The organism is Mixta mediterraneensis (assembly GCF_030283135.1).
Classification (GTDB): domain Bacteria; phylum Pseudomonadota; class Gammaproteobacteria; order Enterobacterales; family Enterobacteriaceae; genus Pantoea; species Pantoea mediterraneensis.
Window position 1 is genome coordinate 57,672 of the sequence record NZ_JASUAZ010000001.1, and the last position, 115,343, is coordinate 173,014.

At 50.5% G+C, this 115,343-nt stretch carries 111 protein-coding genes, 2 tRNA genes and 1 other RNA gene (2 of these 114 cut by a window edge); 61 read left to right on the forward strand and 53 right to left on the reverse strand.

All coding sequences use genetic code 11. From position 1 onward, the window contains the following. The 6 genes from aspS to ruvB form a co-directional block, all read left to right on the forward strand. A protein-coding gene (gene aspS / locus QRY16_RS00255; RefSeq protein WP_289775231.1) for an aspartate--tRNA ligase crosses the window boundary here: on the forward strand, positions 1-197 show its final stretch. 1,582 nt of this gene lie to the left of the window's left edge; 197 of the gene's 1,779 nt are visible here — the last part of the coding sequence; its start codon lies off the left edge, out of view; its stop codon occupies positions 195-197. Next, on the forward strand, positions 197-628 hold the full coding sequence (nudB, locus tag QRY16_RS00260) for a dihydroneopterin triphosphate diphosphatase (RefSeq protein ID WP_289775232.1): 432 nt from the start codon (positions 197-199) through the stop codon (positions 626-628). Before aspS ends, nudB begins: the two co-directional genes overlap by 1 nt. Before the next feature lie 240 nt (positions 629-868). Continuing rightward, positions 869-1,612 carry a YebC/PmpR family DNA-binding transcriptional regulator gene (locus QRY16_RS00265; protein WP_289775233.1) on the forward strand — a complete coding sequence of 248 codons (744 nt, stop codon included), beginning with the start codon at positions 869-871 and terminating at the stop codon, positions 1,610-1,612. A gap of 37 nt (positions 1,613-1,649) precedes the next feature. Further along, positions 1,650-2,177 carry a crossover junction endodeoxyribonuclease RuvC gene (gene ruvC, locus QRY16_RS00270; protein ID WP_289775234.1) on the forward strand — a complete coding sequence of 176 codons (528 nt, stop codon included), beginning with the start codon at positions 1,650-1,652 and terminating at the stop codon, positions 2,175-2,177. Between the two features lie 97 nt (positions 2,178-2,274). Continuing rightward, on the forward strand, positions 2,275-2,889 hold the full coding sequence (gene ruvA, locus QRY16_RS00275) for a Holliday junction branch migration protein RuvA (RefSeq protein ID WP_289775235.1): 615 nt from the start codon (positions 2,275-2,277) through the stop codon (positions 2,887-2,889). Between the two features lie 8 nt (positions 2,890-2,897). Further along, on the forward strand, positions 2,898-3,902 hold the full coding sequence (gene ruvB / locus QRY16_RS00280; RefSeq protein WP_289775236.1) for a Holliday junction branch migration DNA helicase RuvB: 1,005 nt from the start codon (positions 2,898-2,900) through the stop codon (positions 3,900-3,902). Here ruvB and znuB read toward each other — a convergent pair whose 3' ends face one another. Next, positions 3,903-4,688 carry a zinc ABC transporter permease subunit ZnuB gene (znuB, locus tag QRY16_RS00285; protein ID WP_289775237.1) on the reverse strand — a complete coding sequence of 262 codons (786 nt, stop codon included), beginning with the start codon at positions 4,686-4,688 and terminating at the stop codon, positions 3,903-3,905. Then, positions 4,685-5,440: a zinc ABC transporter ATP-binding protein ZnuC gene (znuC, locus tag QRY16_RS00290; RefSeq protein ID WP_193405283.1), complete on the reverse strand. Its 756-nt coding sequence runs from the start codon at positions 5,438-5,440 to the stop codon at positions 4,685-4,687. Before znuC ends, znuB begins: the two co-directional genes overlap by 4 nt. A gap of 77 nt (positions 5,441-5,517) precedes the next feature. Between znuC and znuA the strand changes: the two genes are divergently transcribed. From znuA to lpxM, 3 genes are all read left to right on the forward strand, one after another. Continuing rightward, positions 5,518-6,477, forward strand: coding sequence for a zinc ABC transporter substrate-binding protein ZnuA (gene znuA, locus QRY16_RS00295; protein ID WP_289775238.1), 960 nt, complete (start codon positions 5,518-5,520; stop codon positions 6,475-6,477). Between the two features lie 14 nt (positions 6,478-6,491). After that, entirely contained in the window at positions 6,492-7,823 is a 1,332-nt protein-coding gene (gene mepM / locus QRY16_RS00300) for a murein DD-endopeptidase MepM (protein WP_193405281.1), read from the forward strand. A gap of 125 nt (positions 7,824-7,948) precedes the next feature. Beyond that, on the forward strand, positions 7,949-8,923 hold the full coding sequence (gene lpxM, locus QRY16_RS00305; protein ID WP_289775239.1) for a lauroyl-Kdo(2)-lipid IV(A) myristoyltransferase: 975 nt from the start codon (positions 7,949-7,951) through the stop codon (positions 8,921-8,923). 29 nt (positions 8,924-8,952) lie between these two features. Here the strand turns inward: lpxM and QRY16_RS00310 are convergent, their stop codons facing one another. The 3 genes from QRY16_RS00310 to QRY16_RS00320 form a co-directional block, all read right to left on the reverse strand. After that, complete coding sequence (locus QRY16_RS00310; protein ID WP_289775240.1) at positions 8,953-10,185, reverse strand: MFS transporter; 1,233 nt, start codon at positions 10,183-10,185, stop codon at positions 8,953-8,955. An 84-nt stretch (positions 10,186-10,269) separates the two neighbouring features. After that, positions 10,270-11,712 carry a pyruvate kinase gene (pyk, locus tag QRY16_RS00315; protein ID WP_289775241.1) on the reverse strand — a complete coding sequence of 481 codons (1,443 nt, stop codon included), beginning with the start codon at positions 11,710-11,712 and terminating at the stop codon, positions 10,270-10,272. Positions 11,713-11,950: 238 nt separating this feature from the next. Beyond that, complete coding sequence (locus tag QRY16_RS00320; RefSeq protein WP_289775242.1) at positions 11,951-12,181, reverse strand: SIS domain-containing protein; 231 nt, start codon at positions 12,179-12,181, stop codon at positions 11,951-11,953. A 269-nt stretch (positions 12,182-12,450) separates the two neighbouring features. Here QRY16_RS00320 and QRY16_RS00325 point away from each other — a divergent pair, with 269 nt between their 5' ends. The 3 genes from QRY16_RS00325 to QRY16_RS00335 all read left to right on the forward strand — a co-directional run bounded on the left by QRY16_RS00325 (position 12,451) and on the right by QRY16_RS00335 (position 15,320). Then, positions 12,451-12,594 (forward strand): hypothetical protein, encoded by a 144-nt coding sequence (locus QRY16_RS00325; protein ID WP_289775243.1) that lies wholly within the window; start codon positions 12,451-12,453, stop codon positions 12,592-12,594. 409 nt (positions 12,595-13,003) lie between these two features. Further along, positions 13,004-14,479 carry a glucose-6-phosphate dehydrogenase gene (zwf, locus tag QRY16_RS00330; RefSeq protein WP_193405276.1) on the forward strand — a complete coding sequence of 492 codons (1,476 nt, stop codon included), beginning with the start codon at positions 13,004-13,006 and terminating at the stop codon, positions 14,477-14,479. A gap of 202 nt (positions 14,480-14,681) precedes the next feature. Next, positions 14,682-15,320, forward strand: a complete 639-nt coding sequence (locus QRY16_RS00335; RefSeq protein ID WP_289775244.1) for a bifunctional 4-hydroxy-2-oxoglutarate aldolase/2-dehydro-3-deoxy-phosphogluconate aldolase — start codon at positions 14,682-14,684, stop codon at positions 15,318-15,320. 36 nt (positions 15,321-15,356) lie between these two features. Here QRY16_RS00335 and purT read toward each other — a convergent pair whose 3' ends face one another. Continuing rightward, on the reverse strand, positions 15,357-16,535 hold the full coding sequence (gene purT, locus QRY16_RS00340) for a formate-dependent phosphoribosylglycinamide formyltransferase (RefSeq protein WP_289775245.1): 1,179 nt from the start codon (positions 16,533-16,535) through the stop codon (positions 15,357-15,359). 389 nt (positions 16,536-16,924) lie between these two features. Between purT and QRY16_RS00345 the strand changes: the two genes are divergently transcribed. Then, on the forward strand, positions 16,925-18,988 hold the full coding sequence (locus QRY16_RS00345; RefSeq protein ID WP_289775246.1) for a prolyl oligopeptidase family serine peptidase: 2,064 nt from the start codon (positions 16,925-16,927) through the stop codon (positions 18,986-18,988). Here QRY16_RS00345 and exoX read toward each other — a convergent pair. Both exoX and QRY16_RS00355 read right to left on the reverse strand, forming a co-directional pair. Beyond that, on the reverse strand, positions 18,982-19,650 hold the full coding sequence (gene exoX, locus QRY16_RS00350) for an exodeoxyribonuclease X (protein ID WP_289775418.1): 669 nt from the start codon (positions 19,648-19,650) through the stop codon (positions 18,982-18,984). The two genes, QRY16_RS00345 and exoX, sit on opposite strands and share 7 nt — an antisense overlap. Before the next feature lie 2 nt (positions 19,651-19,652). Continuing rightward, positions 19,653-19,883 carry a DNA polymerase III subunit theta gene (locus tag QRY16_RS00355; protein WP_193405271.1) on the reverse strand — a complete coding sequence of 77 codons (231 nt, stop codon included), beginning with the start codon at positions 19,881-19,883 and terminating at the stop codon, positions 19,653-19,655. Between the two features lie 151 nt (positions 19,884-20,034). On the opposite strand from QRY16_RS00355, the gene copC reads away from it, so the two are divergent. The 3 genes from copC to QRY16_RS00370 are packed head-to-tail and all read left to right on the forward strand — an operon-like array spanning position 20,035 to position 21,672. Further along, positions 20,035-20,412, forward strand: coding sequence for a copper homeostasis periplasmic binding protein CopC (copC, locus tag QRY16_RS00360; protein ID WP_289775247.1), 378 nt, complete (start codon positions 20,035-20,037; stop codon positions 20,410-20,412). Positions 20,413-20,415: 3 nt separating this feature from the next. Beyond that, positions 20,416-21,291 carry a copper homeostasis membrane protein CopD gene (copD, locus tag QRY16_RS00365; RefSeq protein ID WP_289775248.1) on the forward strand — a complete coding sequence of 292 codons (876 nt, stop codon included), beginning with the start codon at positions 20,416-20,418 and terminating at the stop codon, positions 21,289-21,291. 33 nt (positions 21,292-21,324) lie between these two features. Continuing rightward, positions 21,325-21,672: a YebY family protein gene (locus QRY16_RS00370; protein WP_289775419.1), complete on the forward strand. Its 348-nt coding sequence runs from the start codon at positions 21,325-21,327 to the stop codon at positions 21,670-21,672. 947 nt (positions 21,673-22,619) lie between these two features. Here QRY16_RS00370 and budC read toward each other — a convergent pair. Then, positions 22,620-23,384 (reverse strand): meso-2,3-butanediol dehydrogenase, encoded by a 765-nt coding sequence (gene budC, locus QRY16_RS00375; protein WP_289775249.1) that lies wholly within the window; start codon positions 23,382-23,384, stop codon positions 22,620-22,622. 240 nt (positions 23,385-23,624) lie between these two features. Here budC and QRY16_RS00380 point away from each other — a divergent pair, with 240 nt between their 5' ends. Beyond that, positions 23,625-24,272 (forward strand): metallophosphoesterase, encoded by a 648-nt coding sequence (locus QRY16_RS00380; RefSeq protein WP_193406658.1) that lies wholly within the window; start codon positions 23,625-23,627, stop codon positions 24,270-24,272. A 3-nt stretch (positions 24,273-24,275) separates the two neighbouring features. On the opposite strand, the gene rsmF is transcribed toward QRY16_RS00380, so the two are convergent. The 3 genes from rsmF to yebS all read right to left on the reverse strand — a co-directional run bounded on the left by rsmF (position 24,276) and on the right by yebS (position 29,633). After that, positions 24,276-25,703, reverse strand: coding sequence for a 16S rRNA (cytosine(1407)-C(5))-methyltransferase RsmF (rsmF, locus tag QRY16_RS00385; RefSeq protein ID WP_289775250.1), 1,428 nt, complete (start codon positions 25,701-25,703; stop codon positions 24,276-24,278). A 77-nt stretch (positions 25,704-25,780) separates the two neighbouring features. Further along, positions 25,781-28,420 (reverse strand): PqiB family protein, encoded by a 2,640-nt coding sequence (locus QRY16_RS00390; protein ID WP_289775251.1) that lies wholly within the window; start codon positions 28,418-28,420, stop codon positions 25,781-25,783. Further along, positions 28,389-29,633: a membrane integrity lipid transport subunit YebS gene (yebS, locus tag QRY16_RS00395; protein WP_289775420.1), complete on the reverse strand. Its 1,245-nt coding sequence runs from the start codon at positions 29,631-29,633 to the stop codon at positions 28,389-28,391. Before yebS ends, QRY16_RS00390 begins: the two co-directional genes overlap by 32 nt. Positions 29,634-29,844: 211 nt before the next feature. On the opposite strand from yebS, the gene QRY16_RS00400 reads away from it, so the two are divergent. The 4 genes from QRY16_RS00400 (at position 29,845) to htpX (ending at position 34,325) form a co-directional block, all read left to right on the forward strand. Further along, entirely contained in the window at positions 29,845-30,345 is a 501-nt protein-coding gene (locus QRY16_RS00400) for a GAF domain-containing protein (protein ID WP_289775252.1), read from the forward strand. A 96-nt stretch (positions 30,346-30,441) separates the two neighbouring features. Further along, on the forward strand, positions 30,442-31,134 hold the full coding sequence (gene proQ / locus QRY16_RS00405) for an RNA chaperone ProQ (RefSeq protein ID WP_289775253.1): 693 nt from the start codon (positions 30,442-30,444) through the stop codon (positions 31,132-31,134). 19 nt (positions 31,135-31,153) lie between these two features. Further along, entirely contained in the window at positions 31,154-33,199 is a 2,046-nt protein-coding gene (prc, locus tag QRY16_RS00410) for a carboxy terminal-processing peptidase (protein WP_289775254.1), read from the forward strand. Positions 33,200-33,443: 244 nt separating this feature from the next. Further along, positions 33,444-34,325, forward strand: a complete 882-nt coding sequence (htpX, locus tag QRY16_RS00415) for a protease HtpX (protein WP_193406648.1) — start codon at positions 33,444-33,446, stop codon at positions 34,323-34,325. Between the two features lie 54 nt (positions 34,326-34,379). On the opposite strand, the gene QRY16_RS00420 is transcribed toward htpX, so the two are convergent. Then, the gene (locus QRY16_RS00420; RefSeq protein WP_289775255.1) at positions 34,380-35,756 is read right to left on the reverse strand and encodes an MFS transporter; all 1,377 of its coding nucleotides are present in this window, start codon (positions 35,754-35,756) and stop codon (positions 34,380-34,382) included. A 197-nt stretch (positions 35,757-35,953) separates the two neighbouring features. Between QRY16_RS00420 and kdgR the strand changes: the two genes are divergently transcribed. Continuing rightward, positions 35,954-36,745 carry a DNA-binding transcriptional regulator KdgR gene (gene kdgR, locus QRY16_RS00425; RefSeq protein WP_193406646.1) on the forward strand — a complete coding sequence of 264 codons (792 nt, stop codon included), beginning with the start codon at positions 35,954-35,956 and terminating at the stop codon, positions 36,743-36,745. Positions 36,746-36,777: 32 nt separating this feature from the next. Here kdgR and QRY16_RS00430 read toward each other — a convergent pair whose 3' ends face one another. Then, a complete protein-coding gene (locus QRY16_RS00430) occupies positions 36,778-37,014 on the reverse strand; it encodes a YobH family protein (protein WP_289775256.1) in 237 nt (78 codons plus the stop codon). A 213-nt stretch (positions 37,015-37,227) separates the two neighbouring features. On the opposite strand from QRY16_RS00430, the gene QRY16_RS00435 reads away from it, so the two are divergent. The 5 genes from QRY16_RS00435 (at position 37,228) to rlmA (ending at position 40,356) form a co-directional block, all read left to right on the forward strand. After that, complete coding sequence (locus tag QRY16_RS00435; RefSeq protein WP_193406644.1) at positions 37,228-37,500, forward strand: YebO family protein; 273 nt, start codon at positions 37,228-37,230, stop codon at positions 37,498-37,500. A 17-nt stretch (positions 37,501-37,517) separates the two neighbouring features. Then, a complete protein-coding gene (locus QRY16_RS00440) occupies positions 37,518-38,528 on the forward strand; it encodes an MBL fold metallo-hydrolase (RefSeq protein WP_289775257.1) in 1,011 nt (336 codons plus the stop codon). A gap of 516 nt (positions 38,529-39,044) precedes the next feature. After that, the gene (locus QRY16_RS00445; RefSeq protein WP_110866451.1) at positions 39,045-39,119 is read left to right on the forward strand and encodes a DUF2627 domain-containing protein; all 75 of its coding nucleotides are present in this window, start codon (positions 39,045-39,047) and stop codon (positions 39,117-39,119) included. 82 nt (positions 39,120-39,201) lie between these two features. Further along, positions 39,202-39,411 carry a transcription antiterminator/RNA stability regulator CspE gene (gene cspE / locus QRY16_RS00450; RefSeq protein WP_003852684.1) on the forward strand — a complete coding sequence of 70 codons (210 nt, stop codon included), beginning with the start codon at positions 39,202-39,204 and terminating at the stop codon, positions 39,409-39,411. A 138-nt stretch (positions 39,412-39,549) separates the two neighbouring features. Then, the gene (gene rlmA, locus QRY16_RS00455) at positions 39,550-40,356 is read left to right on the forward strand and encodes a 23S rRNA (guanine(745)-N(1))-methyltransferase (RefSeq protein ID WP_289775258.1); all 807 of its coding nucleotides are present in this window, start codon (positions 39,550-39,552) and stop codon (positions 40,354-40,356) included. On the opposite strand, the gene QRY16_RS00460 is transcribed toward rlmA, so the two are convergent. The 4 genes from QRY16_RS00460 to manX form a co-directional block, all read right to left on the reverse strand. Further along, positions 40,353-40,811 carry a DUF986 family protein gene (locus QRY16_RS00460; RefSeq protein ID WP_289775259.1) on the reverse strand — a complete coding sequence of 153 codons (459 nt, stop codon included), beginning with the start codon at positions 40,809-40,811 and terminating at the stop codon, positions 40,353-40,355. The two genes, rlmA and QRY16_RS00460, sit on opposite strands and share 4 nt — an antisense overlap. An 81-nt stretch (positions 40,812-40,892) precedes the next feature. Continuing rightward, on the reverse strand, positions 40,893-41,738 hold the full coding sequence (locus QRY16_RS00465; protein WP_193406640.1) for a PTS mannose transporter subunit IID: 846 nt from the start codon (positions 41,736-41,738) through the stop codon (positions 40,893-40,895). 14 nt (positions 41,739-41,752) lie between these two features. Then, on the reverse strand, positions 41,753-42,553 hold the full coding sequence (locus tag QRY16_RS00470; RefSeq protein ID WP_193406656.1) for a PTS mannose/fructose/sorbose transporter subunit IIC: 801 nt from the start codon (positions 42,551-42,553) through the stop codon (positions 41,753-41,755). Positions 42,554-42,619: 66 nt separating this feature from the next. Further along, positions 42,620-43,585: a PTS mannose transporter subunit IIAB gene (gene manX / locus QRY16_RS00475; RefSeq protein ID WP_193406639.1), complete on the reverse strand. Its 966-nt coding sequence runs from the start codon at positions 43,583-43,585 to the stop codon at positions 42,620-42,622. A 508-nt stretch (positions 43,586-44,093) separates the two neighbouring features. Between manX and QRY16_RS00480 the strand changes: the two genes are divergently transcribed. Beyond that, complete coding sequence (locus tag QRY16_RS00480; protein WP_289775260.1) at positions 44,094-45,659, forward strand: TerC family protein; 1,566 nt, start codon at positions 44,094-44,096, stop codon at positions 45,657-45,659. 64 nt (positions 45,660-45,723) lie between these two features. Here the strand turns inward: QRY16_RS00480 and QRY16_RS00485 are convergent, their stop codons facing one another. The 4 genes from QRY16_RS00485 to pabB form a co-directional block, all read right to left on the reverse strand. Further along, on the reverse strand, positions 45,724-47,286 hold the full coding sequence (locus tag QRY16_RS00485; protein WP_289775261.1) for a cyclic di-3',5'-guanosine monophosphate phosphodiesterase PdeD: 1,563 nt from the start codon (positions 47,284-47,286) through the stop codon (positions 45,724-45,726). A gap of 228 nt (positions 47,287-47,514) precedes the next feature. Beyond that, the gene (locus QRY16_RS00490; protein WP_193406636.1) at positions 47,515-48,879 is read right to left on the reverse strand and encodes an L-serine ammonia-lyase; all 1,365 of its coding nucleotides are present in this window, start codon (positions 48,877-48,879) and stop codon (positions 47,515-47,517) included. Between the two features lie 185 nt (positions 48,880-49,064). Further along, on the reverse strand, positions 49,065-49,634 hold the full coding sequence (locus QRY16_RS00495; RefSeq protein WP_289775262.1) for a CoA pyrophosphatase: 570 nt from the start codon (positions 49,632-49,634) through the stop codon (positions 49,065-49,067). Then, positions 49,635-50,993: an aminodeoxychorismate synthase component 1 gene (pabB, locus tag QRY16_RS00500; RefSeq protein ID WP_289775263.1), complete on the reverse strand. Its 1,359-nt coding sequence runs from the start codon at positions 50,991-50,993 to the stop codon at positions 49,635-49,637. 109 nt (positions 50,994-51,102) lie between these two features. On the opposite strand from pabB, the gene QRY16_RS00505 reads away from it, so the two are divergent. Beyond that, on the forward strand, positions 51,103-51,291 hold the full coding sequence (locus QRY16_RS00505) for a YoaH family protein (RefSeq protein ID WP_193406633.1): 189 nt from the start codon (positions 51,103-51,105) through the stop codon (positions 51,289-51,291). Between the two features lie 15 nt (positions 51,292-51,306). On the opposite strand, the gene QRY16_RS00510 is transcribed toward QRY16_RS00505, so the two are convergent. Further along, a complete protein-coding gene (locus tag QRY16_RS00510; protein WP_289775264.1) occupies positions 51,307-51,660 on the reverse strand; it encodes a RidA family protein in 354 nt (117 codons plus the stop codon). A 648-nt stretch (positions 51,661-52,308) separates the two neighbouring features. Between QRY16_RS00510 and QRY16_RS00520 the strand changes: the two genes are divergently transcribed. The 5 genes from QRY16_RS00520 (at position 52,309) to rnd (ending at position 58,721) form a co-directional block, all read left to right on the forward strand. Continuing rightward, positions 52,309-54,219, forward strand: a complete 1,911-nt coding sequence (locus tag QRY16_RS00520) for a DNA repair helicase YoaA (RefSeq protein WP_289775265.1) — start codon at positions 52,309-52,311, stop codon at positions 54,217-54,219. Between the two features lie 45 nt (positions 54,220-54,264). After that, positions 54,265-54,963 carry a tRNA (adenosine(37)-N6)-threonylcarbamoyltransferase complex dimerization subunit type 1 TsaB gene (tsaB, locus tag QRY16_RS00525; RefSeq protein ID WP_193406630.1) on the forward strand — a complete coding sequence of 233 codons (699 nt, stop codon included), beginning with the start codon at positions 54,265-54,267 and terminating at the stop codon, positions 54,961-54,963. A gap of 59 nt (positions 54,964-55,022) precedes the next feature. After that, positions 55,023-55,616, forward strand: a complete 594-nt coding sequence (locus QRY16_RS00530; protein ID WP_289775266.1) for a Slp/YeaY family lipoprotein — start codon at positions 55,023-55,025, stop codon at positions 55,614-55,616. A gap of 203 nt (positions 55,617-55,819) precedes the next feature. Next, the gene (gene fadD / locus QRY16_RS00535; protein ID WP_289775267.1) at positions 55,820-57,496 is read left to right on the forward strand and encodes a long-chain-fatty-acid--CoA ligase FadD; all 1,677 of its coding nucleotides are present in this window, start codon (positions 55,820-55,822) and stop codon (positions 57,494-57,496) included. Positions 57,497-57,599: 103 nt separating this feature from the next. Next, complete coding sequence (gene rnd, locus QRY16_RS00540) at positions 57,600-58,721, forward strand: ribonuclease D (RefSeq protein ID WP_193406655.1); 1,122 nt, start codon at positions 57,600-57,602, stop codon at positions 58,719-58,721. A gap of 53 nt (positions 58,722-58,774) precedes the next feature. Here the strand turns inward: rnd and minE are convergent, their stop codons facing one another. From minE to minC, 3 genes are read right to left on the reverse strand one after another with little or no spacing between them, the layout of a single operon-like run. Beyond that, positions 58,775-59,044, reverse strand: coding sequence for a cell division topological specificity factor MinE (gene minE, locus QRY16_RS00545; protein WP_031374622.1), 270 nt, complete (start codon positions 59,042-59,044; stop codon positions 58,775-58,777). 3 nt (positions 59,045-59,047) lie between these two features. Next, entirely contained in the window at positions 59,048-59,860 is an 813-nt protein-coding gene (minD, locus tag QRY16_RS00550) for a septum site-determining protein MinD (RefSeq protein ID WP_193406626.1), read from the reverse strand. A 33-nt stretch (positions 59,861-59,893) separates the two neighbouring features. Then, positions 59,894-60,595: a septum site-determining protein MinC gene (gene minC, locus QRY16_RS00555; protein ID WP_289775268.1), complete on the reverse strand. Its 702-nt coding sequence runs from the start codon at positions 60,593-60,595 to the stop codon at positions 59,894-59,896. Positions 60,596-60,749: 154 nt separating this feature from the next. Between minC and QRY16_RS00560 the strand changes: the two genes are divergently transcribed. The 3 genes from QRY16_RS00560 to QRY16_RS00570 all read left to right on the forward strand — a co-directional run bounded on the left by QRY16_RS00560 (position 60,750) and on the right by QRY16_RS00570 (position 62,507). Further along, positions 60,750-61,025: a YcgL domain-containing protein gene (locus QRY16_RS00560; protein ID WP_193406624.1), complete on the forward strand. Its 276-nt coding sequence runs from the start codon at positions 60,750-60,752 to the stop codon at positions 61,023-61,025. 312 nt (positions 61,026-61,337) lie between these two features. Then, positions 61,338-61,997: a fumarylacetoacetate hydrolase family protein gene (locus QRY16_RS00565; RefSeq protein WP_289775269.1), complete on the forward strand. Its 660-nt coding sequence runs from the start codon at positions 61,338-61,340 to the stop codon at positions 61,995-61,997. A 63-nt stretch (positions 61,998-62,060) separates the two neighbouring features. Next, entirely contained in the window at positions 62,061-62,507 is a 447-nt protein-coding gene (locus QRY16_RS00570; protein WP_193406622.1) for a cysteine cluster protein YcgN, read from the forward strand. A gap of 48 nt (positions 62,508-62,555) precedes the next feature. Here QRY16_RS00570 and dsbB read toward each other — a convergent pair whose 3' ends face one another. Next, positions 62,556-63,086, reverse strand: a complete 531-nt coding sequence (dsbB, locus tag QRY16_RS00575; protein ID WP_193406621.1) for a disulfide bond formation protein DsbB — start codon at positions 63,084-63,086, stop codon at positions 62,556-62,558. 120 nt (positions 63,087-63,206) lie between these two features. After that, the gene (gene nhaB / locus QRY16_RS00580) at positions 63,207-64,736 is read right to left on the reverse strand and encodes a sodium/proton antiporter NhaB (RefSeq protein WP_289775270.1); all 1,530 of its coding nucleotides are present in this window, start codon (positions 64,734-64,736) and stop codon (positions 63,207-63,209) included. 212 nt (positions 64,737-64,948) lie between these two features. Between nhaB and fadR the strand changes: the two genes are divergently transcribed. Beyond that, positions 64,949-65,668: a fatty acid metabolism transcriptional regulator FadR gene (fadR, locus tag QRY16_RS00585; RefSeq protein WP_289775271.1), complete on the forward strand. Its 720-nt coding sequence runs from the start codon at positions 64,949-64,951 to the stop codon at positions 65,666-65,668. Positions 65,669-65,716: 48 nt separating this feature from the next. Here the strand turns inward: fadR and QRY16_RS00590 are convergent, their stop codons facing one another. Beyond that, positions 65,717-67,252, reverse strand: a complete 1,536-nt coding sequence (locus tag QRY16_RS00590; RefSeq protein ID WP_193406618.1) for a SpoVR family protein — start codon at positions 67,250-67,252, stop codon at positions 65,717-65,719. A gap of 508 nt (positions 67,253-67,760) precedes the next feature. Here QRY16_RS00590 and QRY16_RS00595 point away from each other — a divergent pair. Continuing rightward, on the forward strand, positions 67,761-69,062 hold the full coding sequence (locus tag QRY16_RS00595) for a D-amino acid dehydrogenase (RefSeq protein WP_289775272.1): 1,302 nt from the start codon (positions 67,761-67,763) through the stop codon (positions 69,060-69,062). A 19-nt stretch (positions 69,063-69,081) separates the two neighbouring features. Further along, positions 69,082-70,152 carry a catabolic alanine racemase DadX gene (gene dadX / locus QRY16_RS00600; RefSeq protein ID WP_193406617.1) on the forward strand — a complete coding sequence of 357 codons (1,071 nt, stop codon included), beginning with the start codon at positions 69,082-69,084 and terminating at the stop codon, positions 70,150-70,152. On the opposite strand, the gene QRY16_RS00605 is transcribed toward dadX, so the two are convergent. From QRY16_RS00605 to yeaG, 6 genes are all read right to left on the reverse strand, one after another. Next, positions 70,145-71,338 (reverse strand): multidrug effflux MFS transporter, encoded by a 1,194-nt coding sequence (locus QRY16_RS00605; RefSeq protein WP_289775273.1) that lies wholly within the window; start codon positions 71,336-71,338, stop codon positions 70,145-70,147. The genes dadX and QRY16_RS00605 overlap by 8 nt on opposite strands. 127 nt (positions 71,339-71,465) lie before the next feature. Then, on the reverse strand, positions 71,466-72,932 hold the full coding sequence (wbaP, locus tag QRY16_RS00610; protein ID WP_289775274.1) for an undecaprenyl-phosphate galactose phosphotransferase WbaP: 1,467 nt from the start codon (positions 72,930-72,932) through the stop codon (positions 71,466-71,468). A gap of 380 nt (positions 72,933-73,312) precedes the next feature. Next, entirely contained in the window at positions 73,313-73,546 is a 234-nt protein-coding gene (locus QRY16_RS00615) for a DUF1480 family protein (protein WP_193406614.1), read from the reverse strand. Positions 73,547-73,623: 77 nt separating this feature from the next. After that, positions 73,624-75,351 carry a potassium/proton antiporter gene (locus QRY16_RS00620; protein WP_289775275.1) on the reverse strand — a complete coding sequence of 576 codons (1,728 nt, stop codon included), beginning with the start codon at positions 75,349-75,351 and terminating at the stop codon, positions 73,624-73,626. A 250-nt stretch (positions 75,352-75,601) separates the two neighbouring features. Next, entirely contained in the window at positions 75,602-76,879 is a 1,278-nt protein-coding gene (locus tag QRY16_RS00625; protein WP_289775276.1) for a YeaH/YhbH family protein, read from the reverse strand. Between the two features lie 86 nt (positions 76,880-76,965). After that, the gene (gene yeaG, locus QRY16_RS00630) at positions 76,966-78,900 is read right to left on the reverse strand and encodes a protein kinase YeaG (RefSeq protein WP_289775277.1); all 1,935 of its coding nucleotides are present in this window, start codon (positions 78,898-78,900) and stop codon (positions 76,966-76,968) included. 416 nt (positions 78,901-79,316) lie between these two features. Here yeaG and QRY16_RS00635 point away from each other — a divergent pair, with 416 nt between their 5' ends. Continuing rightward, positions 79,317-80,066 carry a MipA/OmpV family protein gene (locus QRY16_RS00635; RefSeq protein ID WP_289775278.1) on the forward strand — a complete coding sequence of 250 codons (750 nt, stop codon included), beginning with the start codon at positions 79,317-79,319 and terminating at the stop codon, positions 80,064-80,066. A 71-nt stretch (positions 80,067-80,137) separates the two neighbouring features. Beyond that, the gene (locus QRY16_RS00640; RefSeq protein ID WP_289775279.1) at positions 80,138-80,989 is read left to right on the forward strand and encodes an aldo/keto reductase; all 852 of its coding nucleotides are present in this window, start codon (positions 80,138-80,140) and stop codon (positions 80,987-80,989) included. Positions 80,990-81,005: 16 nt separating this feature from the next. Here the strand turns inward: QRY16_RS00640 and QRY16_RS00645 are convergent, their stop codons facing one another. Both QRY16_RS00645 and gapA read right to left on the reverse strand, forming a co-directional pair. Next, positions 81,006-81,881 carry a D-hexose-6-phosphate mutarotase gene (locus QRY16_RS00645; protein ID WP_289775280.1) on the reverse strand — a complete coding sequence of 292 codons (876 nt, stop codon included), beginning with the start codon at positions 81,879-81,881 and terminating at the stop codon, positions 81,006-81,008. Between the two features lie 75 nt (positions 81,882-81,956). Beyond that, positions 81,957-82,955 carry a glyceraldehyde-3-phosphate dehydrogenase gene (gene gapA / locus QRY16_RS00650; protein WP_193406936.1) on the reverse strand — a complete coding sequence of 333 codons (999 nt, stop codon included), beginning with the start codon at positions 82,953-82,955 and terminating at the stop codon, positions 81,957-81,959. A gap of 343 nt (positions 82,956-83,298) precedes the next feature. Here gapA and msrB point away from each other — a divergent pair, with 343 nt between their 5' ends. Together msrB and QRY16_RS00660 are read left to right on the forward strand one after the other, a co-directional pair. After that, entirely contained in the window at positions 83,299-83,709 is a 411-nt protein-coding gene (msrB, locus tag QRY16_RS00655; protein WP_289775281.1) for a peptide-methionine (R)-S-oxide reductase MsrB, read from the forward strand. A 5-nt stretch (positions 83,710-83,714) separates the two neighbouring features. Further along, complete coding sequence (locus tag QRY16_RS00660; protein WP_289775282.1) at positions 83,715-83,996, forward strand: YeaC family protein; 282 nt, start codon at positions 83,715-83,717, stop codon at positions 83,994-83,996. Between the two features lie 35 nt (positions 83,997-84,031). Here the strand turns inward: QRY16_RS00660 and pncA are convergent, their stop codons facing one another. The 3 genes from pncA to sppA all read right to left on the reverse strand — a co-directional run bounded on the left by pncA (position 84,032) and on the right by sppA (position 87,618). Further along, positions 84,032-84,640 (reverse strand): bifunctional nicotinamidase/pyrazinamidase, encoded by a 609-nt coding sequence (gene pncA / locus QRY16_RS00665; RefSeq protein ID WP_193406933.1) that lies wholly within the window; start codon positions 84,638-84,640, stop codon positions 84,032-84,034. 16 nt (positions 84,641-84,656) lie between these two features. Next, positions 84,657-85,670 (reverse strand): asparaginase, encoded by a 1,014-nt coding sequence (ansA, locus tag QRY16_RS00670; RefSeq protein ID WP_289775283.1) that lies wholly within the window; start codon positions 85,668-85,670, stop codon positions 84,657-84,659. An 85-nt stretch (positions 85,671-85,755) separates the two neighbouring features. After that, positions 85,756-87,618, reverse strand: coding sequence for a signal peptide peptidase SppA (gene sppA, locus QRY16_RS00675; RefSeq protein WP_193406931.1), 1,863 nt, complete (start codon positions 87,616-87,618; stop codon positions 85,756-85,758). A gap of 173 nt (positions 87,619-87,791) precedes the next feature. Between sppA and QRY16_RS00680 the strand changes: the two genes are divergently transcribed. From QRY16_RS00680 to QRY16_RS00690, 3 genes are all read left to right on the forward strand, one after another. Further along, complete coding sequence (locus tag QRY16_RS00680; RefSeq protein ID WP_193406930.1) at positions 87,792-88,343, forward strand: NAD(P)H nitroreductase; 552 nt, start codon at positions 87,792-87,794, stop codon at positions 88,341-88,343. Positions 88,344-88,740: 397 nt separating this feature from the next. Then, positions 88,741-90,657, forward strand: coding sequence for a DNA topoisomerase III (locus QRY16_RS00685; RefSeq protein WP_289775284.1), 1,917 nt, complete (start codon positions 88,741-88,743; stop codon positions 90,655-90,657). After that, positions 90,654-90,953, forward strand: coding sequence for a DUF1496 domain-containing protein (locus tag QRY16_RS00690; RefSeq protein WP_193406928.1), 300 nt, complete (start codon positions 90,654-90,656; stop codon positions 90,951-90,953). Before QRY16_RS00685 ends, QRY16_RS00690 begins: the two co-directional genes overlap by 4 nt. A gap of 27 nt (positions 90,954-90,980) precedes the next feature. On the opposite strand, the gene xthA is transcribed toward QRY16_RS00690, so the two are convergent. From xthA to QRY16_RS00720, 6 genes are all read right to left on the reverse strand, one after another. After that, on the reverse strand, positions 90,981-91,787 hold the full coding sequence (xthA, locus tag QRY16_RS00695) for an exodeoxyribonuclease III (RefSeq protein ID WP_289775285.1): 807 nt from the start codon (positions 91,785-91,787) through the stop codon (positions 90,981-90,983). 186 nt (positions 91,788-91,973) lie between these two features. Continuing rightward, positions 91,974-92,102, reverse strand: a non-coding RNA gene (locus tag QRY16_RS00700) — RtT sRNA. Positions 92,103-92,139: 37 nt separating this feature from the next. Further along, a tRNA-Tyr gene (locus QRY16_RS00705) sits at positions 92,140-92,224 on the reverse strand. A gap of 41 nt (positions 92,225-92,265) precedes the next feature. Then, a tRNA-Tyr gene (locus QRY16_RS00710) sits at positions 92,266-92,350 on the reverse strand. Positions 92,351-92,493: 143 nt separating this feature from the next. Continuing rightward, positions 92,494-93,342, reverse strand: a complete 849-nt coding sequence (gene purU / locus QRY16_RS00715; protein WP_193406926.1) for a formyltetrahydrofolate deformylase — start codon at positions 93,340-93,342, stop codon at positions 92,494-92,496. 56 nt (positions 93,343-93,398) lie between these two features. Continuing rightward, positions 93,399-93,854, reverse strand: a complete 456-nt coding sequence (locus QRY16_RS00720) for a YchJ family protein (protein WP_289775286.1) — start codon at positions 93,852-93,854, stop codon at positions 93,399-93,401. A 97-nt stretch (positions 93,855-93,951) separates the two neighbouring features. Between QRY16_RS00720 and rssA the strand changes: the two genes are divergently transcribed. The 5 genes from rssA (at position 93,952) to QRY16_RS00745 (ending at position 99,461) form a co-directional block, all read left to right on the forward strand. Next, positions 93,952-94,857 (forward strand): patatin-like phospholipase RssA, encoded by a 906-nt coding sequence (rssA, locus tag QRY16_RS00725; protein ID WP_193406924.1) that lies wholly within the window; start codon positions 93,952-93,954, stop codon positions 94,855-94,857. A 99-nt stretch (positions 94,858-94,956) separates the two neighbouring features. Continuing rightward, positions 94,957-95,973, forward strand: a complete 1,017-nt coding sequence (rssB, locus tag QRY16_RS00730; RefSeq protein WP_289775287.1) for a two-component system response regulator RssB — start codon at positions 94,957-94,959, stop codon at positions 95,971-95,973. 194 nt (positions 95,974-96,167) lie between these two features. Next, positions 96,168-97,076: a UTP--glucose-1-phosphate uridylyltransferase GalU gene (gene galU, locus QRY16_RS00735; protein ID WP_289775288.1), complete on the forward strand. Its 909-nt coding sequence runs from the start codon at positions 96,168-96,170 to the stop codon at positions 97,074-97,076. 22 nt (positions 97,077-97,098) lie between these two features. Then, a complete protein-coding gene (locus QRY16_RS00740; RefSeq protein ID WP_289775289.1) occupies positions 97,099-98,439 on the forward strand; it encodes a UDP-glucose dehydrogenase family protein in 1,341 nt (446 codons plus the stop codon). 14 nt (positions 98,440-98,453) lie between these two features. Continuing rightward, complete coding sequence (locus tag QRY16_RS00745; protein ID WP_289775290.1) at positions 98,454-99,461, forward strand: NAD-dependent epimerase; 1,008 nt, start codon at positions 98,454-98,456, stop codon at positions 99,459-99,461. A gap of 90 nt (positions 99,462-99,551) precedes the next feature. Here QRY16_RS00745 and hns read toward each other — a convergent pair whose 3' ends face one another. Further along, positions 99,552-99,959 carry a histone-like nucleoid-structuring protein H-NS gene (gene hns / locus QRY16_RS00750; protein ID WP_193406919.1) on the reverse strand — a complete coding sequence of 136 codons (408 nt, stop codon included), beginning with the start codon at positions 99,957-99,959 and terminating at the stop codon, positions 99,552-99,554. Positions 99,960-100,390: 431 nt separating this feature from the next. Here hns and tdk point away from each other — a divergent pair, with 431 nt between their 5' ends. Then, on the forward strand, positions 100,391-101,011 hold the full coding sequence (tdk, locus tag QRY16_RS00755) for a thymidine kinase (RefSeq protein ID WP_289775291.1): 621 nt from the start codon (positions 100,391-100,393) through the stop codon (positions 101,009-101,011). Positions 101,012-101,065: 54 nt separating this feature from the next. On the opposite strand, the gene adhE is transcribed toward tdk, so the two are convergent. Continuing rightward, complete coding sequence (gene adhE, locus QRY16_RS00760) at positions 101,066-103,753, reverse strand: bifunctional acetaldehyde-CoA/alcohol dehydrogenase (RefSeq protein WP_289775292.1); 2,688 nt, start codon at positions 103,751-103,753, stop codon at positions 101,066-101,068. A 430-nt stretch (positions 103,754-104,183) separates the two neighbouring features. Here adhE and QRY16_RS00765 point away from each other — a divergent pair, with 430 nt between their 5' ends. The 6 genes from QRY16_RS00765 (at position 104,184) to oppF (ending at position 111,315) form a co-directional block, all read left to right on the forward strand. Then, a complete protein-coding gene (locus QRY16_RS00765; RefSeq protein ID WP_193406916.1) occupies positions 104,184-104,831 on the forward strand; it encodes a YchE family NAAT transporter in 648 nt (215 codons plus the stop codon). A gap of 888 nt (positions 104,832-105,719) precedes the next feature. Beyond that, the gene (gene oppA / locus QRY16_RS00770; RefSeq protein WP_289775293.1) at positions 105,720-107,360 is read left to right on the forward strand and encodes an oligopeptide ABC transporter substrate-binding protein OppA; all 1,641 of its coding nucleotides are present in this window, start codon (positions 105,720-105,722) and stop codon (positions 107,358-107,360) included. 88 nt (positions 107,361-107,448) lie between these two features. After that, on the forward strand, positions 107,449-108,369 hold the full coding sequence (oppB, locus tag QRY16_RS00775; protein ID WP_193406915.1) for an oligopeptide ABC transporter permease OppB: 921 nt from the start codon (positions 107,449-107,451) through the stop codon (positions 108,367-108,369). Positions 108,370-108,383: 14 nt separating this feature from the next. After that, positions 108,384-109,292: an oligopeptide ABC transporter permease OppC gene (gene oppC, locus QRY16_RS00780; RefSeq protein ID WP_193406914.1), complete on the forward strand. Its 909-nt coding sequence runs from the start codon at positions 108,384-108,386 to the stop codon at positions 109,290-109,292. 11 nt (positions 109,293-109,303) lie between these two features. Further along, a complete protein-coding gene (gene oppD / locus QRY16_RS00785; protein ID WP_289775294.1) occupies positions 109,304-110,317 on the forward strand; it encodes an ABC transporter ATP-binding protein in 1,014 nt (337 codons plus the stop codon). Further along, the gene (gene oppF, locus QRY16_RS00790; RefSeq protein WP_289775295.1) at positions 110,314-111,315 is read left to right on the forward strand and encodes a murein tripeptide/oligopeptide ABC transporter ATP binding protein OppF; all 1,002 of its coding nucleotides are present in this window, start codon (positions 110,314-110,316) and stop codon (positions 111,313-111,315) included. The genes oppD and oppF overlap by 4 nt, the downstream gene beginning before the upstream one ends. Positions 111,316-111,360: 45 nt before the next feature. Here oppF and QRY16_RS00795 read toward each other — a convergent pair whose 3' ends face one another. Further along, positions 111,361-111,684, reverse strand: coding sequence for an HI1450 family dsDNA-mimic protein (locus QRY16_RS00795; RefSeq protein ID WP_193406889.1), 324 nt, complete (start codon positions 111,682-111,684; stop codon positions 111,361-111,363). A 45-nt stretch (positions 111,685-111,729) separates the two neighbouring features. Continuing rightward, on the reverse strand, positions 111,730-113,190 hold the full coding sequence (gene cls / locus QRY16_RS00800; protein WP_289775296.1) for a cardiolipin synthase: 1,461 nt from the start codon (positions 113,188-113,190) through the stop codon (positions 111,730-111,732). Between the two features lie 162 nt (positions 113,191-113,352). On the opposite strand from cls, the gene QRY16_RS00805 reads away from it, so the two are divergent. Beyond that, positions 113,353-113,526 carry a YciY family protein gene (locus tag QRY16_RS00805; RefSeq protein ID WP_193406887.1) on the forward strand — a complete coding sequence of 58 codons (174 nt, stop codon included), beginning with the start codon at positions 113,353-113,355 and terminating at the stop codon, positions 113,524-113,526. Between the two features lie 27 nt (positions 113,527-113,553). Here the strand turns inward: QRY16_RS00805 and QRY16_RS00810 are convergent, their stop codons facing one another. Continuing rightward, positions 113,554-113,730, reverse strand: a complete 177-nt coding sequence (locus QRY16_RS00810; protein ID WP_289775297.1) for a hypothetical protein — start codon at positions 113,728-113,730, stop codon at positions 113,554-113,556. Between the two features lie 72 nt (positions 113,731-113,802). After that, entirely contained in the window at positions 113,803-114,099 is a 297-nt protein-coding gene (locus tag QRY16_RS00815) for a YciI family protein (RefSeq protein ID WP_289775298.1), read from the reverse strand. A gap of 201 nt (positions 114,100-114,300) precedes the next feature. Between QRY16_RS00815 and tonB the strand changes: the two genes are divergently transcribed. After that, positions 114,301-115,056 carry a TonB system transport protein TonB gene (tonB, locus tag QRY16_RS00820; RefSeq protein WP_289775299.1) on the forward strand — a complete coding sequence of 252 codons (756 nt, stop codon included), beginning with the start codon at positions 114,301-114,303 and terminating at the stop codon, positions 115,054-115,056. A 179-nt stretch (positions 115,057-115,235) separates the two neighbouring features. On the opposite strand, the gene yciA is transcribed toward tonB, so the two are convergent. Beyond that, a protein-coding gene (gene yciA / locus QRY16_RS00825) for an acyl-CoA thioester hydrolase YciA (protein WP_289775300.1) crosses the window boundary here: on the reverse strand, positions 115,236-115,343 show its 3' end. It continues 315 nt past the right edge of the window; 108 of the gene's 423 nt are visible here — the last part of the coding sequence; its start codon lies off the right edge, out of view; it ends in the stop codon at positions 115,236-115,238.

The window sequence follows — 115,343 nt, forward strand, 5'->3', positions numbered from 1 at the left end:
ACGCAGGTCTGGCATTTGGCCTGGATCGTCTGACCATGCTGCTGACCGGCACGGACAATATTCGCGACGTCATTGCCTTCCCGAAAACCACGGCAGCAGCATGTTTGATGACCGAAGCGCCAGGGGCAGCGAATCCGGCGGCGCTGCTTGAACTGGGTATTCAGGTAGTGAAGAAAGATAAGCCAGAGAATCAATAATGGCGTACAAACATCCGGTTTCGGTGCTGGTGGTCATTTATGCGCAGGATACTGGCCGGGTGTTAATGCTGCAGCGGTGTGATGATCCCGATTTCTGGCAGTCGGTGACCGGCAGCCTGGAGGCGGGAGAAACCGCACTTCAGGCTGCCCAGCGCGAAGTATGGGAAGAGGTGGGCATTAACGCTCTCGCCGAGCAGCTACGGGTGGAAGATTGTCAACGCCAGATTGAATTTGAGATCTTTCCACACTATCGCCATCGTTATGCTCCGGGTATCACGCACAACCGTGAACACTGGTTCCGGCTGTTACTGCCAACCGAGCGCAACATTGCGTTGAGCGAGCATCTTGCTTTTCGCTGGCTTGAGCCCGCAGCCGCCGCAGCGCTAACCAAGTCCTGGAGTAATCGCCAGGCGATAGAAGAATTTACCTGAATGTTTGCCGCCGCGCGTTTTTCCGGCGGCGATCTGGTTAAGGTTATATCTTTCCGGTGATGACGCAATAATCAGCACCACAGCATTAAACAGTCGGGCGTTATCGATGCAGCGAGTAGATTCGTTGTCAGCGCAAAGCAATCAAAGCGTAGTGTTGTACGTGAAGAGAATGAGCACTGGCAACGGCGAAAATCGCCAGCAGGATAGCCTGCACCATGCCAAGTTCGGAGAAAATGTAAGATGGCAGGACATAGTAAATGGGCGAACACCAGGCACCGCAAAGCGGCTCAGGATGCTAAGCGAGGCAAAATCTTCACCAAAATCATTCGCGAGCTGGTCACCTCAGCCAAACTTGGCGGTGGCGATCCTTCCTCTAACCCGCGTTTACGCGCTGCAATGGACAAAGCCCTGTCCAACAATATGACGCGTGACACCATGGATCGTGCTATTGCACGTGGTGTGGGTGGCGATGATAACGCCAACATGGAAACCATCATCTATGAAGGTTACGGTCCGGGTGGATCGGCCATCATGATCGAATGCCTGAGTGATAACCGTAATCGTACCGTTGGCGAAGTGCGTCATGCCTTTACCAAAACCGGCGGAAACCTTGGCACCGACGGCTCCGTTGCGTACCTGTTTAGCAAAAAAGGCGTGATCTCTTATGCGCCGGGTCAGGATGAAGATCAGGTTATGGAAGCGGCACTCGAAGCCGGTGCTGAAGATGTGGTGAGCTACGATGACAGCACCATTGACGTCTTCACCGCCTGGGAAGATATGGGCACAGTGCGTGATGTGATGGAAGCCGCTGGCTTCAAAGCTGACACCGCTGAAGTCACCATGATCCCATCGACCAAAGCGGAAATGGACGCCGAAACCGCGCCGAAACTGCTGCGTTTGATCGACATGCTGGAAGACTGTGATGACGTGCAGGAAGTTTACCACAACGGTGAAATTTCCGACGAGGTGGCGGAAACGCTGTAATGGCGTTCGCCTGTTTATACCAAACCGGAGGCGCGTAATGGCGATCATTTTGGGGATCGATCCCGGTTCGCGCATCACCGGTTATGGTGTGATTCGTCAAACAGGTCGGCAGCTAACCTATTTAGGCAGCGGCTGTATTCGCACGAATACCGCTGAATTACCCGCTCGCCTGAAGCTCATTTATGCGGGCGTCAGCGAAATCATCACTCAGTTTTCACCCGATTATTTCGCTATTGAACAGGTATTCATGGCGAAAAACGCTGACTCAGCATTAAAACTGGGGCAGGCACGCGGCGCGGCGATTGTCGCCGCCGTTAATCATGATTTACCGGTGTTTGAGTACGCAGCGCGGCAGGTTAAGCAAACCGTGGTGGGGCTGGGCAGTGCAGAGAAAAGTCAGGTACAGCATATGGTTCGTACCTTGCTTAAACTGGCAGCGAATCCCCAGGCCGATGCTGCGGATGCGCTGGCGATTGCGATAACGCACTGTCACGTTGCGCAAAACGCGGCGCGGATGAGCGACAGCAAACTGGTGTTAACCCGCGGTCGTCTACGATCGGGCTAAATATAAGCCGCTACCCAGGGCTTTCAGGCTGGATATTCATACAGCCTTTTTTATGTTATAAAATCCGCCACATACTATTTTGGAAGGAAGCGTTCAGGTGATAGGTCGTCTACGGGGCAATATTCTGGAAAAGCAGCCACCGCTGGTGCTGATTGAAACGAACGGCGTGGGTTATGAAGTACACATGCCAATGACCTGTTTTTATGAGTTACCTGAACTCCATCATGAAGCGGTGATTTTTACCCATTTCGTGGTGCGTGAAGACGCGCAGCTGCTGTTTGGTTTTAATAGCAAACAAGAACGCGCGCTATTCCGCGAGCTGATTAAAGTCAATGGAGTGGGGCCAAAACTGGCGCTGGCGATCCTCTCCGGTATGTCGGCTCAGCAATTTGTGACTGCCGTGGAAAAAGAAGAAATCGCTACCCTGGTTAAACTTCCCGGCGTGGGTAAGAAAACAGCTGAACGTTTAGTCGTAGAGATGAAAGATCGCTTCAAGGGGATGCATGGCGATCTGTTCGGCGGCGAATCGGCCTTTACGCTGTCTACTCCGAGCGCTGAATCTGACGCCAATGATGCGGAAGCCGAAGCGGTTGCAGCGCTGGTGGCGCTGGGTTATAAACCGCAGGAAGCCAGCCGCATGATCAGCAAAGTTGGAAAACCTGATGCGGATTGCGAAACACTTATCCGCGAAGCGCTACGCGCCGCTATTTGAGGTCATTCATGATAGAAGCCGATCGCCTGGTCTCTGCTGCCAGCGTTAATGAAGAAGAAAGTATTGATCGCGCGATTCGTCCTAAACTGCTGGCTGAGTACGTCGGACAGCCACAGGTACGTGAGCAGATGGAAATTTTCATCAAAGCGGCGCAACTGCGTGGTGATGCGCTTGATCATTTACTGATTTTTGGGCCGCCAGGATTAGGTAAAACCACGCTGGCAAATATCGTCGCCAATGAAATGGGCGTTAATCTACGGACGACTTCTGGCCCGGTACTTGAAAAGGCTGGCGATCTGGCCGCCATGCTGACCAACCTTGAACCCCATGATGTACTGTTTATTGATGAAATCCATCGCTTGTCGCCGGTTGTGGAAGAGGTGCTCTATCCCGCAATGGAGGATTATCAGCTGGACATCATGATTGGCGAAGGGCCGGCAGCGCGTTCAATCAAAATTGATTTACCCCCTTTTACCCTGATCGGTGCGACAACGCGGGCGGGCTCGCTGACATCGCCGCTGCGCGATCGCTTCGGTATTGTGCAGCGGCTGGAGTTTTATCAGGTCAACGATCTGCAGCATATTGTCAGCCGCAGCGCAGCCTGTTTAGGTCTGGCGTTGAGTGAGGAAGGGGCGCTGGAAATTGCGCGTCGTTCACGGGGCACACCGCGTATTGCTAACCGTTTGCTACGACGCGTACGTGATTTTGCTGAAGTGCGCGCCAACGGTAATTTAAGCGGAGAGGTGTCATGTAGCGCACTTGATATGCTGAATGTTGACAGCGAAGGCTTTGATTACATGGACCGCAAACTGCTGCTGGCAATCATCGATAAATTTACCGGTGGCCCGGTTGGCCTGGATAACCTTGCTGCTGCCATTGGCGAAGAGCGTGAAACGATTGAGGATGTAATTGAACCCTTCCTGATCCAGCAAGGCTTTATTCAGCGCACGCCACGTGGCCGGATGGCCACGCAGCATGCTTACCGCCATTTTGGCATTACGCGAGAGTCCTGATCACACCGCCGGTTTATGTATCATGCTGATGATAAACAGGATAGCGGCGCACAATACGACAGAAGGACCAGCAGGCGTGTCATAAAAGGCAGAAAAAGTGAGGCCGCCTGTCACCGCTATAATTCCGACAATCACCGCAAGGCCTGCCATCTGCTCAGGCGAACGGGCAAAGCGGCGCGCTGTGGCGGCGGGAATGATCAATAGCGAAGTGATTATCAGCGCACCAACAAACTTCATCGCCACACCAATCGTCAGCGCCGTGACGAGCATCAAGACTAAACGCGTACGTTGAATGTTTACACCATCGACTTGCGCCAGTTCTGGGCTGATGGTCATCGACAACAGTGACCGCCATTGCCACGCCATCACCGCCAACACCAAGAATACGCCAGCGCCCAGGGTCCACAAATCGTCTGGCGTTACCGCCAGCAGATCGCCAAACAGGTATGCCATTAAATCAACGCGAACGTTTGACATCAGGCTGACCACCACCAGACCTAAGGAGAGTGCGCTGTGCGCCATGATGCCCAGCAGCGTATCAATGGCAAGGTGGGGGCGGCGCTCCAGCCAGACTAAACCCAGCGCCAGGCAAACGGTAACCGTAATGATGGCATAATACGGATTCACGTTAAGCAGCAAACCAAACGCCACACCAAGCAGCGATGCGTGAGCTAACGTATCGCCAAAATAAGACATTTTACGCCAGACGACAAACGAACCCAGCGGGCCAGCCGCCAGCGCTAACATGACGCCACCTAACCAGCCAGGTAATAACAACTCAATCATGATGGTCCTTGTCCCCTGCGTAAAACGATACGTCCCTGAAGATCGTGACGGTGATTATGGTGATGACGATAAATAGCCAGCTGCTGCGCTTCGCGCGGGCCAAACATAGCGATAAATTCAGGATGCTGCGATACCGCTTCCGGCGTGCCTGAACAGCAAATGTGATGGTTCAGGCATAACACTTCATCGGTTTTTGCCATGACTAAATGCAGGTCATGAGACACCATCAGCACGCCGCAATTCAGTTCATGACGCAGCTGATCAATCAAATCATACAGCGCGACCTGACCATTCACGTCCACACCTTGCGTTGGCTCATCAAGGACTAATAACCGGGGCTGATTGAGCAGGGCGCGTGCCAGCAAGACGCGCTGGGTTTCCCCGCCGGAAAGCTTTTGCAGCGGCGATTTAAGCAGATGACCGGCCTGAACGCGTTTTAACGCCGGCAAAATATCTGCCATTCTGCTGTTGCGTGACAGGCGCATAAAGCGTTCAACCGTGACCGGCAGAGTAGGGTCTATGTGCAATTTTTGTGGCACATAGCCGATGCGTAGATCCGCGGTTCGCTGGACGTTCCCGGCATCAGGCGTAAGAAGCCCTAAGACTACCCGTACCAGCGTAGATTTACCGGCTCCGTTAGGGCCGAGCAAAGTAAGAATGCGGCCCGGCTGTAAGGCCAGAGTGATGCCTGATAATACGGCGCGCTGCCCATATTTTACCGATACGTTTTCAAGTGTGACGAGTGAGGACATAGTATTTACAGGTTGCACAGAATTTAGAATGTTATAATATCACATCCCATCACTTGCTCACGATGGAAAGTCGCATTATGTTACATAAAAAAAAGGGCCTGTTCTTCGCCTTTTCAGCCTTCTCTTTCGCCGCGTCAATCGCGCTTCCTGCTCATGCCAGTATTGTTGCTTCGATCAAGCCTGTAGGGTTTATCGCCTCTGCTATTGCCGATGGCGTCACGCCTGTTGACGTGCTGCTGCCGGATGGGGCTTCAGAGCATGACTATTCGTTACGTCCTTCAGATGCAAAACGCTTAAAATTCGCGGACTTAGTGGTTTGGGTAGGCCCCAGTATGGAAGCTTTCATGAGCAAATCCGTCGCTGAATTACCCGCTAAAAAAAACCTGGCGATTGCCGATATACAAGGGGTGAATGCGTTGCTGATGAGTGGAGATGATGATGATGACCACCATCATGACGGGCAAGGGTCAGAAAAATCCGAAGACCATGACGCGTCTGCGCATCATCATGATCATGGACAGTTTAATATGCACCTGTGGATGTCCCCAGAGATAGCAAGGAAAACCGCGGTTGCAATCCATGAAAAATTATTGGAACTTATGCCGCAAGACAAAGCCAAACTTGACGCTAACCTGCAGCATTTTGAGGCAGAATTAGCCGCTACGGACAAACGCATTGGCGCGCAACTTGCTCCGGTCAGGAACAAAGGATATTTCGTTTTTCACGACGCTTATACCTACTTTGAGCACTATTACGGTCTGACGCCGACCGGGCATTTTACCGTAAATCCTGAGATCCAACCGGGCGCACAGCGTTTACATCAAATACGAACACAGTTGGTTGAGCATAAGGCCGTTTGCGTCTTTGCTGAGCCACAATTCAGGCCGGCAGTCATCGATGCTGTAGCCAGGGGGACACAGGTGCGTAAAGGCACGCTGGACCCGCTCGGTACAGACATCAGCTTATCTAAAGACAGCTATGTGAAGTTCCTCTCACAACTGTCGAGCCAGTATGCAACCTGCCTGAAAGGAGCTTAGAGGAATAGGTAAAAGTGCAGCAGATAGCCCGCTCTGTCGCCCTCGCATTTAATAATTTGCCGCGCCCCCACCGCGTAATGCTGGGTTCATTAACTGTTGTAACTCTGGCCGTCGCCGTCTGGCGGCCTTATGTTTATCATCCTACCGATGATGTGTTGCCGATTGTCAAAACCATCGAGCTGGATAAAAATGAGCTTCGTACGCTGTTGCCGGAAGCCAGTGAGCCGATCGATCAAAGCACACCGGAACCAGACGAAGAACTGCCTGCGGATGACATGGATAAAGAGGTGCCTGAAACCAGCGGCGTCCATGACTATACCGTCTCATCTGGCGATACATTAAGTAGCGCGCTCAACCAATATGGCATTGATATTGGTGATATTACTGCTTTGGTTGCCAGCGATCGCGATCTGCGTACCTTACAGGTCGGGCAGCAACTCAGCTGGACGCTGGCTGACGATGGCAGCCTACAAACGTTGAGCTGGGAAATTTCCCGCCGTGAAACCCGCACCTACGAGCGCACCGATAAAGGTGGCTTCAAAATGCAGACTGAGCTGCAGAAGGGTGAATGGAAAAACAACGTATTGCAGGGCGAAGTGCGGGGCAGTTTTGCTGCCAGCGCCCAGCGTGCCGGATTAAGCAGTGCTGAAATCAGCAGCGTAATTAAAGCGCTGCAATGGCAAATGGATTTCCGCAAACTGCGCGCGGGCGATCAGTTTAGCGTGCTGATGTCACGCGAAATGCTGGACGGTAAAAGCGCTCAAAGCCAGCTGTTAGGTGTGCGTTTGCATACCGGTGGAAAAGATTATTACGCTTTCCGCGCCGAAGATGGCAAGTTTTATGACCGTAATGCAGCCGGGTTGGCGCGTGGTTTTATGCGCTTTCCAACCGTGAAACAGTATCGCGTTTCATCTAATTTTAATCCGCGCCGGCTTAATCCGGTTACTGGACGTATCGCGCCTCACAAAGGTGTCGATTTCGCTCTCCCAATTGGCACGCCGGTACTGGCGGTCGGTGATGGCGAGATCGTGGTTGCGAAAAACGGCGGCGCAGCGGGCAACTATGTGGCAATCCGCCATGGTCGCCAGTATATGACCCGTTACATGCACATGAAGAAGGTGTTGGTAAAACCGGGCCAGAAAGTGAAGCGTGGCGATCGCATTGGTTTATCAGGCAATACGGGGCGTTCAACCGGGCCTCATTTGCATTTTGAAATCTGGATTAACAACCAGGCGGTAAACCCATTGACGGCGAAACTGCCGCGTATGGAAGGGCTGACCGGCAAAGATCGTACCCAGTACTTAGCACAAGTTAAATCCTGGTTACCACAATTAAGCCTGAAGTAAGCGTTTCCTTTGTAGTAATGCAAAAACCGACGGCCAGGCTGTCGGTTTTTTCATATCTATTGCGGGATGATTGCAAATTTGCACATCGACATTATCATTAGCCGGTCATTGATTGAGGCTAGTGCATGGAAACCCGTAAAAAAAATAACATTGAGTTTATTCCCGTTTTTGAACGTTCATTCCTTAAACCTAAATACTGGGGTAGCTGGCTAGCGATTGGTGCGTTAGCGGGCATGGCGAGACTGCCAGCAAAAGTGCGCGACCCGATTTTAGGCAGATTGGGAAAATTTGGCGGGAAGCTTGCCAAAGGCGCGCGACGTCGGGCGCTGATCAATCTCTGTTATTGCTTGCCTGAACTGAGCGAAACGCAGCGCGCTGAAATTGTGGAGCGCATGTTTGCTACCGCGCCACAAGCGATGGCTATGATGGCGGAACTCGGGATGCGCGATCCTGCCCGTATCCGTCCGCGTGTTGAATGGCACGGTCGTGAAATTATCGATCAGATGCAGACAGAAAAGCAGAACGTCATTTTTCTGGTGCCGCACGGTTGGGCGGTGGATATTCCCGCCATGCTGCTGGCCTCCGAAGGCCAAAAAATGGCGGCAATGTTTCACAACCAAAGTGATCCGCTACTGGACTATGTATGGAACCGGGTGCGTCGCCGCTTTGGTGGTCGTATGCATGCGCGTAATGACGGCATCAAACCTTTTATTAGTTCTGTGCGTCAGGGGTATTGGGGCTACTATCTTCCTGATCAGGATCATGGCGCAGAACATAGCGAATTTGTCGATTTCTTTGCCACGTACAAAGCGACCTTACCAGCGGTTGGGCGTTTAATGAAAGTGTGTCGTGCACGCGTTGTGCCGCTGTTTCCGGTATATAACGAGAAAACGCACAAGCTTGAAATTTATGTGCGACCGCCGATGGATGATTTGCTCGAAGCCGACGATCGCCAACTGGCACGTCGTATGAATGAAGAAGTCGAAGTGTTTGTGCGGCCCCATCCAGAACAATATACCTGGATATTAAAGTTGCTTAAAACGCGAAAAGAGGGCGACATCGAACCTTATAAGCGTAAAGAGCTTTATCCGCGTAAATAGCTCAAGGCCGCATAAAAGCGGCCTTGTGTTTATAGCGACATCAACTGCGCGCGGCGTTTGCGCTCACGCAGAAAGAGCAACACCAGACCAAACCACAGCACGCCACTGGCAAAGTTAACCAGACTAAACCACAGCGTGCCGCCACTGAAGTAGCCGCTTTTCGCCAGTTCGATCCCGATAGCGAATGTGATGATACTAATCATGCCAAGCATGGCCGCTACGCTGCCTTTTCCTTCACTGCTGGCGTACAGCGTTAAGCGATACAAACCCGCATTCACCATACCAGCACCAAACGCGTACAGGCTCAGCCCGGCAGTCAGTAACAGATAGCTATGGCTATGCAGCAAACTGGCCATTAACGCCAGCCCTAAACCAGGCAAAATCGGCCATGCGGCAAATTTTACGGGTTGTTCAATCGGTACGCGCCCTGCAAGCTTACTCAGGGTCAGATTGCCTCCAATCATCGCCAGAAAAACAGGCAGTTGCAGCAGAGCATATTGCATACGCGACAGGCCTTCGTCGTGCATTAGGATCACTGGCGACAGCGCCAACCACGTCAGGATGGGGATAAACACGAGCCCAATGGCGAACGATCCGTATATCACCTGACGATCTTTCGCCAGTCGCGCATAACTGCGGGCCAGACTGGGTAACGAGACGGAGTGGCTGCGATCCCCCGCGGTTTCTGGCATTACGCGCCACAACACGAGAAAAGCCAGGATGCTACAGGCTGCGAACAGCCAAAACATACTGCGCCAGCCGCCGAGGGTTAACCATACGGCGCCAGCCAGCGGCCCGGCCAGTGGCGCGAGTAACGCGACGTTCGCCATCAATGCCATCATGCGGACGGCTAATGCCTCGTCGAACGCTTCCTGAATAGCGGCATAGCCGACCGCGCCGATGAAGCACAGACTGATGCCCTGTATGAAGCGCAACCCGACGAATTGTTGAATATCGTTAACCCAGGTTGTCAGAATGCAGGCCGCCGCAAAAAACAGTATGCCAGACAGCATAATGGGGCGACGACCAAACTTGTCAGAAAGTGGTCCCAGCAGCCATTGCAGTACCACGCCCCCCAGCAGATAAGCCGTCAAAGAAGTAGAAACCCATTCCGGGCCGACATGAAATTCATCCGTGACGATCAACATGCCTGGCTGAATCATGTCATGCGCGATATAAGTCGCAAATTCAAACAGAACCAACGCCAGTGGAAACAGTAAACTGCGCCCGCTCAGTTGGCTGACAGGTTGAAAGCGAACCATCTGGCCTCCTTGTCAGAAAATAAAAACGCGACTGTCAGGCAGTCGCGTTATCCGATTGATACAGTCGCTGTCAGCGACAGGAAATTAATCCACGCGCAACACACGGCTGGTGTTGGTGGTACCGGTAGCGCCCATCACGTCGCCTTGCGTCACAATCACTAAATCACCGGAAACCAGGAAACCCTTGTCACGCAGCAGGTTTACGGCGTCATGGGCCGCAGCAACCCCATCGTTATTGCTGTCGAAAAACACGGGCGTCACACCACGATAAAGTGCTGTCAGATTCAGCGTACGTTCGTGACGTGACATGGCGAAGATTGGCAGGCCGGAGGTAATACGTGAAGTCATTAACGGGGTACGACCTGACTCAGTCATAGTGATAATTGCGGTGACGCCTTGCAAATGGTTTGCCGCATACATAGCAGACATCGCAATGGCTTCTTCAATGTTATCGAACTGCACTTCTAAACGGTGTTTCGATACGTTCACGCTTGGAATTTTTTCCGCGCCTAAACACACTTTTGCCATTGCGGAAACGGTTTCAGCGGGATACTGACCCGCAGCCGTTTCAGCGGAAAGCATGACCGCATCGGTACCATCCAGCACAGCGTTAGCCACGTCCATCACTTCGGCGCGGGTTGGCATTGGATTCGTAATCATTGATTCCATCATCTGTGTGGCGGTAATGATGGTTCGGTTTAACTGACGCGCACGACGTATCAAGGCTTTCTGAATACCCACCAGCTCAGGATCGCCAATCTCCACGCCCAGGTCGCCACGCGCGACCATCACCACATCGGATGCCAGAATGATGTCATCCATGGCTTCCTGGCTGGCTACGGCTTCAGCACGTTCAACCTTTGCAACCAGCCTGGCTTCGCAACCCGCCTCGCGCGCCAGTCGGCGAGCGTAATGCATATCTTCACCACTGCGTGGGAAAGAAATGGCCAGGTAATCAACCTTGATTTTTGCAGCGGTGAGAATATCCGCTTTGTCTTTTTCAGTCAGCGCTTCCGCTGACAGCCCACCGCCCAGTTTGTTGATGCCTTTATTGTTCGACAACGGGCCACCAACGGTAACTTCGGTAAACACTTTCATGTCCTGAACTTCAAGCACTTTTAGCTGTACACGACCGTCGTCAAGCAACAAAATATCGCCCGGCACCACGTCAGCAGGTAACCCTTTGTAATCAATGCCAACACGCTCTTTATCGCCTTCGCCTTTACCCAGGCTGGCATCAAGCAGGAAGCGGTCGCCAATATTCAGGAAAACTTTACCTTCTTTGAAGGTCGATACACGTATTTTCGGCCCTTGAAGGTCGCCGAGAATGGCCACATGGCGGCCCAGTTTAGCAGCAATTTCACGGACTTTGTCGGCACGCATTTGGTGATCTTCTGGCGTGCCGTGGGAGAAATTAAGACGAACAACGTTCGCACCAGCAGCAATGATTTTTTCGAGGTTGTTATCGCGATCGGTAGCCGGGCCGAGGGTTGTAACGATCTTGGTTCTTCTGAGACGTCTTGACATGAAGGACTCCGTTAACAAATTAGCATGTCCCTTCGTTTGGACATGGTGTGGTCATTTATTTTATATGATCGATGCGGTGTGATACGACGCACATATGTAAATGTGCTGTTAATTTTTTTAATGGACGCGGTTACAAGCAGAATCTACCTGCCATAAGCGCTACTTTACTCGTTTAGAGCATCCCGGAACGGTACACCGCGCTCAAAGGCGAAACCGGTAGCTAAAAAATCGATCACGGTTAATTGCGCCAGGCGCGATACCCTCGGCCAACAGACATCGTACCTCCCGGCACATCAGGCACCAAAGCCTGGATGGCGTATTGGGCAAGAGGTGAGTCGGGAGAGGCGATGGCAATAACGGTGGAACCGTTTACACGGGCCAGGCGAGCCAGTTCTACCATATTTTGTGGGCGCCCAGTATGCGAAATAAGAACAAATACGTCGGCTGGACGACTATTTATACAACTCATGCGCTGGATCACAATATCGCCCGACCCGATGACAGGCAAATTAACATGCAAAAATCGTCATAAGCCGTCACTGACGAAGTGCCAGGACCGAAGCACGTCAGTTTATGTGCCGTGTCAGGTGTGTACATTTGTCGCATGGCGGGCAGATCCCGTTGATTACGTGCTGTTGCAGCCGACAAGCGCCGCATCGAAAATTTAATAGTTGCCGCTTTCAACATCCTTTTTTTCCACATCACCATTTATCCAACGGCTGCCTGGCGCTGCACCAGATGAAGCCTGAAATCAAAACCACGCATACCCAGACGATGACAAAAGGTTCGCTGGCGTCGGCGGCCTGTGCCAGCGTAGCAATACGGGAATGGACTGATTTTGCGGCGCCACGAGAAGATGACTTTATGTTCAGAGTTACTTAGCGCAGCCAGCAGCGCGCCCTGCGTTTACCCAGCACAGGCATAACTCGATGAGCATCAACACCTTTATCGATTTCAATTATTACTGTCGCTTGATGCGATTAACAGGGAATATATCGCGTTAAGCACTAACAACCTGTCATGCCGGATACCCTTGATAGGGTGTTTTTAGCAGCATGTGATCCGGTGGAAGTTTTATCTGGACAAGCTCTGTCACAGAAAAAACGCGTAAAGCGCACGCGTCAACACACATGCAGCCGCAATCCGGTACAGAGTTATTCCGGTTGACGACAGCGAGCCGGTTTACCTGGCTCGGGGAAAAAAGTACATTGTGCTGAAAGAAAATTACAACATGGACCCGGTTGCTGAGGACGCATCGCCACCGGGGCTATCCTGCAACGAGGAGAGGAAAATGGCGGTAACACAAACAGCCCAGGCATGCGATCTGGTGATTTTCGGTGCCAAAGGCGATCTTGCGCGCCGTAAACTGTTGCCTTCACTGTATCAGCTGGAAAAAGCAGGTCAGATCCATGAAGAGACGCGCATTATTGGCGTAGGTCGCGCCGAATGGGATAAAGCAGAATACACCAGAGTGGTACGTGAAGCGCTGGAAACCTTCATGAAGGAGAAAATAGACGAAGCGCTATGGGATAAGCTCAGCGGCCGTCTTGACTTCTGCAACCTCGACGTTAATGACACCTCGCATTTCCCGAAACTGGGCAAAATGCTCGATCAAAAAAATCGTACCACCATTAACTATTTCGCCATGCCGCCAAGCACGTTTGGCGCGATTTGTCAGGGTCTGGGCACGGCAAAACTTAATGCTAAACCGGCACGCGTGGTAATGGAAAAACCGCTTGGTACGTCACTGGAAACCTCGCAAGAAATTAACGACAGCGTGGGAAAATACTTTGAAGAGAGCCAGGTTTTCCGTATTGACCACTACCTTGGAAAAGAGACGGTCCTGAATCTGCTGGCGCTGCGTTTTGCGAACTCCATTTTTGTCAACAACTGGGACAATCGCACCATTGATCACGTGCAGATTACCGTGGCGGAAGAGGTGGGTATCGAAGGTCGGTGGGGTTACTTCGACAAAGCCGGTCAGATGCGCGACATGATCCAGAACCATTTGCTGCAAATCCTGACGATGATTGCGATGTCACCGCCGTCAGATCTCAGCGCAGACAGCATCCGTGACGAGAAAGTAAAAGTCCTGCGCTCGCTGCGCCGTATCGATCAAACCAACGTGCGCGATAAAACCGTGCGCGGGCAATACACCGCCGGCTTTGTTCAGGGCAAAAAAGTCCCCGGTTATCTGGAAGAAGAGGGCGCGAATAAAACCAGCGCGACCGAAACTTTTGTGGCAATCCGCGTTGATATTGATAACTGGCGTTGGGCGGGAGTACCGTTCTACCTGCGAACCGGCAAGCGCCTGCCAACCAAATGTTCTGAAGTGGTTGTGTATTTCAAAAATCCTGAGATGAACCTGTTTAAGGACTCCTATTCAGAGCTGCCACAGAACAAGCTGACCATCCGTTTACAGCCGGATGAAGGCGTAGATATTGAGATTCTGAACAAAGTGCCGGGTCTTGATCACAAGCACAAACTGCAAACTACCAAGCTGGATCTGAGTTATTCCGAAACGTTTAACCAGTCGCATCTGGCGGATGCCTATGAACGTCTGCTGTTAGAAACCATGCGTGGCATCCAGGCTCTGTTCGTACGTCGTGACGAAGTGGAAGCAGCCTGGACGTGGGTAGACTCAATTGTTAATGCCTGGGCCGCTGATGGCGACTCCTCTAAGCCTTACCAGGCGGGAACATGGGGACCGGTGGCTTCCGTTGCTATGATTACTCGCGATGGACGTTCCTGGAATGAGTTCGAATAACTGAAATAATCTGGCCCGCCATGAGCGGGCCTTTTTGTCTCTGTTATCATCCTGGGAAATTGAACTGGCGTTTCAAAAACATCGTAGTTCAATAGACGCCTGCGAAGCTTATCATGTATGGTAGATGCGCTAATTTACAGGGTTAGCGCCGACGCGCCTGTGTCGGAACGTTAATCCCGGCATTATCAAGCAAGGGGAAGTGATGAAAAACTGGACAACGAGTGCAGAACAGATTCTCAAAACCGGACCAGTCGTGCCGGTTATCGTAGTGAACAAGCTGGAACACGCGGTGCCGATGGCGAAAGCGCTGGTGGCAGGCGGAGTAAAAGTACTGGAAGTGACGCTGCGCACCCCGGTGGCAATGGATGCTTTGCGGGCGATGATTAAAGCGGTCCCGGAAGCGATTGTAGGGGCGGGTACGGTGATTAATACTCAGCAGTTGCAGGAAGTGACCGAAGCGGGTGCCCAGTTTATCATTAGTCCTGGGATTAGCGAATCTTTGCTGAAAGCGGCGGTTGAAGGCCCAGTGCCGCTCATTCCTGGTATCAGCACGGTTTCTGAACTGATGACCGGTATGGATTATGGGCTGCGCGAATTTAAGTTTTTCCCGGCAGAAGCGAATGGGGGTGTAAAAGCGTTACAGGCGATCGGTGGGCCTTTCCCGCAGGTGCGTTTCTGCCCAACCGGCGGCATTTCACCCGCTAACTATCGCGATTACCTGGCGCTGAAAAGTGTGCTGTGCATTGGTGGCTCGTGGCTGGTGCCAAATGATGCGCTGGAGACGGGCGACTGGGATCGAATCACTAAGCTGGCGCGTGAAACGGTAGAAGGCGCTCAATAACCGAAGTGCGGTGAACCTCTGCTCACCGCATCAGAGTTAACCCTGGACCTTGATCGACGCCGCGCTGGCTACAGCACGTGCAATCGCCTGGTCGGTGGTATCGCCACTGGCCAGCGTCACACCTAAACGGCGTTGTCCATCAATAGCGGGCTTACCAAACAGACGCACCTGCAAACCCGCGCCCAGCGCCGCTTCCACATTTACGAACTGTACGTTCTGGCTGACTAGTTGTGGCAGGATCACGGCGGATGCCGACGGGCCATACTGGCGAATGCCGCCAACCGGCAGGCCTAGGAAAGCGCGTACATGCAGAGCGAACTCCGACAGATCCTGCGAAATCAGCGTCACCATGCCGGTATCGTGCGGACGCGGCGAGACTTCACTGAACACCACCTCATCACCACAAACAAACAGCTCAACGCCAAACAGGCCATATCCCCCTAAAGCTTTTACCACTTTTTCAGCGATGTCTTGCGCCTGTTCTAGCGCTTTATCGCTCATCTGCTGTGGCTGCCAGGATTCACGGTAGTCACCCTCTTCCTGACGATGACCAATGGGGGCGCAAAAGTGAATGCCATCCACCGCGCTAATGGTCAGCAGAGTAATTTCAACATCAAACTTCACCACACCTTCAACGATGACGCGACCGGCACCGGCACGTCCGCCTTGCTGCGCATACGCCCAGGCCTGGTCCAGCTGGCTGGCTTCGCGAATAAAGCTCTGGCCTTTACCGGATGAGCTCATTACCGGCTTAACGATACACGGGAAACCGATCTCAGTGGCTGCAGCATCAAAAGTGGCTTTGCTGTCGGCGAAGCGATAGCGGGAGGTGGGCAACGCCAGCTCTTCAGCCGCAAGGCGGCGAATGCCTTCACGGTTCATGGTCAGCCGCGCGGCGCGAGCCGTCGGCACGACGCGCTGACCAAGCTGTTCCAGCTCAACCAGCTTTTCTGTGGCAATGGCCTCGATTTCCGGCACCACAAAGTCCGGTTTTTCCTGGGCGATAAGTGCTGCCAGCGCATCGCCATCCAGCATATTGATGACGTGGCTACGATGCGCAACGTGCATCGCAGGTGCATCGGCGTAACGATCAACGGCAATCACTTCTACACCTAAACGCTGACATTCCAGCGCGACTTCTTTACCCAGCTCGCCTGAGCCTAACAACATCACACGCGTCGCAGCAGGGCGCAGCGCAGTTCCGAGAGTCGTCATAAATTCACCTAAACAGTCACAAAAATGCGCGCGCAGTATAAACGAAAACGTTTGCGTTCTCATCCTTCCGTCACGGATGGCTTTTTTTCCTTTGCCTGCTCTGTCATTTTCTCAGACCCGTTTCGTCAGAGCTGTTGTCTAACCACACGAACAGGCGTGGATGAATCACTGATGGCAACAGATCCAATCGGCACTGAAGAAAAGCCCATAGGTGAGCTGTGATAACAGGAAAAAAGAGAGCAGGGCGAACAAGCCCGCTTCTCCGCCAGTTAAGTTATTTCTGAGCGTCAGATGTGGCCTTTTTGCCGTTTCGGTTATCGGTCTCCGCTTGGCATCTTCGGTCAGAGATGCCACGCTTACAGGACATTACTTTCACGGAGACGGATGTCATGAAAGCACCCATCGCAAATAAAATCCCTTATGAAATGTCGCTACATGGCGAAACGCGCGTCGATAATTATTACTGGCTGCGTGATGATAAACGTGAAAACAGCGATGTACTTGATTACCTGCGTGCCGAAAATAATTACGGCAGAAAAATCATGGCATCACAGCAGCCATTGCAGGACAGTATTCTTAAAGATATCGTTGACCGCTTGCCTCCGCAAGACCATTCCGTTCCTTATGTTAAAAATGGTTACCGTTATCAAAGTCGCTACGAAAGCGGCAACGAATATGCGGCCTATTATCGCCAGCCGGCCAACAGCGAAGCGGAAGAGGAATGGACGCTATTGCTTGATGCCAACCAGCGCGCCTCACACAGTGAGTTTTACACCATGGGCGCGTTGCACATCAGCCCGGATAATAAGGTAATGGCGCTGGCGGAGGATTTCCTTTCACGTCGCCAATATGGCATTCGCTTTCGTAACCTGCAAAGCGGTAGCTGGTATCCCGAAGTATTAAGTAACGCCTCTTCCAGCTTTGCCTGGGGCAATGACTCGCGCACCGTGTATTACGTGCAAAAGCATCCACAAACCCTGCTTTCTTATCAGGTCTGGCGGCATGATCTCGGAACATCGCAGGCTGACGATCGGTTAATCTATGAAGAGAAGGATGACACCTATCATCTTAGCGTGCATAAAACCACCTCTAAACAGTTTATTCTGATAGCGCTGTACAGCACCACAACCAGTGAAATACAGCTGCTTGATGCTGGTTTTCCTGATGCGCAGCCACAGGTATTTTTGCCACGTCGTAAAGACCATGAATACAGCCTTGATCACTACGATCATCAGTTTTTTATTCGCTCCAATCGCGACGGCAAAAATTTCGGTTTGTATCGTTCCCGTTATCTGGCTGAGGCGCGCTGGGAAACTATTATTCCGGCACGTGACCATGTCGTCATGGAAGATTTCCAGCTCTTCCGTGACTGGCTGGTCGTGGAGGAGCGGCAACGCGGCTTAACCAGCTTGCGGCAAATAAACTGGAGCAGCGGCGAAACCAGTGGTATCGCGTTCGACGATCCGACCTATGTAACCTGGCTGGCCTATAACCCTTCACCACGCACCAGTAAACTGCGTTATGGTTATTCATCAATGACCACCCCCACGACTCTGTTTGAGCTGGATATGGATACCGGCGAACGCCGCGTTCTTAAACAAAGCGTGGTCGGCAATTTCAATGCGGATGATTATAAAAGCGAACACCACTGGATTACCGTTACTGACGGCACCGAAGTGCCGGTATCGCTGGTTTATCACCGCAAACACTACCAGCCAGGGAAGAATCCGATGCTGGTATACGGCTATGGCGCTTATGGTAGCAACATGGATGCGGATTTTAGCGTCAGTCGTCTGAGCCTGCTGGACCGCGGTTTTGTCTATGCGCTGGTACAGGTACGCGGCGGCGGCGAGCTGGGCCAGCAATGGTACGATGGCGGGCGCCTGCTGAATAAGATGAACAGTTTTACCGATTTTATCGATGTCACCCAGGCCTTGGTCAAACGCGGCTTCGCGCATCCTGAGCGATTGTATGCCATGGGAGGCAGCGCGGGTGGATTGTTAATGGGAGCGGTGATCAATCTGGCGCCACAGTGTTTTCACGGCGTGATCGCACAGGTGCCGTTCGTGGATGTCGTCACCACCATGCTCGACGAATCCATCCCGTTAACCACGGGCGAATACGATGAGTGGGGCAACCCTGATGATGAGGAATATTATCGCTACATCAGGCAGTACAGCCCGTATGATAACGTCGAAGCGAAAGCCTATCCGCATTTGCTGGTCACCACCGGCTTACACGATTCCCAGGTGCAATACTGGGAACCGGCTAAATGGGTGGCGAAGCTAAGAGAAATGAAAACCGACGATAATTTACTGCTGCTGTGTACCGACATGGATTCCGGGCATGGCGGTAAGTCAGGTCGCTATAAAGCCTATGAAGGCGTGGCGATGGAGCTGACTTTTATTATCGCATTAGCGCAGGGCAGTTTGCCTGACGCCCGCGATTACTGAAGCTGACTGAGATATTTACGTAGCGCCTGCCGCAACGGTGGGCGTAAATCTTTGACGTTATCCAGCATCCATTTCAGGTACCCCGGATCTTTCTTTGCGATGACCGCAACGGGTTGACCACGGTATTTGCCAAACGGCAGCACGTCGTCGGGCTGTTTCGCTGGCTGGCAACGCTGCGCCATTTGCGTGGTATCCCAGCCAGATATTGCCATAATGCGGATCAATAGCGCGGCGGTGACATAACAGTCGTAAAGTGCGCGGTGCGCATGGAGATCATCCGGGGGTGTAACGTCAAGCTTCAGGCTATGCCGCAACGCCTGGTTGCCATATTTAATGCCCGGCCACAGCTGGCGAGCCAGCGTCATTGTGCAGATCCATTCGCCATGCATTTCCGGCAGCATACGCCGATCAAAACTGGCATTATGCGCCACATAAAACGGACTGCCATGATAACGACCGATCGCCTGCTCAATTGTCGGTTTGCCAGCGACCATCGCCTCGGTGATGCGATGCACCGCTATCGCCTGGCGGCTGATGGGACGATCGGGTGAAATCAAATCACTCATAGGATTTACGATCTGCCCGTCGATGACATCGACCGATGCGACCTCTACCACGCCGCCTTGTAAGCCGCAGGTTTCAGTGTCTATCACTCGCAAAATAACTATTTCTGCTTCGGTTCGTAGGGCAGGCGAGACAGGCTCAGCGATGCCTGGCGGTAATGCATCAAACGCTGACGGAACCAGTCGCGCAGCGCTTCAGGCTGCTCATTCGCGACCATTTCTGCCACGACTGGCATGTTATAGCGCTCTTTGAACGCCACACCCGCTGCAGCTAAATCGACGTTCACTTTGTCTTTCTCTTCCTGCGACAGCAGGGCAAGGTTGTGACTCATGGTGTTCTCCTGATGATGTCGGGCAAAAGTAATGTTTTCCCCCGTCTGAATCAAGGGCAAAGGATCGCACCGCTGGTCTCGACACCTTAAAAACAGCAGCGTATCCTTGCGCCACGTTTGCAGCAATAGCTGCGGTTAAAAGGATGATCTCATGCAAAAAAACCTCGCCTCACGTGTGGCAATGTCCCTGATTGCCACCAGCGCGTTAGCTTTTAGCCAGTTTGCTTGTGCACACGCCCACCTGACATCATCAATGCCAGCAGCCAACGCCGATGTGACGCAATCCACCCAGACATTGACGCTGAGTTTTACTGAAAACGTCGAAGCGGCATTTAGCGGGGTTGAGATTGTTGATGCACAGCAAAAGCCCGTCGCTGGTGAAAAAACCAGGCTGGATGCGAAACAGCATAACCGGCTGATTGTCGATCTCGCGCAGCCGCTTGCAGCGGGAAGCTATCAGGTGAACTGGCATGTGTTGTCAGTTGATGGACATAAAACTAAAGGAAGCTACCGCTTCAGCGTGAAGTGATTTGTGACAACGTTGTGGATTTTGCTGCGGATGCTGCATTTTATCGCCGTGATGGGGCTGACAGGCAGTGCATTTTACACTGCACTGCTGGCACCCGTCTCTTATCGTCGTGTGCTGGCGACCCGTATGCAGCTATTGTTGCAAATCAGCGCCGGCCTGGCATTATTGAGCGCACTGGCCATGCTGGCCGCGCAAAATGTATTGATGAGTGGCGACTGGCATAATCTCAACGATGGCACTACCTGGTTAGCCGTGCTGGGCACTCGATTTGGCACAGTGTGGCAGTGGGAAATTGGATTTGCGCTGGGCGCGTGTTTAATGATGTTGCTACGCGGGCGGCTGCGCCAACAAGGTTTGTTGCTGTCCGGGATAGGGCAATTACTATGTCTGGCCCTGACAGGACACGCTGCGATGCACGACGGTTTTACCGGCGTGCTGCAACAAGTAAATCATGCGTTGCATCTGGTCGCCTCGTCTTTTTGGGCAGGTGGCTTATTACCTTTATTGTTGCTGATGCGGGATACGCGCCAGATTGATCGCCGCGCTGACGCTATTCTCACTATGATGCGATTTTCCCGCTATGGTCATCTGGCGGTGGCGCTGGCATTGATAACCGGCCTGGTCAACAGCCTGTTCATTGTCGCCTGGCCCCTGGTGTGGCGCGATAATCTTTACCTGTTGTTACTCTCAGTGAAGGTATCTCTGGTGGCAGTGATGGTGCTGGTGGCCTTAATAAACCGTTACTGGCTCGTGCCGCGCTTTCACCTGGCAGGGAGTGGCACGCAACAAAAATTTATTCGCATGACGCAGTTTGAGTTACTGCTGGCTTGCGGAGTGACTGGACTGGTCAGCGTATTTGCTACGCTTTCACCAGCCTGAATATGATCAAATTGAACGAGTACAAGGTAGGCTATTTTGCTGAAGAAAGTGATCCCCGCTATTTTGCTGTTATCTGTATGCGGTCAGGCGCTGGCGGCTGAAATTATTACGGTTAGCCGCTTCGAGATCGGTAAAGATAAGTGGCCCTTTAACCGTGAAGAAGTGATGCTGACCTGCGAAAAAGATGGTTCGCTATTCGCTATTAATCCCAGCACGCTGATGCAATATCCTTTAAACGAGCTTGCTGATGCGCATTTTAAAGCGGGCCAGGTAAAAGCTCAGCCGATTAGCGTGATTCAAATTGAGGACAAAGCGAATCCAGGCAAAATGATGAGTCTGCAACCGATTATCGAGCGCACCCAGGCGCTGTGTAATAAGTAAATTGGAGGGGTGGCAGCCATGCTGCCCTTGTTTCATGCCATTTCTGCCGTTCGGATCACAAACAGCCCTCCTTTTTCCTGATCAAAACCTGGCTAGCTGGAAAATCTATCACCCTGTTCTAATCTTAAGGGGTAAGGCGAAACTGCCTTCATTAATGCCAACTTTTAGCGCACGGCTCTTTGAGAGCCATTTCCCTGGACCGAATATAGGAATCGTATTCGGTCTTTTTTTATATGCATGATTTATAACGAATATTTCCGGAAAGCACGAAAATGTCCGAAATTTGTCCGAAATCCTTATATCCGGCTCAAATCATCACATATTCCTGACCGCGATAAACCAGATACTTTTTGATCATCGAAAGGTTTTTATGGCCGAGCAACCTTTGCGCAAAATCTTCACCATTTTCTACTTCGTACAGTCGGCTTGCAAAGCTTCGTATTTCGTAGAGAGAGGGGGGTTACTGCCGAATTGAATTTCACTTGCTCGCCGATCACCCCAGTTGATGGATTCGCTGATTATGTTGCTGAAGCAGCGCAGGAGCTTCACGATTTACAGGATGTCGCAGCTGTATTGAGAAAATTAGCAGAATATAACCAGGTCACGTAGTCGGTTTTTTATTTGCTGCGCATTAATCGGCGGACTTTTTCGCTAATCAGCCATAAACGACTGCTTTATTTGGGGATTTTTGTCGGCACGAGAGGATCTGACCCTCCGACATCTGACACCCCATGATAATGCGATATTTTCAGTGCTGGAATTAAGGACATAAAAAAACCGGCGCTGAGGCCGGGTTGGGTAAATTATCTTCAGCAATTCGGATAAGAGCGGTAGTTTCGGCTGGAAAAACGTTCGAATATTTCCCGGCGGTCAGGGAGGCAGCTTTTTATGCACCTCAGTCTATAAAGCGCGCCCGCAAAATATTGCCTGGCGCGCCGCTATTGCCATTACGCCTGCCTGGGTTGTCCGTTTGACGCAGTAATCCCGCCGTCAACGGGCAGATTCACGCCCGTGATATAACGCGCATCATCGCTGGCAATAAAAGCGATTGCGCTGGCAATATCTTCTGGCTCACCAGCACGGCGTAATGCAATACGATCATAAAACTTATCCAGCAAAGCCTGATTATCTTTCATGTCTTGAGTTAAGTCTGTAAAAGTCAGACCGGGACAAATGGCATTAACACGTACGCCATCTTCACCATAATCCATGGCCAGCGATCGCGTCAGATTAGTGACAGCGCCCTTGGCCGCGTTATAAACGCTCATGCCCCAGTCACCGCCTAATCCTGAAACAGAAGAGATATTAACGACATTACCTTTGGTTTTTAATAACGCAGGCATGAAATAGTGTATGCAGTGAAATACGCCATCAAGATCGACCTTCATTAACTTTTTCCAGTCTTCAGGCGCTATTTCATGTATACGTCCTTGTACCACTATGCCAGCGTTATTGACTAAAACGTCGGTGCGGCCATATTTATCCTGCACTTTTGCTGCCAGCTCTTTAACCTGTCCGGCGTCAGAGACGTCACAAGGCGCAACAAGATGATCGCCTTTCGTTAGTGATGCCAGCGTGGTTTCCAGTTTCTTTTGCGTGCGGCCAATTAACACTACCGACGCACCTTCATCAGCAAAGCGCTTAGCGGTTGCCTCACTAATGCCTGAACCTGCACCGGTAACCACAACCACTTTTCCTGAAAATCGGGACATATTTTCTCCTTATCTGACATCTGGGTATCAAACTAAAATGACTCCAGCGCTGAGACGGATGCAAAAATTGAACGTTATTCACTTATAAAGCTAAGCACATTCCCTACAAAAATATGTAATAAATCAGCCAGATTATGCGCGTCGGCCATTAAGCAAGAATGAGTCGTGGATATAGCGCAGGGAGCACAACGTCTATAATTTCAAATATCAACAAACCGCTTCTCAGAAGAAGGCTTAATGATGAATTATCAATATTTGAACGGTGAAAACTGGCAAAAAATTTGGATTGTGGGGGATTTACATGGCTGCCGTAATCAGCTTGATGCGTTGTTACAGGCTCACGACTTCGATAAGCAGCAGGATTTATTGATCTCGGTCGGCGATCTCATTGACCGTGGCCCTGACAGCCCAGGCTGCCTGCAATTGGTGGAAGAGCCGTGGTTCCGCTGTGTCCGAGGTAACCATGAGGAGATGGCGCTGGAAGCGTTACAGGGTCACGGAATGAAGTTGTGGGAAATGAATGGCGGCGAGTGGTTTTGGCGGTTAAAAGGAACAGCGCTGATCAGTGCGCGACACGCACTCAGTCGCTTAAAAGAAATACCACTAATCCTGCACCTTCAACTTGACGAGCGCATTGTTGTCGTTGCCCACGCCGATTATCCTGCCGATCATTATGCATGGGAACAACCGGTTAACTGGCACGACGTGGTATGGAGCCGCAAACGTATTGATGGCCTGCAACATGGCAAATACGATCCCATCTCTGGGGCTGATGCTTTTTACTTCGGTCATACGCCGCTGCATCAACCGCTTGATGCAGCGAATCTTCACTATATCGATACTGGCGCGGTGTTTGGTAACCACCTTACGCTGGTGCGTGTGCAGTGATAATTAACGGAACAGGCGCCCGTCGCGGACTAACTCGCGCGGATAACTGTTTTTAATACGGTTTCCCACCTTCTTCGCTAACCCCAGCGGTTGCTGCTGATAGGTCACGATCATCTCATCACGCTCAGGCACGGACTCGGGATAGATGTCTCTGCCTCGATACCACTCTTCCGCTTCATTAGCCGTTAGTTCAAAAGCCTGACTGGAGCCGGGCCGGGCCAGCGCTACCACCGCTTCGTGCTGCCAGCGATAGCCTTTTGTAAAGGTCTCGGCAAGCTTCAGACCAATACGCGAAAATCGTACTTTACCCAACATTGGCGTGACGCTGGTCGGGAATAACCAAATTTCTTTATCGCGTTGCCATAGCGTCAGGGATGGGTCCCACGTTAACGATACAGCGGCGGCAGCCTGCACAATTTCACTTTCCAGTTTGCGACTAACCGGTGCAAATGGCAGTTTGCCGACTTTATAGGTCGGTTCAGGCAGGGGTGCTACGGAGGTGAGCTTGCGCAAACGTGCAACGAAAAATCCTTCACTGTCAAAAAGCTGCGGGAAAACGTGCAAATAACCTTCTGGTGTAGCGGCCTGGGCTGCGCCATCGAAAAGATCGTTAAGCGGAGTAATTTCAACCGCCCCAGGATAACGCTTAAGCAGCCAGGCAATCACCTGCTGATTCTCAATCTGGTTGAGGGTACAGGTGGAGTACACCAGTGTGCCGCCGGGCTTTAGCGCATGGAAAGCGCTGTCGAGTAAATCTCTTTGGGTGGCAGCAATGTCGGCGGTACTTTCCAGGGTCCAGTTTTTCATCGCGTCAGCATCTTTACGGATTACCCCTTCGCCAGAGCAAGGCGCATCCAACAGGATGGCATCAAACATTTCCGGTAGCGCGGGACCAAACACGCGTGCATCAAAATGCGTCAGCGCGGTATGACTGACACCGCAGCGGCTAATATTCGCGTGCAGAACTTTCACCCGGCTGGCGGAAAATTCATTAGCGAGGATGACGCCCTGATTATTCATTCGCGCCGCGATTTGTGTGGTTTTCGAGCCTGGCGCAGCAGCCATGTCCATGATTGCACTGGCATCGCTTACGGCGTCGAACAGCGCGGTAACCGGCAACATGGAGCTGGCTTCCTGGATATAGAACAGGCCACTCAGATGCTCAGCCACGCTGCCCAAAGGCAGGCTTTCGTCTTCTCGCGTAATCCAGAAACCTTCGTTACACCAGGGTACTGGCGTCAGTTGCCAGCCATAACCGGCAATTTGCGCCAGAAAACGGGCAACGCTGATTTTCAGCGTATTAACGCGAATGCTGCGGCGTAGGGGCTGCTGACAAATGGCGATGAAGCGGGCAAAGGTGGCCTCATCTGGCAGGCTTTGACGCATTAGCGTGAGGAAATCGGCTGGGAAAAGCGAAGAAGAGTCCGACACAGGTAATATCCAGTAGAAGCAAAGGCGGGAAGTGTATCACGCGGAAATGAAACGGGCAGCCTGGCTGCCCGTTTTGCTTAGGGTTGATTTGGGTCCGGTATTGCCGTGCCCCAGCTGCGCCAGTCTTTCGGCGCTTCATCTTGCAACAGAAAATGCTTATCGGCCGTTGCCTGGGGAGCCAGCGGCACGGTTGGTGGCGTGGCAAACTGAATACCACCGCGAATAAACTGCTGGAAGGTACCGGTTTTCACTACACCACCGATTAAGCCAAAGTCGAGGTTGTAACCCGACGCCAGCCAGAACACGGAGTTGTTGCGCACCAGATGCTGATATTTTTTGCTGATGCGCAGGGCAATCTGTACGCGATCGGCCATATTGCCCAGCGACGTCCCGGTCACGGTGCCAACCTCAACGCCACGGAACAGCACTGGCGTACCCAGCGATAACGATCCGGCTTCGGCGGCATCCACGTAGATATTTAGCCCGTTCAGATAACGGGAATCAGTAATCGTGCTTTCCTGCAATTCAAACGTCCGTGCCGCGCGGCCTTTGCCCGGATCGACGTTGACATAAGGCTGCAACAGCGTTTCCAGATGGTTCACGCCGGTCGCGGAAATTTCTGGGGAAACTACGGAGAAGCGGCTGCCGCTGCGGGCAAAGTCCTGAACGTACTCAGGGTAAAGCACCGCTTTCGCCAGCACCTGATTGTTATCCTTACTCAGCGATAAAGATTCAACTTGCCCCACATTGATGCCAAGATAACGAATCGGCATTCCTGCAGACAGCTTGCTGGCGTCATAGGTATGCAGGGTAATTTGACTCCCCACCGCTTTTGCCGCCGTTTCCGAAGGATAAAGCACACGTCTGGCACCTTTCGTGGATACCGCGCCACTGAGATTATCGAAGCTAATCGCGCCTTTTAATGCGCGATTAAGCGGTGAAGCCTGTACCGTCAAACCACTGCCGTTGAGCTGGACACGTGCGCCACCCTCCGCCCAGAACACACTTTCACTTGTCAGTAACTTACGGTATTCCGGCTGAATATGTACCGCGATTTCAAACGCATTGGCGTGTGGCGTCACTTTGGTTATTTCACCTACCTGATATTTGCGATACAGCACGACTGAACCAGCCTGCACATCTGGCAGACTGTTCGCTGTCAGCGTCAGGGTTGTTGAAGGGCTGTCGCCAATAATGCCTTCAGCGGCTTTATCGGCATCCGCAAATAATGGGTAGCTCGGCTTCACGTTTCCTTGTTTGCCCGGCTCTAACCGAATGCCGCCATCCACCCATTCACGCGCGCTGGCGCCTATTACCTGCATACCATCCAGCCCCAATTTCACATCAAGGCGACTATTCACAATAAATTTACTGTCGCCATGGATCAGTTGCCGATGTTCAGGCGCCACGGCGACGACAAAATTCACGCCATGTTCATCCAGGCTACGCGACATTACCTGACCAATCTGCATGCCGTACAGCATCAGCGGCTGGCCGGCATCAATGCCGTAACTTTCTGGCGCGCTCAGTTTAACTGTCAGCACATGCGGTTTTTGCAATAGCGATTCGTTGGACGGCAGCACGGTGAAATGCTGCTGTGGCTGACCTTCGCCGGGAATCAGCTCGAAAGTATTACCGGTTAACAGGCTGCTGAGGCTGGTATCGGTCAGGCTGATTTTAGGGCTTCGCATTTCAATGCGCGTTCCGGTGCGCATCAGACCAACCACGGAAGGGTCGATGGTCAGCTCGCCCGTGACTTTTCCACCATCTTTCAGGTTCAGCCTGGTCAGCGTGCCGACTTCAAGCCCCTGATACATCAGTGGCGTGCTGCCCGCTTTCAGATTTTTGCCATCAGGCAAATCTAATGAAACGGAAACCCCACGCTGACTTTGGGCTAAATCAGGATAGAGCCGATAGTTTTGGTCGGCTTTAGCGGTTTCGGCACCCTCTGGGGAGTCGAAAGCGATCGCGCCGTTCACTAACGCGCCCAGGCTTTCAAGTTGTACTTTGGCCCCGCTCAGGCTGACATCCGCTTTTACGCCAGAAACATTCCAGAAGCGGCTGTTTGTTTTGACCAGATTAGTAAAGCGGCGATCGATCAGGACATCAATGGCGACGCCATCAGTGTTGCTGTTAAGGCTGTAATCATAAACGCGTCCCACCGGGATTTTGCGATAATACACCTGCGAACCGGTATTCAACGAACCTAGATCAGGCGCATGCAAATGGATCAGCAGCTCGCCGGTATTCACCCGATATTTTGGCTGTGTATCCAGCGCGGTGAAGTTCTCGCGCGGCTTGCCATCGCCTGGCATCATGCCGATATAGTTGCCGCCTACTAATGCATCTAAACCCGAAACGCCCGCCAGAGACGCTTTTGGCGTTACCAGCCAAAACTGGGTGTTTTCACGCAGCGCGTCGCGCATATCACTTTTAATACTGGCTTTGATCTGGATGCTGCGATAGTCATCGCTCAGATTAATGTTCTGCACGGTGCCGACTTCAACGCCCTGATAACGGATCGGGGTACGCCCCGGTACGATGCCATCCGCCGTCTGGAAGTTAATCGTGATGGTGGTGCCGCGCTCTTGATAGTTTGTCCATAGCAGCCAGCTCGCAATCAGCATCGCGATAATGGGCAGCAGCCAAAAGGGCGAAACCTTACGCTTATTACGCAGCGTGGCGTTAGTCGGTGTAGTCGGCGTTTCCTGTTGCATGTGCATCCCAGAGCAGGCGGCTGTCTAGACATTCAACAGCCATAATGGTGAGGATTACGGCTGCGCCAAAATATAAAGCGGCCGGTCCCATGGTAAAAGCCAGTAGTTGATCGCGATTGACCAACGACATGGTTAATGAAATGACGAATAAATCCAGCATCGACCAGCGTCCCACCCAGGACACCACACGCAGCAGCCGGATGCGGGTTTTTAAACCCTGTTCACAGCGGAAATGAATGCTGAGCAGCAGCGTTAGCATCACTAATATCTTGGTGAAGGGCACCAGAATACTGGCAATAAACACGACAGCGGCGACCGGAATATTGCCAGAGGCTAATGACAGAATGCCGGAAAAAATGGTGTCTTCGCGCCGTGCGCCATTGACGTAAACAATGGAAATGGGCAGTAAATTAGCCGGAATAAGCAGTACGATTGAGGCAATGAGCGCAGACCAGGATTTTTGCAAACTGTGACGACGCCGGAGGTCGAGCGGCGTATGGCAGCGTGGGCAGCGCCCTCGTGCGTCTGGCATGCCGGTATTGTGGCAATTGAGGCAGACCTGAAGTTTATCACGAGCGGCATTATCAGGCTGCTGTGGATAAAAGTGATCCCACAGTTGCTCAATATTGAGATGAATCAGCGTCAATAAACTTAATAGCGTCAACGCAATATATGCCACCAGACCATAGCCGGTCTCAAGCGTGGCGTAATCCTGAACTTTAATTGACGCAACAGCGATGCCGATCAGATAAATATCCAGCATCACCCACTCCTTAAGCTTTTCCAGCATCAGCAAAGCGGGGCGCAGGTTCATGCCTAAACGATGTCCGATACCCAGATAGCAAATGCCGGCAACCAGCGTGACCGGGGCGCCAATGGTGCAAAAGGCGACCATTGATGCGGTCAGCGCGTTACCTTGCTTCGTCATTTGGATCACGCCTTCGAGAAGGTTGGCGTCAATACGCATACCGAGCAGGCGAATATCCACCAAAGGCAGGCTAAACGCGAAGGGCATTAACACCATCATGGTGGCGGCCATCGCCATTAAGCGCGTCATTGACCAGTCCCGTCCGCTTATAATCTGCGCGTTACAACGGGGACAATAGGCGGACTGATGCGATTTCACATCCGGTAAGGAAAAAAGGGTATCGCATTGCGGACAACGCTGATAACGTGCGTGAGGCAATGCCTGGCTGATAGCGTGAATTTTCATAGAGTGAGACAATTTTTGTTCATCGTTCGTGACACCTATCGGTCGTTTAGACGTTGCCTGTGTGCCGGTTACAGGCATCACGCTTCGATCCACAGATTGCTAAGGGTATAGCAACTAACGCTATGATTCACCTTGTCGCTCTGGATATTTAGTGCTTATTTTTAACGAGCGAACGTTAACTTGCTCAGTTGTCATTGGTAACGGTTGAATAATGAACAAAAGTGCCTTTTACGCCGATTTGAATCGCGATATGCGCGCCTTACTGGCAGGAGAAACGGCGTTCCTCGCCGCGATGGGTAATTTTAGCGCGCTGCTGTATGAACGTCTTGAAGGGGTCAACTGGGCAGGTTTCTATCTGCTGACGGAAGCTGATACCTTAGTGCTGGGGCCGTTTCAGGGCAAAATTGCCTGCGTACGTATTCCCCTAGGCAAAGGGGTTTGTGGTACGGCATTGGCTGAAGATAAAGTGCAACGCATTGATAATGTGCACGCCTTCCCTGGCCATATCGCCTGTGACGCCGCCAGCAACGCAGAGATTGTGATTCCTCTGAAAGTGAATGGCACTGTGGTTGGTGTCCTTGATATTGACAGTATTGAATACGATCGCTTTGATAGCGATGACGAAGCGGGGTTAGTCACCCTTACTGATGGGCTTTGCGAAGTGCTTGCGGGCAGCGATTTAGAAAAATATCTGCAGCTGACGCGCAGCTAATCGGCTGGATCACATGGCATTTAGCGATGTTGTCATTATAATGTCGCCTGTTCATGCCTGCTCTGGTCGGCAAACCCGTTGTAATCAGGAAATTTCATGGAAAATCAACCTAAGTTGAATAGCAGTAAAGAAGTCATTAGCTTTCTGGCGGAGCGCTTTCCGCACTGCTTTAGCGCTGAAGGTGAAGCGCGCCCGCTCAAAATCGGCATCTTTCAGGATCTGGTCGAGCGTGTTCAAGGCGAAATGGGCCTGAGCAAAACTCAGTTGCGTTCAGCGCTGCGTCTTTATACCTCCAGCTGGCGTTATTTGTACGGCATCAAAGCCGGCGCGACGCGTGTTGACCTTGACGGCAATGCCAGTGGCGTGCTGGATGAACAGCACGTAGAGCATGCGCGTAAGCAACTGGAAGAAGCGAAAGCGCGCGTTCAGGCGCAGCGTGAGCAGCAGCGAGCCGCCCGACGTGAAGCCGGTGAAGGTGAAGAGGGCGCAGCACCACGTCGTCCACGGAAACCCGCGCCTCGCAAGCCAGCAGAAGGTGAAGCTGCGCGTAAACCGCGCTCGCAAACTGAGCGTGCTACCGCCTCACAGAGCCGCAAACCAGCGCCCCGCCCGGCACAGACTAAACCCATCACTGATACCTCAACTTTGCAACCCGGCCAGAGTATTAAAGTTAAAGCAGGCAAAAGTGCAATGGACGCTACCGTGCTTGAAGTATCAAAAGACGGCGTTCGGGTGCAGCTCGCTTCCGGCATGGCAATGATTGTGCGCGCAGAACATTTACAGTTCTGAAACGGAGGCTGACCCCGGCATGAACACCCTTTTTAAAGTTGGACTTATTGCGGGCCTGCTGTTGTCAGGCCCTTCCTTTGGCGCAGAGAACATTACCCGCGCCGATCAAATCCCACAGCTACATGAAGATGCACAAGACCCGACTGTCAGCGAACGCGTTACCTCACGTTTTACCCGCTCGCACTATCGGCAGTTCGATCTGAATCAGGATTTTTCAGCCAGGATTTTTGATCGTTATCTGAATATGCTTGATTACAGCCATAACGTGCTGTTGGCGTCGGATGTTGCCCAGTTTGCCAGCAAGAAAACCCTGCTGGGTGATGAACTGCGTAGCGGCAAGCTAGACGTGTTTTATCACCTCTATAATCTGGCGCAAAAACGCCGTTTTGAGCGCTATCAATATGCGCTGAGCGTGCTGAATCGCCCGATGGATTTTTCCGGTAATGACACCATTGACATTGACCGCGCTAAAGCGCCCTGGCCAAAAGACCAGGCTGAGCTGAACGCGCTGTGGGATGCCAAGGTTAAATACGATGAGCTGAGCCTTAAGCTGGCAGGTAAAGACGAAAAAGCGATCCGCGAAGTCCTGACTAAACGCTATAACTTTGCCATCCGCCGTCTGGCTCAAAGCAACAGCGAAGATGTATTCCAGCTGGCAATGAACGCTTTTGCCCACGAAATTGATCCGCATACTAACTATTTATCGCCGCGTAACACCGAGCAATTCAATACCGAAATGAGCCTGTCGCTTGAAGGTATCGGTGCGGTGCTGCAAATGGATGAGGATTATACCGTGATCAACTCCATGGTCGCAGGGGGTCCGGCAGCGAAGAGCAAATCTATTAACGTGGGCGATCGCATCGCCGGCGTTGGTCAACCGGGCAAGCCGATAGAAGATGTGATTGGCTGGCGTCTGGATGATGTGGTAGCAAAAATTAAAGGCCCGAAAGGCAGTAAGGTTCGCCTGGAAGTGTTGCCAGCGGGTAAAGGCACGAAAACGCGCACCGTGACGCTGACGCGTGAAAAGATCCGCCTTGAGGATCGTGCCGTGAAGATGTCGGTGCATAACGTCGGTAAAGCCAAAGTCGGCGTGCTGGATATTCCTGGCTTCTACGTAGGGTTGACGGACGACGTTAAAGTACAGCTGCAAAAATTGCAGAAGCAGAACGTCGATAGCATCGTTATCGATCTGCGGACCAATGGCGGCGGTGCGTTGACCGAAGCGGTGTCATTATCAGGTTTGTTCATCCCAGGCGGCCCGGTGGTGCAGGTACGGGATAACAATGGTCGCGTGCGAGAAGACAGCGATAACGACGGCATTGTTTACTACAAAGGTCCGCTGGTGGTGTTAGTCGATCGTTTTAGCGCCTCCGCCTCGGAGATCTTTGCTGCGGCAATGCAGGATTATGGTCGTGCATTGATCGTTGGTGAACCGACCTTCGGTAAAGGCACGGTGCAACAGTATCGTTCGCTGAACCGCATTTACGATCAGATGCTGCGGCCGGAATGGCCTGCGCTGGGCTCGGTCCAGTACACCATTCAGAAGTTCTATCGTATTAACGGTGGCAGCACGCAGCGTAAAGGCGTGACGCCCGATCTGCTGATGCCAACGGGCGTCGAGGCAGCGGAAACCGGTGAGAAGTTTGAAGATAACGCCTTGCCGTGGGACAGCATTAACGCAGCAACTTACGTGAAAACCGGCGATGTAAAACCGCTGGTTCCGCAGCTGACGAAAGATCATGCGGCGCGTATCGCTCAGGATCGTGAATTCCAGTACATCATGAAAGATATTGCGCGTTTCAATGCGATGAAAGACAAGCGCAACCAGGTGTCGCTCAATCTTGCTCAACGCGAGAAAGAGAATCACGAAGAGGATGCATTACGTCTGGCACGCATTAATGCGCGTTATCAGGCTGAAGGCAAAAAACCTCTGAAGAACCTGGATGATTTGCCGAAAGATTATAAAGAGCCTGATCCTTATCTGGATGAAACCGTGAAGATCGCTCATGATCTTGCGCAGCTGGATAAATCCCAGCCAGAAACGCAAGCGGCCAGCGCTAAATAAGCGGCTACCGTCAGTAAAAAGCACCGTTCAGCGGTGCTTTTTTTTGCCTGCAATCCGGCGGTCTTTGCCATTTATTAATGTTGCTAAGCAGAGTGAAATAGTGCCGACAGGTTAAAGCGTGACTGAATGTAAAGTTATGTCTTTTTAGGCACTTAAACGTTAAGGTTGCTTGAAAAGCCGCGCAATGCTCATAGGATATATATCCGCGCATAAGCGCGTGAACTACTGAGGAAGATTAACCGTTATGATGCGTATTGCTCTTTTCCTGATGACCAACCTGGCTGTGATGTTGGTATTCGGGCTGATTCTCAGCCTGACAGGGATCCAGTCAAGCAGTGTTCAGGGCCTGATGATTATGGCGGGCCTGTTTGGCTTCGGCGGTGCGTTTGTTTCACTGCTGATGTCGAAGTGGATGGCGTTGCGCTCAGTCGGCGGTGAGGTCATTGAGCAACCGCGCAATGAAACGGAGCGTTGGTTAATGAATACCATTGGACGTCAGGCGCAGCAGGTCGGTATTAAGATGCCGCAGGTTGCCATTTATCACGCACCAGACATCAACGCATTTGCTACTGGTGCACGTCGTGATGCGTCGCTGGTTGCGGTATCCACCGGTTTATTGCAAAACATGAGCCGCGATGAAGCCGAAGCCGTGTTAGCCCATGAAGTCGCGCATATCGCCAATGGCGACATGATCACCATGACCCTGATCCAGGGCATTGTGAACACCTTTGTCATCTTTGTTTCGCGTATTTTGGCACAAATTGCAGCCGGTTTTATGTCAGGTAACCGTGACGATGAAGAGAGCGGAAATGGCAATCCGCTGGTCTATTTTGCCGTTTCGATGGTACTGGAACTGGTATTTGGTGTGCTCGCCAGCATCATTACTATGTGGTTCTCACGTCATCGTGAATTTCACGCCGACGCCGGCTCGGCCAGACTGGTTGGCCGTGAGAAGATGATTGCCGCGCTACAGCGCCTGAAAACCAGCTATGAACCGCAGGAACCCAGCAGCATGATGGCGTTCTGCATCAACGGTAAAGGCAAGTCATTTAGTGAGCTGTTTATGTCTCACCCGCCGCTTGATAAGCGTATTGAAGCGCTGCGTAGCGGTCAGTATCTGAAGTAAGCAGTGACAGGCAGTAAAAAAGCGACGGAAACGTCGCTTTTTTATGCCAGTTGATTAGCTGTTAACGCGGTTTTGCGTCATGCGTGTCAGACTAATCACTGCCGCTACACTGGAAAATGCCCCTGCGAGCAACAGCGATGCATGAGTACCATTGTTATTAAACAGGTTAAAGAGCAGTGCGACTAACGCCGCCCCCATGCTTTGGCCAAATAAACGCGCCGTACCGAGCATCCCGCTGGCGGCACCGCTGCGATTAGGCGGGGCGGAAGTAATGATGGTGTGATTATTGGGTGACTGAAACAGACCGAAACCCGCGCCGCACAGCATCATACGCCAGATGATGTCCCCGTTCTGTGGCTGCGAGGGTAGCATTGCCAGAAGAAACAAGCCAGCCGCGAACATTGCTAAGCCAATTCCACCTAATAAACCGGCATGCAAACGCCCAATCAGACGTCCTGCAACCGGGGCAAAAACCATGGTTGCCAGCGGCCATGGCGTGAGCAGCAAACCGGTTGCCACTTCATCACGTCCCAAAACATCCTGCAGGAAAAACGGCAGCGAAACCATTGCCAGCATCTGCGCGCAAAATGAACATACTGACGTTCCCAGCGACAAGCTAAAAATGGGAATACGTAGCAAATCTACAGGCAGCAGTGGTACGGGCATACTGAGCTGGCGACGAATAAAGAACCAGCCGAGAATCAGCACTGCGATAACTTCGCTCAATATAAATAAATGGCTCAGCCCCTGTGAAAAACCGCTTAGGGCTGAAATCAGTAGACCGAAGAACAGGGCATTCATAATAGCGCTGGGAATATCGAATTTTTGCGATTTAGCCTTTTGCTGATTATCCGGCAGATAACGCAGCGCGAACCACAACGCAATCGCACCTAGTGGCACGTTGATTAAAAACAGCCATTTCCAGCTTGCTACCGACAGGATTACGGCGGCAACAGTAGGTCCTGCCGCCGTTGAAACCGCCACAATCAGTGAATTGATCGCCATACCGCGGCCAAGGTGACGTTGGGGATAGATAATACGTATCAGTGCGGTATTCACGCTCATCAACGCAGCGCCACCAAAACCTTGTAGCACGCGCGCGAAGGTGAGCATATCCAGGGTGGAAGACAGGGCGCAAAACAGAGAGGTCACGATAAACAGAGCGAGACCAGCCTGATAAACGCGACGATAGCCCAGCATATCGCCAAGAAAAGACAGCGACAGCAGCGAAACGATAATGGCGATCTGGTAGGCATTGACGATACATACCGACTCAGCCGCGCTGGCATTCAATTCGCGGGAAATGGTGGGTAACGCGACATTAGCAATCGCGCCATCCAGCACCGCCATTGTAATACCCAAAGCAATAGTAAGAATGGCACCGTAACGTTGTGGAACCGGTAATCCATCTTGAACAGGGGGAGGAGACATAGGGCTGAGTCGTGCCAATAAGTGAAGTAGGTGAATATCACCATGCTAATGAATTTGCTGTGAAAAAGAACCGCGTTTTGTGACGAAATGTATCTTCAAATATGTCTTATGACTTAATCGATTGCCGCCGCATTGAGCATCACACTATACTGGCCGCTCGTTCCGTTTTTTTTGAAACAGGTTTAGACAGGTGCGTGATGTCCTCAGGTGATAACGACAAACAGCCAGATTCGGTTTCTTCAGTATTGAAAGTATTCGGCATTTTGCAGGCGCTCGGTGAAGAACGCGATCACGGCATTACAGAGCTCGCGCAGCGTGTGATGATGTCAAAAAGTACCGTTTATCGCTTCCTGCAAACGATGAAAACACTCGGCTACGTGACGCAGAAAGGGGAAAGCGAAAAGTATTCGCTGACGCTTAAACTGTTTGAGCTGGGAGCTAAAGCGCTGCAGAATGTTGACCTGATCCGCAGCGCAGACGTGCAGATGCGCGAATTGTCGCGGCTGACCAAAGAGACAATTCACCTTGGCGCGCTGGAAGAGGACAGCATTGTCTACATCCACAAAATCGATTCTTTATACAATCTGCGCATGTATTCGCGTATCGGTCGCCGTAATCCATTACACACCACTGCGATCGGTAAAGTGCTGTTGGCGTGGCGCGATCGCAGCGAAGTAAAGGAAATTTTGCGTGAAGTTGAGTTTAAGCGCAGCACTGTGAATACCCTCGTCAGTGCCGAGGCCTTACTTGAAGTGCTGGATCAGGTAAAAGAGCAGGGTTTTGGTGAGGACAACGAAGAGCAGGAGGAAGGGTTGCGCTGTATCGCGGTGCCGGTGTTTGATCGTTTTGGCGTGGTTATTGCCGGGCTAAGCATCTCTTTCCCAACCATTCGCTTTTCTGACGATGCGAAACAGGATTATGTGGCAATGCTGCACCGTGCGGCACGCACGCTGTCATCTGAAATGGGGTATCATCAATATCCATGCTGAAAAAAGCGGGCTAATCAGCCCGCTTTGTTTTGCTAATTATCTACCACTTCACCACTTTTCTTCAGTACCGGGCAATCGGTAACGCCTACCACGCCGCTGTCAGTGTGCAGATATTGGGCTGTAATTACGCCACGCGCCGTAAGGTAACTACACTGCAATCCCAATCCCGCAGCGTTCTTATTGCTGCCTGTTAACACACCGTAACCGGTGAAAAGCATTGCCAGCCAGATAATGCCAATCACGACGATCGCCCGCATAAAGAATTTCATTTTGTCTCCTTGTGATACATAACGCAGCTATCCACTTATTGCTGCTACTCGTAATAATAACAGCATGCCTCGCTTTTCTCGCTGGAGCGATCAGAGATAACTGAAACGGGAAAATCTGCATTGCAGCCAGACCCATTATCATTTTCTCTTGCTCAGCGTAGAATGTGCGGTTGAACCGTTGTTTGATAGGCGTTTTTATAAGACGAGGCCGTTATGAATGAAGTAGCCGCAAATTCTGGTCCGCTGGTAAGTTACGGCGTGCTGGTTATCATCCTGCTGGTGGCGTTTATCGCCTGGTTTTTTGTTAACCGCTCCAGCGTTCGCGCCAGCGAGCAGATTCAGTTGCTGGAATCTTTGCTGGAAGAGCAGAAAAAACAAAATACCTTATTACGCCGTCTGGTTGATGCCCAGCCGGGTTATGAAGGAAAGAAAAGCGGAGAAGGAACGGATAAGCGCGATTTTATCCGGTTGATTCCAGAACGTTAATCATACATGGAGGCTGGATGGCCTGGAAAAATCCCTGGTTTGATGGAAGTAAACGACACCATACGCCTGAAGGCTTCCGCAATCTTGAACCTGATTCGCGCCAGGAGGGTGATTTACAACGCTGGCGCAAAGAGCGAAAAGCACAGGGCCTGCCATACCCACCGCAGGCTGGCTATCCTGCTTTTATCAAACACTGGTGGCATCCCGCAGACCTGAGCGGAGAGGATGATCGCGTCTGGTGGCTGGGTCATGCCGCGCTGCTTTTACGTCTGAACAAGCACTATGTGTTGATTGATCCTGCTCTGTCGAAGCGCGCATCGCCGTTGCCTTTTATTGGGCCGCAGCGTAAAACGCCGGTGCCGCTGGACATCCGTCATTTACCACGCCTGGATTACGTCTTAATCTCGCATAATCATTATGATCATCTCGATAAACCCACGGTAAAACGAATCATGCGGCATTTCCCACAGGCTACCTTTATTGTGCCGCTGGGTTTGGGCCGCTGGTGTCAGAAAAATGGCGTGCGGCATGTGCATCAACTTGACTGGTGGCAGCATACCGAGTTTGCTGATATTCGCATTGATGCCGTTCCTGCTCGTCACTGGAGTATGAGAACGCTTTACGACCGGAACCGTTCTTTGTGGTGTGGATGGGTGATCAGAACACCGACATTGCGTTTCTGGTTTTCAGGGGACAGCGGATATTCAGAAAAGCTGGTTGAAATTGTTGATCGACTCGGGCCTTTTAACCTCGCCGCATTGCCTGTCGGCGCTTATGCACCAAAATGGTTCATGGGTGGTCAACACATGGACCCTGAACAATCTGTTTCATTATGGCGTGCGATAGGTAAGCCCATGACGATCCCGATTCACTGGGGCGTATTTGAGCTGGCTGATGAATCCATTGATGAACCGCCTGCTGAACTTATGCGTGCATTGCAAAATGCGGGCGAGGTGAATGCACGTTTCTCAGCATGGCGAATAGGTGAAAGCCGAAGTCTGGAGAATATAAACCAGGAAAATTCCTAAAATTATACTGATTAGTTACGTATAATGGCGTTTTTCCAGAAGGGATTTTTCCTATCCAAAGGAAAAAATATAATAAACAAAATGTGCGCCATTGCTTTTATTTGGAGCAGGTAAAAAACGTTTCCTGATTGTGGTGCAATAATTTATGCAGGATGTATGGATTAAATTGTGCTGTACAGGTTTAACGTTTCGCTTATCTTTGTTTAGTGTTAGCGCGACATTAATTAACTTTTATGATGCCATATTTATGCAATATATTTTTTATAAGGTGATCTATTGGGTCGGGCAGAATGAGTGCCAGGTTGATCGATTGTCAGTGCTAAGCAGGACAGGCAAATAGCGTATCCTTATAATTTTCGTAATAAACGCTGACTGTGTTTTGTACCAAAAAGGACAAACTCTGCGAGCTGTTTGGCAATTATGCGTGAAGCTTCAATTCCCTCTGAAAAATGGCTTGCCATTAATTAACGGATATGTGATAACAATTCGTGGGTTAAACGAGGTACAGTTCTGTTTATGTATGGCATCTTCAGTAAAGAAGTTACGAGTAAAGACGTTGACGTTGAATACCGCTTCCTTGCCGAACCTTAAATAAGTGCCTCATTCAGTAATGTCTCTGGTTTCTCTGTAGGTCGGCCTCCGGGCAAAATAAACACTCTAAGGAATTTGCAAAATGGCAAAGATTAAAGGTCAGGTTAAGTGGTTCAACGAGTCTAAAGGTTTTGGTTTCATTACTCCTGCTGACGGTAGCAAAGATGTGTTCGTACACTTCTCTGCTATCCAGGGCAATGGCTTCAAAACTCTGGCCGAAGGCCAAAGCGTTGAGTTCGAAATTCAGGACGGCCAGAAAGGCCCAGCTGCAGTTAACGTAACTGCTATCTAATTTCGTTCACTGACTCGGTGCCTTGCACCCTGACACGAATCTTAAAGCCCTGGCTATCTGGCCGGGGCTTTCTTTATGCTTTCGATGCGGCAGGGTTCAGAGTACACTTCGGCGCGTCATTTTCTTCCGGAGTGTTTCATGTCGTTGATTTGTCCGTTATGTCATCTTCCCCTTATGCTTGTCGATCGCAGCTGGCGTTGTGACAATCATCATCAATTCGATCAGGCGAAAGAAGGCTACGTCAATTTGTTGCCCGTTCAACATAAAAATTCACGTGAGCCGGGCGACAGTGCGGAGATGATGCAGGCGCGGCGCGAATTTCTCCAGGCAGGGCATTATCAGCCGTTACGCGATCGGGTGGTGGAATTGCTTGCTGAGCATCTTGTGCAGAAGGATGCGCGTCTGCTGGATATAGGTTGTGGCGAAGGCTATTACACGGCGGCGATGGCTGCGAATTTTACCCAGGGGCAGATTTATGGTCTCGACGTGGCAAAAATGGCGATTCGTCTGGCCGCCAGACGTTACCGCGATATTCTTTTTTGCGTAGCATCCAGTCAACGCTTACCGTTTGCCGACGCCTCGTTAGAGGGTGTAGTCAGAATTTACGCGCCGTGTAATGAAGCTGAGCTGGCCAGGGTAATAAAACCCGGTGGAATAGTCCTCACGGTGACTCCGGGCGCATATCATTTACAGCAGCTTAAAGCGTTAATTTATCGTGAAGTGGCGCTGCATGCGCCGGAAGAAAAAGTCTATGCGAACTTCCGGCAAATAGGGCAACATTCGCTGCGTTATGATATGACGTTAACCGGAGATGAAGCGGCTAAATTATTGCAAATGACGCCATTTGCATGGCGCGCGCGGGAAGATGTGTGGCAGATATTAAAACAAAGCCAGCAATTTGCCTGTGACGCTGATTTTAGCCTGACGCTGTGGCAGCGTGACTAGCACGCCTCGACTAACGTATTGTAAATACGCTCCAGATCGTCAAGCTGCTGCACGGCAATCAACAGGCGACGCTGTTCAAGTTGCATCACCAGAATACCGTCTTCAGAAAGATTCATGTGCTGAATACGGCGGTAATCAATCCATACGCCCGCATAAAACAGCCCGTTATTTTTCATCAGTAGCTTCGGTTTGCGCAGCCAGAATAGCCACAAGGCTAAGAAGCTCAGCACCAGCAACAGCGTGGTGGTCAGCTGTGGACCTTGATGCGAGACATTATTCCAGAGCAGGATTAACAGCAAGCCGATAAAAATCAGACTGTCGATTTTGTGCCGACGGCGAAGCGAAACGCACAGACGCGTTGGGCCATTACGACGGGGTAAAATAGCTTCATCATAGATGGCAAAAACCACCAGCGCCGCGATACACAGCGTGATGATGGTGTCAGTCAGTGACATATGTCTTCCTCAGGCGGTGCATTATTTCAGCCTTTTGTTTCGTTAAAACGTCGGGCGCTAAAGCCCCCGACGTTTCAATATTTACAGACCTAAGAAACCGATCCAATAACCCAGGATACCGATAACAAAGAAACCCACGATAATCCACAGCGCGTTCACTTTACGGCGTAACAGCCACATACAGGCGAAGGTCAGCAGCAATGGCACCACGCCAGGCATCAGCTGATCAAGGATGGACTGGACGGTAGTGACCGTGGTTTTCCCGGTCTGGTCAGTAATTCGTGACACCACCAGCGGGATATTCACATGCGTCCACTTATTCACCAGCGCGCCCATGACAAACAGGCCGAGAATCGACGCGCCCTCCGTCAGTTTTTGCAGGAAGCCACCGCCCATATCGCTGACAATATCAATCCCTTTGCGATAGCCATAGGCCACGCCGTAATAACGGGTCAGCAGGCGTACCAGGTTAAAGAGTATAAAGAACAACAGCGGCCCCAGCAGGCTGCCACTCATGGCGATACCGGCGCCTAAGGCGGCGAATACCGGGCGCACCGTGCCCCAGAAAATCGGATCGCCCACGCCAGCCAGAGGCCCCATCAAACCGACTTTGATGCCGTTGATTGCACCATCATCAATCGCTGCGCCGTTAGCGCGTTGTTCTTCCATTGCCATGGTGACGCCCAAAACTGGCGCGGCAACATAAGGATGAGTATTAAAAAACTCAAGGTGACGTTTGATTGCTTGTTTACGATCGTCATTATTCTCTGGATAAAGACGACGTATCACCGGCACCATTGAAAAACAGAAGCCAAGTGCCTGCATACGTTCGAAATTCCATGAACCCTGAAACAGATTTGAGCGCATAAATACTGCGCGAACATCACCTGGCGTCAGTTTTTTTTCAATCTTTGTAATATCTACCATGTTGTCACCTGCTCTTAATCAAGTTCGTTATCAAGGTCGTTAGCTGACGGGCCCGCCGCAGGCGCACCGGCCACGCGGTTATATTTAGGACTGAGCTGGATATACAGCACTGCCATCACGACACCTATTACGCCCAGCGCAACCAGATTGAAGTTGGTGAAAGCCGCAGTAACGAAGCCCAGATAAAAGAACGGCATCAGGTAGCCTGCGCGCATCATATTGATGACCATCGCATAACCGACTACTACGATCATGCCACCGGCGATGTTCAGGCCATTGGTAACCACTTCAGGGATTGAGTTGAGCAGCGAGTGAACCGCGCTGGTTCCGACAGAAATAGCGACAATCAACGCAGGGATCGCAATACGCATCGCTTGTAGCAGCAGCGCCGAGACGTGAATCCAGGAAAGAGCAGTCAGGTTACCTTTTTCAGCCGCTTTATCGGCAGCATGCTGGAAGGCGACAGTAATCGTTCGCACAATAATTGTCAGCACCTGTCCGGCCGCTGCCAGTGGGATTGCCAGCGCGATACCTGCACCCACGCTTTGACCTCCGGCAATAACCAGAATGGTCGAGATAATTGAGGCGAGGGCGGCATCAGGCGCAACGGCGGCACCAATATTCATCCAGCCCAGCGCAATCATCTCCAGCGTACCGCCGATGATAATCCCGGTTTTCATATCACCCAGTACCGCACCAACTAAGGTACAAGCGACCAGCGGACGGTGAAACTGGAATTCATCAAGAATCGATCCCATGCCAGCAATGCAGGCGACGATAAATATTAAAACAATTTGTAGCGTGGATATTTCCATCATACTTCTTGTCCTCAGCAGGATAGCGAAAATGAGCCCGCTTACGCAGGCACAGATGGCGGTAAATTACGCATTAACCTTCGCAATCAAATCCATCATGTTCAATTTCGGGTCGTTGGAGACTTTACGCACTTCGAGTTCAATATTGCGTTCATTCAGTTTTCGAAAAGCAGCGATGTCCTTGTCATCTACCGATACTGCGTTATTTACCTGCGTTTTGCCCTGACGGAACGCCATACCACCAATATTGACGGATTTAACATCAACTCCTTGTTCAACGATGCGCAACACATCGGTGGGATTGGTGAACAGCAACATAACGCGATCCTGCCCGTATTTCGGGTTATTCCATACGCGCACCATTTTATCGACATCGACAACATGGGCCGTTACGCCCGGCGGTGCAACCTGCGTCAACAGGGTTTTGCGCACGTGATCGTTGGCTACTTCGTCACTTACGACAATAATGCGTGACACGTTGGTTTCTTTGGTCCAGCGAGTAGCAACCTGACCATGGATTAAACGGTCATCGATGCGAACCAGGCCTATCTTCATATGCTCACCAGGTGCCATCGGTTTTTGCGCCTGTGCAGCAGCAGGGGCGGCCTTAGCGGGTGCGGGAGCTGCCTCTTCCTCTTTGGTTTTCAGGGCTTTTACACCTTCCCGGCCAGTTTCAACTGCGATGGCGACCAGTTCTTCGAAGCCCGGATCATCATCGCGCGCCATAAGCGTCTCGACCAACATCGGAATATTAACCCCGGCGATAACTTCATAATTTTCTTTGTCGACCACGATGCGGCTGGCGGCATTAAATGGGCTGCCGCCCCAGGTATCAACCAGGAACAGCACACCTTTTGCGGTATCTAATTCCGCCAGACGCGCCTGATATTTCTCAATAAGTGTTTCTGCATTTTCGCCAGGCACGAAGTCGATCCATCCGACGTTTTCCTGCTCTCCCAACAGCATTTCTGCGGTTTTAAGCAGTTGTTCGGCTGCCCAGCCGTGTGTACCAATTACAATCGCAATGGTCACGTGCTACCTCCGTTCGCTAGAGAGGTTCATCTGAAGTTAATGAACCGTTAAGAGTTATCGCTTCGGTTACTAAAAAATTAACGTAGCCAGATCATCTGGATACGATGGGTAATTCATCGGTTATCGGTTTATGGGCGATAAGTTCGCGATTTATTTTAGTGATCGAAAAAATAAATTATGTGATGTTTGTCAGCTATTCGGTGCGTAGCGTCAGCGATTTAATTTTTTTGTACGCTTATGCCCCTGTGTTGCTCATTGTAAATGTAAGAAAATTTTTTGACGCCCTTATGCTAACTGGTACATTAACGATCTGTTTATAACTCAGGAGTAACGGGCATCAGCCCACCCTTATGGATCGTCATCGACGTCGTTTAACCTGTTCTTTGCGCCTGCTGGCGCGTCATCTCACGCCTGACGGTGTTTTCACTGCTTATCCCAATGCTGCTTTGCCACACTTCACGGTGCGGGCACGATTTCGTTCAGTCTGTTCCTTATTCAGGAGTCATTAATGGAACTTCTATTCGACCCCTCGATCTGGGCGGGTTTATTAACGCTTGTCGTGTTGGAAATTGTTTTAGGCATCGATAATCTGGTCTTTATCGCCATCCTGGCTGATAAGCTGCCACCGAAGCAGCGTGATAAAGCGCGCCTGATCGGTTTGTCACTGGCGCTGGTGATGCGTCTGGGGCTGCTTTCACTGATATCCTGGATGGTGACGCTAACACGCCCTCTGTTTAGCGTAGGTGGCTTCAGCTTTGCCGGGCGAGATTTGATTTTGCTGGCGGGAGGGATCTTCCTGTTATTTAAAGCCACAATGGAGTTACATGAACGGTTAGAAAATCGTCCGCTTGATGGGTCAGGCAATCGTGGCTACGCCAGTTTCTGGGCAGTTGTGACGCAAATTGTGGTGCTGGATGCGGTGTTCTCACTTGATGCGGTCATTACGGCTGTCGGTATGGTGAACCATCTACCGGTGATGATGACCGCTGTCGTGATTGCGATGGGTATAATGCTGCTGGCGTCAAAGCCGCTGACTAACTTTGTTAACGCCCATCCCACCGTCGTTGTGCTGTGTCTGAGCTTCCTGTTGATGATCGGTTTGTCGCTGGTGGCAGAAGGCTTTGGCTTCCATATTCCTAAAGGTTACCTGTATGCCGCGATTGGCTTCTCGATTCTGATTGAATTGTTTAACCAGATTGCGCGTCGCAATTTCATTCGTCATCAGTCACATCGACCGCTGCGTGAGCGTACCGCAGAGGCTATTTTGCGTCTGATGGGGGGGCGAAACCGTACGCAGGCGGCAACCAGCGAAGAGTCATCCTTAACGGAAGCCATGCCGCAGGAAGCGTTTAAAGATGAAGAGCGTTATATGATTAACGGCGTATTGACGCTGGCATCACGCTCAGTTCGCAGCATAATGACGCCACGCGGTGACATTTCCTGGGTTGATGCAAACCGTCCGCTGGATGAAATTCGCATTCAACTCCTTGATACGCCTCACAGTCTGTTTCCGGTATGTCGCGGCGAACTGGATGAAATCGTTGGCGTGGTGCGTGCCAAAGAGTTGTTGGTGGCACTGGAACATGGCATGGACGTTGCCACCTTTGCTGCCAGCACGCCTGCCATTGTGGTGCCAGAAACGCTGGATCCTATCAACCTGCTGGGCGTGTTGCGCCGAGCCAAGGGAAGTTTTGTCATTATCACCAATGAGTTCGGCGTGGTTCAGGGCTTAATCACACCACTGGACGTGCTGGAAGCCATTGCCGGGGAATTCCCGGATGAGGACGAGACACCCGATATTATTGCGGATGGTGATGGCTGGCTGGTAAAGGGCGGTACGGATTTGCATTCATTACAGCAGTTACTCGATTTTCATGAGCTGGTCGATCCAGAAGAGGATCATGCCTCGCTGGCGGGTTTATTGATTGCTCAGAAAGGCCAGTTGCCGCTACCGGGAGAAGTGATTGATATTGAACCGCTTCACTTCCAGATTATCGAAGCAACTGATTATCGCGTTGACCTGGTCCGCGTGACCAAAGACAAACCGCATGAAGATGAGGAAGATGGCGCATAAATGGCGCTAAGGTGAATGAAAGCGCACCCTTCAACGGTGCGCTGCTTGTGCCGAAAAAGGCGAATCAGGCTTCAATATCCGTCTTATGCTGATTCAGCCATGCCGGAAAATCTCCCAGCGGCATGGGACGCGCATAGAAATAGCCTTGCAGATGATCGACACCGCGCTCGCGCAGATAAGCCGCCTGTTCTGCTGTCTCGACCCCTTCAGCAACCAAACTAATATTCAGCCGCTGTGCCAGTGAAATAACCATATCCGTCACGGTGGCGTTAATTGCATCGGTGCCAATAGCGGCGGTAAAAATTTTATCGATTTTAAGCACATCTGGTTGTAAATCTTTCAGATATGACAATGAACTGTGCCCGGTGCCGAAATCATCAATCGCCAGTCTGACGCCAATTTCATGTAGCTGAGAAATAACCGACTGATCGACGACCGGTAAAGCATCCCGCTCGGTTAATTCCACCACTAACTTAGGAACCGGATTGGCTGGCCACCAAAGTTTATGGAGATCGTCCAAAATAGCCTGATCGCGAAAGTGGCTGGCCGCGACATTAACCGCAATATGGAATGACGGGCAGCGCGGAAGCTGGGGTAGATGGGCCACAGCCTGATTAAACACAAAGCGGGTAAGAGGGGCGATTAAGTTTTGGCGTTCGGCCAGCGGGATAAACACATCTGGCGCAATCCAGCCCTGTCGTGCATTGTGCCAGCGTAACAGCAGCTCAATGCCATCACATTCACCGGTTTTGGCATTGATCAGCGGCTGGCAATACACCATAAATTCATTGGCGGTGATGCCGTAACTAATTTGCCAGCTCAGGCTCATGCGGTTGGCGGTGGCAAGCCAAACGATATAACCCATCAGCAGGCTCAACAACAGTGCCAGCGGCAGCTGGGAGGGCAACGTTGCCAGCGCCAGCCGTGACGGTGATGGACCATAAAGCGTGATAGTAAACGGGTAACGTAACGAAGCCTTGTTATAACTCACCTCGTCGTCTGAAGGCACGGTGGGTTCTATCAGCGGATTGCCATATTCCAGGCTTTCGCCATTTACATTAAGAATTGCCCGTTCAACCCAGGGTAATTGCGGTTCAAGCAGATAATTACTCATCAACTCTATATTAACGACCTGCAAAATGCCCGAACGGTTATCCAGGCTTTTTGGCGTCCAGAGCAGCAAAACCGGCGAGCCTTGCAATAAATAGGTATCAACCGACAAAATCATGCGCTGATGGTTAAGCGCTATTTCAGGATAGGTCTGGCTAAAGGAAATATGTCGCGGGCCGTAAATACTGGAACAATAGATGGTATCGTTTTTTACCAGCAGCATGGCGCGCACGGTTTGTAAGGCTGAAATTTTTTCGATCAGCGGGAAGCGCATCGCCTGGCAGGGAACGCCCACCAGGCCCAGGGCATTGTTAGCGGAAACATCCAGTGGCGAGAACATCCGATCAAAACGCATAATGGCGTTATCCGCAAAATTGAGCGCCTGATGTTGAATACGTGACTTTTCTTCAAAAAAACGGAAAGCCAGCGTCAGGATAAGCACGATAATGGCGATCACTAACGCAATAAATAAACGTTTGCGTCTGAACTGTCCAACAAATTGCTGGGCCATAAGCATCAGTAACCACCTTCCCAAAAACAAGAAAAAGCCAATGTAACGAGTGATTATCGGCACGACACGGTCCAGATTTAGGCCGTGCTTCTGAAAAAAAGCGGCACTAAAAAACAGCGCGACCCTAAGATCGCGCGGAAAATCACTCTACAGAATTCTGTGAGGCTGAGATAGCGTAGGATGCGGATTTTAATACGATTGCACGTTATTTGATCAGCTCACGCTGCGCTTAAATTAGTCACACTGAACTTTAATTGCCAGGCCGCCGCGTGAAGTTTCGCGATACTTCGCGTTCATGTCTTTACCGGTTTCGTACATCGTCTCAATGACTTTATCGAGCGAGACGCGCGGTTCGCTGGTACGACGTAATGCCATGCGCGCCGCATTAATGGCTTTCACCGAGGCGATCGCATTGCGCTCAATGCAGGGAACCTGGACCTGACCCGCAACCGGATCGCAGGTTAAACCCAGGTTATGCTCCATGCCAATTTCCGCCGCGACACACACCTGTTCGGGACTGCCGCCCAATAGTTCTGCCAGACCCGCTGCCGCCATGGAGCAGGCGACGCCGACTTCACCCTGACATCCCACTTCTGCACCTGAAATAGACGCGTTCATTTTATACAGCACGCCAATGGCACCGGACGCCAAAAAATAGCGGATAAAAATATCCGGCGTGACGGTTTCAATAAAATGGTCGTAGTAGGCTAACACGGCAGGCACAATCCCGCAGGCGCCGTTAGTTGGCGCGGTAACCACCCGTCCACCGGCCGCATTCTCTTCATTGACCGCCAGCGCAAACATATTCACCCAGTCGATCACGTTCATCGGATCGTTAGAATGTTTCGTTGAGGAAACTAAAAGGCGACGCAGCGATGCGGCGCGACGTGGTACCCGCAGCGGACCGGGCAATACGCCTTCGGTATTTAAACCCCGGTCGATACAAGCCTGCATCGTTTGCCAAATGGTTGTGAAGTAAGCATAGATTTCGTCCCGCGAATGCAAAGCCAACTCATTTTTCATCACTAAACCAGAAAGTGATAAGCCGGTTTCACGGCAATGCGCGAGCAAATCTTTGGCAGAGTGAAAAGGCCAGGGAACCGAAACTTCATCTAATGCAGATTGACCAAAATGTTCTTCATCAACAATGAAGCCGCCGCCCACCGAATAATAGGTTTTAGACAGAATCAATAAATCGCCCGTAAACGCTAATAAACGCATACCATTTTCATGCAGCGAGAGGTTATCGCTGCGAAATACCATGCCGCCTTCACGTGGGAAATCGACTTCATGCGCGCCTTTAGCCAGCAACAGACGTTCACGTTGCCCGACGTCTTTGATGAATGCAGGAATAGCGTCAATATCCACGCTTTCCGGTGATTCGCCCGCGAGTCCCATAATAATGGCAATATCAGTATGGTGACCTTTACCGGTCAATGACAGCGAGCCGTAAACATCAACCGCAATTCGCGTCACTTGATGCAGTTTTCCCTGTTCGGCTAACAGATCCACGAACTGTTTCCCTGCTTTCATTGGGCCGACAGTGTGAGAGCTGGATGGACCAATGCCCACTTTAAACATGTCGAAAACGCTAATCATCAGTGACACTCCTCACAAATTATTCTAAGCCTGCCGTCGCAGTTAATGGCGCTAATAGTAACCATCCCAAAAGGGAAGTGAGCATGTTTTCGCATGAAATAAACTAATAAAAAGGACGAGAAAAAATTATAGCGCGGGGCCAGATTACAGGCGCGTTAAGGAAATACTGAGACGAAAACTGGGCGCTATAAGGCGATCTGCTGACTGAGCGCGCGGATAATCCCTGCAGTCATGCCCCAGACTAAATATTTTTCGTATAAAGACAACCAGACAGGGTGCCGGATACCAGCGCGGTGGATCTCTAAAGAAGCATAGCGGCTAAGCTGTAGCGCTTCGGCGAGCGGCATTTCAAAGGCGCTTTGCACCTCATCAAAATTGAGGCGCAGCGGTAGGGTAGGAGGGATGATGCCCACAACAGGCGTGACCTGAAAACCGGTACTGCTCGTTACCGCAGGCAAACGACCAAGGATCTCAACATGCTGTGGAGCGATGCCGACTTCTTCATGCGCTTCGCGCAGTGCGGTAATGATCAGGGATTGATCGCTGGCGTCCTGCATACCGCCAGGAAAAGCAACCTGGCCGGCATGTTTACGCAACGCATGAGATCGCTGCGTTAATAACAGGCCGGGTTCATCGCGCGCTATAATCGGCACTAACACTGCGGCATGACGCCCCGCCAGCGGCTGTGTGTGTTGTAGCGGCTGGTGTAACAGAAACCGGCTGCGAAAGGCATCAAGCGTCAGCGACGGCGTCATTTACACACCTTTGTCCAGGGCGGGCAAAATGCGGCTCACCTTATGAAAAGTTTCCTGATATTCCGCGTGAAGTTCGCTATCCGCCACTAAGCCGCCGCCTGCGGAGCAATAAAGCTGCTGGTTTTCAGCAATCAACGTGCGAATGGTGATACTGGTATCCATGCGCCCACACAGGCTAAGATACCCAATACTCCCGCACCAGGCATTGCGGCGCTGCGGTTCGAGTTCATCAATAATTTGCATCGCCCGGATTTTCGGCGCCCCCGTAATTGATCCCCCTGGAAAGCAGGCGCGTAATAAATCTGTGGCATGCAAAGCCCTGGGTAAGGTGGCCCGGATGGTGCTGACCAGATGATGTACCGCCGGAAAGGCTTCCACGACAAACAGTTCGGGCACGCTGACCGATCCCGGCAGTGCGACGCGGCCAATATCATTACGTAACAGATCGACAATCATCAGATTTTCAGCACGATCTTTTTCTGAGACCGCCAAATTTTCCGCTTGCTGGCGATCGGCCTGGGGATCGTCAAGACGGGGAAGCGTTCCTTTAATCGGGCGTGCCTCAATGACGCCTTCATCCAGCGCGAGAAAACGTTCAGGCGACACGCTAAGGATCACGCTATCAGGTAAGCGTAAAAACGCGCTAAAAGGGGCTCGATTGGCTGCACTGAGCGCGCAAAAAGCCTGCCATTCATCGCCCTGATAACCCGCCTGAAAGCGTTGAGCCAGATTGACCTGATAACAATCTCCCGCCTGGATATAAGCCTGTACGGCATGAAAACGCTGCGCATATTCATCGAAACTCAGGTTGGACTGCCAGCCGTGGGTAAGCGAAAAGGGAGGGGCGATACGCGCCGGCCAGCCTGCAAGCCACGCCCAGCGCGAATGCACCTCTTTCAGCGCAACCAACGTCAGACGCTGGCGATGATGGTCGGCAATTAACGCCCAGTCATAAATGCCAACGGCCATATCCGGGGTGCTGAGATCGCGCTGGGCGTTGTCTGGTAAAGGTTCAAAACGCCGACCTAAATCATAGCCAAACAGACCTAATGCGCCGCCCTGAAAAGGGAAATCGGGATGTCTGTCAGGTGAAACCCCCAGCGCAGCGCATTGCTGCTGCAGCAAAAGCAGGGGATCGTCACTGGATTCAGTAATGACATCATCCTGGCGGATCGTCGTCTGTGCGCCATGCGTCACTAATGTTACGCGTGGGTCAGCAACAAGAATATCAAAACGGTTATCGGCATGATCGGCGTTGCCTGAAGAGAGCAACATTGCCCAGCGAAGATGCGCGATACGGGCAAAACGCTGCGTTAATGCATCCGGGGTATAGTGTAAGCTGAGGGTTTCAACAATCATCGGGCAAAAGATCAAACATCAAAGTGGACATTAGACTGACATATTTTTAACTGACTGGCACCTGTTTGTTCCACATGGAATAATGTCAGCCCAACAGCAGGAGTAGAAGATGTTTACAGGCTTACCAGCACTTTCTCATGAACAGCAACAGCAGGCTGTCGAGCGGATACAAGAACTGATGGCGGGCGGCATGTCCAGCGGAGAGGCGATTACTCAGGTCGCGCAGGAAATTCGTCAAACCCATACCGGCGAGCAAATCCGGGCGCGCTTCGAAGAAGATGAAGATGACGAAGCCTGACGCCCGGCGCGCGGCTTAGCGAGCTGCGATAATTTTGATTTCTACTTTGTATTTCGGGTTCATTAGGCCTGCCTGAACCGTACAGCGAACCGGGGCGTTACCAGGAGAAACCCATGCGTCCCACGCGCGGTTCATGGCTGCAAAAGCGGCTTTATCGACCAGAAAAATGGTTGCATCAAGGATTTTGCTTTTATCACTACCAACACGCGTTAACAGCGCGTCAATCACCGCTAAGGCATTTGCGGTCTGCGCTTCGGCATCTTCATCCAGATTTTCCGGTACGCTGGTGTAATAAATGGTGTCGTTGTAAATCACCGCTTCAGACATGCGGTGTTCTACTGGTTCAATTCTCATAATTTGACTGGACATTTCAATACCTTAATCATCGTTTGTTCCACGCGTTAAATCGATGTGGAGCATAGTTGGGGCAGTTGGGGTAAAAATATCATCAAACAACGTCGCGTGCAGTGACAAATGGCCTGATGACAAGTGGACGTATCGCCTCATACTATTGATACTCTGCCCTTTCTCGTTTTCTGAAGACGGAAGAGAGGGACGCCAGCCCTAATCCTCTGCGCTGCCCACGTATGGCGCAGGTCGTGAAATCTGAAATTCCCGCTCGCCTTAACGCAGCCTTTCATTCTGTATTGGCGTTGCTGTTAATCAGGTGCGTGACGTTTTACCATTATCGTATTTCACGCTTTTGGTTACTCACGAAGGTACAATAAAGCAACTAATGTCTTCTTTTCGCAACGCCCAGGGTAGTAAAGGTATTGCGGATGTGTAGAGGCATAATCGTCGATTTAATACATAATCCCGCCAGCAATGCAGCGTAAAATCGTTCGAAATAATCCTGTAAGCCAGTGACTTAAATGTCGCGCATAGTTAATTAAAGTCACATTTTATTGCCTGTCAATCATGCAGCAGGAAGAGGTAACGCGTTGTTTTATAGGGTTTTGCTTTGTAAGCGCAATACTGACATAATTACAGTGTTTTTGCCGTTCTTTGAGAGGATATGTGGCGGACGATTTTGCAGTTGATGGTGCGCTGGCGCAGGCGCTAGCCGGTTTCAAACCGCGTGAAGCGCAGCGTGAAATGGCGCAGGCAGTAGCAGAAGCCGTAAAAGATCATGGCGAACTGGTGGTTGAAGCGGGAACCGGTACGGGTAAAACCTACGCTTATTTAGCGCCAGCATTACGGGCCGGGAAAAAAGTGATTGTTTCAACCGGTTCGAAAGCGTTGCAGGATCAACTTTATGGTCGCGACTTGCCTACGATTGCGAAAGCGCTTCAGTTCAAGGGCAAAACAGCTTTATTAAAAGGGCGCTCCAACTATTTATGCCTGGAACGTCTTGAACAGCAATCAATGGCGGGCGGCGATCTTACCGCGCAGGCGCTCAGCGATCTTGTCACGTTACGCGGCTGGTCATCCCAAACCGCTGACGGCGACATCAGTACCTGCGGCGGCGTCACCGAAGACAGCCCGATCTGGCCGCTGGTCACCAGCACTAACGACAATTGTCTCGGCAGCGATTGCCCGCTGTTTAAAGACTGTTTTGTCGTTAAAGCGCGTAAGCGCGCCATGGATGCCGATGTGGTGGTGGTAAACCATCATCTGTTTCTCGCCGACTTAGTGGTTAAAGAAAGCGGTTTCGCTGAGTTAATTCCCGAAGCAGACGTCATGATTTTCGACGAAGCCCATCAGCTTCCCGATATTGCCAGTCAGTATTTTGGTCAACAACTTTCCAGCCGCCAGCTTTTAGACCTTGCCAAAGATATTATCATCGCGTATCGCACCGAAGTGCGCGATGTGCAGCAACTGCAAAAATCAGCCGACCGTCTGGCTCAATGTGCGCAGGATTTTCGTTTATCGCTCGGTGAGCCAGGCTATCGCGGCAATCTGCGCGACCTGCTCACTGACACCAGCATCATGCGTATGTTTACCTTACTGGATGACGCGCTGGAGTTGTGTTACGACGTGAGCAAAATGTCGCTGGGGCGTTCCGCCTTGCTGGATGCCGCTTTTGAACGGGCGGCGCTGTATCGCAGTCGGTTAAAACGCTTACGTGCCATCAACGAACCGGGCCTCAGCTACTGGTATGAATGTACCTCGCGTCATTTTACCCTGGCGCTCACGCCTCTTTCGGTGGCGGAACGTTTTCGCGAGGTGATGGATAACCGCAAGGCCGCGTGGATTTTTACGTCTGCAACGCTGGCGGTAAATGAAAAAATGGATCACTTTGCCGATCGTCTGGGCGTGAGTCAGGCAAAAAGTTTGATCCTCACCAGCCCCTTTGATTTTTCTCAGCAGGCGTTGCTCTGCGTGCCGCGTAATTTGCCGGAGCCCAATCGCCCTGGGGGCGCCCGTCGGCTGGCTCAGATGATGAAACCCCTGATCGACGCCAATAAAGGCCGCTGCTTTTTTCTTTGTACGTCACATTTGATGATGCGTGAACTGGCGGCTGAATTTCGTGCCTCAATGACATTGCCGGTATTGCTTCAGGGGGAAACCAGTAAAGGTCAGTTGTTAAAACAATTTATCGAGAAGGGCAACGCCTTACTGGTGGCGACCAGCAGTTTCTGGGAAGGCGTCGATGTGCGCGGGGATGCGCTGTCGTTGGTTATTATTGATAAATTACCGTTTACCTCGCCGGAAGACCCACTGCTAAAAGCGCGGATGGAAGATTGTCGTATCCGTGGCGGTGATCCATTTGTTGATGTGCAGTTACCTGATGCGGTCATTACCCTTAAACAGGGCGTAGGGCGTTTAATCCGTGATACCGGCGACCGCGGAGTGTTAGTGATTTGCGATCAACGTCTGGTGTCGCGTCCTTATGGCGCGTTGTTTCTTAACAGTTTGCCGCCTACGCCACGCACCCGTGATATTGAGCGTGCTATCACATTTATTCGCCAGCAACCGGTTGAGTAATTTTATGCTAAGATGCGCGCCGTTTTTGAATCTTTAGAGGTGGTTATGTCTGCCCGAATTTTAGCGCTGGACACAGCAACGGAAGCCTGTTCAGCCGCTTTGCTAAACCAGCAGCAAATAGACGCGCGCTTTGAAATCGCGCCACGCGATCACACTCAGCGTATTTTACCGCTGATTGAAGAGTTGCTGCTGGCGCAGCAGCTTGATTTGACCGAACTTGATGCGCTGGCCTTTGGTCGCGGTCCGGGCAGTTTTACCGGTGTGCGTATCGGCATTGGTATCGCGCAGGGTTTAGCGCTGGGAGCCGCGTTGCCGATGATTGGTATTTCAACGCTGGCTACGCTGGCGCAGGGTGCCTGGCGTCAGCATGGCGCGCGACGTGTGCTGGCGGCGATTGATGCGCGTATGGGTGAAGTTTACTGGGCCGAATATCAGCGTGATGAGAAAGGCAACTGGCACGGAGAAGCAAGCGAAAGCGTACTTTCACCGGATGCCGTGCTGGCACGCATGCAGAAGCTGGAAGGGGAGTGGAGCATGGCTGGCACCGGCTGGCAGGCTTATCCTGAATTGCAGCAAGGCCACGCCTTACAGCTTAGGGCCAGCGATGTATTGCTGCCCGCCGCGCAAGATATGCTGCCACTCGCGCAACAGGCGTTTGAACAGGGCAATACCGTCGCACCGGAACAGGCTGAACCGACCTATTTGCGTAATGAAGTCGCCTGGAAAAAATTACCGGGGCGATAAACGCAACGCAACTTATTGTTATGCGTCCAGTCTAATCAAATATTATCTGGAGATCGCCTATGTCAATTTGTCGTAAAAGCCTGTCAGGTTTATTACTGACCTGTACATTGATTTTGAGTGGTTGTGTTTCAGTACCGGACAGTATTAAAGGAAGTTCGGCGCTGCCGCAGCAAGATTTGCTACGCGTAATGAACGATCCGGCCATCTACACCGGTCAGGAGGCGCGTTTTGGCGGTAAAGTAGTGAATGTCACCAATTTAAATGGCAAAACCCGTCTTGAGGTGGCAGCCCAGCCGCTGGATGACGGTGCGCGGCCACGACCTGGCGCGGCATCGGTTGGGCGCATCTACGCCGATATTCATGGCTTCGTCGATCCGGTTGACATAAACAATCAATTCGTTACCGTTTTAGGCACGATTAAAGGCACCGAAGCGGGAATGATCGGCCAGGCCAAGTATAAGTTTGTGGTTATTGATGTGCGTGGTTATCAGCGCTGGCATCTGGTTAAACAGGTAACATCGCCACCGCAACTTATTGATCCGTGGATTTGGTACGGGCCAACGCGTCATCGCCCCGGCTACTGGGGGCCGAACCCTTACTGGGGCATGTACAACAGCGGTCCTGCGCAGGTGGAAACCATTCTGACAGAATAGGGTTTGGTTAACGAGTTAGCCCGGTCGCGGCGCACGCAACCGGGCTTTTTTATTGTGCTTTTTTACCGGCACGAAATTTAGTGATGAACTTCGCAACCTCTAAAAGCCAAAATACGCAAACTGGTACAATCAGTTAAAATATTGTTAACAAACCAGATGGCGAGGCGGCGATGGAGATACAATATGATTATCGGGGTGAGTCCTTGAATAAGGTTTGGCTAAAACGCTACCCGGCAGATGTACCTGCTGAAATTAGTGCAGATCGTTATACCTCATTAGTTGATCTGTTTGAGCAAGCGGCAAAGCGTTACGCCGAACAACCCGCCTTTTGGAATATGGGTCAAAAGATGACCTATCGCCAGCTGGAACAAAAAAGTCGTGCGTTTGCTGCCTATTTACAAAAGGCGTTGCACCTCAGGCCCGGCGACCGTGTTGCGCTTATGATGCCAAATCTGCTGCAATATCCGGTGGCACTGTTTGGTGTGCTGCGAGCGGGCATGGTGGTGGTTAATGTGAGTCCACTTTATACCCCGCGGGAGCTTAAACATCAGCTCAACGATAGCGGGGCCAGCGCTATCGTAATCGTATCTAACTTTGCTCATACGCTGGAAAAAGTGGTGGCGGAGACGGCGGTTAAACACATTATTCTGACGCGTATGGGGGATCAACTGGCCCCCGTAAAAGCCGCCTTGGTGAACCTTGTCGTTAAATATATTAAGCGCCTGGTTCCTGACTACCATCTACCGGGCGCGCGCGCTTTTCGTCATGTATTGCGGCAGGGCGCTAAGCTGGGTTATCAGCGTCCCGAGGTGAGCAATGATGACATTGCCTTCCTGCAATATACCGGCGGCACCACCGGCGTAGCGAAGGGCGCGATGCTGACGCATCGTAATATGCAGGCTAACCTTGAACAGACCCGCGCGACCTACGGTAAAGTCCTGCGCGATGGCGAAGAGTGTGTGGTAACCGCGCTGCCGCTTTATCATATCTTCGCCCTGACTGTGAATGGCCTGCTGTTCCTTGAACTGGGCGGCCAAAACTTGCTAATCACTAATCCTCGCGATATTCCCGGCTTCGTGAAAGAAATGGCTAAATTCCCTTTCACCGCCATTACTGGCGTCAATACGTTATTTAATGCGCTGTTAAACGATGCCAACTTCAACAAACTCGATTTCTCAACGCTGCGTCTGTCTGCGGGCGGCGGCATGGCGGTTCAGAAAGCGGTGGCCGAACGCTGGGAGAAACTTACCGGCCATTATTTACTGGAAGGTTATGGTCTGACGGAGTGTTCACCGCTGGTTTCGGTGAATCCTTATGATATTAGCTGCCATACCGGCAGCATTGGACTGCCGGTGCCTTCAACGGATGTGCGGGTAATTGATGATGCGGGCAATGACGTCCCGCCGGGAGAGCCGGGTGAACTGTGCATTCGTGGGCCGCAGGTGATGTCTGGTTACTGGCGGCATCCTGAAGCCACCGACGAAGTGCTTAAAAATGGCTGGCTCCGCAGCGGTGATATTGTTACCGTTGACCAGGAAGGATTTATCCGCATTGTCGATCGTAAAAAAGATATGATCCTGGTCTCCGGTTTTAACGTTTACCTTAACGAAATTGAAGACGTACTGATGCAGCATCCCAAAGTGCGTGAAGCTGCGGCAATTGGTGTACCCAGTGATTTATCCGGGGAAGCAGTGAAAGTCTGTGTGGTGAAAAAGGATCCCTCCTTAACCAAAGAAGAACTACTTGATCACTGTCGTCGCCAGCTAACCGGCTACAAGGTACCCAAAATTATTGAGTTTCGTGAAGAGTTGCCTAAGACGAATGTTGGCAAAATCCTACGCCGCGAGCTGCGCGATGAGGCCAAACCCAGCATCAGTTAAGCCTCGACAAGATTACAGGTTGAACGCCGGCGATGATGTCCGGCGTTTTTATTGCTTTTAACATGGAGCATCGCGCGTTGTTTGCTGCGGTGAAAAAATGAACGTGAACTATTCCCTGATTGACCAGGATGATCAACTGGCTGAAGTATGCCAAAAAGCGCGCCAGTACGCCGCTGTGGCACTTGATACTGAGTTTGTCCGCACGCGCACCTATTACCCACAACTGGGCCTGATTCAGCTGTTTGACGGCGAGCAGCTGATCCTGATCGATCCTCTGAAAATCAGTGACTGGTCTGCCTTTATCGATTTGCTCACCGACACCAGGGTTATCAAATTTCTGCATGCGGGTGGCGAAGATCTTGAAGTATTCCTGCATCGTTTTGGTGTCTTGCCACAGCCAATGATTGATACGCAAATACTTGCCGCTTTTTCGGGGCAGCCACTGTCGTGGGGTTTTGCGTCAATGGTGGCGCACTTCACGCAGGTTGAACTGGATAAGAGCGAAGCCCGTACCGACTGGCTGGCGCGTCCTCTGACTGAACGGCAATGCACCTATGCCGCCGCGGATGTGCATTATCTGTTGCCCATCGCTCATCAGCTAATGACGCTGACCGCCGAAGCCGGAAACATGGCTGCCGCGCTCAGCGAATGTGAAAATCTCTGCCAGCGCCGACTCGATACGCTGGCACCAGAAGAAGCCTGGCGCGATATAACGAATGCATGGCAACTGCGACCACGCCAGCTGGCGGCCCTACAACGTCTGGCTGCATGGCGTCTGAAAACCGCGCGTGAAAAAGACATGGCCGTGAATTTCGTGGTGCGCGAAGAGAACCTGTGGAAGGTGGCGCGGTTTATGCCGGGTTCGTTAGGCGAACTGGATCAGCTGGGTTTGTCCGGCCATGAAATTCGTTTTCATGGTAAGAGGCTGATTGCACTGGTTGCGGAGGCGCAGGCAGTGGATGAAGGGGGGTTACCACAGCCGCTGGGTAATCTTATCGATCAGCCGCAGTATAAGCAGGTCTTTAAGGCCATAAAAGCGTTGGTGCAACAGGTGAGTGAGCAAACCGGATTTAGCCAGGAACTGTTAGCATCTCGTCGACAAATTAATCAGGTGTTGAGTCAACACTGGGGATTGAAGCCACAGCATCGCGCCCCCGAACTGTTAACGGGATGGCGAGGCGAGGTTTTGAAACCGGGGATCGACAGCATTTTATCTGAGGTGTAATCCCTAAAAGTTCCCCTGCAACAGCGCAGGGGAAATTCAGGAAACGGTTGGCGTCATTTAGTCACTTCTTCCGTTTCCGGTAACGTGACGTTCAGCTCCAGAATCGAGATGTCATCCCCTTTCTGATCGAGTTGTACCGTTACCATTTCTGGATCGATCTTCACATATTTGCAAATCACTTCCAGAATATCGCGCTTAAGTTGCGGAAGATAGTGGGGCTCACTGTCGCCCCTTCTGCGTTCTGCCACGATAATTTGCAGCCTTTCCTTGGCTATATTGGCAGTGTTCTTCTTCCGGGATAAAAAGAAATCAAGTAATGCCATGGTTTATCCCCCGAACAGGCGTTTCAGGAAACCCTTCTTCTCTTCTTCAATAAAGCGGAAGGGGCGTACTTCACCGAGTAACCGTTCAACGGTATCGGCATAGGCTTTGCCAGCATCAGATTCGCTGTCGAGGATCACGGGCTCGCCCTGGTTAGAGGCGCGCAGAACAGATTGATCTTCAGGAATGACACCCACCAGCGGAATGCGCAGGATTTCCAGCACATCTTCCATGCTCAGCATGTCGCCACGACTGACGCGGCCAGGATTGTAACGGGTCAGTAGCAGGTGTTCTTTTACCGGCTCCTGACTGTTTTCAGCACGGCGAGATTTCGAAGAAATAATGCCAAGGATACGATCGGAGTCACGCACGGAAGAGACTTCCGGGTTGGTGGTAATGATCGCTTCATCGGCAAAATAAAGCGCCATTAACGCTCCCGTTTCAATACCTGCCGGCGAATCACAGACGACGAAATCAAATTCCATCGCGGTTAAGTCGTTCAGAACCTTTTCCACACCTTCACGTGTCAACGCATCTTTATCGCGCGTTTGTGAAGCGGGCAGAATATAAAGTTGCTCGGTACGTTTGTCCCGAATCAATGCCTGATTCAGCGTGGCGTCGCCCTGGATGACGTTAACAAAGTCATACACTACGCGGCGTTCACAGCCCATAATCAGATCAAGATTTCGCAGACCAATATCGAAATCGATAACAACCGTTTTTTTGCCCTTCTGCGCTAAACCGGTGGCGATGGCCGCGCTTGACGTGGTTTTACCAACGCCCCCTTTACCGGATGTAACTACAATAATGCGTGCCATAAATGATGATTTCCTTAACGAAAGAAAAGGGGCCTAATTAAGTGTCTGGATTGTGAGGACGCCATCTTGCAGACTAAGACGCGCCGCTTTACCAAAAAATTCTTGCGGGATCTGATCCATAATCCAGTATTCGCCAGCAATCGAGACCAGTTCTGCGGCCAGGTGGGTACAAAAAACCTGGCAATCGCGATCGCCACTGGCACCCGCCAGCGCACGACCCCGCATCATGCCGTAAATATGGATGTTGCCGTCGGCAACCAGTTCAGCCCCCGCGCTGACGCTGCTGGTGACAATGAGATCGGCATTGCGTGCATAGATTTGCTGACCCGAACGCACCGGCGTATTAATAATGCGGGTCTTGACCGCTACTGGCTCGGCAATAAGCGACTTCGCTTCTGGCTCTGCAGATTCGCTACGCTTTTTCCCCTCTTTGCCTTCTGCCAGGACCGGTAATCCGGCGCGGGAAATCATGCGCTTCAGCGCTTCATCTTTACAACCGCTCACGCCGACAATGCGCAAACCTGTCGCCAGCACCGCCTGTTGCAACTGTTTCCAGTTTACCTCGCCATTTAGCGCCGCAACATTCAACACCACCGGGGCGTTTTTCAGGAAATCTGGAGCCTGGTCAATCTTGTCCTGAAGAGCCTTGCGAATCACCTCTGGATCGTGGTGATGCAGATGAACGACAGACAGGGTGAAACTGCTACCTTTAAATTCGATTGGCGTTTGCGACATCTGTCCCGACTCAGTCCTGTTTTCACTACCGTTTGCTAAGTGACGATAAAATTGTCAATTTGCGAAAACGGTGAATATTCGAAGTTCTGCAAGCATGTTATAGTTACAGCTATATTCAGACAAGCCTCATTCCCGGTTAATTCGAGTAAAAAATATGTTTTGTGTGATCTACAGAAGCCCGCTACGTGACCAGACTTATCTGTATGTTGAAAAAAAAGACGATTTTTCAAAGGTGCCTGACGCGCTGCTGAAAGGCTTTGGTAAGCCCCGGCTGGCAATGGTACTAACGCTGGAAGGTCGCGAAAAACTGGCTAATGCAGACATCAATAAAGTTAAGCAAGGGTTAAGCGAACAGGGGTTTTATTTACAGCTTCCACCACCGGTCGAAAACCTGTTAAACCTTCATCTTGTAGCAGATAAAAAAGTTTAATTCAGATTCATCTGTAAATATAATTATTCGCATGCTTATTTTTTGCATAATTATATTCATTTCAGCTATTCAATATTAACGGCGGAAATTTCACGCCGTTATTCGCACTATTTTTAGCCACTGACAGCCCCTTTTCTGCGCAACTATTCGCCATACTCGCCGGTAAATTCACGCTTTTTGACAATTTCAGCATACCTGATCGGTAAATCCATCTTATTATTTGCCAACAGGGCTGGCTTTGCGACCAATGCCTGAGCAAACATCAACCCGCCAGCATTGCTGGCATCACAACTAAAAAAGCAGGGGATTAGCATGTATCAGCATCGTAACTGGCAAGGCGCTCTGTTGGATTATCCGGCCAACAAAGTGGTTTGCGTCGGCAGCAACTATGCAAAACACATTAAGGAAATGGGCAGTGCAACGCCAGCCGAGCCGGTGGTATTTATCAAGCCGGAAACGGCGCTGTGCGATTTACGCCAGCCGCTGTCTATTCCCAGTGCCTTTGGCGGAGTACATCATGAAATCGAACTGGCGGTGCTGATTGGCTCCACGCTCAGGCAGGCAAGCGAAGAACATGTTGCTAAAGCGATTGCGGGCTATGGTGTAGCGTTGGATCTCACGCTGCGTGACCTACAGGCTGGATTAAAAAAAGCCGGTCAGCCCTGGGAAAAATCCAAGGGTTTTGATAATGCCTGCCCGTTGTCAGGTTTTATCCCGGTAGCCGAATTCAGTGGCGATCCGCAAAATATTGAGCTGAAGCTGGTGATCAATGGTGAAGTGCGACAGCAGGGGAATACTTCGGACATGATCCATAAAATCCTGCCGCTGATTGCTCATATGAGCCAGTATTTTACCCTGCGCGCGGGTGATGTTGTGCTAACGGGTACGCCTGAAGGTGTCGGCCCAATGCGTTCCGGCGATAAGTTGGAAGTGACGCTGGCGGGTCACGGTATCAGCACCCGGGTATTGTAAAACTTGCATCGCCGCACCGGAGGCTTTATAAGGTGCGGTTTGATTTAAAGCAGGACACTGATCATGACTGACACCCCTTTCTGGCAACGTAAGCGCCTGGCACAAATGAGCGATGAGGAATGGGAATCCTTATGTGATGGTTGTGGTCAGTGCTGTCTGAACAAGCTGCAGGACGCCGATACTGATGAAATCTATTTCACCAATGTTGCCTGTAATCAGCTGAACATAAAAACCTGCCAGTGTCGTCACTATGATCGACGTTTTGAACTGGAAGAGGATTGCATCAAGCTGACGCGTGAAAATCTCACCACGTTTAACTGGCTCCCGCGTACCTGCGCCTATCGTTTACTGGGCGAAGGCAAAACGTTACCCGCCTGGCATCCGCTGCGTGCAGGATCGAAAAAAGAGATGCATGCCCAGCGTATTTCGGTGCGATATATCGCGGTACGGGAAAGTGAAGTGCGCGACTGGGAGGATCACATCATTGATCGGCCCGATCGCAACGGCTAGATACCATCTCATCAGATATAAAGGCTGCCAATGGCAGCCTTTATTCTGTTAGTGGCTAAACAGATCGCGACGCCGGGCTTTGAAAGGTTGCGCAACCAGCACGAATACCGCAACCAGCAAATAGGCTGCGAATATCACTATCATCCATTGAGGCATGCTCAGCGTCAGAAAAGACCAGCTGCGTTCTGCGCAATCGCCGCTGGCGACAAATACCGAAGGCAGCCACTTGCTCAACGGCAACCAGTCTGGAAAGCGTGCAGCAAAATCGCAGGTTGCGAAAGGATTGGGGTGCAACTGAATCATGGTGTGTGCCCACGAAAGCCGTAAACCTTCCCACGCGCTGTACAACCAAATCAGAAGGGCGACAAAACGTAACGGTGATTTAGGGGCGATGGCACCCACGATCCCCGCGCCCATTATGCCGAATAATGCACAACGCTCATAAATACACATGACGCAGGGTGCTAAGCCCATAATATGCTGGAACCCCAACGCCGCCACTTCAAGCCCCAGTGCCGTCAGGGCCAGCAATAACCAGGCTCCGCGACCCCGGGAGCTTTGATTCAAATATCGCAACATATTGTCTTCCCTGTAAAGGTTAATGTCCCGCAGTGTAAACCAAAAGGAGGTCTGTGCCAGCCCGGTTTCGTTTAAAATCGTATACAAACATGACGTAAAATTGATCCAGATTAGCCGGGATTAAAAGTGGGGTGAGTAAACCCAGCCTGCGCTTATCATGCTGTCGGTAAGAGGAACCAGCAAATACTGAATGCAGAGGAAACCCACAACCGATAACACCAGGGTAAAGGGCAACGCCATCCACACCATCCGTCCATACGAGAGGCGAATCAGCGGCGCTAAAGCAGACGTCAGCAGGAACAAAAAGGCCGCCTGGCCGTTTGGTGTGGCCACTGAAGGTAAATTGGTGCCGGTATTTGTCGCAACAGCTAACAGCTCAAACTGACGCAAATCGATGGCCCCACTTTCCAGTGCGTGTTTCGCTTCGTTGATATAAACCGATCCAACAAACACATTATCGGATATGGAAGAAAGCAAGCCGTTAAACACATAGAACCAGTTAAGCTGCGTGCCAGGTTCAGCATTGAGGACAAAAGTAATCAGCGGGCTAAAAAGATGTTGTTCAACGATCACCGCCACAACGGCAAAAAACACTGCCAGCAGCGCGGTAAAAGGCAGCGCTTCAGTAAACGCCTGACCCAGCGTGTGCTCATCAGTGATACCGCACAGCGAGGTCGCAAGAATGATGACAGACAAACCGATTAAACCGACCTCAGCCAGATGAAAAGCCAGCGCGACAATTAACCAAATGCCGATTGCAGCCTGGATTAACAATTTCAGCGTATCCTGACGGGTACGTTGTTCGGCTGCTTCGCGATCGCTGTCAACTAAAAGCTGGCGCACAGCATCAGGCAAAGTGACACCGTAACCAAAAAGGCGAAAGCGCTCGACAAAGATACTGGTTGCTATACCACATAGCAGCACGGGAACGGTAACGGGTGCCATGCGAAGAAAGAACTGCACGAAATTCCAGCCAGCAGCGTGAGCAATAATCAGATTTTGCGGCTCACCGACCATGGTCATTACGCCGCCCAGTGCCGTACCGACGCCCGCCTGCATCATCAGGCTACGTAAGAAGGCACGAAACTGATCCAGCGTTTCGCGTTGGGCTATGGTGTGTCCCTGGAATTTAGCGTCGGAGGCCACACGGTGATAAATCTCATAGAAACTTATCGCCACGCTGATGACTACCGCCAAAACGGTTAGCGCATCGAGGAAAGCAGAAAGAAAGCCCGCCACCAGGCAGAATGTCAGGCCCAGCAGTACTTTCGAGCGTAGCGTCAGCAGTAATCGGGTGAAAACAAACAGCAGCAGCTGCTTCATAAAGAAGATGCCCGCCACCATAAAGATTAATAACAGTAAGACCTCCAGATTATTGGCTAACTCAGCCTTAACCTGCTCAGCACTTGCCATGCCAGTAAAAATGGCTTCAACTGCCAGCAAGCCGCCCGGTAATAACGGGTGGCATTTAAGCGCCATACCTAAAGTAAAAATAAATTCGCTCACTAAAAGCCAGCCGGCAGCGAAGGGGCTGACAAAAAAATACATCAGGGGATTGAGGATCAAAAAGCCAATCATCAATGCTTTATACCAATCCGGCGACTGACCGAGGAAATTCCTTTTAAATGCCTGGGCGTAAGTTATATCCATCCGCTGAAATATCCTGTTGTTGTGGATGCGTTTGTGCCGCAAAGGATAATCTTCAGCAGGATAAGGTGCAAACGTTGTCAAACGCCATGCAACAAAGCGGTCGGATTTTGCGTCAGCGCGCGCTTTTAATAGTTTCCAGGCTATATCCGCTATAGGGCGTCTGGTATGATGAGTGCCCATCGCAATAAAGAAAGCAACGAGAACAAACTGCTATGGTCATCAAGGCTCAGAGCCCAGCGGGATTTGCTGAAGAGTATATTATTGAAAGCATCTGGAATAGCCGCTTTCCGCCAGGGTCAATTCTGCCTGCTGAACGTGAGCTTTCTGAATTAATTGGAGTTACGCGCACTACATTGCGCGAAGTTTTACAGCGTTTGGCGCGTGATGGCTGGTTAACAATCCAGCATGGTAAACCGACTCGCGTCAATGATTTTTGGGAGACGTCAGGTCTCAATATTCTTGAAACGCTGGCACGTCTTGATCATGACAGCGTGCCGGTGTTAATCGATAATTTGCTGTCGGTGCGTACTAATATCTCGTCTATCTTTATCAGCCGCGCATTGCGTCATTATCCTGATAAAGCACGTGTTGTTTTAGAAACCGTGGCTAATACAGATGATCAGGCAGAAGCCTATACCGAGCTGGACTATCGCGTATTCCGCGGCCTGGCTTTTGCCTCTGGTAATCCGATTTATGGATTGATCCTTAACGGCTTAAAAGGGTTATATACGCGCGTGGGCCGGCATTACTTCTCTAATCCAGAAGCACGTCAAACCGCACGAGATTTCTATCAGAAATTATTAACGCTGTGCGAAGGCCAGCCCGCTCAGGATGAAATTGTTAGTACCGTGCGCGAGTACGGACGACGCAGCGGTGAAATCTGGCACAATATGCAGAAAAGTATGCCAGACGATTTAGGCAGCAAGCGCTAAGTATAAAAAAACCGGACGTCCTGTCCGGTTTTTTTATGGGCAGAACGTTTAAAGCGGGCTGCCGCGTGAAGGATTACGATCCAGCAACTCCACGCTGCCATCTTCATTCTGCTGTTCCAGAATCACATCGAATCCCCATAAGCGATGCACATGTTTGAGCACCTCACGGCGGCTCTTATCCAGCGGTGTACGGCTCTGCGGCACATAACGCAGCGTGAGCGAGCGATCGCCACGTAAATCCACGTTATAAACCTGAATATTAGGTTCGAGATTACTCAGGTTGTATTGCGCAGAAAGCTGTTGGCGGATAGCGCGATAACCCGCTTCATCATGAATTGCCGCGATCTCCAGATAATTATTGCGATCGTCGTCCAGCACGGTAAACAGACGGAAATCACGCATAATTTTTGGCGATAAAAACTGGCTGATAAAACTCTCGTCTTTGAATTCTCTCATCGCAAAATGCAGCGTTTCCAGCCAGTCAGAACCGGCAATATCCGGGAACCAGTAACGATCCTCCTCCGTTGGCGACTGGCAAATACGCTTGATGTCCTGGAACATGGCAAAGCCCAGCGCATAAGGATTAATACCGTTGTACCAGGGGCTGTTATAGGGCGGCTGGAAAACGACATTGGTATGGCTGTGCAGGAACTCCATCATAAAGCGTTCTGACACTTTTCCTTCATCATAAAGATGGTTGAGGATAGTGTAATGCCAGAAGGTCGCCCAGCCTTCATTCATCACCTGCGTTTGCTTTTGTGGATAGAAATACTGGCTGACCTTACGCACAATACGCAGGATTTCGCGCTGCCAGGACTCCAGCAGTGGCGCATTTTTTTCCATGAAATAGAGCAGATTTTCCTGGGGTTCAGAAGGATAGCGCGTCGCTTCGACCTGCACCGTTTCTTTCTCACGACGCGGCAGGGTACGCCAGAGCGTATTAACCTGGCTTTGCAGATACTCTTCGCGGCTTTGCTGCCGGGCCTTCTCCTCCTGCAAAGAGATTTTTTGCGGGCGTTTATAACGGTCAACACCGTAATTCATCAATGCATGACAGGAGTCGAGCAGACGCTCAACTTCTTCCACGCCATAGCGCTCTTCGCAGTCAGTAATATAGTTTTTAGCGAACAGCAGGTAATCGACAATCGAGCTGGCATCGGTCCAGCTACGGAATAAGTAGTTATTTTTGAAGAAAGAGTTATGGCCGTAACAGGCATGCGCCATCACCAACGCCTGCATCGTCATGGTGTTCTCTTCCATCAGGTAAGCGATACAGGGATTGGAATTGATCACAATTTCATACGCTAACCCCTGCTGACCGTGTTTATAGCGCTGTTCGGTTTCGATGAATTTTTTGCCGAATGACCAGTGCGCGTAATTAATGGGCATACCGACGCTGGAATAGGCGTCCATCATTTGCTCGGAAGTGATCACTTCGATCTGATGCGGATAGGTATCGAGCCGGTAGAGTTTAGCCACGCGGTCAATCTCAGCGAGATAAACATCAAGCAGGTCGAATGTCCAGTCTGGTCCATCACTGAGTCGTTTGCTGTCCTTAATGGGATCGTCAAAGATAGTCGTCATAGCGCACCTCTCTGTTTTAGCAAACTGGCTTACCCGGCCGGGTAGCCTGTTTCGGTTATTTAAGGCTTCATCCTGAGAAAGAAAACCCAAAACACTAAGCGAACATTTCAATGATAGTTCACTGTCGCCTATCCGAAACCGGAACTCAAACGAATTTATTTGGAAGAAAATCATCTGAATAGCAATACGCTGGGTTTTAATAGTTTTATGTTCTTTATTTTAAATATTACGAATTATTTAATATCGTTTATAAACGTATTGTATGGGACTGGCTTAATCTCCTGATAAAAGATGAATTAACTGGATGTCTCGTCATTAATCCCTGATTTTATTTTAAAAGGCGCATAAATCTCTAATTTTCATTGCCTGGCAAGTTTTTAGTTACCAGTTTGATAAAAAAGATGTGAAATAGTTGTATTAATTAGCGGTGGAATCCCACAAAACCATTGCGCTGAATATTAGCTTAGGGTTAGTGGATTATGCTTTTACATATTACGGCGGGGGATATATGCACGTAGTGATTCTGGGGAGTGGCGTTGTGGGTGTAGCAAGCGCCTGGTATCTGGTCCGGGCGGGGCATCAGGTAACGGTTATCGATCGCCAGCCTGCGGCAGCAATGGAAACCAGTGCAGGCAATGCCGGTCAGATTTCCCCTGGCTATGCCGCACCGTGGGCGGCGCCGGGCGTGCCCCTCAAAGCGGTAAAATGGATGTTCCAGCGTCACGCGCCGCTGGCGATCCGTCTGGATGGTAGTCGTTTCCAGCTGGAGTGGATGTGGAACATGCTGCGTAACTGCGATATGAACCACTATCAGCAGAATAAAAGCCGTATGGTGCGTATTGCTGAATACAGTCGCGATTGTTTAAAAGCGCTGCGTGCCGAAACCGGTATCGCCTATGAAGGACGCCAGGGCGGCACTTTACAGCTGTTTCGTACTCAACAGCAATTTGATAACGCCAGCAAAGATATAGACGTATTGCGTGAAGCTGGCGTGCCTTATGAATTACTACAGGCCCACGAACTGGTCAGGGTGGAACCCGCGCTGGCTACCACGCAGCATAAGCTTACTGGCGGGTTGCGCCTGCCGAATGATGAAACCGGCGATTGTCAGCTGTTTACCCAGCGTCTGGCCCGAATGGCTGAAGAAGCAGGCGTAGTGTTTCGCTTTAATACTTCAGTCGATCATTTGCTGCGCGAGGGAAATCGCATTTACGGCATTAAATGTGGTGAGGAAGTGATCAAAGCTGACAGCTACGTTGTCGCGTTTGGCTCTTATTCGACCGCCTTACTGAAAAATATCGTCGATATTCCGGTCTATCCGCTTAAAGGCTATTCACTCACTATTCCGATTAAAAACCCTGATGCCGCGTCGGTATCAACCGTGCTGGATGAAACGTATAAAGTTGCGGTGACGCGTTTCGACGATCGTATCCGCGTGGGCGGCATGGCGGAAATTGTTGGTTTTAACACCAAACTGTTAAATGCGCGGCGTGAAACGCTGGAGAGGGTGGTCAGCGATCTTTATCCTGAAGGCGGTGATGTTGAACAGGCCAGCTTCTGGACCGGTTTACGCCCGATGACGCCAGATGGTACGCCGATCGTAGGTGCCACGCCGCTTACCAATCTTTATCTCAATACCGGACACGGCACACTGGGATGGACGATGGCCTGTGGTTCTGGTCAACTGTTGGCGGATCTTATTTCTGGCAAGAAACCGGCGATTGCAGCGGATGATTTATCGGTATTCCGCTATTTGCCCGGATTCAACGCGCGGACATCACCGCTGCGTAACGCCAACGCCACACGTTAAGCCTTCAGGGAGAAGAGATATGTCACGTCCTATTGCCGCTACCGTCAATCAACAGGCGCTGCGGCATAATCTGGCGATCGTTCGTCAGGCTGCTTCACATTCGCGCATCTGGTCGGTAGTGAAAGCGAATGCTTATGGCCACGGCATTATGCGCGTCTGGCAGAGTCTGGCGGAAACCGATGGCTTTGCGCTACTTAATCTCGAAGAAGCCATTTTGCTGCGTGAGCAGGGCTGGAATAAACCGATCCTGTTGCTGGAAGGCTTTTTTCATGAAGATGATTTGCCGTTAATCGATCGTTATCGCTTAACCACCAGCGTGCATAGCAACTGGCAGATTAAAGCGCTGGCAACAGCAAACCTGTCCGCACCCGTTGATATATATGTAAAAGTAAACAGCGGAATGAACCGGCTTGGCTTTCGCCCTGAGCAGATTAACGGTGCCTGGCAAAAATTGCGTACATTAAATAATGTGGGTGACATGACGCTGATGGCGCATTTCGCGGACGCTGAAAACCCTGAAGGCTTAATTGACCCGCTGCAGCGTATTGAACGTGCCGCTGAAGGGCTTAACTGCCCACGTTCGCTGTCTAATTCTGCCTGTACGTTATGGCACCCTGAAGCGCATTTTGACTGGGTGCGTCCCGGTATTGTGCTGTATGGCGCTTCACCGAGTGGAGACTGGCAGGATGTCGCCAGCAGTGGCTTACAGCCAGTGATGACCCTGAACAGTGAAATCATTGGCGTACAGCAATTGAATCCGGGCGACGGCGTGGGCTACGGCTACCGTTATCATGCTCAACAGGCCCAGCGCATCGGCGTTGTGGCGTGTGGCTACGCGGATGGCTATCCTCGTCATGCACCAACCGGCACCCCTGTTTGTGTCGATGGCATCATGACAACGGTGGTTGGTGCCGTTTCGATGGATATGATTACCGTCGATTTAACCCCTTGTCCACAGGCGGGGATCGGTTCAAAAGTAGAGCTGTGGGGCGATCAGGTAAAAATTGATCAGGTCGCGAAAGCAGCCGGAACGGTGGGTTATGAGCTGATGTGTGCTCTGGCGCCCCGCGTTCCGGTAGACATTATTTAAGCGAGGTCAGCGTACCACGCACATTGTTACTGCAGCGCCAGGCAATCAGCGCCAGCGCTGCACCTAACAACATCATCCACGCCAGCGACAGCTTCTCGGCTATCGGCAGGACAACAATTAACAGGCTGCCCGCGGCGCCTCCCGCCATCTGAATAAACCCTTGCAGTGCCGACGCAACGCCAGCCTGTTGCTGATACGGCTCCAGAGCGTAGCTGGTGGCAGGGCCAACGGTAAAGGCTAAACCGGCAACTGAAATCGCCACCGGCAGCATATACAGCGCCCAATGGTTTTGTATCGAAGCGGGAAGCAGGTACATGCCCGCCATTAACAGCAGCGCGCCAAGTAGCATTGTGATAAACCCCATCGCCAGACAAAACGGACGGCCAGCTTTGCGAATAGTTTTATTCACAAACACGCTAACCAGCATAATCCAAAAGCCGTTAGCGCCAAACGCGAAAGAGAACTGCAAGGGAGATAACCCACCTTCGGTCATCAATACTTGCGGTGCCAGCGAAACATAGGTCAACACCATACCGAGCGCGCCCGCGTTAGCAAAGGCAAAAGCCAGAAAACGTGGCTGACGTAGAATTTCAGCGTATTGCGCGATAGGCAAACCTTTGACGCGCAATGTATTGGCCGGGCGTGTTTCGGGCAAGCCGATAATCACTAACAGCATGATCAGCGCCGCGTATCCACACAAGAACCAAAAGGGCGCACGCCAGCCAAATGCGCTAGCGAGCAGGCCGCCCAGCAGCGGTGCCAGCGCCGGAACAATATTCAATGCGCCGTTCAGAAAGCCATAAGCACGTGCAGCGTCATCACCGCTGAGGCGATCGCGCACGCCACTGAAAGCCACCACGGCGCTACAACACACTGCGCAGCCTTGCACCACGCGTGCAATCAAAAACAGCGGCCATGAGGTTGACGTCGCGGCAATCGCACTGCCGATGATATAAAGCGCCAGGCCGATCAGCGCAATGGGCTTGCGGCCATAGTTGTCAACCAAAGGGCCTGTAATCAACTGACCTAGCCCCATTACCAGCAGAAACAGCGGTATGGTGGTCTGGATCAGGCTGACGGGTGTATGCAAACCCTCAGCAATTTGCGGCAAGGTGGGCAGGTACAGATCAATGCCTAAAGGTGCCAGTAGCACCAGGCTTAATAACAATAACGTAAATTTTTGCATAGTAACCAGAGGGTAAGCGTTCTGTTAAAAACGAGGCGGAGAGGGTAATAACTCAACGAGCAAAAGGGAAGGGGATCACGCGTATAAAATACGATGCCTGTGCAAAACAGGCATCTTAGCGATTCTATTAATAAGCCCCGTCACGGCGAATAACGACGCCAGCGGTTTTGAACAGGATGGCAACATCTGTCCATAACGCCCAGTTTTTAACGTACCATGAGTCAAAATAGACGCGCGTATCGTAATCAATGTCGTTACGACCGCTCACCTGCCATAAGCCGGTCATACCGGGTTTCGCCATCAGGTAATAATCAACATCACCCGCGTAACGCTCCAGTTCAGCTTCAATAACCGGGCGCGGCCCGACAAGACTCATTTCACCACGGATTACGTTCCATAACTGCGGTAGCTCATCCAGGCTGGTTTTACGCAGGAAACTCCCGATACGGGTAATGCGCGGGTCGTTTTTCAGCTTGAAATCTTTATCCCATTCAGCACGCGCTTCTTCACTGGTGGCGAGTAAATTTTCCAGCACCTCTTTCGAGTTGGTGACCATAGAGCGGAACTTCAGGCACTTGAATTTTTTTCCATCCTGTCCGATACGTTCATGACCATAAATCGCGTTACCGCCATCGCGTTTCACCATTGAGCACAACAGCGCGAAAACAGGAGCCAGGAACACCAGCAGCATAGAGGCAACCACTATATCGAAGGCACGCTTCAGGAAGCGTGATGAGTGTTTGGCCAGGTTGTTGCTAACCCGCAAAATCATCACTTCATGGCTAAAGATAAACGACATGTCGGTGCCGTACAGCGGCACACCGCGTAACGTAGGAATAACCGAGACCGAACGACAGTTCATTTTAGAGAGAAACTTCAGCCATTGGTCGCGCATCGGTTGCTGCTCATACTCCATCGCCACGATGAACTGAATATTGTCACGGTCAATGGTTTGCCAGTTAATATCTTTCCAGGTAATGACCGGAACGTCATTGACGCTTTTCTGCTGTGGCTCGTCATCAATTGAAATAAATGCCTGCACGTTATAGCCAAGAATTTCTTCGCTCTGCAAGGCGGCATAAGCTTCGGTGGCATTTTTGCCTGAGCCAATAATGATGGTCTCTTTTTGCCATTGCCCGGCTTTGTTGATGGCGCGTTTTACCAATGCACGCATCAGTGGCAGAAGTATCAGGGCGTAAGTCCAGCTGAACACCCAAACCATGCGTGAAAAATCCCATTTAGAAAAAGCTATCAGAGCAAGATCAAATAAAGAAAAGACAAACAGGGTTTTTATTATCTCTTTCAGTTCGAACCAGAACGGTTTGCGATAAGTGTAATGGCGCAACCGAACCCAGAACCAGCCAGTACACATAACTGACATAATAAACTGTGCAATAAAACGGTATTCGATTTGATGCGGTGGAATAAATGAATCCAGCTCTCCCCAAATCCCCTGGATTGTTGCGGCGGATAAAAACAGCGCCAAATTTAATGCAATCAGATCGGAAAAACTCAGGGCGAGCTTTACGATAATATTTTTGCGCGTTCCGCTCCATGAGCGGCTCGCATCATTCATTACTAATGTACTTGCCATAAAACCTGCTCTCTTTTCTTAAGTAAAAGATGGCCTGACCAGAATCAAGTACGCGCTCAGGAGTGGCTACTGAAAAATTTTTAAAAAGCTTTTTCAGTGAATTACAGTCAATAGCGCCATTTGCGCTGCGATACGCGTGACGGCAAAAGGCGTGATGACCATCACGAAAAACTGCAGCAATGTTTAAGTGTATGCAGGAGTTATTTGACAGAGTTAATACGGAACAATTCTGAAAAAGAAAAAAAGCGCTTAAGTTTTATCGCTGTAATCTTTTGAAAGTAAAGGATAAAAAATTTTTTCTGCCGGTTATAACCAATAAATTTAAGATGCATTTTCAGAATTACCGCCAAATAAAAAGTCTGGCGGTAAATATTCCGAAATCAGGCCGGTTTCTTTAATATCCAGCGATCGCCTTCTTTATCGTAATGCGCTATTTCCAGATCCACAGGATTACCATCAATCCATGCAGGAACACTGGTCTCAACGTCCCAGCCGTCAAGCTGATAACTCAGGCCGGGATTGGTCTGACAAGGAATGCTGACGGTTTCCAGTTTTTCGCTGTCGAGTTCGGCATCAATAATCTCGTAACGGCCAATTTTAACGACGTGTCCCATTTATTTCTCCCGTTTGTTCTGGGTTAAATATTTAGCTTAGTGGGTTTACGCCGAATTACGAGGCGGTTTGTTTAAGATTAATCCTTGTCTTCTGCCGGACGAACCCCGACTCTGCTAATGCGGTTGTCCTCTTTTTCCGCCACGGTCCAGGTTAACTGATTCCATTCAATATGGTCGCCAACTACCGGCGTGCCGCCAAGCATACTTAGCATTAACTGTCCCAGTGATTGCTGATCGTTAGTCTCTTCATCCAGCTCAAGGCCATATATTTGGGCAATATCACGCAAACGTGCGTCAGCGTCGAGGATGAAGTCGCCGAAGAAGCGTTGATCCAGGGAAACCGGCGGCGACTGACTGAACATCTTACCTAGCGCGGGCAGATCGCGTTCACGGCCGATCACGCAAATTACATCGTTTTCCTTTAGCCGGGTGCCACCATTAGGTTGCATCAGCACGTTATCGCGGAATAACGCGGCGATACGCGTCTCACGCGGCATCTGCAAGTCACGCAAGGCTGCACCAACGCACCATTTGTCTGCGCTAAGCTGGTAAACAAACTGTTCCCAGGGGTTTTCCGGATGAATATCCAGGCCAATACGGCTGATGGGTGACGCCGTTGGCGGTACCACTACCCTGGCTTTCTTCGCTGCAAAGCCTAACGATGTACCTTGCAGCATTAATGAGACCAGCACGACAAAGAAGGCAATATTAAAGTAGAGCGAGGCATTCTCTAATCCAGCCATCATTGGGAACACCGCCAGAATGATTGGCACCGCACCGCGTAACCCCACCCAACTGATGAAGATGCGTTCGCGCCCGGTGAAATTGCGAAACGGCAACAGGCCAATAAAGACAGACAAAGGGCGGGCCACCAGAATCAGCCACAGCGACAGGATCATGGCAGGAACGGCGATATGCCAGAGATCGGAAGGGGTCACCAGCAAGCCGAGCACGATAAACATACCGATCTGGCTTAACCAGGCCATACCGTCGAAGGTTTGTAAGATACCGTGGCGGTTGCGGATAGGGCTGTTACCCAGCAGAAAGCCGCAAAGATAAACTGCCAGGATGCCGCTACCTTCCAGCATCGTAGTCAGCGCAAAAACTAAAATACCGCCGCTTAAGGCCAGTAAAGGATACAAACCACTGGCCAGATTAATGCGGTTTATTAACTGTTGCAGCGCCCAGCCGCCGCCAAGGCCCAGCGCGATACCTAAACCAAATTGCTGCACTAAATGCACCACGAACATCCAGTCGAGACCGGTTCGTCCCTGCTGGATCATTTCAATTAGCGTGATAGTCAGAAATACCGCCATCGGGTCGTTACTGCCTGACTCAATTTCCAGCGTTGAGCTGACGCGTTCGTTAAGTCCTTTGTCGCCCAGTAATGAAAACACCGCCGCCGCATCGGTAGAACCAATGATCGCGCCAATCAGAAAGCCCTGCATCATATCCAGCTTAAATAACCATGCCGCAATCAGCCCCGTTAAACCGGCTGTAATCATTACGCCAACTGTGGCTAACGAAAGCGCAGGACCGAGCGCGACTCTGAATGAGCTGGCCTTGGTCCGCATCCCGCCATCCAGCAAAATGATCGCCAGCGCCAGGTTTGAAATGAGATACGCCGCCGGGTAGTTATCAAAGGCAATGCCACCGATGCCATCAACACCTGTCAACATGCCCAGGGCGAGGAAGATAACCAGAATTGGAATGCCTAAACGCGAAGAGATTGAACTGAGTAAAATGCTTGATGCAACCAGCACAGAACCAATGATAAACAGACTATAAACAATATTGTGGTTCAAACCCGGTCTCCTGCGATAATAAGGACGGTATGAGCGAATGTGGCAATATTCCATGCTATCTGTGAAAGATAATGTTTTATCAATGAGTTGTCATCGACAATATACGTGTTACAGCAAAAGTTAATACCCTGGCCGAACGATATTAACGTGAAGAATGAAGGGGTTGGCAAGCCAGAGGTGGAAAAAGGGTTATTTTAACAGGTTATTCGGCGGATAAATAAAGAAGCCGGTCAGGGACCGGCTGGTGGCATCAGGCTTCTACCGCCTGTTTGTGAAACAATTCACGGAATACCGGATAAATATCCTCTGGCTCGCGAATATGCTGAATAGCAAAATTATCGAAGGCTGTTTGTAAGTGTTCATACTCACGCCACAGCGTTTGATGCGCCCGGCGCGTTATTTCGATGTAGCTGTAATAGCGCACCACCGGCAGAATATGTTTCGCTAAAATCTCATGGCATAGCGGCGAATCATCTGCCCAGTTATCGCCATCCGAGGCTTGCGCGGCGTAAATGTTCCATTGTGCCGGGTCATACCGCTCTTCTACTACCTCATTCATCAGCTTGAGGGCACTGGAAACGATGGTGCCGCCTGTTTCCTGTGAGTAAAAAAACTCTTGCTCATCAACTTCTTTAGCCTGGGTGTGGTGGCGAATGTACACCACATCTACATTTTTGTAGGTTCGACTCAGGAACAGATAAAGCAAAATGTAGAAACGTTTTGCCATATCCTTAGTCGCCTGGTCCATTGAGCCAGACACGTCCATCAGGCAAAACATTACGGCCTGGCTGGAAGGCTCAGGACGTTTCTCAAAATTTTTGTAGCGTAAATCAAAGGTATCGATAAACGGAACGCGATCAATACGCGCCCGCAATTCAGCGATCTCTTTACGGAGCCGTTCCTCTTCGAGAAGTTGCGCCGGTTCCGCTTTTTCCATCGCTATCAGGGAGTCTTCCAGTTCATGCAACATACGACGTTTACCGGCGGTCATCGCTGTACGGCGCGCCAATGAATTTTGCAGTGAACGCACCACGCTGATATTGGCTGGCACACCGTTGGAGGTGAAGCCGGCGCGGTGGGTTTTATATTCATTTAACTGACGATGCTGATTTTTACGCAGGTTAGGCAGGGCCAAATCTTCAAACAGTAGATCAAGGTATTCATCTTTTGAGATTTGAAAAACGAATTCGTCCTGGCCTTCGCCATCCTGACTGGCATTGCCCTGGCCGCTACCGCTACCGCCGCCCCCGCCTTGCGGTCGTTCAATGCGATCGTTTTGTACAAAATGATCATTGCCGGGATGAACGCGGTGGCGGTTACCGCCGCGTCCCTGATGGAAGATCGGTTCGTTAATATCGTCATTAGGAATTGAAACGGATTCGCCACTTTCAATGTCTGTCACCGAGCGCTTGTTGATGGCCTCGGATATCGACTGCTTGATTTGTGACTTATAGCGGCGCAAGAAACGCTGGCGGTTGACCGCGCTCTTGTTTTTGCCGTTCAGTCGGCGATCGATGAAATAGGCCATTTTGTTCCCCCAAACTACAGTGTAAGCAGGTCGGGCATGCCCGACCTTGATGACGGTGCTCCGCACCGCGTGCTTACCGGCTTTGATTAGGACGATTTGCGCACACGCAGATACCATTCACACAGCAGACGGACCTGCTTGCGGGTATAGCCTTTTTCCATCATGCGATCGACAAAATCATCATGTTTTTTCTGTTCATCCGTCGAAGTTTTGGTATTGAACGAGATCACAGGCAGCAGTTCTTCCGTATTGGAGAACATTTTCTTCTCGATCACGGTACGAAGCTTCTCATAGCTGGTCCAGTTTGGATTGCGGCCATTATTATGCGCGCGTGCACGCAGGACAAACTTCACAATCTCGTTACGGAAGTCTTTCGGGTTACTGATCCCGGCTGGCTTCTCAATCTTCTCCAGCTCAGCGTTAAGTGATTCGCGATCAAATAACTGGCCCGTATCGGGATCGCGATACTCCTGATCCTGAATCCAGAAATCCGCGTAAGTAACATAGCGATCAAAGATGTTCTGACCGTATTCGGAATAGGATTCCAGATAAGCGGTCTGAATCTCTTTGCCAATGAACTCAGCATATTTTGGAATCAGGTAACCTTTCAGGTGCTCCAGGTACTTTTCTGCCTGATCTTGCGGAAACTGTTCACGTTCAATCTGCTGTTCCAGGACATAGAACAGATGTACCGGGTTGGCGGCCACTTCAGCGTGGTCAAAGTTAAATACGCGCGAAAGAATCTTAAAGGCAAAGCGGGTTGAAAGGCCGTTCATCCCCTCATCAACGCCCGCGTAATCATGGTACTCCTGCCAGGACTTCGCTTTTGGATCGGTATCTTTCAGGCTCTCACCGTCATAAACGCGCATTTTTGAATAAATGCTGGAGTTCTCGGGATCTTTCAAACGGGACAGAATGGAGAAGCGAGCCAATGTTTCCAGCGTGCCTGGTGCGCAAGGTGACGTTGCCAGCTCACTGTGATCCAGCAGTTTTTCGTAGATTTTGATCTCTTCGGACACGCGCAGGCAGTAAGGCACTTTGACGATGTAAACACGGTCAAGGAACGCCTCATTATTCTTGTTATTGCGGAACGTGACCCACTCTGATTCGTTTGAGTGCGCCAGAATAATACCGTTGAACGGCAGGGCGGAGATGCCTTCTGTCCCGTTGTAGTTGCCTTCTTGCGTCGCGGTCAACAGGGGGTGCAGCACCTTGATGGGCGCTTTAAACATCTCGACGAATTCCATAATCCCCTGGTTCGCCCGGCATAACGCGCCGGAATAACCGTAAGCGTCAGGATCGTTTTGCGCGTGATTTTCCAGTTTACGAATGTCAACTTTACCCACCAGCGCAGCAATATCCTGATTGTTTTCATCGCCCGGCTCAGTTTTGGCGATCGCCAGCTGTTCCAGAATGGAAGGCCAGACTTTAACCACTTTGAAACGGGTGATATCGCCACCAAAATCATGCAAACGCTTCGCAGCCCAGGGCGACATAATGGTGCCAAGATAGCGGCGCGGCACGCCATACTCTTTCTCAAGAATGTTGGCGTCCTCCTGCGGATTAAACAGGCAAAGCGGGTGGTCATTGACGGGGCTACGCTCGCCATCCGCACTCAAAACGTAGATAGGGACACGCTGCATTAAAGATTTCAGGCGTTCGGCAAGTGAAGATTTACCGCCACCGACGGGCCCTAACAAATAGAGGATCTGTTTCTTCTCTTCCAGCCCTTGTGCGGCATGTTTCAGATAGGAGACGATCTGCTCAATCGCTTCCTCCATCCCGTAAAACTCTTCAAACGCAGGGTAGCGTCCTATCACACGATTGGAGAATATTCTGGAAAGGCGTGGCTCCTGGGCAGTATCGACCATTACTGGCTCACCGATAGCCATTAATAGTCGCTCTGCAGCGTTGGCGTATGCACTGCGATCTTGTTTACAGATAGCAAGAAATTCCTGCAGTGTGAACTCTTCGTCCTTGGCAGCTTCATAACGCTGACGATAGTGATCGAATATATTCATAGCGATGCCCGTCCTTTCGTTTTTAGCACAGGTAAAGGAGCGTAATTAGATGCTCATGCAGCTCCCGGAAAATATTCTCTATTGAGTACAGCAACCCTTATGCCAACCTGACGTTTTTTAATCGGGATACACACTTCTTATGGTTACTCTGCTCGTACAAAAAGTCTCGTCTTACTTCTAACTGTAGAAGGCATTTAAGAAATTTCCTCCGCGTGTATTGATTATGTAGCGATATATCAATAACAAAGTTATTTATCTGCAAAGCCATTTTGATTTGAAACGTAGCGGGCAGAATGAAGAATTAACATTTCATCTCGCCTCCGACGCTTGCTACGCTGCTTCAGATAAGGGTTAAACCCGTGGAGAAAAGCCGTTAGACTACCGGGTGATTGTTATATTTATGGAATGAATAAATTGTGAACCAATTCAAACTTAAAGCCCTTACTGCACTTTTCCCTTGCTGTTTACTCGTTAATACAGCGCATGCTGCGCCCTTATCCCTTGGCGCATCAGTTATTTATGCTGAATCGCCTTATCGTGGTGGTCAGGATCGCTATTTTCCGGTTCCGGTCATCAATTACGAAGGGGAGAACTTCTGGTTCCATAGCTTGCAAGGGGGATACTATTTATGGAAAGACCCACAAAACCAGCTTTCATTAACGCTGCTGGGGTCACCGCAACAGTATGATCCGGACGACAACGACGCCGGCGATATGAAAAGGCTGGATAAGCGGCATATGACATTAATGGGTGGGGCAACTTATCGCCATACCGCCGACTGGGGCATCGTTCGTACCGCGCTGTTAGGCGATCTGCTAAATAACAGCGATGGCATTATTTGGGATTTAACCTACCTTTACCGCATTGAAATGGGCGATTTCTCGCTTACGCCTGGTATTGGGGCGATGTGGAATAGCGCCAATCAAAACCGCTACTATTATGGCGTCTCCGGGCATGAAAGTGCACGCACGGGTATTGATCGTTATCACCCGGACGATAGCTGGTCACCTTATGTAGAACTCAGCGCCAGTTACCAAATTTCGCCGCAATGGAATGCCAGCGTAGTAGGGCGTTACACGCGTTTCGATAGCGAGATCAAAAACAGCCCGATGATTGATAAAAGCGGCCAGTCTACACTCTGGGCTGGAGTCAGTTACACCTTCTGATACGCACCCATTGAGAGCATTTAAGGTTCTCTGCGCTGTTGTGGTGCCCTGAGATGATGCGGGAGAGCAAAATGCAAAAAACCGTTACGTTCGCCAATGGACAAACCCTGCCGGCTATCGGGCAGGGCACATGGTATATGGGCGAAAATGCAGCCAACCGCCAGCAGGAAGTCGCCGCGCTTCAGGCGGGGCTGGAGTGCGGGCTAACGCTAATTGACACTGCCGAGATGTATGCAGATGGTGGCGCGGAAGAAGTCGTTGGCGAAGCACTGAAAGGGCGGCGCGACAGCGCCTGGGTGGTCTCTAAAGTTTATCCATGGAATGCAGGTGAATACGATGCGACAGAAGCCTGCGAGCGTAGCCTGAGCCGTCTGCAAACCGATCGCATTGATCTTTATCTCCTGCACTGGCGCGGCAATATTCCGCTGGAAGAAACGATCCGCGCCATGGAGTCACTACAGCAGCAGGGTAAAGTTCGTCACTGGGGAGTATCGAATTTTGATCTCGACGATATGCTGGAACTGTGGAGCGAAGCTGGTGGGCAACATTGTGCGACCAATCAGGTACTGTATCACCTTGCTTCACGCGGTATTGAATATGACCTGTTACCAGAATGTCAGCAGCGTAACGTGCCTGTGATGGCCTATTGCCCTCTGGCGCAGGCAGGGCGTCTACGCGACACGTTATTCTCCGAACCTGTTTTACAGCAAATTGCACAACAAAAGGGCATAAGCGTGGCGCAACTGCTGCTGGCCTGGGTGATTCGCAAAGAAGGTGTGCTTGCTATCCCTAAAGCCAGTTCGGTGACGCATGTTCAGGAAAACGCGGCGGCGCTGAAAGTGCAGTTGAGTGACGAAGAACTAAATCTTATCAATCAGGCTTTTCCGCCGCCGCAGCATAAATTACCGCTGGACGTGGTTTAAGTCGCGAAGAAAATCGTTAAGCTTTTCTACGTAAGCGGAAAGTTGTTCCCAGCCGCGCAGGATTTTCACCTGCGCTGCGCATCGGCTTATTAATACGCGCTGTCTCGACGCACACCATCGTTTTATATCCTTCGTTAGCCATATCGGCCATGCTGCATGAAAGCTCAACGCCCGGATTCCATGTGACAACGTCACTTTGATGGTGATGATAAACTTCTATCTGGCGTTGACCGGCTTTATCGTGGATCACCGCGCAATCTTCGGCCTGAGTAAAAATACGATCGATACGGCCAGGATAGCGCTGTTTTCCGTCACTAATGCCTTGCGCATTGTTATTCACCTTATCGATGTAAGTTTTACCAAGGCCGCTAACTTCTACGTCAGCAATATCAGCCACCGCGAAATAGCTATGCAACGCTGCGGTCGCTTCAAACTCACCGTGCGCCTCCAGCTCAATTTCACAATGCTGACCCAGACGGAAACGTGCAAACAGGGTGAAATCATGTGGCCAAAGCTTTTTGGTTTGCGCATTGCTTTCCAGCACAAAGGTGAGTATTACGCCATCCTCATTTTCATCATGCGCTGACAGTACCCACGCCTGATTACGCGCAAACCCGTGCGCGGGTTCACCGGCAGGTCCGAACCAGGGCCAGCAAATGGGTACACCGCCCCGAATCGCTTTTCCTGTTGAGAAGGGCGTTTTATCACTCAGCCAAATAACGGGCTTCTCGCCGCTGGGCTGCCAGGCAACCAGATGTGCGCCCTGCAGCGTGATAGCAGCACGGACTTTTGGATGGTTGACCACAATCATGGGTAACTCACCGGCCTGCCGTTGTGACAGATAAGGCGTGATTTGGGTAATTACGGGTTGAGAAAACAGTTTGTCTTGCATGTTCGCATCCTTCCTGTCCGGACCATAAAAAAGGGCGACCGAAGTCGCCCTTATTCTCAATGCTGTCTGGCTGCCTTATTTAGCAGAAACCAGTGCAATCAGGTCAAGTACTTTGTTTGAGTAGCCAGTTTCGTTGTCATACCAGGAAACCAGTTTCACAAAGTTGTCGTTCAGCGCGATACCTGCTTTAGCATCGAATACTGAAGTCAAAACTTCGCCATTGAAGTCGGTAGAAACTACATCGTCTTCAACGTAGCCCAGCACGTCTTTCATTTCGCCTTCTGAAGCCGCTTTGATCGCCGCGCAGATCTCTTTATAAGAGGCAGGCTTAGCCAGACGAACGGTCAGGTCAACCACGGAAACGTTCGGGGTTGGCACACGGAATGCCATACCTGTCAGTTTACCATTCAGTTCTGGCAGAACTTTACCAACGGCTTTTGCTGCGCCAGTAGATGAAGGAATGATGTTCTGAGAAGCGCCACGGCCACCGCGCCAGTCTTTATGTGACGGGCCATCAACGGTTTTCTGTGTTGCGGTTGTTGCATGAACTGTAGTCATCAGGCCTTCAACGATACCGAACTGATCGTTGATAACTTTAGCCAGCGGCGCCAGGCAGTTAGTGGTACAGGATGCGTTAGAAACAATATCCTGTCCTTCGTATTTGTCGAAGTTAGCGCCACGTACGAACATCGGGGTATCATCTTTAGATGGGCCAGTCAGAACGACTTTCTTCGCGCCAGCGGTGATATGTTTACGTGCAGTTTCGTCGGTCAGGAAGATGCCGGTTGCTTCAGCAACAACGTCAACGCCTACTTCGTCCCACTTCAGGTTAGCCGGATCTTTCTCAGCGGTAACACGAATTTTCTTACCGTTAACAACCAGTGCGCCGTCTTTAACTTCAACAGTACCGTCGAAGCGACCGTGCGTTGAATCGTATTTCAGCATGTACGCCATATAATCAGCGTCGAGCAGGTCGTTGATAGCAACGATTTCAATGTCTGAACGCTGTTGAGCAGCACGGAAAACGATGCGACCGATGCGGCCAAAACCGTTGATACCTACTTTGATAGTCATATATTCCACCAGCTAGTTGTTAGTGAATAAAAGGTTGGCTGTAAAATTACAAAAACCTTACCAGGCGTCAAGCGGAATCGTGTCAATTGTTGCGACAGGTCAATCCGTTTGACAGGAATAATTCGTTGCGCAAACGCTTGCGCAACAATTACGTTATTGCGCTTCGTTAACACAGTCGCCGAATATAAAGGGATACCCTAAATAAAAGGTGATCGGGGTCACAAATTTGCGTTGTAAAAGTCGCGGCGAAAGGATGAGCACAAAAAAAGACCCGGCTAATGTTGTTCATTTGTTAGAATATTAGTCGATTTTCCCAGAATGACATCCTCCGGACTCTCTTAAAATGGCTAAAGAAACCGCACCCGAAGCAAAAATTGCGCAGTTGTCTGAAATGCAGCGTTACGTTACGCAGCAGCGCGGTACGGAGCCGCCTTTTAGCGGCGCACTATTGCACAACAAGCAGGAGGGGATTTATCACTGCCTGGTGTGTAATTCACCGTTATTCCTTTCTGAAACCAAATATGATTCAGGTTGCGGCTGGCCGAGCTTCTACCAACCGGTCAGCGACGACGCAATTCGTTACATTGAGGACAACTCACACGGTATGCATCGCATTGAAATACGTTGCAGCAACTGTGATGCGCATCTGGGGCACGTTTTTCCCGATGGGCCACAACCTACCGGTGAGCGCTACTGTGTTAATTCTGCCTCATTAAATTTTACTGATGAACAAGGCGATCAAACAGAAGGGTAATTGCCATGAAGCAAGAACTTGAAGCAATGCTCAATGCGATGACGCCGGAAGACTATCAGCGCCTGGCAACGGCAGTTGAAACCGGTAAATGGCCGGATGGCGTGGCATTAACGCAGGCGCAGCGTGATAACTGTATGCAGTTAGTCATGCTATGGCAGGCGCGTCATAATGACGTCCCGCAGCATATGACTATCGGCAAAGGCGGCGAAATGGTGATGAAATCCAAAAAGCAGCTCAAAGAAGAGCTTGGGATTGAGCCAGACGTTACGCGTATCAACCTGCATTAGTAGAAGGGCTGGCGATAAAGCCAGCCTTTCAAGGATCAGATAAGAACCGCGCCTTGTGCGGCCATTTGTGCAAAAGCGATTTCGCTGTCTTCGGGATTGAGATTCACACCGCGACAGCCTGCTTTAATCACGTCCACCTGATAGCCCAATTCTAGTGCGTCCAGCACGCTGTACTTCACGCAATAATCTGTCGCCAGGCCAAGCATGACTAAATGCGTAATACCGCGTTCACGCAGCCAGCTGTCGAGTTCAGTTTTGCGGCGGTGTCCGTTATCAAAAAAGGCGCTATAGCTGTCTACGTCTTCATCCTGGCCCTTATGGAACGTGGCATCGAATAACTCTCTCTCCAGAGCCGGATGGAAGTCTGCACCTTGCGAACCCTGAATACCATGATCCGGCCACCAAATCTGAGCTAAACCATTCAGTTCACCCAGGGTATAAACCGGCTCGCCTGAGACGGAAGCAAAACTACCATGATTTACCGGGTGCCAGTCCTGTAACGCGACAACATATTCACCGTTTTGATGAAATTCACGTGCATAGCGGTTAGCTACGGCGACAGTTTGATCGCCCTCACGAACCGCCATGGGGCCGCCGGGGCAAAAGTCGTTTTGAATATCAATGATGATAAGTGCCCGCTTCATTACAAATCGCTCCATATCAATCTTCGGTCAGTTCGCCACGCAAGTTTTGCTGCATCCTGGCGCGAATTTGCTCACTTGACAGATTTTGACTAAGTAAAAAATGCAGCTTGGTCAGCGCTGCTTCTACCGTTAAATCGAAACCGCTGATAACGCCTGCATGTTCAAGTGCATTACCGGTAGCATAACCGCCCATATTCACTTTGCCAGAAACACACTGGGTCAAATTAACCACGACAATGCCGCGCTCGCTGGCTTGCTGCAGCTCTGCCAAAAACTCAGCGTTTTGTGGCGCGTTACCGACACCGTAAGAACGTAATATCAATGCTTTCACTGGCTGACGCAGGAAATTTTTTACCACATCCGCGGAGATGCCTGGATAAATGGTGACTACGCCGATCGGCTGGGGCGTAATGGTATGCACTATCAGTTCGCCGGCGTTTTGCGGTGCAGGCGGGGTGTTCAAACGACGAATATGGATACCTGCTTCCAAAAGAGCCGACAGGTTAGGGGAAGCGAAAGCATTAAATCCATCGGCATGCGCTTTGGTCGTGCGGTTTCCGCGATAAAGCGTATTGTTAAAAAATAACGTCACCTCATTGACAGGATAATTAGCCGCGACGTACAGCGAGTTCAGCAAGTTTTGCTGACCATCGGAACGTAATTCAGCTAACGGAATCTGGGAACCCGTAACAATGACGGGTTTCGCCAAATTCTCTAACATGAAGGAGAGCGCTGAAGCAGTAAATGCCATGGTATCGGTACCATGCAGAATAACGAAACCGTCATATTGTTCATAATTTTTACGAATATCTTCAGCAATGGATTGCCACTCTTGCGGCGTCATGTCAGATGAGTCAATCAGCGGCTGATATTCATGAATAGTAAAATCAGGCATTTCAGGGCGGTGGAATTCAGGCATGTTAGCAAGCTGCTGTTGCAGATGACCAGAAACCGGAATATAGCCCTGTGCAGAACGCTGCATACCAATGGTGCCGCCTGTGTAGGCTACATAGATATTTTTCTTTTGCATTATCGAACTCAGACCTGCCGTAAAACGCGAAGTATAAGGGGAATAATAGGGAAAAGCAGCCCAGCCAGTGGCTGGGCTGAGAGGCTTATCGCACAACGCCACAGTTTAGGCAGAAAGCATAACGATTTTGCGGATCGTTAAGGCGATCAAACAAACCGGGTTGATTCTTCATGGCGCTCATCACATCGAGCATCGGTGCTGGTAGCCAGGCTTTCAGCGTGGCTGGCAGTACGGCCTGCACTGAAGCGTTCATCTGATTCAACAGCATGTCGAAGAACGTAGGATCATCCTGATACCAGTTGAGTTGCGGGTTAGAGACTTTCGCCAGCTCGCCCGCTTTCTTCACGGCATCATCAAAATCACCTAACGCATCCACCAGGCCATTGTTTTTGGCGTCGCTCCCCGTCCAGACGTGACCTTGCGCGATAGCATCGATTTGCTGCGGGGTTTTATGTCGCGACTGTGCCACTAAGCCGACAAAGTTGTGATAGCCATTTTCGATGGTCAGTTGCATTAGCTGCTGCACTTCTGTAGGCAGCGATTTAGTACTGGCAACATTGGCTAAGGGTGAGGTTGCCACACCATCGGTATGCACGCCAATGGTGTCCAGGCTGTTTTCCAGCGTATTAATGACGCCGAAAATACCAATGGAACCGGTAAGCGTGCTGGGATTTGCTACGATGTAATCCGCTGGTGTTGAAATCCAGTAACCGCCAGAAGCCGCCATACCGCCCATGGAAACGACCACCGGTTTACCTGCAGCATGTGCTGCGGCTAACTCTTCGCGAATCGCTTCCGACGCCGTAACGCTACCACCGGGGCTGTTTACACGCAGAACGATAGCTTTAATTTTTGGATCGAGGCGCGCATCGCGAATTTGCGCGGCGGTGGTATCTCCCCCCACGTTGCCTGGCGTTTCTTCACCATCCATGATGGCACCGTTGGCCATCACAACGGCAATATTGCCATCCTGCTGCGTGGTTGATTGCTTCACGGCGTAATCATAAATGCTGACATTGTGATAATCATTGTTCTGTTTATCCAGGCCAAATGTTTTCACCAGTTGCTGATCGGCAACGGCTCGTGAAGCCAGTGTATCAACCAGTTTGTTATCCAGCGCATACTTCGCTGTATCGCCGTTAACGGCTTGCAGGCCGGCAATAATCGCTGCCGCGCCTGGGAACAGCTGCTCTGGCGTAATTTGACGGTTAGCAGAAACGGTATTCAGATAATTTTGCCATAGCTGACCCACCCAGCGACTGTCTGCATCACGTGCGGCGGGCGACATATCATCACGCAGGAAGGGTTCGACGGCTGATTTGTAAGTGCCTACGCGGAACACGTGCGAGGTTATTTTCAGCTTTTCCAGCAACGTTTTGTAATACAAACCGTTAGTCGCGAAACCATGCAGATCTACCGTACCTTGTGGTGACAGGTAGATTTTACTGGCGTAGCTGGCGAGATAATACTGTGCCTGGCTGTAGCTGTCGCCCAGGGCATAAATCGGTTTGCCGCTGTCACGGAATTCACGCAGCGCTTTACCAACGTATTGCAGTGATGGCTGATCGCCACCCGCGAAATTCCGCAGGTCCAGCACCATGCCTTTAATGTTTTTATCACCTTTGGCCTGGCGAATCGCGTCCACCACATCAAATAGCGAGTTTTCCTGCAAACGATCGCTGCTGGCGCCCAGCAATTGACGACCGATCTTACTTAAACGATTACTCACGGAAGGTTTGTCAACCAGCACGCCGCTCAGATCGACTTTTAATGCACCCTGCTGCACAGGGGCAGAACTGTTGCCAGAACCGCTGACTTGTAGCCAGATTCCGACACCTACTACAATCAAAAAAATCAGGAATAAATTAAGGATAAATTCCCTGATAAAATTCAGCACTCGCCATGTCCAGCGGAACAGACCAGCAATTATTCGCCACAATGTGCGCATCAGACTCTCCATATTTACGTAGCCGGAAGTGGCCGCCATGCGGACCAGGCCTCCTTGACGACCTCATCCTAATGAGCGGCGTGCTAAAAGTCAGCAGGAAATCCATGCGGACTGTTACAAAAAATCTGCCTGTGCCAGGATTAAAACAGCATTAACCCCATCAGGAGAAAAACATGGATGCACTTGAATTACTGGTAAATCGGCGTTCGGCCTCGCGTTTGTCTGAACCCGCACCCACTGGAGATGCGTTAGAAAATATCCTTCGTGCCGGCATGCGCGCACCCGATCACGGCACGCTACAGCCGTGGCGCTTCATTATTGTGGAGCAAGAGGGACGTGAGCGCCTGAGCAAACTGTTAGAGAAAGCAGCAAAGGAGAAACAGCTGGACGATAAAGCCATTGATAAAGCCACGCAGTCGCCATTTCGTGCACCGATGATCATTACGGTTGTCGCGCATTGCCAGGAACATCATAAAGTGCCGCGCTGGGAACAAATCGCGTCTGCAAGCTGTGCGGTCATGGCGATGCAGATGGCCGCAGCGGCGCAAGGATTTAATGGCATCTGGCGCAGCGGACCCTGGACTGATAACGAAACTGTGCGCAAGGCGTTTGGTTGTCGCGAGCAAGACGCCATTGTTGGCTTTCTGTATTTAGGGACGCCACAACTCAAATCGAGCACCACCGTTGTTCATCCTGATACCACTCCCTTTGTCAGTTATTTCTGATAAACATCGTTCATGCTTTAAGGCAGGGTGGATATCAGCCCTGCATCATTGAACGGATCCTGCGCGAATGATCCAGAACGCATTCAACTGCGCTTACTCTGAACGCCTCTCCAGGCTAACATAGCGCCTTAATTTGCTGCACAAGGGTGCTGATATGTCAGCCGGGTTCGCCTTACGCCACACTGTCAGGGTGTGCGATAGTTGCTTGATTTTATTAATGAACGCTACGCCCTGGCATTTTTGCATGAGCCGTGAATCGCAGATAGCTGCCTGGCCGCACGCTGTTGAGGCTTTCTTCAGTTGTGTCACACATGTTAACGGCCAGCGCCATTCGACATCGGCTGACAGGCTGCCCGTCATTACCGCTGTTCCCTGAAGTTAAGGATTACCCTAGTCAATGCGTTTGTTTATTGCGGAAAAACCCAGTCTTGGTCGCGCTATAGCCGATGTTTTGCCAAAACCTCATCGCCGTGGCGACGGTTTTATCGCCTGTGGCAACGATCAGGTCGTTACCTGGTGCGTAGGGCATTTATTAGAACAGGCGCAACCGGATCACTACCACAGCCGCTACGCACGCTGGTCCTTAGTCGATTTACCCATTATTCCTGAAAAATGGCGGTTACAACCGCGCCCTTCTGTGGCGAAGCAGCTTAAAGTGATTGAAGGATTACTGGTGCAGGCCGATGAAATTGTGCATGCGGGCGACCCGGATCGGGAGGGGCAATTGCTGGTGGACGAAGTGCTTGACTATCTCCAGTTGCCGACGGAAAAGCGTAACAGAGTGCAGCGCTGTTTAATTAACGATCTCAATCTGCAAGCCGTTGATCGAGCGGTTAATCGCCTGCGGGAAAATCGCGAATTTATTCCACTTTGTGTTTCGGCTTTAGCACGCGCACGCGCAGACTGGCTTTACGGTATCAATATGACCCGTGCCTGGACATTGTTGGGGCGGAATGCCGGTTATGATGGCGTGTTGTCAGTAGGCCGCGTGCAAACACCGGTGCTTGGACTGGTGGTGCGTCGTGATGAAGAAATAGAAAATTTTATTCCGAAAGATTACTTCGAAGTGAAGGCCCATATCGTCACGCCGGATAATGATCGTTTCGTAGCGAACTGGGTGCCCAGCGACGCCTGCGAACCTTGGCAGGATGAAGAGGGTCGTTTACTTAACCGCACGCTGGCTGAACATGTGGTTGGTCGTATTGCAGGGAAAGTCGCGCGAGTCACCGCTTACAATGATAAACGCGAAAGCGAAGTCTCGCCGCTGCCATTTTCGCTATCAAGCCTGCAAATTGAGGCGGCTAAGCGTTTTGGCTTAAGTGCACAAACCGTCCTTGATACCTGCCAGCGTTTGTACGAAACGCATAAACTTATCACCTATCCGCGTTCAGACTGCCGTTATTTACCCGAAGAGCATTTTGCTGGCCGCCACGCGGTATTGAATGCTATTCAGGCACATCAACCGGCTCTCTCGCCGCCTGGTGATTTCAGCGCAGACCGAAAGAATCGCTGCTGGGATGATAAGAAAGTAGATGCGCACCACGCCATTATTCCAACGGCCCGATCCAGCGCTGTTAAGCTGACGGAAAACGAGCAGAACGTATACGGTCTGGTGGCACGTCAGTATCTGATGCAATTTTGCCCGGATGCGGTATTTCGAAAATGCATCATTGAACTGGACATCGCAGGCGGCAAATTTGTGGCTAAAGCCCGTTTTTTGGCAGAGGCTGGCTGGCGCGCCTTGCTGGGCAGTAAAGAGCGTGATGAAGAGAATGATGGCACGCCGCTGCCCGTGGTGGCTCAGAATGATGAATTGCTGTGTGAGCGCGGCGAAGTGTTAGCAAAGCAGACGCAGCCGCCGCGGCCGTTTACGGATGCCACGCTCTTGTCAGCGATGACCGGCATTGCAAGATTTGTGCAGGATAAAGAATTAAAGAAAGTGCTGCGTGCGACCGATGGTTTAGGTACTGAGGCGACGCGTGCTGGCATTATTGAATTATTATTCCGTCGGGCATTTTTAGTAAAAAAAGGGCGTTATATCAACGCAACCGAAGCCGGTCGTGCGCTGATTCACGCCTTGCCCGACTTAGCCGCGCGTCCCGATATGACAGCGCAGTGGGAATCCACGTTAACACGCATTAGCGAGAAAGCCTGTCGTTATGATGAATTCATGCAACCACTGGTGCAGACATTGACCGGGTTGATTCATCAGGCAAGGCATCAGCCTGCGATACACGCTTTTCGTGGTTTACCGTCTGCCGGCCAAAAACGGCCTGCGCGCAAAGGTAAACGAAAGAGTAAGGAGACAGGATGAACCGTTATTCTCTGTTAGCGTGGTTGGCGATGGCGCTATTTAGCGCTGCGGTACAGGCGAATAGCCAGCCCAACCAGGCAAGCCAGCGCGGGAATGCTGATGTTGTGGTAGATATGCCAGCGGAAACCTGGACGCAAGGACAAAACCGGCAATTAAATTGCATGAAATGCTGCATTTTCGATAATCGCTATTATACCGAAGGTGCGGTGGTAAAAGCTGAAGGTGTCTTGTTGCAGTGTGCTCGGGATGAACAGGCTTATGGCACCAATACGCTGATCTGGAAAAGAGTGAAATAAAAAAGCGTGGCAGTCGCCACGCTTCGATTAAAGGTTAAAGGTTGACCAGATTGGCGCATGGTCTGAGGGTTTTTCCATGGCTCTGATTTGGTAATCGATACCGGTGTCAATGCAACGCGATGCTAACGGCAGGCTGGCTAACACTAAATCGATGCGTAGGCCGCGATTGTCGTCAAACCCCTTAGAGCGATAATCAAACCAGGAGAAACGATCGGCTGTTTCAGGATTCTGCTCGCGCCAGGTATCCACTAAACCCCACTGCAACAGGCGATCCATCCATTCGCGTTCTTCTGGCAGGAAAGAGCATTTACCGGTGCGTAACCAGCGCTTACGGTTCTCTTCACCAATGCCGATGTCTAAATCCGTGCTGCTGATATTCAAATCGCCCATAATTAATACCGGCTTATCTGCTGCCAGACTTTCGCTTAAATAGCTTTGCAGATCGCGATAAAATTTTTCTTTGGCTGGGAATTTTGTGGGGTGGTCACGGCTTTCTCCCTGAGGAAAATAACCATTAATCACGGTAATATCGCCTATCGAACTGGGGATCTCTGCCATGATCAGACGGCGTTGCGCGTCCTCACCGTCGCCGGGAAAACCCCGTCGTACAGCAACAGGTTGTACTTTGGTTAATAATGCCACGCCGTAATGGCCTTTCTGACCATGATAAAACACGTTGTAGCCCAGCTTTGCGACCTCTTCAAGAGGAAACATATCGTCATGGACTTTGGTTTCCTGCAAACCGATCACATCCGGCTGATGTTGTTCGACCAGTGCTTGCAGCTGATGTGGGCGCGCTCTCAATCCGTTGATGTTAAATGAAACAAATTTCATGGTTCAACCATTCTTCAGCAAGTGATGGGCTGGATGGTAGCGATTCTTACCGGAAATGTCATGGTGATGCGCGAGAGATTATCCTGAAGAGAAAAGTGCGACCCGAACCTTCGGTCGAAGCTTCTCATCCTTCTCAGGCAGAGTCGGGGATGTGCTGTTTGGGTAGTTAAATCGCAGAAGCTTTGTTGGTGGTGGGAGAAGGATGATTCGGCGCGCTGCGCCTCACCCTGCGGGCCGCGCTGAAGCGCGTTGTCTCGCCTGGCTCGACCCGAACCTTCGGTCGAAGCTTCTCATCCTTCTCAGGCAGAGTCGGGGATGTGCTGTTTGGGTAATTAAATCGCAGAAGCTTTGATGGTGGTGGGAGAAGGATTCGAACCTTCGAAGTCTGTGACGGCAGATTTACAGTCTGCTCCCTTTGGCCGCTCGGGAATCCCACCGGGGATATAATGTAATAACTCAGGCAAAATGGCGATTCAGATGGTGGTGGGAGAAGGATTCGAACCTTCGAAGTCTGTGACGGCAGATTTACAGTCTGCTCCCTTTGGCCACTCGGGAATCCCACCATGGCCTGAATCTTTGTGCCTGAAAGCGGGGCGCATCATACCAAATGCGCATTAGGTGTAAAGCGCCCATAAATAAATAGCGAACCGTTTGCCCACTTTTTATGCTTTACGCTGCATTGCCAGGCAATTCAGCGTGAAAGCGCTTAAAGAATAATCGTGCGATTGCCGTAAACGAAAACACGCTGACCGAGAACCTTATACAAGGCGCGGCTGAGCACGTTTTTTTCTACGTCGCGTCCGGCGCGCATCATTTCATCAGCGGTATAGCTGTGATCGACATTAATCACGTCCTGCATAATGATCGGGCCTTCATCAAGATTATCATTCACATAGTGCGCGGTTGCGCCAATGATCTTTACGCCACGTTCGTAAGCCTGATGATAGGGGCGTGCACCGATAAATGCTGGCAAAAATGAATGATGAATATTAATAATCTGGTTGGGGTAACGTTGAACAAAAGCGGGGGTTAATACGCGCATATACTTAGCCAGCACGACATAATCTGGCTGATAACGATCAATTTCATCAGCCATTCGATTGTCATGCTCTTCGCGCGTTAAGCCTTCATGACTGACCAACGTAAAAGGAATATCAAAACGCTCAACTAAAGAACGCAGCGTTTCGTGATTTCCAATAACAGCCGCAATTTCCATGTCCAGACCACCGAAGGCGCTCTTCATCAGTAAATCGCCAAGGCAATGGGCTTCTTTGGTGACAAGAATTACAACACGACGACGTCCTGCGCTATGTAACTCACGCACTGAACCCTGGGGCAGGGCGCTGTCAAGATCGGCGAGCAGTGTGTTGTCGTTAAAAATTCCTTCCAGCTCTGTACGCATAAAAAAGCGCCCGGTGCGATGATCAACAAACTCATTGTTCTGCACGATATTGAGTTCGTGCTTATAACAAATATTGGTGATTTTGGCGATCAGACCTTTTGCGTCGGGACAAATGGTACGGAGAACTTTTCTTTGCATGGTTTGCGCTTGCATCTCAATCAGAGTCCTGTCAAAGCATTAAGGGTAAAACCGTTGTGCTAGCGTTTAGCTCAGCCGCAACACTTCTTGTATTTTTTATCGGAGCCACAGGGGCACCGATCATTGCGCCCTAACTCAGGCGTTATTCCATCAATATAGTACCAGCGTTGATCCTCGCGAAGAAAGCGGGAACGTTCGTGGATAGCGTGAATGGTGTTTTTTACGCGGTATTGCGCAAAAAAGGTAACGTAGGCTTCATTATCATGGCTTCCACGATTACAACGGGTTACAGTCAGGCTTAACCATTCGGTGTCTTGAAAACTTTCAGATAAAAACCCTGCCAGCGTAGGGCTACGTTTGGCAGGATGCCAGGTACTGACAAGGTAATCTGCGTCTTGTCTGGCATAAGCGCTATAACGTGAGCGCATTAATTGCTCGGCGGTAGCAGGGATTTGATTACCCTTAAGAAAGCGTTCACAACATAGGCTATACTGCTTTTCGCTGCAGCATGGGCACTTTTCAGACACGTAAGCTCCTGAGAGTGTTAATAAGAAATGATAACAAGCACTATGGTAGCCGACCCCACGTTGTGAAGCTATGTATTGAAGCAGGACCAGAGAATTGATGAGAAATGTAAAAATTGGATTGGCCCTGGGTTCAGGCGCCGCCAAGGGGTGGGCGCATATTGGTGTTATCAAAGCCCTTGAACGTGCAGGTATTCATATTGATGTCGTGGCAGGCTGCTCTGTTGGCGCATTAGTCGGATCGGCTTATGTCAATAACCGGCTAGCGGTAATGGAAAAATGGGTTAGCGCGTTTCGTTACTGGGATGTTATCCGCCTGATGGATGTGTCCTGGCAACGAGGTGGATTATTACGCGGTGAACGCGTCTTTAATCACGTGCGGCAGCTTATTCCTCATGATTCTATCGAAGCCTGCACCAAACCTTTTGGCGTCGTCGCCACTAATCTGAGTACCGGCCGGGAGCTCTGGTTAACCGAAGGTGATTTGCATCAGGCTGTGCGTGCATCTTGCAGTATGCCAGGCTTATTACCGCCTGTCGGCTACAATGGGTATTGGCTTGTGGATGGCGCGGTTGTTAATCCGGTACCCATTTCGCTGACTCGGGCGCTAGGCGCTGACATCGTGATTGCGGTTGATCTGCAACATGATGCGCATTTAATGCAACAAGAACTGCTGTCAGTTACGCCACAAAATAGTGAAGAAGAAGCCGCTGCGGCTGCGTTAAGTTGGGGAGGCAGGCTTCGACAGCGTTTGGTGAACTTTACCCAACGACGCGCGTCACAAACACCTGGAGCGATGGAGATCATGTCTACATCAATCCAGGTGTTGGAAAATCGCCTGAAGCGTAATCGTATGGCAGGCGATCCGCCTGATGTGCTTATTCAGCCGTTTTGTCCGCAAATTTCCACGCTGGACTTTCATCGCGCCGAAGAAGCCATTGAGGCAGGCAAGGCCGCTGTTGAGAAAAAAATGGATGAACTTTTACCGCTGGTCCGTAGTAGATAATCAGGTTGTTCTTTCACAGATGTCACTTCGGTCAATTCTGAAAGGCGCAACTGCGTTTTATGAACCACTATTGAATTATCTGGTACGCAGGGAGATAGAATGGAAAAACCACTAATCGGCAAAAAGATACTCATTGTCGAAGATGAGGCCGTTTTCCGTTCGTTGCTGGACCAATTTTTGTTATCGATGGGTGCTGTGACGTTACAAGCGGAAGAGGGTGTAGCTGCGATTGCGCAGCTACAACAGCACACCGTTGACCTGATAATTTGCGATCTTGAGATGCCGCGTATGAACGGTATCCAGTTTGTTGAGCATATTCGAACAAGTGGCAATAGCGTGCCAATACTGGTGATTTCCGCTACTGAAAACATGGCTGATATTGCGCATGTGTTGCGATTAGGCGTTCAGGATGTGCTGCTCAAACCGCTTAAAAATTTTGAGCGGTTTCGGGAAGTCGTTTATGAATGCCTTTACCCGTCGATGTTCACCTCTAAAGTTGAAGAAGATGAGCAGTTGTTCCAGGACTGGGATGCGCTGGTGCGCGATCCGCAGGCCGCCGCCAAACTGCTCAAACAGCTTCAGCCACCGGTTCAGCAAAATATTGCCAACTGTTGCGTCAACTATCGTCAGTTAACCATGGCGGAGCAGCCGGGTCTGGTGCTGGATATTGCAGCGTTATCTGATAAAGACCTCGCGTTTTACTGTCTGGACGTTACAAGAGCAGGCGACAACGGCGTACTGGCGGCTCTTTTGTTGCGCGCCTTGTTTAACGGTCTGTTGCGAGAGCAATTATCTGGACAACAGCAACGCCTGCCTGAGTTGAACAGCTTATTACGACAAGTAAATTTATTATTGCGTCAGGCAGATCTGAGCGGTCAGTTTCCACTGTTAGTGGGCTATTATCATCGCAATTTAAAAAACCTGATTTTGGTTTCAGCCGGATTAAACGCAACACTTCATGTCCACGCCCATCAAATACAACTCAGCAATGGGGTTCCCCTTGGCACTATGGGAAGCACCCACCTCAATCAAATAAGTCAGCGCGCAGACAACTGGCAATGTCATGTCTGGGGCGCAGGCGGCCGTATTCGACTGATGTTATCGACTGAAGAATAAACAAAAGAATATAAATTCTCTTGGCGCTGGAGACAGGGCCAGGGGATAGCTTTACACTTGGGTAATAGTCTTAATTTCTGCGGATTGTCTCCTTCCAGGATAAATCCGTCCGAGAGTAGCTGATATACTCATTTCCGAATTTAAACCGACATATCAAGTATTAACTTGAAACGGCCTATAAGAGAGGTATCTTGATGTCTGCCTATAAGTCCAAAGTAAAAAAAGCGGTAATCCCTGTAGCGGGTTTGGGTACGCGTATGCTTCCCGCCACTAAAGCGATTCCGAAAGAGATGTTACCGCTGGTTGATAAGCCGTTAATACAGTATGTCGTTAACGAGTGCATCGCTGCAGGAATCAACGAGATTGTGCTGGTTACGCACTCTTCAAAAAACTCCATTGAAAACCACTTTGATACCAGTTTCGAACTGGAAGCCATGCTGGAAAAACGCGTTAAGCGCCAGTTGCTGGATGAAATTCAGTCAATCTGTCCTCCACACGTCACTATTATGCAGGTTCGTCAGGGCATCGCGAAAGGACTGGGCCACGCGGTCATGTGCGCGCATCCGTTAGTTGGCGATGAGCCTGTTGCGGTTATTCTGCCGGACGTGATCATTGATGAATATGAATCGAACCCAACCAAAGATAACCTGGCAGAAATGCTGAGTCGTTATGAAGAATCAGGTCGCAGCCAGATCATGGTGGAGCCTGTCGCCGATGTTACCGCTTACGGTGTTGTCGATTGTCAGGGCGCAGAGCTGAACCCTGGCGACAGCGCGCCAATGGTTGGCGTAGTTGAGAAGCCTAAAGCCGCTGAAGCGCCCTCTAATCTGGCGGTCGTTGGACGCTATGTGCTGTCCGCCGATATTTGGCCGCTGTTAGCTAAAACTCCTCCAGGCGCAGGTGGCGAAGTTCAGTTGACTGACTCTATTGCTATGTTAATGGAAAAAGAAACAGTTGAAGCTTATCACCTGAAAGGGGTTAGCCATGACTGCGGTAACAAACTGGGCTATATGCAAGCTTTCGTTGAGTATGGTGTTCGTCACCCGGTATTGGGCAAAGATTTTTCTGAATGGCTCGATAACGCGGTTGGCAACAAAAAGTAATTCATAACAACGGGATAACTCAATGAAAGTCACTGTATTTGGTATCGGCTATGTCGGTCTGGTTCAGGCTGCGGTGTTGGCCGAAGTCGGACATGACGTTCTGTGCATTGATGTCGACGCAAACAAAGTCGAAAACCTCAAGAAAGGCATCATCCCTATTTTTGAACCAGGCCTGACGCCGCTGGTTACAGCCAATTACGAAGCGGGTCGCCTGAAGTTTAGCACTGACGCCGAGTCGGGTGTTAATCACGGTGTGATGCAGTTTATTGCTGTAGGCACACCGCCAGATGAAGACGGATCTGCCGATCTTAAATATGTTACTGCCGTGGCACGTACCATCGCGCAACATATGAATGAACACAAAGTTATTATCGATAAATCGACTGTTCCGGTAGGCACAGCAGATAAAGTGCGTTCAGTGATGACCGAAACGCTGAAGGCGCGCGATGTTAACATCAGTTTCGATGTGGTTTCTAACCCTGAGTTCCTGAAAGAAGGCGCGGCAGTAAATGACTGCATGCGGCCAGAACGTATCGTTGTTGGTATGGACAATGATGATGTGGTTGAACTGTTACGGGAACTTTATGAACCCTTTAACCGTAACCACGACCGCATGATTCTGATGGATATTCGCAGTGCAGAACTGACTAAGTACGCTGCAAACTGCATGCTGGCGACCAAAATCAGTTTTATGAATGAAATTTCTAACCTTGCCGAACGGTTAGGCGCGGATGTTGAGAAAGTGCGTCAGGGCATTGGTTCTGATCCCCGTATCGGCTATCACTTCATTTATCCTGGCTGTGGTTATGGTGGATCATGCTTCCCGAAAGATGTGCAGGCATTGATTCGTACCGCTGAATCGATTGGCTACAAACCGCGTCTCCTGCAAGCTGTAGAAGATGTGAACGACAGCCAGAAAACCAAGCTGCCAACCTTTATTAAGCGTCATTTTGGCGAAGACCTGAGTGGTAAAACCTTCGCGTTATGGGGATTATCATTTAAGCCAAACACTGATGACATGCGTGAAGCCTCCAGCCGCGTGCTGATGGAAACACTGTGGGAAGCGGGTGCAACGGTTCAGGCCTTTGATCCAGAAGCAATGGATGAAGCGCAACGCATCTATGGACACCGCAGCGATCTTAAGCTGATGGGCACCAAAGAAGCGGCGCTGCAAGGCGCTGACGGGCTGGTCATTTGTACGGAATGGCGAAATTTCCGTGCACCTGACTTCGACGTAATCAAAAAGGCGCTGAAAGAACCCGTGATTTTTGATGGTCGCAACCTGTATGATCCAGAGCGTACAAGCAAACGCGGTTTCGTCTATTACGCAATCGGCCGCGGCGCATCCATCCAGGTGGTATAATTGACGAGGGATTTATGAATTTTCTGGTAACCGGCGCCGCAGGTTTTATTGGTTTTCATGTTAGCCAACGCTTGTTGGCCGCCGGTCACCAGGTTGTTGGCATCGACAACCTGAATGACTACTATGACATTAGTCTAAAACAATCCCGCCTCGACCTAATAAAGTCTTCTTCCAGTTTTAAGTTCATTAAACTTGATTTAGCCGATCGTGAAGCTATGGCTTCACTTTTTCAGCAACACACTTTTCAACGCGTTATTCATTTAGGTGCACAAGCTGGCGTTCGTTATTCTATTGATAACCCTGACGCCTATGCGGATGCTAACCTCATTGGTCATTTAAATATCCTTGAGGGTTGCCGTCATCATAAAATCGAGCATTTGCTCTACGCATCATCGAGTTCTGTATACGGGCTGAACCGTAAAATGCCTTTTTCTACCGATGACAGCGTTGACCATCCTGTTTCGCTTTATGCAGCAACGAAAAAAGCCAATGAACTGATGGCGCACACGTATTCCCATCTTTATCAATTACCCACTACAGGATTACGTTTTTTCACCGTTTATGGCCCCTGGGGGCGCCCGGATATGGCGTTATTTAAATTCACGCGCGCAATGATTGCTGGTGAAGCCATAGATGTTTATAACCAGGGCCAGATGAAACGTGATTTCACCTATATAGACGATATTGCTGAAGCTATTGTGCGGTTGCAGGATGTCATTCCACAGCGAGATGATAACTGGACGGTCGAAACCGGTTCTCCAGCGACCAGCTCAGCGCCATACCGCATTTATAACATTGGCAATAGCGATCCTGTCACCTTAATGAGCTACATCGAAGCGATTGAAAAAGCGCTGGGCATTACCGCAATTAAAAACCTCATGCCGATGCAACCGGGTGATGTGCTGGAAACCAGTGCGGATACGCAGGCATTATTCAAAGCGATTGGTTTTAAGCCTCAAACCAGCGTAGAAGAGGGCGTTAAACGGTTTGTTAACTGGTATCGTGAATTCTATAAAGTATAAAAAAAGGAAGCCATGGCTTCCTTTTCCCTGATGTGATAATGGCAATATCGAAATAAAAAGATCCGCCAAACAATGAAGCAATCAGAGCAATTAAAGTAAGAAGTCTTCTAATTTTTTACCTTGTTCTTCAAGCGCTTTTTTAATCACAACCGGTGTGCGGCCCTGACCGGTCCAGGTTTTAGTTTCACCATTTTCATCGACATAGTGATATTTTGCTGGACGGGCTGCACGTTTAGCTTTACCCGTCGCTTTTGATTCGGCCAAACCACTCAGTAATTCGTTAGGATCAATCCCATCAGCCATCAACATTTCGCGGTATTGTTCCAGCTTACGCGTCCGCTCGGCATTTTCTGCTTCAGCGTGAGATTCTTCATCGCGGCGTTCATTAACCACAACTTCCAGTTTCTCCAGCATTTCTTCAAGTGCTTCTACCGTGCATTCTCTGGCCTGCGCACGCAGCGTGCGAATATTATTAAGAATTTTAAGTGCTTCGCTCATTGTCCTGATCTCTGAATAATTAAAGAAGAGTTGTTCTGCCCGCTAATAGTAGTGTTGGCAAAAAATAACTTCAACAGCAAATTAAGTTAAGCATAAAATAACTGTTAATAAACCTGACGTAAAAGACGTAGCTTAAACTGGCCGCTAAGACTTTACTGAGACAGAAAGTTAAATATTCATTAATCTTATACAAATAAATTCACGCTTGTTTTTCTGGCTAAATTTTGATCGGGCGATGCCCGGAGCCAGACTATCATTTTTTCGGTTTCTAATGATCTTTTAATGTCAAAGCACAAGGCGGGGTTAACAAGAGAGGCGTATATCGACAACTCTTCCGCTCAATAACGCACCATTAATTCTCAGCGGTGAGCCTGCTCTTCTGTGCTAAAATAGCCGGCATTCTGTTTCGTCTTAACTGAGATTCAGCTCCTATGGCTCAGCTCTACTTTTATTATTCTGCAATGAATGCCGGTAAATCTACCGCGCTATTACAATCATCCTATAACTATCAAGAACGTGGCATGCGTACGTTGGTTTATACCGCCGAAATCGACGATCGCTTTGGTGCGGGTAAGATAAGCTCCAGGATTGGTTTATCCTCTCCCGCCTCGCTCTATAACGAAACGACTAAACTTGATGTGGATATTGCCGCTGAACATGCACGTCAGCCTGTTCACTGTGTGCTCGTGGATGAAAGCCAGTTTTTAACGCGCGAGCAAGTTAAAGCGCTGTCTGACGTGGTCGACAAGCTGGATATTCCGGTACTTTGTTATGGATTACGCACCGACTTTCGCGGAGAGCTATTTACTGGCAGCGAATATCTGTTGGCCTGGGCCGATAAGTTGGTTGAATTAAAGACCGTTTGCCATTGTGGCCGTAAAGCCGGCATGGTGTTAAGGTTAGATAGCAACGGCAAACCTTTTAGGGAAGGGGAGCAGGTAGTGATTGGCGGCAACGAACGTTATATTTCCGTCTGCCGGAAACATTACAAGCAAGCAATTGAGCAGGGTTCGCTTCAGGCTATTCACGGAGCTCAGGCGGCAAAAATATAGAATCCGAATTGCAGGCAAAAAAACCCGCTATTGCGGGTTTTTTATTACACGGCATTACGCTTTTTTGAGTTTCTTCTCAACGATTTCCCCCTGCAATGGTTGAGCCGCCACAGATTCTGCAACGCTTGCGAAGGGCTCTGCATATTCACGACCGTAGAAACTGTCTAACATGATCTGTTTTAACTCGGCAATCAACGGATAGCGTGGGTTAGCACCGGTACACTGGTCATCAAACGCATCGTCAGCCAGCTTATCGACTTTCGCCAAAAAGTCGGCTTCCTGGACGCCAGCTTCGCGAATAGACGTCGGGATCCCGAGCTGCGTTTTCATCTCATCCAGCCACGCCAGCAATCTTTCAATTTTTTGCGCGGTGCGGTCGCCTTCAACACTTAATCCCAGATGATCGGCGATTTCAGCGTAACGACGACGCGCCTGCGGACGATCATACTGGCTGAACGCTGTCTGCTTCGTTGGATTGTCATTTGCGTTATAACGGATGACGTTTGCAATCAGCAGGGAGTTAGCTAAACCGTGTGGAATATGGAATTCAGAGCCCAGTTTGTGCGCCATTGAGTGACAAACTCCCAGGAAGGCGTTTGCGAAGGCGATACCTGCAATGGTCGCGGCGTTATGTACCCGCTCACGTGCAACCGGATTCTTAGCGCCATCTGCGTAGCTGGCAGGTAAATATTCTTTCAATAATTTCAGCGCTTGCAGAGCCTGACCATCTGAATATTCATTCGCCAGCACTGAAACATAGGCTTCGAGGGAGTGTGTCACAGCATCCAGCCCCCCGAACGCGCAAAGTGAGCGGGGCATATCCATCACCAGGTTAGCATCAACAATTGCCATATCCGGCGTTAAAGCATAATCAGCCAGCGGATACTTCTGCCCGGTTGCGTCGTCAGTGACTACCGCAAATGGCGTCACTTCAGAACCTGTACCGGAAGTGGTCGTGATGGCTACCAGCCGCGCTTTTACGCCCATTTTCGGAAATTTATAGATACGTTTCCGAATATCCATAAAGCGCAGCGCCAGTTCTTCAAAATGCGTTTCAGGATGTTCATACATTACCCACATGATTTTAGCGGCATCCATTGGCGAACCACCGCCCAGGGCAATAATCACATCAGGCTTAAAGCTGTGCATTTGTTCAGCGCCTTTACGGACGATGCTAAGCGTTGGGTCCGCTTCTACTTCGAAGAAAACTTCCGTTTCAACGCCATGCGATTTCAACACACGCGTTACCTGATCAGCATAACCGTTATTAAACAGGAAGCGATCGGTGACGATAAAGGCGCGTTTTGCGCCATCCGTTGCGACCTCTTCCAGCGCAATCGGCAGCGCACCACGACGGAAGTAAATGGATTTTGGAAGTTTATGCCACAACATATTTTCAGCTCGTTTAGCCACAGTTTTCGTGTTGATAAGATGTTTTGGACCGACGTTTTCGGAGATAGAGTTACCTCCCCATGAACCACAACCTAACGTCAAAGAAGGCGCGAGTTTGAAATTGTATAAATCACCGATACCGCCTTGCGAAGCGGGCGTATTAATTAAGATACGCGCGGTTTTCATCTTATCGCCGAAGTGATGGACACGCTCGGTCTGGTTATCCTGATCGGTGTACAGACAAGAGGTGTGGCCGATACCGCCCATTGCTACCAGCTTTTCTGCTTTACTAACCGCATCCATGTAATCTTTTGCACGATACATGGCCAGCGTCGGGGACAGCTTCTCATGGGCGAAAGGTTCAGATTCATCAACTAACGCGACTTCGCCGATTAATATTTTGGTGTCAGGTGGAACCGAAATACCGGCCATTTCAGCAATTTTTACTGCTGGCTGACCAACGATAGCGGCATTTAACCCGCCATTTTTGAGGATGATGTCCTGTACGGCGCTCAACGTTTTGCCTTGCAGCATGTAACCGCCGTGACTCGCGAAACGTTCACGTACCGCATCATAGACTGAATCCACCACGATGACGGATTGCTCAGAAGCACATATCACACCGTTATCAAACGTTTTGGACATCAGAATAGACGCAACTGCACGTTTAATATCAGCCGTTTCATCAATCACAACTGGCGTGTTGCCTGCTCCAACACCAATGGCGGGTTTACCAGAACTGTACGCGGCTTTAACCATGCCTGGACCGCCGGTTGCGAGAATCAGATTAATGTCTGGATGGTGCATCAGCTGACTGGAAAGCTCCACCGATGGCGCGTCAATCCAGCCGATAATATCCTTTGGCGCGCCCGCAGCGATGGCAGCCTGCAGCACGATGTCTGCAGCTTTATTGGTGGCATTCTTAGCGCGTGGATGTGGCGAGAAAATAATGCCGTTGCGGGTTTTCAGGCTAATCAGCGCTTTGAAAATGGCGGTAGAGGTTGGGTTGGTGGTTGGGACGATACCGCAAATCAAACCAATCGGTTCTGCAATGGTAATGGTGCCGAAGGTATCATCGGTTTTTAAAATCCCGCAGGTTTTTTCGTCTTTATAAGCATTGTAAATATATTCAGAAGCGAAGTGGTTTTTAATAACCTTGTCCTCCACTATCCCCATACCTGATTCAGCAACAGCCATTTTTGCGAGGGGAATACGTGCGTCAGCAGCGGCGAGGGCTGCAGCGCGGAAAATAGCATCAACCTGTTGCTGAGAAAAACTGGCATATTCACGCTGCGCTTTTTTTACCCGCTCAACCAGTGCGTTAAGTTCGGCGACATTAGTAACGGCCATGGTGCTCTCCTGAAGGAAGTTAAACTTTTTTAGTAAACAAGCCTGAGTATAGATGTGCTGCGCTAATACCTTGATTTCGTGCTAATTTATAAGTATTTCATCAGCTTACTAAAAAAGTTTAAACATGCAGGGTGGAGCGTCCTGTATGCTTACGATGCGAAAAGGTTAGCCGGTTTGAGGCAGGGTAGTGATGATGCAGATCAAAGCTGACACCTTTCAGCTTGTCTTTACGTGCTGTTTATTTTGTAGACAAAAACGATCGCAATGAAACCTGTCCTTTAGCGACATAAACCATGCCGCGTTTCCAGACTGGAAGTTAACACTGTTTCTTACTGAATTAACCAGAATAAATACCTGTCAGGCGTACTGGTGTACGCTGGGTTTTTGCCTTACATTAGGCGCGATTTTTTATTCTGGAAGGATGTTCGTCGTGAACCCTGCGCTGTTAGATTTATCTGGCTATATAAAATTTTTTGTTGGTCTTTTTGCGCTGGTCAATCCGGTTGGCATCATTCCGGTTTTTATCAGTATGACCGGCTATCAGACCGCTGCTGAACGCAATAAAACTAATCTTACTGCTAACCTGGCGGTGGCAATTATCCTCTGGACTTCCCTGTTCCTGGGCGATGCCATATTACATCTGTTCGGTATTTCTATTGATTCATTCCGCATCGCAGGGGGAATTTTGGTGGTCACGATAGCCATGTCGATGATCAGTGGAAAACTGGGCGAAGATAAACAGAACAAACAGGAAAAGTCAGAAACGGCGATCCGCGAAAGCATTGGCGTTGTGCCGTTAGCGTTACCTTTGATGGCGGGGCCAGGCGCTATTAGTTCTACTATCGTCTGGAGTACACGCTATCATAACCTGCTGAATCTTCTGGGCTTTAGCCTTGCCATTGCTATTTTTGCGTTTTGTTGCTGGCTTTTGTTCAGAGCGGCCCCTTTGATGGTGCGTGTATTGGGACAAACCGGGATCAACGTGATCACGCGTATTATGGGCTTGCTGCTTATGGCGCTGGGAATTGAATTTGTGGTAACAGGAATGAAAGCGCTTTTTCCAGGATTGCTTGGTTAAACATGGTGCTTATTTTTTGTTTGAAATAAAAGCATGACCCATATTGGTGCAAATAAAGGCTTTATTTGCACCAATGCAATGCAGTTATTCATCTTGCTTAAGTTACCATCAATATTATCATCTTTATTACTTTCTTCTGTCAGATTCAACGATGCATGTGATAATTGTCACATGATTATCTGCTAAAAATTATTATCCCCGCCTAACTAAAATTCACCATTTCTCTAATAAAACCCTGTTAGATCGCGTTACGCCTGTCTGATTCCAGATAATTGCCAGGAAAAAATTAAAAAATGGCTTTTTTGGATTTCCAGAACAAAAAATCTCTAAATATGATTATTTATCATTAGGTTAAGATATTTTTAGCTGAAAAATTAACACTTCCGTTGCGAGAGTTCTCGTGATAAAAGAGAAACAGCTAACATTTTTGTTATTAAACTTTGGCGCCTTCTTACAGCTTCTGATAATTTCGGCGCAATAAATTTTTCCTGGTGAGTCAAAGTGAGAACGATTTTTGCTTATAAGGTTATATGCGTTTGAATTTAATCCGTTGTTAGCGTCATCGCTGAATGCCGACAAAGAAACGCAGCGCACGGTATAAGCAAGCCGTAACATAAACTGGCAAGGGTGTCTTACAACGGCGTTAGTGTGCGATGGGTCAACCCTGGCAAGGGTTTACCGGTAAAAAACCACAGGACAGACCTGAATCTTATTTCATTAAACATTGCGTCGTGTGCTTACCTGGCGAGACAGCCGGGAAGTTGGCGACCATGCAGGCCACCATTCGGGGGCGAATAAATCCTCAGGTGCTCACACCGAGGATCCCGGAAACGGGGACACCAGGGCGCAAAAAGCCCCGGTGACAATAAAAAAAACTGGAGTGTAATAATGAACAACATCACGAAGAAAAGCCTTATCGCAGCCGGCGTCATCGCCGCGATAAGCGCTCTGGCAGGGAACGCTGTTCTGGCGGCTACGGTGCCGCCTGGGGTTGTGTTGGCAGCTAAGCAAGAACTGATCAGAGGTAATGGCGACGAAGTACAATCACTGGATCCGCATAAAATTGAAGGCGTACCCGAAGATAACGTTGCCCGCGATCTGTATGAAGGTCTGCTGGTCAGCAACGCAGAAGGTAAGCCGGTAGCAGGCGTAGCCGAGCGTTGGGAAAACAAAGATTTTAAAGTCTGGACATTCCATTTACGTCAAAATGCGAAATGGTCGAATGGCCAGCCCGTCACCGCACAGGATTTTGTTTACAGCTGGCAGCGTCTGGCCGATCCTAAAACCGCATCGCCTTATGCCAGCTATCTGCAATACGGCCACATCATGAATGTGGATGACATTATTGCCGGCAAAAAACCAACCACTGCATTGGGTGTAAAAGCCATTGACGATCACACGCTGGAAGTCACGCTCAGCGAACCGGTCCCCTATTTTTACAAGCTGTTGACCAATTTCGTAATGTCGCCGGTTTATAAACCTGCGATCGAAAAATTTGGCGATCAGTGGACTCAGCCGCAGAATTGGGTGGGTAACGGTGCCTTTAAGCTGGAAGCCCACGTCATTAACGAACGGATTACACTGGTGCGTAACCCGGAATACTGGGACAACGCGCACACTGTATTGAACAAAGTAACTTTCCTGCCGATTAATTCCGAAGTGAGTGACGTTAACCGTTACTTCTCCGATAATGGCAGCGACATGACTTACAATAATATGCCGATCGAACTGTTTAAGAAGTTGCAGCGTGAGAACGGCAAAGAGCTGCATGTCGATCCGTATCTGTGCACGTACTACTATGAAATCAATAATCAGAAAGCGCCATTTACCGATCCGCGTGTACGTGCGGCGCTGAAACTGGGTATTGATCGTGACATCATCGTGAACAAAGTGCTGGCGCAAGGCCAGCTTCCGGCTTACAGCTTCACGCCGCCAGCTACCGATGGCATTGATTTGCTCCCGCCAGAGTGGTTCAAATGGTCACAAGCAAAACGTAATGAAGAAGCGAAGAAATTGCTGGCCGAAGCCGGTTATACCGCGGATAAACCATTGACCTTTAATCTGCTCTACAACACTTCCGACCTGCATAAAAAACTGGCGATTGCAGCGTCTTCCATCTGGAAGAAGAATATTGGTGTGAACGCCAGGCTGGAAAACCAGGAGTGGAAAACCTATCTGGATACCCGTCATCAGGGTAACTTCGACGTTGCGCGCGCGGCCTGGTGTGCGGATTACAATGAACCAACGTCTTTCCTGAACACCATGCTTTCAGACAGCAGTATTAATACCGCCCATTATAAGAGTGCTGACTTTGATAAGGTCATTCACGACGCGGTAGGTGCAGCAGATGATAAAGCCCGCATGGCGGACTATCAGAAAGCTGAACAAATTATGGACAAAGACAGTGCTATCGTACCGGTTTATTACTATGTGAACGCACGCCTGGTTAAACCTTATGTCGGCGGCTACACCGGTAAAGATCCGCTGGATAAAACCCTGGATAAAGATTTTTATATTATTAAACATTAATAGCACACAGGCTATCGACAGCGGCGGTGCATCTCGCGCCGCCTTTTTTATTATTGCGTTGTGAAGCAACAGCCTGGTAGGTACGGCAATGTTAAAATTTATTCTGCGTCGATTGCTTGAAGCAATCCCGACGCTTTTCGTTCTGATTACCATCTCCTTCTTTATGATGCGCCTGGCCCCTGGCAGTCCGTTTAGCGGCGAGCGCACCTTGTCACCAGAAGTTATGGCCAATATTGAGGCGAAGTATCACCTTAACGACCCGATCGGTAAGCAATATGTGGATTATTTGGTCCAGCTTGGTCATGGCGACTTCGGTCCGTCATTTAAATATAAAGATTATTCCGTGAACTATTTGGTGGCGCATGCTTTCCCGGTATCCGCAAAGCTTGGTCTGGCAGCCTTCTTGCTGGCGATGGTACTGGGCGTGACGGCTGGCGTTATCGCGGCCTTGCGGCAAAACAGTTTATGGGATTATGCCGTAATGGGAGTGGCAATGACCGGCGTGGTCATACCCAGCTTTGTGGTGGCACCGCTGCTGGTATTGATCTTCGCCATCACCCTGAAATGGTTACCGGGCGGCGGCTGGAACGGCGGTCAATGGAGCTATATGCTGTTGCCGATGGTGGCGCTGTCACTGGCTTATATTGCCAGCATCGCACGTATTACCCGCGGTTCAATGATTGAAGTGATGCACTCTAACTTTATTCGCACTGCGCGCGCCAAAGGTTTACCGCTGCGGCGTATTGTATTGCGTCATGCTCTGAAACCAGCGTTGCTACCGGTCATCTCATATATGGGACCTGCCTTCGTTGGCATTATCACTGGTTCAATGGTGATTGAATCTATTTATGGATTACCGGGTATCGGTCAGCTGTTCGTCAATGGCGCATTAAACCGCGATTACTCATTGGTTATGAGCCTGACTATTTTAGTCGGGGTGTTAACCATTATTTTTAACGCGATTGTTGACGTACTGTATGCCGTCATCGATCCGAAAATTCGCTACTGATTCGGGAGTTCGCCATGATGTTAGGTAAGAAAAATAGCGAAGCTCTTGACGCATTCAGCGAAAAGCTGGAAGTAGAAGGGCGCAGCCTGTGGCAGGATGCGCGTCGCCGTTTTATCCATAACCGCGCAGCACTGCTTAGTTTGTTAATTCTGCTAGCGATCACCGTGTTTGTTATCGTCGCGCCGTTGTTGTCGCCATTCTCTTATGACGATACGGATTGGGGCATGATGTCTGCCGCACCAGATACCACTTCAGGTCACTGGTTTGGCACTGATTCATCGGGGCGGGATTTGCTGGTGCGTGTGGCAATTGGGGGCCGTATTTCACTGATGGTCGGCATTGCTTCTGCCTTTATCGCCGTTATTGTCGGCACGCTATACGGTTCTGCTGCCGGTTATCTCGGCGGGAAAACTGACTCAGTGATGATGCGTATTTTGGAAATCCTTAACTCGTTTCCCTTTATGTTCTTTGTGATTCTGCTCGTCACCTTCTTTGGGCGTAATATTCTGCTGATCTTTGCCGCCATCGGCATGGTTTCCTGGCTGGATATGGCGCGTATCGTGCGTGGTCAGACTCTGGGGTTGAAACGTAAAGAGTTTATAGAAGCGGCTCACGTTGGCGGCGTATCCACGTTTAATATCGTGCTACGCCACATCGTACCGAATGTGCTTGGTGTGGTTGTGGTGTATGCCTCGTTGCTGGTGCCCAGCATGATTCTGTTTGAATCATTCCTGAGCTTTCTGGGATTGGGAACGCAGGAACCGCTTAGTAGCTGGGGGGCGTTACTCAGCGACGGCGCAAATTCGATGGAAGTTTCGCCCTGGCTGCTGTTTTTCCCGGCGGGCTTTCTGGTTGTCACGCTGTTTTGTTTTAACTTTATCGGCGATGGCCTGCGTGATGCCCTCGACCCGAAAGATCGTTAAGGAGTTTCCCGATGACTATTCATGAATTCCGGCCAGCGATGGCTGCCCGCACGGGAAGCGACCTGCTGTTAGATGTTAAGGATTTACGTGTCACATTTGCTACCCATGATGGTGATGTTACCGCCGTCAATGACCTGAATTTCTCACTGCGTGCAGGTGAAACGCTGGGAATTGTCGGTGAGTCGGGGTCGGGCAAATCACAAACGGCCTTTGCTTTAATGGGGTTGCTGGCGAAAAATGGCCGTATCGGCGGTTCTGCGCTATTCAATGGCAATGAGATCCTGAATCTGCCCGAAAGTAAGCTGAATAAGCTGCGTGCCGAGCAGGTTGCCATGATTTTTCAGGATCCCATGACCTCGCTGAATCCTTATATGCGCGTCGGTGAGCAGCTGATGGAAGTGCTGAAGTTGCATAAAGGAATGAACAGCGCGCAGGCATTTGAAGAGTCGGTGCGTATGCTCGATGCGGTAAAAATGCCGGAAGCGCGTAAACGCATGAAGATGTATCCGCATGAGTTTTCTGGCGGTATGCGCCAGCGCGTCATGATCGCCATGGCGCTGATGTGCCGTCCAAAGCTGTTAATTGCGGATGAGCCGACTACCGCGCTGGACGTGACGGTGCAGGCGCAAATCATGACGTTGCTGAACGATCTGAAGCGAGAATTCAACACGGCCATTATTATGATCACCCACGATCTCGGGGTGGTGGCGGGGATCTGCGACAAAGTGCTGGTGATGTATGCCGGACGCACCATGGAGTATGGTCGCGCGCGCGATGTGTTCTATCAGCCTGCGCATCCCTATTCGATTGGTCTGTTAAACGCCGTGCCGCGTCTGGATACGGAAGGCGAAAGCCTGGCCACCATTCCAGGCAATCCACCTAATCTGCTGCGACTGCCGCAAGGGTGCCCGTTCCAGCCCCGTTGTCCTTATGCGATGGATATTTGTACCCAGTCGCCACCGCTGTTGCCGTTTGAAGACGGTCGCTTACGCGCCTGCTTTAAGCCGGTGGAGGAGTTAGTATGAGCACCGTAGCTGAAAAGAAGGTCTTACTGGAAATCGCCGATCTCAAAGTCCATTTCGACATTAAAGAGGGTAAGCAATGGTTCTGGCAGCCATCACAATCTCTAAAGGCGGTTGATGGCGTCAGCCTGCGTTTATACGAAGGCGAAACGCTGGGCGTGGTAGGCGAGTCCGGCTGTGGTAAATCGACGCTAGCGCGGGCGATTATTGGCCTGGTGAAGGCCACAGAAGGGCGCGTAGCCTGGCTGGGGCGCGATCTGCTCGGGCAAAGCGAAGAAGAGTGGCGCAAAGCGCGTAGCGATATTCAGATGATTTTTCAGGATCCGCTGGCATCGCTGAACCCACGTATGACGATTGGCGACATTATTGCCGAGCCGCTGCGGACGTATCATCCCAAAATGACGCGGGAAGAAGTCAAAGAACGCGTCAAAAACATGATGATGAAGGTGGGCTTGCTGCCTAATCTTATAAACCGTTACCCGCATGAGTTTTCCGGCGGGCAGTGTCAGCGTATCGGTATTGCGCGCGCGCTGATTCTGGAACCGAAACTGATTATCTGCGATGAGCCCGTTTCGGCGCTTGACGTGTCGATTCAGGCGCAGGTGGTTAACCTGTTGCAGCAGTTGCAACGCGAAATGGGTTTATCGCTGATCTTTATCGCGCACGATTTGGCGGTAGTGAAGCACATTTCCGATCGCGTGCTGGTGATGTATCTCGGCCATGCGGTGGAGTTAGGAACTTATGATGCGGTATATAACGATCCGCAGCATCCCTACACCAAAGCCCTGATGTCGGCGGTGCCGATTCCCGATCCTGACCTGGAGAAAAACAAACAGATTCAGCTGCTGGAAGGGGAATTGCCGTCGCCCATCAATCCGCCGTCAGGTTGCGTTTTCCGCACCCGCTGTCCCATTGCCGGTCCTGAATGCGCCAAAACGCATCCGCTACTGGAAGGGAGTTTTCGCCACGCGGTTTCCTGTCTGAAGGTCGATCCGCTTTAAAGCAAAACGCCGGGCATGTGCCCGGCGTTAGTTTATCGTTGCCGCTTATTCACGCCATAAGATATGGCATAGCTTGTTATCTTTTTCGCGGCATAGCAACACGCGTGCAAACACATCGGTAATCGGTTCGCCGTCTGCTTCACCTAAACCAATCACCACCTCTGCGAAGAAATCTGGGTTCAGATCGAAATCAACATGCTCTGACCAGTCTTCTGACGGATCGAATAACTCTGCGCCGCCACGCTCTTCAAACTGAAGGTTGAAGAGAATGATGTCTGCCGGATCGAGGTTGTCGCCTGCCAGCTCAAGAAAAATATCGTAAGCCTGTTCCAGGGTTTCGTCTTCGGTAAGGCGATTATTTAAATCCATGTTCTGTCCTGTTTGCCCAAGGGCGGTTACATAATTTCGCTCGTTTTACAGTAAAGGACTGAAGAAGTAAAACAGTCGTTCGACGATGCGCTGCCACCAGGCACGTTTCGCCCAGCGCTTTCCATCCAGCAGCCGTGAGCGGGCAATATAGTCATCCTGAACGCAGGCAAGGTCGCTGCCAAAACCTGCATCATCGACCACTAAAGTGATCTCAAAGTTAAGCCATAAACTGCGCATATCCAGATTAACGGTGCCGACCAGGCTGAGTTGACCATCAACCAGTACGCTTTTGGTATGTAATAAACCATCTTCGAACTGGTAAATTTTAACGCCTGCTTCCAGTAATTCACTGAAAAAACTGCGGCTGGCCCAGCCTACCAGCAGCGAATCGTTATGTCGCGGAACGACGATGCTAACATTCACGCCACGTAAAGCTGCGGTGCAGATCGCATGTAACAGATCATCGCTGGGCACGAAGTAGGGCGTGGTCATAATCAACTGTTCGCGCGCCGAATAGACCGCTGTCAGCAGGGCTTGATGAATCATGTCTTCGGGAAATCCTGGCCCCGAGGCAATGACTTGCACCGTGTGGCCGCTTTCCTGCTCGAACGGCATAATGTTGCGGTCTGGCGGCGGCGGAAGAATGCGTTTGCCGGTTTCGATTTCCCAGTCACAGCTAAAGACGATACCCATTGCGGTCGCTACCGGGCCTTCCATACGCGCCATCAAATCAACCCATTGTCCCACGCCCGCATCCTGTTTAAAGAAGCGCGGATCGACCAGGTTCATGCTGCCGGTGTAGGCAATATAATTATCAATCAATACAACTTTGCGATGCTGGCGGAGATCCATGCGGCGCAGAAAAACACGCAGTAAGCTGACCTGCAACGCTTCCACAACATCTATACCGGCGTTGCGCATCATCCCCACCCAGGGACTGCGGAAGAAGGCTACGCTGCCAGCGGAGTCCAGCATCAGGCGGCAGTGCACGCCACGACGTGATGCGGCCATCAGTGACTCGGCAACCTCATCGGCTAACCCCCCTGGATTCCAGATATAGAACACCATTTCGATGTTATGACGAGCAAGTTGAATATCGCGAATAAGCGCCTGCATCACTTCATCGGAGCTGGTGAGAAGCTGAAGCTGATTGCCTTTGACACCCGCAATCCCCTGACGGTTATGGCACAGCTGGAACAGCGAGCGCGCCACATCGCTGTGCTCAGTCGCGAAAATTTCCTGACATTGTTTAAGATCGTTGAGCCATCTGGCTGTCGAGGGCCACATGGTGCGGGCGCGCTCGGCACGGCGTTTACCTAAATGCAGCTCGCCGAACGACAGGTAAGCGATAATACCGACCAGCGGCAGAATATAGATAATCAACAACCAGGCCATGGCTGAAGTAACGGCACGTCGCTTCATCAGTATGCGTAGCGTGACACCTGCAATTAAAAGCCAGTAGCCAAACAGCAATAACCAGCTGATAAGCGTGTAAAAAGTGGTCATTAAGTGGACATCCAGTTCGCGCTTTGGTTTGAGAAGTTTACGTGCAGATGACGATCAGCGAAACCCTTAATCGTTGACGCTTAACGATAAGAGATCCGATTTGGCATTGGCGTGAAGATCTCTATAATGCGTCCGCGTGATACCGATGTCAGAGAGGAAGTAATGAGACGAAGCAGAAATGAAGTGGCTCGCTGGAGAATGTTACGTCAGGTTCAACGTCGTCGTTCACGTTGGCTGGAAGGACAATCACGACGCTATAAGCGCATTCACGGCATTCGCCATCAGCTTGCTCAACAGCAACGTCGTTCCATCCTGTTCATTACCCAAAATGTTTAAACGAAGCAGCCGCGCCATGCGGCTGCTTTATGAATGGCCGATCATCACTAATTTCACGTTCACCAGTTGCAGCGCGGCGGCGAGCACAATCAGCATCACAATCAGGTGCTTTTTATTTCTCCAGCCATATTTACGCCAGAGTATTAACGCTGAACCGATCAATAGCGCGATCAATACCAGCAATCCGACAATGATCATTTGCATGAGGCCGTACTCAATCCATAAAAAATGGCTTCAGCGTGGAAACGCCAAAGCCATTTCTAAATAAGCTAAATGTTAAAATACGCGTTTGAATGGCTTGACCGAGACATGCTTATATACGCCAGCAGCAATATACGGGTCGTCTTCAGCCCAGGATTGCGCAGCCTCTAAAGACGGGAACTCAGCGACAATTGTCGAGCCAGTGAATCCGGCTACGCCCGGATCATTACTGTCTACCGCAGGCATCGGTCCGGCAACGATCAACCGGCCTTCTTCATGCAGCAGTTTCAGGCGCGCCAGATGAGCAGGGCGCACCGCATTACGTTTTTCCAGTGAATCCGCATTGTCTTCGGCATAAATGACGTAAAGCACCAGGAAGCTCCCATTAATCCTTCAGAATTTCGCAACACGTTAAGTGATCGTCAATCAGAGTGCAAACGAAAGATAAAAGCAGAACTCAGCTCAGCATAAAGGGCTTAAAAAGCGCTTTTTTTCGCCCCGATCACCGCAATTATTGCAACTGATTGCTATTTGCATTTAAAATCGCTGCTTCACTCAATGACTGCGAATGCTATGACCACGCTGACTATGCCATTACCAAAACGCGCGCCGATTTCCATGTTGCTTTCCGTTGCTCTCCATGGTGCGGTAATTGCAGGAATTCTTTACGCCTCGTTTCATCAGGTTATCGAAGTTCCCAGGGCATCGCAGCCGATTAGCGTGACTATGGTGGCACCTGAAGTGCAACCCGAACCGGCACCAGCGGTTGTGCAACCTACGCCGCCGCAGCCTGAGCCACAGCCAGAGCCTGAGCCGGTTCCAGAGCCACAATCGGCGCCTGAACCACCAAAGCCTGTGCCAGTCCCTATTCCGAAACCAGAACCGAAGCCGAAGCCTAAACCGAAGCCCAAACCTGAGCACAGGCGCGAACAGCCGAAGCGCGAAGTGAAACCGGAGAGCAAGCCGCAGGCGAATCCGTTTAAGCAGGATGCGCCAACAACGCAGACTAAACCGTCCACTGCGCCGAAAACGGCGCCTGCTCAGACGCAATCGGTATCAAACGGACCCAAAGCGATTCAAACGGGCAAGCCTGCGTATCCAACGCGTGCGTATGCATTGCGCATAGAAGGCCGGGTTCGTGTGCAGTTTGATGTGGATAGTGACGGGCGCGTTGATAATGTGCGCATCCTGTCAGCTGAGCCGCGCAATATGTTTGAGCGTGAAGTCAAGATGGCAATGAAAAAGTGGCGGTATCAGAGCGGCCGTCCGGGACAAAATCTGACGATGAATATCGTGTTTAAAATGAAGGGCGGCGCGAGTATTGAGTAATAGCTCGCTCTTTGGGCGCATCTTTTCACCGGCGTTAACGGAACAGGCATTGCATAAAGGCGAAAGTGAGGGACGCTGGCGTTAAGCGTCTACTGCATGGACACGCAAGACGTGGCGGCATGAATATCTTTATGCCGCCTTCACCAATCGCCCTTCACTTTGGCCGGAAATGCGTGATGTTAAATACCCGACTGCTGATTCGCTCGTCCCGGTGGCAATGGCCGGGATTTTCCCTCATCATCGACCGCCACATAAATAAACACAGCTTCTGTAGCACAATATGTTTG

Bases quoted from the DNA above. Each gene is read 5' to 3' on its own strand.
- nudB (WP_289775232.1), top strand. From the start codon at position 197: ATGGCGTACAAACATCCGGTTTCGGTGCTGGTGGTCATTTATGCGCAG.
- QRY16_RS00265 (WP_289775233.1), top strand. From the start codon at position 869: ATGGCAGGACATAGTAAATGGGCGAACACCAGGCACCGCAAAGCGGCT.
- ruvC (WP_289775234.1), top strand. From the start codon at position 1,650: ATGGCGATCATTTTGGGGATCGATCCCGGTTCGCGCATCACCGGTTAT.
- ruvB (WP_289775236.1), top strand. From the start codon at position 2,898: ATGATAGAAGCCGATCGCCTGGTCTCTGCTGCCAGCGTTAATGAAGAA.
- znuB (WP_289775237.1), bottom strand. From the start codon at position 4,688: ATGATTGAGTTGTTATTACCTGGCTGGTTAGGTGGCGTCATGTTAGCG.
- znuC (WP_193405283.1), bottom strand. From the start codon at position 5,440: ATGTCCTCACTCGTCACACTTGAAAACGTATCGGTAAAATATGGGCAG.
- znuA (WP_289775238.1), top strand. From the start codon at position 5,518: ATGTTACATAAAAAAAAGGGCCTGTTCTTCGCCTTTTCAGCCTTCTCT.
- lpxM (WP_289775239.1), top strand. From the start codon at position 7,949: ATGGAAACCCGTAAAAAAAATAACATTGAGTTTATTCCCGTTTTTGAA.
- QRY16_RS00310 (WP_289775240.1), bottom strand. From the start codon at position 10,185: ATGGTTCGCTTTCAACCTGTCAGCCAACTGAGCGGGCGCAGTTTACTG.
- pyk (WP_289775241.1), bottom strand. From the start codon at position 11,712: ATGTCAAGACGTCTCAGAAGAACCAAGATCGTTACAACCCTCGGCCCG.
- QRY16_RS00320 (WP_289775242.1), bottom strand. From the start codon at position 12,181: ATGAGTTGTATAAATAGTCGTCCAGCCGACGTATTTGTTCTTATTTCG.
- QRY16_RS00325 (WP_289775243.1), top strand. From the start codon at position 12,451: ATGAAGCCTGAAATCAAAACCACGCATACCCAGACGATGACAAAAGGT.
- zwf (WP_193405276.1), top strand. From the start codon at position 13,004: ATGGCGGTAACACAAACAGCCCAGGCATGCGATCTGGTGATTTTCGGT.
- QRY16_RS00335 (WP_289775244.1), top strand. From the start codon at position 14,682: ATGAAAAACTGGACAACGAGTGCAGAACAGATTCTCAAAACCGGACCA.
- purT (WP_289775245.1), bottom strand. From the start codon at position 16,535: ATGACGACTCTCGGAACTGCGCTGCGCCCTGCTGCGACGCGTGTGATG.
- QRY16_RS00345 (WP_289775246.1), top strand. From the start codon at position 16,925: ATGAAAGCACCCATCGCAAATAAAATCCCTTATGAAATGTCGCTACAT.
- QRY16_RS00355 (WP_193405271.1), bottom strand. From the start codon at position 19,883: ATGAGTCACAACCTTGCCCTGCTGTCGCAGGAAGAGAAAGACAAAGTG.
- copC (WP_289775247.1), top strand. From the start codon at position 20,035: ATGCAAAAAAACCTCGCCTCACGTGTGGCAATGTCCCTGATTGCCACC.
- budC (WP_289775249.1), bottom strand. From the start codon at position 23,384: ATGTCCCGATTTTCAGGAAAAGTGGTTGTGGTTACCGGTGCAGGTTCA.
- QRY16_RS00380 (WP_193406658.1), top strand. From the start codon at position 23,625: ATGAATTATCAATATTTGAACGGTGAAAACTGGCAAAAAATTTGGATT.
- QRY16_RS00390 (WP_289775251.1), bottom strand. From the start codon at position 28,420: ATGCAACAGGAAACGCCGACTACACCGACTAACGCCACGCTGCGTAAT.
- yebS (WP_289775420.1), bottom strand. From the start codon at position 29,633: ATGAAAATTCACGCTATCAGCCAGGCATTGCCTCACGCACGTTATCAG.
- QRY16_RS00400 (WP_289775252.1), top strand. From the start codon at position 29,845: ATGAACAAAAGTGCCTTTTACGCCGATTTGAATCGCGATATGCGCGCC.
- proQ (WP_289775253.1), top strand. From the start codon at position 30,442: ATGGAAAATCAACCTAAGTTGAATAGCAGTAAAGAAGTCATTAGCTTT.
- prc (WP_289775254.1), top strand. From the start codon at position 31,154: ATGAACACCCTTTTTAAAGTTGGACTTATTGCGGGCCTGCTGTTGTCA.
- htpX (WP_193406648.1), top strand. From the start codon at position 33,444: ATGATGCGTATTGCTCTTTTCCTGATGACCAACCTGGCTGTGATGTTG.
- QRY16_RS00420 (WP_289775255.1), bottom strand. From the start codon at position 35,756: ATGTCTCCTCCCCCTGTTCAAGATGGATTACCGGTTCCACAACGTTAC.
- kdgR (WP_193406646.1), top strand. From the start codon at position 35,954: ATGTCCTCAGGTGATAACGACAAACAGCCAGATTCGGTTTCTTCAGTA.
- QRY16_RS00430 (WP_289775256.1), bottom strand. From the start codon at position 37,014: ATGAAATTCTTTATGCGGGCGATCGTCGTGATTGGCATTATCTGGCTG.
- QRY16_RS00435 (WP_193406644.1), top strand. From the start codon at position 37,228: ATGAATGAAGTAGCCGCAAATTCTGGTCCGCTGGTAAGTTACGGCGTG.
- QRY16_RS00440 (WP_289775257.1), top strand. From the start codon at position 37,518: ATGGCCTGGAAAAATCCCTGGTTTGATGGAAGTAAACGACACCATACG.
- cspE (WP_003852684.1), top strand. From the start codon at position 39,202: ATGGCAAAGATTAAAGGTCAGGTTAAGTGGTTCAACGAGTCTAAAGGT.
- rlmA (WP_289775258.1), top strand. From the start codon at position 39,550: ATGTCGTTGATTTGTCCGTTATGTCATCTTCCCCTTATGCTTGTCGAT.
- QRY16_RS00460 (WP_289775259.1), bottom strand. From the start codon at position 40,811: ATGTCACTGACTGACACCATCATCACGCTGTGTATCGCGGCGCTGGTG.
- QRY16_RS00465 (WP_193406640.1), bottom strand. From the start codon at position 41,738: ATGGTAGATATTACAAAGATTGAAAAAAAACTGACGCCAGGTGATGTT.
- QRY16_RS00470 (WP_193406656.1), bottom strand. From the start codon at position 42,553: ATGGAAATATCCACGCTACAAATTGTTTTAATATTTATCGTCGCCTGC.
- QRY16_RS00480 (WP_289775260.1), top strand. From the start codon at position 44,094: ATGGAACTTCTATTCGACCCCTCGATCTGGGCGGGTTTATTAACGCTT.
- QRY16_RS00485 (WP_289775261.1), bottom strand. From the start codon at position 47,286: ATGCTTATGGCCCAGCAATTTGTTGGACAGTTCAGACGCAAACGTTTA.
- QRY16_RS00490 (WP_193406636.1), bottom strand. From the start codon at position 48,879: ATGATTAGCGTTTTCGACATGTTTAAAGTGGGCATTGGTCCATCCAGC.
- QRY16_RS00495 (WP_289775262.1), bottom strand. From the start codon at position 49,634: ATGACGCCGTCGCTGACGCTTGATGCCTTTCGCAGCCGGTTTCTGTTA.
- pabB (WP_289775263.1), bottom strand. From the start codon at position 50,993: ATGATTGTTGAAACCCTCAGCTTACACTATACCCCGGATGCATTAACG.
- QRY16_RS00505 (WP_193406633.1), top strand. From the start codon at position 51,103: ATGTTTACAGGCTTACCAGCACTTTCTCATGAACAGCAACAGCAGGCT.
- QRY16_RS00510 (WP_289775264.1), bottom strand. From the start codon at position 51,660: ATGTCCAGTCAAATTATGAGAATTGAACCAGTAGAACACCGCATGTCT.
- tsaB (WP_193406630.1), top strand. From the start codon at position 54,265: ATGTCTGCCCGAATTTTAGCGCTGGACACAGCAACGGAAGCCTGTTCA.
- QRY16_RS00530 (WP_289775266.1), top strand. From the start codon at position 55,023: ATGTCAATTTGTCGTAAAAGCCTGTCAGGTTTATTACTGACCTGTACA.
- minE (WP_031374622.1), bottom strand. From the start codon at position 59,044: ATGGCATTACTTGATTTCTTTTTATCCCGGAAGAAGAACACTGCCAAT.
- minD (WP_193406626.1), bottom strand. From the start codon at position 59,860: ATGGCACGCATTATTGTAGTTACATCCGGTAAAGGGGGCGTTGGTAAA.
- minC (WP_289775268.1), bottom strand. From the start codon at position 60,595: ATGTCGCAAACGCCAATCGAATTTAAAGGTAGCAGTTTCACCCTGTCT.
- QRY16_RS00560 (WP_193406624.1), top strand. From the start codon at position 60,750: ATGTTTTGTGTGATCTACAGAAGCCCGCTACGTGACCAGACTTATCTG.
- QRY16_RS00565 (WP_289775269.1), top strand. From the start codon at position 61,338: ATGTATCAGCATCGTAACTGGCAAGGCGCTCTGTTGGATTATCCGGCC.
- QRY16_RS00570 (WP_193406622.1), top strand. From the start codon at position 62,061: ATGACTGACACCCCTTTCTGGCAACGTAAGCGCCTGGCACAAATGAGC.
- dsbB (WP_193406621.1), bottom strand. From the start codon at position 63,086: ATGTTGCGATATTTGAATCAAAGCTCCCGGGGTCGCGGAGCCTGGTTA.
- nhaB (WP_289775270.1), bottom strand. From the start codon at position 64,736: ATGGATATAACTTACGCCCAGGCATTTAAAAGGAATTTCCTCGGTCAG.
- fadR (WP_289775271.1), top strand. From the start codon at position 64,949: ATGGTCATCAAGGCTCAGAGCCCAGCGGGATTTGCTGAAGAGTATATT.
- QRY16_RS00590 (WP_193406618.1), bottom strand. From the start codon at position 67,252: ATGACGACTATCTTTGACGATCCCATTAAGGACAGCAAACGACTCAGT.
- QRY16_RS00595 (WP_289775272.1), top strand. From the start codon at position 67,761: ATGCACGTAGTGATTCTGGGGAGTGGCGTTGTGGGTGTAGCAAGCGCC.
- dadX (WP_193406617.1), top strand. From the start codon at position 69,082: ATGTCACGTCCTATTGCCGCTACCGTCAATCAACAGGCGCTGCGGCAT.
- QRY16_RS00605 (WP_289775273.1), bottom strand. From the start codon at position 71,338: ATGCAAAAATTTACGTTATTGTTATTAAGCCTGGTGCTACTGGCACCT.
- wbaP (WP_289775274.1), bottom strand. From the start codon at position 72,932: ATGGCAAGTACATTAGTAATGAATGATGCGAGCCGCTCATGGAGCGGA.
- QRY16_RS00615 (WP_193406614.1), bottom strand. From the start codon at position 73,546: ATGGGACACGTCGTTAAAATTGGCCGTTACGAGATTATTGATGCCGAA.
- QRY16_RS00625 (WP_289775276.1), bottom strand. From the start codon at position 76,879: ATGGCCTATTTCATCGATCGCCGACTGAACGGCAAAAACAAGAGCGCG.
- yeaG (WP_289775277.1), bottom strand. From the start codon at position 78,900: ATGAATATATTCGATCACTATCGTCAGCGTTATGAAGCTGCCAAGGAC.
- QRY16_RS00640 (WP_289775279.1), top strand. From the start codon at position 80,138: ATGCAAAAAACCGTTACGTTCGCCAATGGACAAACCCTGCCGGCTATC.
- QRY16_RS00645 (WP_289775280.1), bottom strand. From the start codon at position 81,881: ATGCAAGACAAACTGTTTTCTCAACCCGTAATTACCCAAATCACGCCT.
- gapA (WP_193406936.1), bottom strand. From the start codon at position 82,955: ATGACTATCAAAGTAGGTATCAACGGTTTTGGCCGCATCGGTCGCATC.
- msrB (WP_289775281.1), top strand. From the start codon at position 83,299: ATGGCTAAAGAAACCGCACCCGAAGCAAAAATTGCGCAGTTGTCTGAA.
- QRY16_RS00660 (WP_289775282.1), top strand. From the start codon at position 83,715: ATGAAGCAAGAACTTGAAGCAATGCTCAATGCGATGACGCCGGAAGAC.
- pncA (WP_193406933.1), bottom strand. From the start codon at position 84,640: ATGAAGCGGGCACTTATCATCATTGATATTCAAAACGACTTTTGCCCC.
- ansA (WP_289775283.1), bottom strand. From the start codon at position 85,670: ATGCAAAAGAAAAATATCTATGTAGCCTACACAGGCGGCACCATTGGT.
- sppA (WP_193406931.1), bottom strand. From the start codon at position 87,618: ATGCGCACATTGTGGCGAATAATTGCTGGTCTGTTCCGCTGGACATGG.
- QRY16_RS00680 (WP_193406930.1), top strand. From the start codon at position 87,792: ATGGATGCACTTGAATTACTGGTAAATCGGCGTTCGGCCTCGCGTTTG.
- QRY16_RS00685 (WP_289775284.1), top strand. From the start codon at position 88,741: ATGCGTTTGTTTATTGCGGAAAAACCCAGTCTTGGTCGCGCTATAGCC.
- QRY16_RS00690 (WP_193406928.1), top strand. From the start codon at position 90,654: ATGAACCGTTATTCTCTGTTAGCGTGGTTGGCGATGGCGCTATTTAGC.
- xthA (WP_289775285.1), bottom strand. From the start codon at position 91,787: ATGAAATTTGTTTCATTTAACATCAACGGATTGAGAGCGCGCCCACAT.
- purU (WP_193406926.1), bottom strand. From the start codon at position 93,342: ATGCAAGCGCAAACCATGCAAAGAAAAGTTCTCCGTACCATTTGTCCC.
- rssA (WP_193406924.1), top strand. From the start codon at position 93,952: ATGAGAAATGTAAAAATTGGATTGGCCCTGGGTTCAGGCGCCGCCAAG.
- rssB (WP_289775287.1), top strand. From the start codon at position 94,957: ATGGAAAAACCACTAATCGGCAAAAAGATACTCATTGTCGAAGATGAG.
- galU (WP_289775288.1), top strand. From the start codon at position 96,168: ATGTCTGCCTATAAGTCCAAAGTAAAAAAAGCGGTAATCCCTGTAGCG.
- QRY16_RS00740 (WP_289775289.1), top strand. From the start codon at position 97,099: ATGAAAGTCACTGTATTTGGTATCGGCTATGTCGGTCTGGTTCAGGCT.
- QRY16_RS00745 (WP_289775290.1), top strand. From the start codon at position 98,454: ATGAATTTTCTGGTAACCGGCGCCGCAGGTTTTATTGGTTTTCATGTT.
- hns (WP_193406919.1), bottom strand. From the start codon at position 99,959: ATGAGCGAAGCACTTAAAATTCTTAATAATATTCGCACGCTGCGTGCG.
- tdk (WP_289775291.1), top strand. From the start codon at position 100,391: ATGGCTCAGCTCTACTTTTATTATTCTGCAATGAATGCCGGTAAATCT.
- adhE (WP_289775292.1), bottom strand. From the start codon at position 103,753: ATGGCCGTTACTAATGTCGCCGAACTTAACGCACTGGTTGAGCGGGTA.
- oppA (WP_289775293.1), top strand. From the start codon at position 105,720: ATGAACAACATCACGAAGAAAAGCCTTATCGCAGCCGGCGTCATCGCC.
- oppB (WP_193406915.1), top strand. From the start codon at position 107,449: ATGTTAAAATTTATTCTGCGTCGATTGCTTGAAGCAATCCCGACGCTT.
- oppC (WP_193406914.1), top strand. From the start codon at position 108,384: ATGATGTTAGGTAAGAAAAATAGCGAAGCTCTTGACGCATTCAGCGAA.
- oppD (WP_289775294.1), top strand. From the start codon at position 109,304: ATGACTATTCATGAATTCCGGCCAGCGATGGCTGCCCGCACGGGAAGC.
- oppF (WP_289775295.1), top strand. From the start codon at position 110,314: ATGAGCACCGTAGCTGAAAAGAAGGTCTTACTGGAAATCGCCGATCTC.
- QRY16_RS00795 (WP_193406889.1), bottom strand. From the start codon at position 111,684: ATGGATTTAAATAATCGCCTTACCGAAGACGAAACCCTGGAACAGGCT.
- cls (WP_289775296.1), bottom strand. From the start codon at position 113,190: ATGACCACTTTTTACACGCTTATCAGCTGGTTATTGCTGTTTGGCTAC.
- QRY16_RS00805 (WP_193406887.1), top strand. From the start codon at position 113,353: ATGAGACGAAGCAGAAATGAAGTGGCTCGCTGGAGAATGTTACGTCAG.
- QRY16_RS00810 (WP_289775297.1), bottom strand. From the start codon at position 113,730: ATGCAAATGATCATTGTCGGATTGCTGGTATTGATCGCGCTATTGATC.
- tonB (WP_289775299.1), top strand. From the start codon at position 114,301: ATGACCACGCTGACTATGCCATTACCAAAACGCGCGCCGATTTCCATG.